Source organism: Streptomyces rugosispiralis, from assembly GCF_024505145.1.
GTDB lineage: Bacteria > Actinomycetota > Actinomycetes > Streptomycetales > Streptomycetaceae > Streptomyces > Streptomyces rugosispiralis.
The window spans coordinates 57,672-171,315 of sequence record NZ_JANIAA010000015.1 but is presented as its reverse complement, the minus strand read 5'-3'; the positions used below and the strand labels follow the sequence as shown (position 1 = coordinate 171,315).

General features: G+C 72.1%; 96 protein-coding genes, 2 tRNA genes and 2 pseudogenes (2 of these 100 only partly in view). 44 read left to right on the top strand and 56 right to left on the bottom strand.

The genetic code is table 11. From position 1 onward, the window contains the following. A protein-coding gene (locus NP777_RS23355) for an LLM class flavin-dependent oxidoreductase (protein ID WP_256652122.1) crosses the window boundary here: on the top strand, positions 1 to 1,034 show its 3' portion. The gene continues 94 nt to the left of window position 1, outside the view; 1,034 of the gene's 1,128 nt are visible here — the last part of the coding sequence; its start codon lies beyond the left edge, outside the window; it ends in the stop codon at positions 1,032 to 1,034. 2 nt (positions 1,035 to 1,036) lie between these two features. On the opposite strand, the gene NP777_RS23350 is transcribed toward NP777_RS23355, so the two are convergent. Beyond that, a complete protein-coding gene (locus tag NP777_RS23350) occupies positions 1,037 to 3,115 on the bottom strand; it encodes a putative bifunctional diguanylate cyclase/phosphodiesterase (RefSeq protein ID WP_391858559.1) in 2,079 nt (692 codons plus the stop codon). Positions 3,116 to 3,436: 321 nt separating this feature from the next. On the opposite strand from NP777_RS23350, the gene NP777_RS23345 reads away from it, so the two are divergent. From NP777_RS23345 to NP777_RS23335, 3 genes are all read left to right on the top strand, one after another. Beyond that, the gene (locus tag NP777_RS23345) at positions 3,437 to 4,702 is read left to right on the top strand and encodes a M6 family metalloprotease domain-containing protein (RefSeq protein WP_256652120.1); all 1,266 of its coding nucleotides are present in this window, start codon (positions 3,437 to 3,439) and stop codon (positions 4,700 to 4,702) included. Positions 4,703 to 4,945: 243 nt separating this feature from the next. Further along, positions 4,946 to 6,589, top strand: coding sequence for an AMP-binding protein (locus NP777_RS23340; protein WP_256652119.1), 1,644 nt, complete (start codon positions 4,946 to 4,948; stop codon positions 6,587 to 6,589). A 140-nt stretch (positions 6,590 to 6,729) separates the two neighbouring features. Further along, the gene (locus tag NP777_RS23335; RefSeq protein WP_256652118.1) at positions 6,730 to 7,335 is read left to right on the top strand and encodes a response regulator transcription factor; all 606 of its coding nucleotides are present in this window, start codon (positions 6,730 to 6,732) and stop codon (positions 7,333 to 7,335) included. 330 nt (positions 7,336 to 7,665) lie between these two features. Here NP777_RS23335 and NP777_RS23330 read toward each other — a convergent pair whose 3' ends face one another. The 3 genes from NP777_RS23330 to NP777_RS23320 form a co-directional block, all read right to left on the bottom strand. After that, on the bottom strand, positions 7,666 to 8,886 hold the full coding sequence (locus NP777_RS23330) for a sensor histidine kinase (RefSeq protein ID WP_256652117.1): 1,221 nt from the start codon (positions 8,884 to 8,886) through the stop codon (positions 7,666 to 7,668). A gap of 138 nt (positions 8,887 to 9,024) precedes the next feature. Beyond that, positions 9,025 to 11,538 (bottom strand): TOMM precursor leader peptide-binding protein, encoded by a 2,514-nt coding sequence (locus NP777_RS23325; protein WP_256652116.1) that lies wholly within the window; start codon positions 11,536 to 11,538, stop codon positions 9,025 to 9,027. A gap of 7 nt (positions 11,539 to 11,545) precedes the next feature. Continuing rightward, entirely contained in the window at positions 11,546 to 11,827 is a 282-nt protein-coding gene (locus NP777_RS23320; RefSeq protein ID WP_256652115.1) for a hypothetical protein, read from the bottom strand. Between the two features lie 183 nt (positions 11,828 to 12,010). Between NP777_RS23320 and NP777_RS23315 the strand changes: the two genes are divergently transcribed. The 5 genes from NP777_RS23315 (at position 12,011) to NP777_RS23295 (ending at position 17,854) form a co-directional block, all read left to right on the top strand. Continuing rightward, positions 12,011 to 12,835: an AfsR/SARP family transcriptional regulator gene (locus tag NP777_RS23315; RefSeq protein WP_037953152.1), complete on the top strand. Its 825-nt coding sequence runs from the start codon at positions 12,011 to 12,013 to the stop codon at positions 12,833 to 12,835. 362 nt (positions 12,836 to 13,197) lie between these two features. After that, on the top strand, positions 13,198 to 14,433 hold the full coding sequence (locus NP777_RS23310) for an FAD-dependent monooxygenase (protein ID WP_256652114.1): 1,236 nt from the start codon (positions 13,198 to 13,200) through the stop codon (positions 14,431 to 14,433). Between the two features lie 93 nt (positions 14,434 to 14,526). Beyond that, complete coding sequence (locus tag NP777_RS23305; protein ID WP_256652113.1) at positions 14,527 to 15,477, top strand: GlxA family transcriptional regulator; 951 nt, start codon at positions 14,527 to 14,529, stop codon at positions 15,475 to 15,477. 103 nt (positions 15,478 to 15,580) lie between these two features. After that, positions 15,581 to 16,444, top strand: a complete 864-nt coding sequence (locus NP777_RS23300) for an SDR family NAD(P)-dependent oxidoreductase (RefSeq protein ID WP_256652112.1) — start codon at positions 15,581 to 15,583, stop codon at positions 16,442 to 16,444. Positions 16,445 to 16,549: 105 nt separating this feature from the next. After that, on the top strand, positions 16,550 to 17,854 hold the full coding sequence (locus NP777_RS23295) for a nucleotide disphospho-sugar-binding domain-containing protein (RefSeq protein ID WP_256652111.1): 1,305 nt from the start codon (positions 16,550 to 16,552) through the stop codon (positions 17,852 to 17,854). Between the two features lie 79 nt (positions 17,855 to 17,933). On the opposite strand, the gene NP777_RS23290 is transcribed toward NP777_RS23295, so the two are convergent. From NP777_RS23290 to NP777_RS23260, 7 genes are all read right to left on the bottom strand, one after another. After that, a tRNA-Lys gene (locus tag NP777_RS23290) sits at positions 17,934 to 18,007 on the bottom strand. Positions 18,008 to 18,063: 56 nt separating this feature from the next. Then, positions 18,064 to 18,789, bottom strand: coding sequence for a bifunctional DNA primase/polymerase (locus NP777_RS23285; RefSeq protein ID WP_256652110.1), 726 nt, complete (start codon positions 18,787 to 18,789; stop codon positions 18,064 to 18,066). Between the two features lie 113 nt (positions 18,790 to 18,902). Continuing rightward, a complete protein-coding gene (locus NP777_RS23280) occupies positions 18,903 to 19,268 on the bottom strand; it encodes a hypothetical protein (RefSeq protein WP_020871076.1) in 366 nt (121 codons plus the stop codon). Between the two features lie 299 nt (positions 19,269 to 19,567). Continuing rightward, the gene (locus tag NP777_RS23275; protein ID WP_256652150.1) at positions 19,568 to 20,950 is read right to left on the bottom strand and encodes an AAA domain-containing protein; all 1,383 of its coding nucleotides are present in this window, start codon (positions 20,948 to 20,950) and stop codon (positions 19,568 to 19,570) included. Next, positions 20,950 to 22,695 carry a hypothetical protein gene (locus NP777_RS23270; protein WP_256652109.1) on the bottom strand — a complete coding sequence of 582 codons (1,746 nt, stop codon included), beginning with the start codon at positions 22,693 to 22,695 and terminating at the stop codon, positions 20,950 to 20,952. Before NP777_RS23270 ends, NP777_RS23275 begins: the two co-directional genes overlap by 1 nt. Next, on the bottom strand, positions 22,686 to 24,068 hold the full coding sequence (locus tag NP777_RS23265; protein ID WP_391858557.1) for a hypothetical protein: 1,383 nt from the start codon (positions 24,066 to 24,068) through the stop codon (positions 22,686 to 22,688). The genes NP777_RS23270 and NP777_RS23265 overlap by 10 nt, the downstream gene beginning before the upstream one ends. Beyond that, on the bottom strand, positions 23,953 to 24,978 hold the full coding sequence (locus tag NP777_RS23260; RefSeq protein ID WP_256652108.1) for a phosphatase PAP2 family protein: 1,026 nt from the start codon (positions 24,976 to 24,978) through the stop codon (positions 23,953 to 23,955). The genes NP777_RS23265 and NP777_RS23260 overlap by 116 nt, the downstream gene beginning before the upstream one ends. Before the next feature lie 310 nt (positions 24,979 to 25,288). Between NP777_RS23260 and NP777_RS23255 the strand changes: the two genes are divergently transcribed. Further along, positions 25,289 to 25,882, top strand: a complete 594-nt coding sequence (locus tag NP777_RS23255; protein WP_256652107.1) for a histidine phosphatase family protein — start codon at positions 25,289 to 25,291, stop codon at positions 25,880 to 25,882. A gap of 31 nt (positions 25,883 to 25,913) precedes the next feature. Here NP777_RS23255 and NP777_RS23250 read toward each other — a convergent pair whose 3' ends face one another. Further along, entirely contained in the window at positions 25,914 to 27,386 is a 1,473-nt protein-coding gene (locus NP777_RS23250; RefSeq protein WP_256652106.1) for a tetratricopeptide repeat protein, read from the bottom strand. Between the two features lie 204 nt (positions 27,387 to 27,590). On the opposite strand from NP777_RS23250, the gene NP777_RS23245 reads away from it, so the two are divergent. Together NP777_RS23245 and NP777_RS23240 are read left to right on the top strand one after the other, a co-directional pair. Then, positions 27,591 to 28,166, top strand: a complete 576-nt coding sequence (locus NP777_RS23245) for a hypothetical protein (protein ID WP_256652105.1) — start codon at positions 27,591 to 27,593, stop codon at positions 28,164 to 28,166. A gap of 40 nt (positions 28,167 to 28,206) precedes the next feature. Further along, positions 28,207 to 29,097, top strand: coding sequence for a spermidine synthase (locus tag NP777_RS23240; RefSeq protein ID WP_256652104.1), 891 nt, complete (start codon positions 28,207 to 28,209; stop codon positions 29,095 to 29,097). 50 nt (positions 29,098 to 29,147) lie between these two features. Here NP777_RS23240 and NP777_RS23235 read toward each other — a convergent pair whose 3' ends face one another. After that, a complete protein-coding gene (locus NP777_RS23235) occupies positions 29,148 to 29,732 on the bottom strand; it encodes a hypothetical protein (protein ID WP_256652103.1) in 585 nt (194 codons plus the stop codon). A gap of 42 nt (positions 29,733 to 29,774) precedes the next feature. Here NP777_RS23235 and NP777_RS23230 point away from each other — a divergent pair, with 42 nt between their 5' ends. The 3 genes from NP777_RS23230 to NP777_RS23220 all read left to right on the top strand — a co-directional run bounded on the left by NP777_RS23230 (position 29,775) and on the right by NP777_RS23220 (position 33,070). Then, the gene (locus NP777_RS23230) at positions 29,775 to 30,488 is read left to right on the top strand and encodes a response regulator transcription factor (protein WP_210951160.1); all 714 of its coding nucleotides are present in this window, start codon (positions 29,775 to 29,777) and stop codon (positions 30,486 to 30,488) included. Next, positions 30,485 to 31,879: a sensor histidine kinase gene (locus tag NP777_RS23225; protein WP_256652102.1), complete on the top strand. Its 1,395-nt coding sequence runs from the start codon at positions 30,485 to 30,487 to the stop codon at positions 31,877 to 31,879. The genes NP777_RS23230 and NP777_RS23225 overlap by 4 nt, the downstream gene beginning before the upstream one ends. Positions 31,880 to 32,017: 138 nt before the next feature. Next, complete coding sequence (locus tag NP777_RS23220) at positions 32,018 to 33,070, top strand: chitinase (RefSeq protein WP_256652101.1); 1,053 nt, start codon at positions 32,018 to 32,020, stop codon at positions 33,068 to 33,070. A gap of 197 nt (positions 33,071 to 33,267) precedes the next feature. Here the strand turns inward: NP777_RS23220 and qcrB are convergent, their stop codons facing one another. From qcrB to NP777_RS23195, 5 genes are all read right to left on the bottom strand, one after another. Then, entirely contained in the window at positions 33,268 to 34,950 is a 1,683-nt protein-coding gene (gene qcrB / locus NP777_RS23215) for a cytochrome bc1 complex cytochrome b subunit (protein WP_391858556.1), read from the bottom strand. Between the two features lie 246 nt (positions 34,951 to 35,196). Further along, complete coding sequence (locus NP777_RS23210) at positions 35,197 to 36,603, bottom strand: GH1 family beta-glucosidase (RefSeq protein WP_256652100.1); 1,407 nt, start codon at positions 36,601 to 36,603, stop codon at positions 35,197 to 35,199. 74 nt (positions 36,604 to 36,677) lie between these two features. Beyond that, positions 36,678 to 37,592, bottom strand: coding sequence for a carbohydrate ABC transporter permease (locus NP777_RS23205; protein ID WP_256652099.1), 915 nt, complete (start codon positions 37,590 to 37,592; stop codon positions 36,678 to 36,680). Between the two features lie 17 nt (positions 37,593 to 37,609). Continuing rightward, the gene (locus NP777_RS23200) at positions 37,610 to 38,635 is read right to left on the bottom strand and encodes a carbohydrate ABC transporter permease (protein WP_256652098.1); all 1,026 of its coding nucleotides are present in this window, start codon (positions 38,633 to 38,635) and stop codon (positions 37,610 to 37,612) included. A gap of 7 nt (positions 38,636 to 38,642) precedes the next feature. Further along, entirely contained in the window at positions 38,643 to 39,977 is a 1,335-nt protein-coding gene (locus tag NP777_RS23195; RefSeq protein WP_256652097.1) for an extracellular solute-binding protein, read from the bottom strand. A 280-nt stretch (positions 39,978 to 40,257) separates the two neighbouring features. On the opposite strand from NP777_RS23195, the gene NP777_RS23190 reads away from it, so the two are divergent. Then, a complete protein-coding gene (locus NP777_RS23190; protein WP_256652096.1) occupies positions 40,258 to 41,304 on the top strand; it encodes a LacI family DNA-binding transcriptional regulator in 1,047 nt (348 codons plus the stop codon). A 67-nt stretch (positions 41,305 to 41,371) separates the two neighbouring features. Here the strand turns inward: NP777_RS23190 and NP777_RS23185 are convergent, their stop codons facing one another. Together NP777_RS23185 and NP777_RS23180 are read right to left on the bottom strand one after the other, a co-directional pair. Continuing rightward, positions 41,372 to 42,739, bottom strand: a complete 1,368-nt coding sequence (locus tag NP777_RS23185) for a glycoside hydrolase family 6 protein (protein ID WP_305890039.1) — start codon at positions 42,737 to 42,739, stop codon at positions 41,372 to 41,374. Then, positions 42,736 to 43,929, bottom strand: a complete 1,194-nt coding sequence (locus tag NP777_RS23180; RefSeq protein WP_256652095.1) for a glycoside hydrolase family 5 protein — start codon at positions 43,927 to 43,929, stop codon at positions 42,736 to 42,738. The genes NP777_RS23185 and NP777_RS23180 overlap by 4 nt, the downstream gene beginning before the upstream one ends. Positions 43,930 to 44,243: 314 nt before the next feature. On the opposite strand from NP777_RS23180, the gene NP777_RS23175 reads away from it, so the two are divergent. After that, positions 44,244 to 47,135, top strand: a complete 2,892-nt coding sequence (locus NP777_RS23175) for a glycoside hydrolase family 48 protein (protein ID WP_256652094.1) — start codon at positions 44,244 to 44,246, stop codon at positions 47,133 to 47,135. Between the two features lie 55 nt (positions 47,136 to 47,190). On the opposite strand, the gene NP777_RS23170 is transcribed toward NP777_RS23175, so the two are convergent. The 4 genes from NP777_RS23170 to NP777_RS23155 form a co-directional block, all read right to left on the bottom strand. Then, positions 47,191 to 48,180 (bottom strand): glycosyltransferase family 2 protein, encoded by a 990-nt coding sequence (locus NP777_RS23170; protein WP_256652093.1) that lies wholly within the window; start codon positions 48,178 to 48,180, stop codon positions 47,191 to 47,193. Continuing rightward, a complete protein-coding gene (locus NP777_RS23165) occupies positions 48,177 to 48,545 on the bottom strand; it encodes a hypothetical protein (RefSeq protein WP_256652092.1) in 369 nt (122 codons plus the stop codon). Before NP777_RS23165 ends, NP777_RS23170 begins: the two co-directional genes overlap by 4 nt. A gap of 96 nt (positions 48,546 to 48,641) precedes the next feature. Further along, on the bottom strand, positions 48,642 to 50,177 hold the full coding sequence (locus tag NP777_RS23160; RefSeq protein ID WP_256652091.1) for a glycosyltransferase: 1,536 nt from the start codon (positions 50,175 to 50,177) through the stop codon (positions 48,642 to 48,644). Positions 50,178 to 50,408: 231 nt separating this feature from the next. Further along, complete coding sequence (locus NP777_RS23155; RefSeq protein ID WP_256652090.1) at positions 50,409 to 52,004, bottom strand: N,N-dimethylformamidase beta subunit family domain-containing protein; 1,596 nt, start codon at positions 52,002 to 52,004, stop codon at positions 50,409 to 50,411. 167 nt (positions 52,005 to 52,171) lie between these two features. Here NP777_RS23155 and NP777_RS23150 point away from each other — a divergent pair, with 167 nt between their 5' ends. After that, positions 52,172 to 52,444: a hypothetical protein gene (locus tag NP777_RS23150; protein WP_256652089.1), complete on the top strand. Its 273-nt coding sequence runs from the start codon at positions 52,172 to 52,174 to the stop codon at positions 52,442 to 52,444. Between the two features lie 54 nt (positions 52,445 to 52,498). Then, entirely contained in the window at positions 52,499 to 53,248 is a 750-nt protein-coding gene (locus NP777_RS23145; RefSeq protein WP_256652088.1) for a Clp protease N-terminal domain-containing protein, read from the top strand. On the opposite strand, the gene NP777_RS23140 is transcribed toward NP777_RS23145, so the two are convergent. Continuing rightward, a complete protein-coding gene (locus tag NP777_RS23140; RefSeq protein WP_256652087.1) occupies positions 53,226 to 53,609 on the bottom strand; it encodes an STAS domain-containing protein in 384 nt (127 codons plus the stop codon). The genes NP777_RS23145 and NP777_RS23140 overlap by 23 nt on opposite strands. Positions 53,610 to 53,774: 165 nt before the next feature. Between NP777_RS23140 and NP777_RS23135 the strand changes: the two genes are divergently transcribed. Continuing rightward, positions 53,775 to 54,176, top strand: coding sequence for a helix-turn-helix transcriptional regulator (locus NP777_RS23135; RefSeq protein WP_256652086.1), 402 nt, complete (start codon positions 53,775 to 53,777; stop codon positions 54,174 to 54,176). Positions 54,177 to 54,212: 36 nt separating this feature from the next. Then, positions 54,213 to 54,590 carry a MerR family transcriptional regulator gene (locus NP777_RS23130; RefSeq protein WP_256652085.1) on the top strand — a complete coding sequence of 126 codons (378 nt, stop codon included), beginning with the start codon at positions 54,213 to 54,215 and terminating at the stop codon, positions 54,588 to 54,590. A 274-nt stretch (positions 54,591 to 54,864) separates the two neighbouring features. On the opposite strand, the gene NP777_RS23125 is transcribed toward NP777_RS23130, so the two are convergent. After that, positions 54,865 to 55,593 (bottom strand): TetR/AcrR family transcriptional regulator, encoded by a 729-nt coding sequence (locus NP777_RS23125; RefSeq protein WP_256652084.1) that lies wholly within the window; start codon positions 55,591 to 55,593, stop codon positions 54,865 to 54,867. A gap of 126 nt (positions 55,594 to 55,719) precedes the next feature. On the opposite strand from NP777_RS23125, the gene NP777_RS23120 reads away from it, so the two are divergent. Beyond that, positions 55,720 to 56,307, top strand: a complete 588-nt coding sequence (locus NP777_RS23120; protein WP_256652083.1) for a flavodoxin family protein — start codon at positions 55,720 to 55,722, stop codon at positions 56,305 to 56,307. Continuing rightward, positions 56,262 to 56,842: pseudogene (locus NP777_RS23115) on the top strand (MmyB family transcriptional regulator); the annotation flags it as partial. The gene NP777_RS23120 and the pseudogene NP777_RS23115, both read left to right, overlap by 46 nt. A 226-nt stretch (positions 56,843 to 57,068) precedes the next feature. Here the strand turns inward: NP777_RS23115 and NP777_RS23110 are convergent. The 5 genes from NP777_RS23110 to NP777_RS23090 all read right to left on the bottom strand — a co-directional run bounded on the left by NP777_RS23110 (position 57,069) and on the right by NP777_RS23090 (position 59,157). Further along, on the bottom strand, positions 57,069 to 57,218 hold the full coding sequence (locus NP777_RS23110; protein WP_256652082.1) for a hypothetical protein: 150 nt from the start codon (positions 57,216 to 57,218) through the stop codon (positions 57,069 to 57,071). A gap of 35 nt (positions 57,219 to 57,253) precedes the next feature. Then, positions 57,254 to 57,715 (bottom strand): glycine-rich domain-containing protein, encoded by a 462-nt coding sequence (locus NP777_RS23105; protein ID WP_256652081.1) that lies wholly within the window; start codon positions 57,713 to 57,715, stop codon positions 57,254 to 57,256. Between the two features lie 256 nt (positions 57,716 to 57,971). Further along, positions 57,972 to 58,115: a hypothetical protein gene (locus NP777_RS23100; RefSeq protein WP_256652080.1), complete on the bottom strand. Its 144-nt coding sequence runs from the start codon at positions 58,113 to 58,115 to the stop codon at positions 57,972 to 57,974. A gap of 248 nt (positions 58,116 to 58,363) precedes the next feature. Then, entirely contained in the window at positions 58,364 to 58,558 is a 195-nt protein-coding gene (locus NP777_RS23095; RefSeq protein ID WP_256652079.1) for a hypothetical protein, read from the bottom strand. Further along, on the bottom strand, positions 58,555 to 59,157 hold the full coding sequence (locus NP777_RS23090) for a hypothetical protein (RefSeq protein ID WP_256652078.1): 603 nt from the start codon (positions 59,155 to 59,157) through the stop codon (positions 58,555 to 58,557). Before NP777_RS23090 ends, NP777_RS23095 begins: the two co-directional genes overlap by 4 nt. 74 nt (positions 59,158 to 59,231) lie before the next feature. Here NP777_RS23090 and NP777_RS23085 point away from each other — a divergent pair, with 74 nt between their 5' ends. Together NP777_RS23085 and ribD are read left to right on the top strand one after the other, a co-directional pair. Beyond that, complete coding sequence (locus tag NP777_RS23085; RefSeq protein ID WP_308405197.1) at positions 59,232 to 60,548, top strand: helix-turn-helix domain-containing protein; 1,317 nt, start codon at positions 59,232 to 59,234, stop codon at positions 60,546 to 60,548. A 37-nt stretch (positions 60,549 to 60,585) separates the two neighbouring features. Further along, positions 60,586 to 61,302, top strand: coding sequence for a bifunctional diaminohydroxyphosphoribosylaminopyrimidine deaminase/5-amino-6-(5-phosphoribosylamino)uracil reductase RibD (gene ribD, locus NP777_RS23080; RefSeq protein ID WP_256652076.1), 717 nt, complete (start codon positions 60,586 to 60,588; stop codon positions 61,300 to 61,302). A gap of 340 nt (positions 61,303 to 61,642) precedes the next feature. Here the strand turns inward: ribD and NP777_RS23075 are convergent. From NP777_RS23075 to NP777_RS23060, 4 genes are all read right to left on the bottom strand, one after another. Further along, positions 61,643 to 61,715, bottom strand: a tRNA-His gene (locus tag NP777_RS23075). Positions 61,716 to 61,824: 109 nt separating this feature from the next. Further along, a complete protein-coding gene (gene orn, locus NP777_RS23070; protein ID WP_256652075.1) occupies positions 61,825 to 62,433 on the bottom strand; it encodes an oligoribonuclease in 609 nt (202 codons plus the stop codon). A gap of 5 nt (positions 62,434 to 62,438) precedes the next feature. Beyond that, positions 62,439 to 63,752 (bottom strand): helix-turn-helix domain-containing protein, encoded by a 1,314-nt coding sequence (locus NP777_RS23065; RefSeq protein ID WP_256652074.1) that lies wholly within the window; start codon positions 63,750 to 63,752, stop codon positions 62,439 to 62,441. Positions 63,753 to 64,272: 520 nt separating this feature from the next. Beyond that, positions 64,273 to 64,647, bottom strand: a complete 375-nt coding sequence (locus tag NP777_RS23060; protein WP_308405196.1) for a hypothetical protein — start codon at positions 64,645 to 64,647, stop codon at positions 64,273 to 64,275. Between the two features lie 499 nt (positions 64,648 to 65,146). On the opposite strand from NP777_RS23060, the gene NP777_RS23055 reads away from it, so the two are divergent. After that, positions 65,147 to 65,668, top strand: a complete 522-nt coding sequence (locus NP777_RS23055) for a universal stress protein (RefSeq protein WP_020871124.1) — start codon at positions 65,147 to 65,149, stop codon at positions 65,666 to 65,668. A gap of 586 nt (positions 65,669 to 66,254) precedes the next feature. Here NP777_RS23055 and glmS read toward each other — a convergent pair. The 3 genes from glmS to NP777_RS23040 all read right to left on the bottom strand — a co-directional run bounded on the left by glmS (position 66,255) and on the right by NP777_RS23040 (position 69,482). Beyond that, positions 66,255 to 68,087, bottom strand: coding sequence for a glutamine--fructose-6-phosphate transaminase (isomerizing) (gene glmS / locus NP777_RS23050; protein ID WP_256652073.1), 1,833 nt, complete (start codon positions 68,085 to 68,087; stop codon positions 66,255 to 66,257). Between the two features lie 95 nt (positions 68,088 to 68,182). Further along, positions 68,183 to 68,458 (bottom strand): hypothetical protein, encoded by a 276-nt coding sequence (locus tag NP777_RS23045; protein ID WP_256652072.1) that lies wholly within the window; start codon positions 68,456 to 68,458, stop codon positions 68,183 to 68,185. A gap of 112 nt (positions 68,459 to 68,570) precedes the next feature. Next, the gene (locus tag NP777_RS23040; RefSeq protein WP_256652071.1) at positions 68,571 to 69,482 is read right to left on the bottom strand and encodes a DUF4429 domain-containing protein; all 912 of its coding nucleotides are present in this window, start codon (positions 69,480 to 69,482) and stop codon (positions 68,571 to 68,573) included. Positions 69,483 to 69,585: 103 nt separating this feature from the next. On the opposite strand from NP777_RS23040, the gene NP777_RS23035 reads away from it, so the two are divergent. Next, positions 69,586 to 71,232, top strand: a complete 1,647-nt coding sequence (locus NP777_RS23035) for a beta-N-acetylhexosaminidase (RefSeq protein WP_256652070.1) — start codon at positions 69,586 to 69,588, stop codon at positions 71,230 to 71,232. 235 nt (positions 71,233 to 71,467) lie between these two features. Here the strand turns inward: NP777_RS23035 and NP777_RS23030 are convergent, their stop codons facing one another. From NP777_RS23030 to NP777_RS23015, 4 genes are read right to left on the bottom strand one after another with little or no spacing between them, the layout of a single operon-like run. Then, a complete protein-coding gene (locus NP777_RS23030; RefSeq protein WP_256652069.1) occupies positions 71,468 to 72,634 on the bottom strand; it encodes an acyl-CoA dehydrogenase family protein in 1,167 nt (388 codons plus the stop codon). A 3-nt stretch (positions 72,635 to 72,637) separates the two neighbouring features. Continuing rightward, positions 72,638 to 73,570, bottom strand: coding sequence for a hydroxymethylglutaryl-CoA lyase (locus NP777_RS23025; protein ID WP_256652068.1), 933 nt, complete (start codon positions 73,568 to 73,570; stop codon positions 72,638 to 72,640). Further along, positions 73,570 to 75,927 (bottom strand): ATP-binding protein, encoded by a 2,358-nt coding sequence (locus NP777_RS23020; RefSeq protein WP_256652145.1) that lies wholly within the window; start codon positions 75,925 to 75,927, stop codon positions 73,570 to 73,572. The genes NP777_RS23025 and NP777_RS23020 overlap by 1 nt, the downstream gene beginning before the upstream one ends. A gap of 50 nt (positions 75,928 to 75,977) precedes the next feature. Beyond that, a complete protein-coding gene (locus NP777_RS23015) occupies positions 75,978 to 77,630 on the bottom strand; it encodes a carboxyl transferase domain-containing protein (RefSeq protein WP_256652067.1) in 1,653 nt (550 codons plus the stop codon). Positions 77,631 to 77,733: 103 nt separating this feature from the next. Here NP777_RS23015 and NP777_RS23010 point away from each other — a divergent pair, with 103 nt between their 5' ends. The 3 genes from NP777_RS23010 (at position 77,734) to NP777_RS23000 (ending at position 80,597) form a co-directional block, all read left to right on the top strand. Then, a complete protein-coding gene (locus tag NP777_RS23010) occupies positions 77,734 to 78,357 on the top strand; it encodes an SACE_7040 family transcriptional regulator (protein WP_256652066.1) in 624 nt (207 codons plus the stop codon). A gap of 129 nt (positions 78,358 to 78,486) precedes the next feature. Then, positions 78,487 to 79,644, top strand: a complete 1,158-nt coding sequence (locus NP777_RS23005) for an acyl-CoA dehydrogenase family protein (RefSeq protein ID WP_256652065.1) — start codon at positions 78,487 to 78,489, stop codon at positions 79,642 to 79,644. 59 nt (positions 79,645 to 79,703) lie between these two features. Beyond that, a complete protein-coding gene (locus NP777_RS23000) occupies positions 79,704 to 80,597 on the top strand; it encodes an acyl-CoA thioesterase (protein ID WP_256652064.1) in 894 nt (297 codons plus the stop codon). A 160-nt stretch (positions 80,598 to 80,757) separates the two neighbouring features. Here NP777_RS23000 and NP777_RS22995 read toward each other — a convergent pair whose 3' ends face one another. From NP777_RS22995 to NP777_RS22985, 3 genes are all read right to left on the bottom strand, one after another. Continuing rightward, the gene (locus tag NP777_RS22995) at positions 80,758 to 81,567 is read right to left on the bottom strand and encodes a phosphatase (protein ID WP_391858555.1); all 810 of its coding nucleotides are present in this window, start codon (positions 81,565 to 81,567) and stop codon (positions 80,758 to 80,760) included. A 159-nt stretch (positions 81,568 to 81,726) separates the two neighbouring features. Continuing rightward, positions 81,727 to 83,136: a DEAD/DEAH box helicase gene (locus NP777_RS22990; protein WP_256652063.1), complete on the bottom strand. Its 1,410-nt coding sequence runs from the start codon at positions 83,134 to 83,136 to the stop codon at positions 81,727 to 81,729. A gap of 97 nt (positions 83,137 to 83,233) precedes the next feature. Further along, the gene (locus NP777_RS22985; protein WP_256652062.1) at positions 83,234 to 83,437 is read right to left on the bottom strand and encodes a cold-shock protein; all 204 of its coding nucleotides are present in this window, start codon (positions 83,435 to 83,437) and stop codon (positions 83,234 to 83,236) included. 311 nt (positions 83,438 to 83,748) lie between these two features. Between NP777_RS22985 and NP777_RS22980 the strand changes: the two genes are divergently transcribed. The 6 genes from NP777_RS22980 to NP777_RS22955 all read left to right on the top strand — a co-directional run bounded on the left by NP777_RS22980 (position 83,749) and on the right by NP777_RS22955 (position 89,424). Next, positions 83,749 to 84,120, top strand: coding sequence for an ArsR/SmtB family transcription factor (locus NP777_RS22980; RefSeq protein ID WP_256652061.1), 372 nt, complete (start codon positions 83,749 to 83,751; stop codon positions 84,118 to 84,120). 3 nt (positions 84,121 to 84,123) lie between these two features. Further along, on the top strand, positions 84,124 to 84,756 hold the full coding sequence (locus tag NP777_RS22975; RefSeq protein WP_256652060.1) for an SRPBCC family protein: 633 nt from the start codon (positions 84,124 to 84,126) through the stop codon (positions 84,754 to 84,756). Between the two features lie 260 nt (positions 84,757 to 85,016). Continuing rightward, positions 85,017 to 85,940: an alpha/beta hydrolase gene (locus tag NP777_RS22970; RefSeq protein WP_256652059.1), complete on the top strand. Its 924-nt coding sequence runs from the start codon at positions 85,017 to 85,019 to the stop codon at positions 85,938 to 85,940. A 169-nt stretch (positions 85,941 to 86,109) separates the two neighbouring features. Continuing rightward, positions 86,110 to 87,384, top strand: coding sequence for an acyltransferase family protein (locus NP777_RS22965; protein WP_256652144.1), 1,275 nt, complete (start codon positions 86,110 to 86,112; stop codon positions 87,382 to 87,384). A 10-nt stretch (positions 87,385 to 87,394) separates the two neighbouring features. Next, a complete protein-coding gene (locus NP777_RS22960; RefSeq protein ID WP_256652058.1) occupies positions 87,395 to 88,750 on the top strand; it encodes a sensor histidine kinase in 1,356 nt (451 codons plus the stop codon). Next, positions 88,747 to 89,424 (top strand): response regulator, encoded by a 678-nt coding sequence (locus tag NP777_RS22955; RefSeq protein WP_256652057.1) that lies wholly within the window; start codon positions 88,747 to 88,749, stop codon positions 89,422 to 89,424. The genes NP777_RS22960 and NP777_RS22955 overlap by 4 nt, the downstream gene beginning before the upstream one ends. 499 nt (positions 89,425 to 89,923) lie before the next feature. On the opposite strand, the gene NP777_RS22950 is transcribed toward NP777_RS22955, so the two are convergent. After that, on the bottom strand, positions 89,924 to 90,916 hold the full coding sequence (locus NP777_RS22950; RefSeq protein WP_449343550.1) for a helix-turn-helix domain-containing protein: 993 nt from the start codon (positions 90,914 to 90,916) through the stop codon (positions 89,924 to 89,926). After that, positions 90,916 to 91,086: a hypothetical protein gene (locus NP777_RS22945; RefSeq protein ID WP_256652056.1), complete on the bottom strand. Its 171-nt coding sequence runs from the start codon at positions 91,084 to 91,086 to the stop codon at positions 90,916 to 90,918. The genes NP777_RS22950 and NP777_RS22945 overlap by 1 nt, the downstream gene beginning before the upstream one ends. Before the next feature lie 658 nt (positions 91,087 to 91,744). Between NP777_RS22945 and NP777_RS22940 the strand changes: the two genes are divergently transcribed. Then, the gene (locus NP777_RS22940) at positions 91,745 to 96,046 is read left to right on the top strand and encodes an ABC transporter transmembrane domain-containing protein (RefSeq protein ID WP_449343549.1); all 4,302 of its coding nucleotides are present in this window, start codon (positions 91,745 to 91,747) and stop codon (positions 96,044 to 96,046) included. Between the two features lie 185 nt (positions 96,047 to 96,231). On the opposite strand, the gene NP777_RS22935 is transcribed toward NP777_RS22940, so the two are convergent. Next, entirely contained in the window at positions 96,232 to 96,675 is a 444-nt protein-coding gene (locus NP777_RS22935) for a hypothetical protein (protein WP_256652055.1), read from the bottom strand. Positions 96,676 to 96,857: 182 nt separating this feature from the next. Here NP777_RS22935 and NP777_RS22930 point away from each other — a divergent pair, with 182 nt between their 5' ends. After that, on the top strand, positions 96,858 to 98,264 hold the full coding sequence (locus tag NP777_RS22930) for a S28 family serine protease (RefSeq protein ID WP_256652054.1): 1,407 nt from the start codon (positions 96,858 to 96,860) through the stop codon (positions 98,262 to 98,264). A 136-nt stretch (positions 98,265 to 98,400) separates the two neighbouring features. On the opposite strand, the gene NP777_RS22925 is transcribed toward NP777_RS22930, so the two are convergent. Next, complete coding sequence (locus NP777_RS22925) at positions 98,401 to 100,335, bottom strand: glycoside hydrolase family 3 protein (protein WP_256652141.1); 1,935 nt, start codon at positions 100,333 to 100,335, stop codon at positions 98,401 to 98,403. Positions 100,336 to 100,579: 244 nt separating this feature from the next. Between NP777_RS22925 and NP777_RS22920 the strand changes: the two genes are divergently transcribed. Further along, positions 100,580 to 101,800, top strand: coding sequence for a macrolide family glycosyltransferase (locus tag NP777_RS22920; RefSeq protein ID WP_256652053.1), 1,221 nt, complete (start codon positions 100,580 to 100,582; stop codon positions 101,798 to 101,800). A 292-nt stretch (positions 101,801 to 102,092) separates the two neighbouring features. On the opposite strand, the gene NP777_RS22915 is transcribed toward NP777_RS22920, so the two are convergent. After that, the gene (locus NP777_RS22915) at positions 102,093 to 103,007 is read right to left on the bottom strand and encodes a LysR family transcriptional regulator (protein WP_256652052.1); all 915 of its coding nucleotides are present in this window, start codon (positions 103,005 to 103,007) and stop codon (positions 102,093 to 102,095) included. A gap of 97 nt (positions 103,008 to 103,104) precedes the next feature. Here NP777_RS22915 and NP777_RS22910 point away from each other — a divergent pair, with 97 nt between their 5' ends. After that, positions 103,105 to 104,229 carry an EamA family transporter gene (locus NP777_RS22910; RefSeq protein ID WP_256652051.1) on the top strand — a complete coding sequence of 375 codons (1,125 nt, stop codon included), beginning with the start codon at positions 103,105 to 103,107 and terminating at the stop codon, positions 104,227 to 104,229. Here NP777_RS22910 and NP777_RS22905 read toward each other — a convergent pair. The 5 genes and pseudogenes from NP777_RS22905 to NP777_RS22885 all read right to left on the bottom strand — a co-directional run. Continuing rightward, positions 104,213 to 104,857, bottom strand: a pseudogene (locus NP777_RS22905) (sugar phosphate isomerase/epimerase family protein); the annotation flags it as partial. The gene NP777_RS22910 and the pseudogene NP777_RS22905 overlap by 17 nt on opposite strands. 438 nt (positions 104,858 to 105,295) lie before the next feature. Further along, positions 105,296 to 106,324, bottom strand: a complete 1,029-nt coding sequence (locus NP777_RS22900; protein ID WP_391858554.1) for a methyltransferase — start codon at positions 106,322 to 106,324, stop codon at positions 105,296 to 105,298. 353 nt (positions 106,325 to 106,677) lie between these two features. Further along, on the bottom strand, positions 106,678 to 106,809 hold the full coding sequence (locus tag NP777_RS22895) for a hypothetical protein (RefSeq protein ID WP_256652153.1): 132 nt from the start codon (positions 106,807 to 106,809) through the stop codon (positions 106,678 to 106,680). Positions 106,810 to 106,872: 63 nt separating this feature from the next. Further along, positions 106,873 to 107,823 (bottom strand): bifunctional helix-turn-helix transcriptional regulator/GNAT family N-acetyltransferase, encoded by a 951-nt coding sequence (locus NP777_RS22890; protein WP_256652050.1) that lies wholly within the window; start codon positions 107,821 to 107,823, stop codon positions 106,873 to 106,875. A gap of 119 nt (positions 107,824 to 107,942) precedes the next feature. After that, positions 107,943 to 108,956, bottom strand: coding sequence for a LysR family transcriptional regulator (locus NP777_RS22885; protein ID WP_391858553.1), 1,014 nt, complete (start codon positions 108,954 to 108,956; stop codon positions 107,943 to 107,945). Positions 108,957 to 109,036: 80 nt separating this feature from the next. Between NP777_RS22885 and NP777_RS22880 the strand changes: the two genes are divergently transcribed. Together NP777_RS22880 and NP777_RS22875 are read left to right on the top strand one after the other, a co-directional pair. Further along, on the top strand, positions 109,037 to 110,020 hold the full coding sequence (locus NP777_RS22880; RefSeq protein ID WP_256652048.1) for a fumarylacetoacetate hydrolase family protein: 984 nt from the start codon (positions 109,037 to 109,039) through the stop codon (positions 110,018 to 110,020). 168 nt (positions 110,021 to 110,188) lie between these two features. Continuing rightward, positions 110,189 to 110,731 (top strand): VOC family protein, encoded by a 543-nt coding sequence (locus NP777_RS22875; protein WP_256652047.1) that lies wholly within the window; start codon positions 110,189 to 110,191, stop codon positions 110,729 to 110,731. 58 nt (positions 110,732 to 110,789) lie between these two features. Here NP777_RS22875 and NP777_RS22870 read toward each other — a convergent pair whose 3' ends face one another. Further along, positions 110,790 to 111,839, bottom strand: a complete 1,050-nt coding sequence (locus tag NP777_RS22870) for a LacI family DNA-binding transcriptional regulator (protein ID WP_256652046.1) — start codon at positions 111,837 to 111,839, stop codon at positions 110,790 to 110,792. 299 nt (positions 111,840 to 112,138) lie between these two features. Between NP777_RS22870 and NP777_RS22865 the strand changes: the two genes are divergently transcribed. Continuing rightward, positions 112,139 to 113,296 (top strand): Gfo/Idh/MocA family protein, encoded by a 1,158-nt coding sequence (locus NP777_RS22865; protein WP_256652045.1) that lies wholly within the window; start codon positions 112,139 to 112,141, stop codon positions 113,294 to 113,296. 7 nt (positions 113,297 to 113,303) lie between these two features. Next, positions 113,304 to 113,644 carry the 5' portion of a DUF6807 domain-containing protein gene (locus NP777_RS22860; protein ID WP_256652044.1) on the top strand. 625 nt of this gene lie beyond the right edge of the window, so only the first 341 of its 966 coding nucleotides appear in the window; the start codon lies at positions 113,304 to 113,306; its stop codon lies off the right edge, out of view.

Genomic DNA, 113,644 nt, shown 5'->3' with positions numbered 1-113,644 from the left:
TCGCGACCGTAGGCAGCGGGGTGACGGCCGCCGAGGCGCTGCGCACCACCACCGAACTCGCCCGGCTCGCCGAGCGCCGGGGCTTCCAGCGCTTCTGGGTCGCCGAGCACCACTCCATGCCCGGGGTCGCCAGCTCCTCCCCGGCGGTCATCCTCGCGCATCTCGCCGCGCACACCGAGCGGATCCGGCTGGGCTCCGGCGGGGTGATGCTCCCCAACCACGCCCCGCTGGTCATCGCCGAGCAGTTCGGCACCCTGGAGGCGCTAGCCCCCGGCCGGGTGGACCTCGGCCTCGGCCGCGCCCCCGGCACCGACGGGGCCACGGCCGCCGCGCTGCGCCGCACCGACCGGCTGCGTGAGGGCGCCGACGACTTCCCCCAGCAGCTCGCCGAGCTGACCCGCTTCCTCGACGACGACTTCCCGGACGGCCACCGCTACGCACGTATCCACGCGGTGCCGGGGCCGGTGCAGGGCACCGTGCCCGGCGGGGTCCAGTCGGCCGGCCGGCCCTCGATCTGGCTGCTGGGCTCCAGCGGGTTCAGCGCCCGGCTCGCCGGGATGCTCGGCCTGCCGTTCTCCTTCGCCCACCACTTCTCCGCGGCCAACACCGTCCCCGCGCTCGACCTCTACCGCGAGACCTTCCGGCCGTCCGCCGTGCTGGACGAGCCGTACGCCTCGATCGGCGTCTCGGCCTTCGCCGCCGAGGACGAGAAGGAGGCCCACCGTCAGGTGCTCACCGGCGCCCTGGCCATGATCCGGCTGCGCACCGGACGCCCCGGCCTGGTGCCGACGCCCGAGGAGGCCGAGGGGTACGAGTTCAACGAGATCGAGCGCGACTTCATCAACAGCTGGCTGGCCAATGTCGAGTACGGCAGCCCGGACCAGGTCCGCGAGGGGCTCGACGGGCTGATCAAGCGCACCGGGGCGGACGAGGTCAAGATCACAGCCAATGCCCACGGCCGGGACGCCCGTCTGCGCTCGTACGAGCTGATCGCCGACGTCTACGATCTGCCGACGGCGCAGACGGAGGCGTAGCGCTAACCCGGCGCCGAGCAGGTGATCATCGCCTGGATGCGGTCCGGCGGCACCGGACGGGAGTAGAACCACCCCTGTCCCGTATCGCAGCCGATCCGCCTCAGCCGCTCCGCCTGCTCGGCGCTCTCCACACATTCGGCCGTCACCGTGAGGCCCAGCCGGTGCGCGAGCTGTACCAGCGCCTCGACGATGGTCTCGTCGGCCGGATTCGGATGCTCCTCCGCCCGGAACCCCTGGACGAACGAGCCGTCCAGCTTGAGCGTGGAGACCGGCAGCCGGCTGAGATAGGCGAGGTTGGAGTAGCCGGTGCCGAAGTCGTCGATCGCGATGGCCACCCCCATGTCGCTGAGCGCCTGCAGCGCCTGCAGCGGCCGCCCGGTGGACCCCATCACCGCCGACTCGGTCAGCTCCAGCTGGAGCAGATGGGGCGGCAGCCCGGTCTCGGCCAGGATCGCGCCGACATCGGCCACCAGATCGGAGTCCCACACCTGGCGGACCGCCACATTCACGCTGACCACCAGCGGATGCGGCGGTTCGGCCAGCTGCCAGGCACGGGCCTGGCGGCAGGCGGTGCGCAGCACCCACCGGCCCAGCGGCACGATCGCGCCGTTCTCCTCGGCCAGCGGGATGAACCGGTTCGGCGACAGCCGCCCGAACTGCGGATGGTCCCAGCGCACCAGCGCCTCCACCCCCCGGACCACCCCGTCGCCCAGCCCCACGAGCGGCTGGTAGTCGAGCACGAACTCGTCCCGCTCGACCGCCGGGCGCAGTGTGCTGGACAGCGCCTGCCGGGTCATCCGATGGGCGTTGCGCTCCGGGTCGAAGAGGGTCCAGCGCGCCTTGCCGTCCTCCTTCGCCCAGTACAGCGTGGTGTCCGCGGCCTGCATCAGCCAGGTGGTGTGGGTGCCGGCCGCGGGCCGCTCCACCACGCCGATGCTCGCCGACACCGAGAGCCGCTGTCCGCCCACGTCGAACGGTTCCTGCAGGGCGGCCAGCACCGTCCGGGCGAGGTCGCACAGCTGCTCGGTGCCGGTGGAGTTGCGGACCAGCAGGGCGAACTCGTCCCCGCCGAGCCGCGCCACCAGATGGCCGCCGGGCGCCGCGCAGTCGGTGAGCCGCTGGGCGACCGCGCCGAGCAGCCGGTCACCGACCCGGTGGCCGAGGGTGTCGTTGACCGCCTTGAAGCCGTCCAGGTCGAGATAGCACAGCCCGATCCGGCCGGTGCCCCCGTGGTCGTAGGTGGCCGCCTCCAGCGCCCGGGTCATCCGCTCGAAGAAGAGGCTGCGGTTGGGCAGCCGGGTCACCGGATCGTGCATCTGCAGATGGCGCAGCCGCCCCTGGAGATCCCGCTGGTCGCTGATGTCGGCCATCGACAGCAGCAGACTGCAGCTGTCCGGCGCCGGCTCCACGGTGATCTCGGCCCACAGGGCATGGCCGTCGGCGCGCCGCAGCCGCCGGGTGCGGCGCAGCCGCGCGGCACGGCCGCCGAGCACGTCCCGGTACTCCCGCCAGGTGCGCGGATCCTCGCGCAGATCGGCCAGGTCCGCCGCGCTGCGGGTGATCAGCAGGGCCGGATCGGTGCCGAGCAGGGCGCCGAGCGCGGGGTTGGCGTCGAGCACCCTGCCCTCGCGGTCGACGACGGCCATGGCGAGGCGCGCCACATTGAACGCGGCGCGGTAGTCGCCGGGCGCGGGACCGGTCGCGTGCCCGGCCGTGGGACCGGTGGTATGCCCGGCCGTGGGACCGGTGGTATGCCCGGCCGTGGGACCGGTGGTATGCCCGGTGGTGGGTCCGGCGGTATGCCCCGCCGTGGACCCGGTGGTATGCCCCGTTGGGTGCCCTGTTGAGTGCCCCGCGCCCGGGGGCGTACCGGGGCCCGGGGGCGTGCCCAGGACCGACGGCGCGCCGGGGGCCGGACGGGGTGCGCCGGGGTCCTCCGCGACCGGAAGGACGCTCGGCATGGCCTCACGCTCTGTGATCGTCGGCAGCGTCGCGCCCGGGGCGCGTCCCTGCCCGTCGGGGGTTCCGCTCACCGCTCGCTCCCGCGTGGCGTTTGTTGTTTCCAGGTTGTTCGTACACATCTTGTGCATGTCTCACACCGGGTGCCGGGCCGACCGTAAATGCCTGCCTGAAGGGGGATTCCCCGCTGGAAATGTGCCGATCATAGGGGCTCGTGCTTCGGGCGTTCCATCGATGTCATCGCGCTCACCGCCGCCTTGACAATGTGTTTGGTCGTATCTGTTCGACTCTGCGCGGGCCAACAGTCGCTCTGACCGATTGTGACCGTCTGTTACGTACCCGGATAGCGGCCTCTTCACTCGACCAGCCCAGCCCAACAGGGCGTACCCCGCCAATTCACCTCAGCGTGGAGTGGGTGTTCCGACTACGCCGGGGAGGTCGACATGGTGCGTCCTCACGTACCCGAGGGGGTGCACCGGCAGCCTCGGCTGCGTCGGACCGGAGCCCTGCTCACCTCGCTGAGCGCCCTCATCGCGACCACCGTGGTGGCGGGCCCAGCCGTCGCGGCCGGCCCCGGCGGCCCCTGTGACCTGGAACGCACCGACGCCCACCACTCGGAGGGCGTGGACACCTGGAACTCCCGCTATCCGCGCCCGGTCCGCCGCCTGGACGCGGCGATGGTCTTCCTGTCCTTCCCGGACGCCCGGCCCCGGGTGACCCCCGCCCAGCTGGCCGCCGACCACATCCCCGCGACCCCCGATTTCTTCAAACGGGCCTCCTACGGGAAGTTCGGCTTGCGGGTGCATCCGCTGCGGCGCTGGATCACCATGCCCCAGCGCTCCACCGCGTACGCCATACAGCGCGACTGGAACGCCCAGCGCCGCGCGGCCTATCTGCGCGACGCCATCACGGCCGCCGATCCGCACCTCGACTTCGCCCGCTACGACCTCGTCTATCTGGTCGCCGACCCCGACGCCCCCGGTGTGGACGCCGACGCGACGAAAGTGGTCAACTTCGAAAGGCCACTGCGCGCGGACGGTGTCGATCTGCGCCGTCTGGTCACCGTTTTCGAGCACCATCCGCCGGACCGCAATGTGCTGGCCCATGAGACCGGCCATGTCTTCGACCTGCCCGACCTCTACCACCGGCCGAAGGACACCGACGGCAACGCCGAATGGGACACCTACGTCGGCGACTGGGACCTGATGGGAAGCCAGTTCGGCATGGCACCCGAGCCGTTCGGCTGGCACAAGTGGAAGCTCGGCTGGCTCGGTGCGCGCCAGGTGGCCTGCGACCGCGCCACCGGACCGCGCCGCTACACCCTCCAGCCCCTCTCCGCCCCCATGGTGCGCGGCCGGTCCGGCGCCGACACCCGCACCCGGCTGGTCGTGATCCGTACCGGGCCCAGCACCGCGCTGGCCATCGAGGCGCGCGGCGGCCGCGGCAACGACGCGGGCACCTGCACCGAGGGCGTGCTGGTCTACCGCGTGCGCAACGACAAGGCGTCGGGCGACGGCCCCGTCCAGGTGCTGGACGGCCACCCCGCCACCTCCGCCTGCTGGAACGAGTCGGTCTACCCCGAACTCGCCGACGCCCCGCTCGGCGTCGGGGACACCATGTCGATCAAGGAGGACTCCGTCCGGATCACGGTGGCGGGCCGCGCCGCCGACGGGGGCTGGACCGTCCGGGTCAACCGCCGGGCGCGCTGATGACGGATGCTGCCGACGGCTGATGGTGGCTGACGACGGCTGATGGCGGCTGATGACGGCTGATGACGGGGCCGCGATGGCCCCGCCGGCCGCTGCCGGACGCCCGACGATGAAGCAGGTCGGGCCGCCTACGGCCCCCCGCCGAGTACCGCGGCGCGCCCCTAACCGTTGATCAAGTCGGCTTCGAGGTGGCGCTTCGAGACTGTGGGCCCCTTTTCGACGTCGGGCGCCCGGGAGTTGAGAATGCCGCGACACGCGAATCTGGCCGAGGCCCTGAAGGAACGGGCCCTCCGGTGCCCCGACGGCACGGCGCTCGCCCACCCCGCCGCCGATGGCACCGAACGCCGGGTGCCCTACGCAGCGCTCGACGCCCGCGCCGACGCCGTGGCCGCCTGGCTGTGCGCCCGGGACGCCGTCGGCCGCCGGGTACTGCTCGCCATGGACCCCGGTCCGTGCGCCGCGGTGGCGCTGCTCGGCTGTCTGTACGCGGGGGCCGTCGCGGTGCCCGTGCCCGCGCCGTCCGCCTCCCGGACCGATGCCGAGCGCACCGCCGCGATCGTCCGGGACGCCGCAGTGGGCCTCGTCCTCACCGAGACCGCCCACGCCACCGAGACCTCCCGCCGGCTCTCCCGAATCGGCCGCGCCGGGCTGACCTGCCTCGCCGTCGACGGGCTCCGCCCCGACGCGGGCGCCGACGCATCCCGGCAACCCCTCCGCACCACCGCCGACAGCCTCGCGCTGCTCGCCTACGACTCCGGGCCCGCCACCGCCCCCCGCGGCGCCCTGCTGACGCATGGCAACCTTACGGCGGCCATGGCCGGGCTGCGGCGGACGCTCGGCACCGACCGCCGCTCCCGGATCGGCGGCTGGCTGCCCCGCCGCCACACCCCGGGGCTGATCGGGCAGGTGCTGCACCCGTTATGGCTGGGCGCCACCGCCGTGACCCTTCCGGCGGAGCCGTTCCGCACCGATCCGCTCGGCTGGCTGCGCGCCATCAGCCGCCACGGCATCACCGAAACCCTCGCGCCCGACATCCTCCACGCCCGCTGCGCCGCCCTCCTCGGCGACGAGCCGCCGGCCGGGCTCGACCTCTCCCGCTGGCGGACCGCGCTGAACGCCGGGGAGCCCGTCTCCACCGGGACCATGGCCGCCTTCCCCCACCGCTGCGCCCCGCTGGGCCTGCGTCCGGGCACCCTGGTGGCCGGGTACGTCCCGGCCGAGGGGGCGCCGGTGCCGCTGGCCACGGGGCGGGCACCGGTGCCGGGCGCGGACTTCGCCGTCGTGGACCCGCTGACCGGGCGCCGGCTTCCGGACGGGGCGCCCGGGGAGATCTGGGTGCGTGGCCCGGCCGTCGCCACCGGCCACTGGGGCGGTCCGCCGGACACCGCGCTGCTGTTCGCCGCCCGGGTCGCGGAGGGCCCCGGCGGCTTTCTGCGCACCGGCGATCTCGGCCTTACGGTCAACGGCCGGCTCCGGATGACCGGACGGGTCCGTGACGCCCTCCTGGTGGACGGGCACACCCTGCATCCCCAGGACGTGGAGCGCGAACTGCTGGGCTGCGCGAAGGCGCTGGGGTCGGCCCGGGTGTTCTGCGCCGGGCCCGGTGCGGGCGCGCTGGTGGTCGTCCAGGAAGTCGTCCGTACGGCGGGCGGGGCGCGCACCGGGCTGCCCCGGCTGGCGGCCCGGATCCGCGCCCTGATCGCCGAGGAGTTCGGGGTCGAGACCGGCGCGCTGTTGCTGGTGCGCCCCGGCACCGTGCGCGGGGCGGGAACCGTCAAAATCCGGCGCGCCCTGCTGCGCGAGCGCTATCTGCGGGGTGAAGTGCGGGCGCTGCACGCCGAGTTCGGACCGGGGGCCGGTGAGCCCTGCCGGGGTGGTGCGGCGTGAAAAGGGGGCGCGCGGTCGCGTTCACGCAACGGGATGGACGTTCGACGGGCGTATTTCCCCGCGAATCGATGGAATGACCGAGAGGGTGGGGGAATAATCGCCATGCGGGGCGAGGCCGGGCGGGGAAAACAGGGGGCGGCATGGTCAGGGTGCTGATCGCGGAAGACATGCATATGTTGCGCAAGGCACTGGTCGCCCTGCTGGAATTCGAACCGGATATCGATGTGGTCGCCGAATTCTCCGACGGCGCCGAAATCCTGCCGCGCGCCCGTGAACTCCGCCCGGACGTCGCCGTGCTCGACATCGATCTGCCGGGCGTGGACGGGCTCACCGCCGCGGCCGAATTGAGCACGGCCGTCCCCGAATGCCGCACCATGATGCTCACCAGTCTCGGCCGCCCCGGAAATCTGCGCCGCGCACTGGCGGCCCATGTCTCCGGTTTTCTGCTGAAGGACAGCAGCCCGGATAAGCTCAGTGACGCCATCCGTGCCGTCGCCAAGGGCGAGCGAGTGATCGATCCCCAGCTCGCGCTGGCCGCCCTGGACGACGGCCCACAGCCGCTGACCCCACGTGAGCTGGAGGTCCTGCGGTTCGCCGCGAAGGGCGAGGACTCCGGGCAGATCGCGGCCAAGCTGTTTCTGTCGGTGGGCACGGTGCGCAACTATCTGACGTCCGCCGTGACCAAGCTGGACGCCCGCAACCGGGTGGACGCCATCCGGATCGCCCGCGAGGCGGGCTGGCTGTGAGGCGGCGTCCCCACGTGCCGGTCGGGCCGTAGGCCGTCAGGGGTTCCGCCGCGCCGTCAGGGCCCGTGACGCAGTGCAGGCAGCCCCGGACGCCGTTGCGCCGCCAAACCCCCAGGACGCCGTTGCGCCATGCGGGCTCCGGACCCCGTTGCGCCATGCGGGCTCCGGACCCCGTTGCGCCATGCGGGCTCCGGACCCCGTTGCGCCATGCGGGCTCCGGACCCCGTTGCGCCGTGCGGGCTCCGGATCCCGTTACGCCGTGCGGGCTCCGGATCCCGTTACGCCGTGCGGGCTCCGGATCCCGTTACGCCGTGCGGGCTCCGGATCCCGTTACGCCGTCACCGTCGGCCCCGGGCCGTACTCCCGGCCGCTCCGCGGCGGCGCGTCCACGGACACATCCAGCTCCGCCCGCAACTCGAACCAGCCGTCCGACCGCACGCCCGCGCGCAGCCGCCCGCCGAGGTTCTCCACCCGCACCCGGAGGTTGCCGATGCCGCTGCCGCCGTCCGAGCTGTCGGCGCGCAGGATCGTGGACGGCCGGCCCACCCCGTCGTTGACGAGGGTCAGCGACACCCGCGGCCCGCTGCGCCGCGCCTCGACCGCGCAGTGGTCGGCCTTGCTGTGGCGCAGCACATTGGTCAGCCCCTCGCGCAACACGCTCGCCAGCACCGTGTCCACCAGTTCCGGCAGCGGGCCGCAGTCGATCTCGGCCGTGGCGCTGATGCCCGCCGCGGCCAGCATCGAACGGGCCGTCGCCGCCTCCGCCGACAGCGACATCTTGCGATAGCCACTGGCCACCTCCCGTACGTCGGCGAGGGCCTGACGGGAGGTCTGGAGGATCTCCGAGAGCTCCTGCTGGGCGCGGGAGTTCTGCCGGGGCACCAGCCGGTGCACCAGCTCGCATTTGAGGGTGATCGTGGACAGGCTGTAGCCCAGCAGATCGTGCACGTCCCGGGAGAACCGCAGCCGCTCCTGGGCGACCGCCAGCCGGGCCAGCTCCGCCCGGGACCGGGACACCTCGGCGACCAGCCCGGACAGCCGGGAGAGCCCGAAGACCACCAGCCCGGTCAGCGCGGTGGAGACGCTGGTGTACGCGACCTGACCCCAGCCGAACCCCACCTGGAACAGCAGCACGTCCGTGCACAGCAGGATGGCCGCGAACGCGGGCCACGCCAGCGCCGGGACCAGCACCAGCAGCGAGGAGCCGGCCAGGAAGCCCGGCATGCCCAGCCAGGCGTGCTTGAAGATGGCGAAGGGGGCGAAGGTCAGCACCGCCTGGAGCGCCAGCGTCCAGCGCCGCGCACCGCTGAGCCGGGGCGCGAGGCCGGGGAAGGAGTGCAGCATCTGGAGGCAGAGCAGCATGGTCATCGGCAGCAGCGCGAGACCGAGCATCGCCGCGTCGACCGACCTGCCCGAACGATTGCCGTCGACCACATAGGTGACGGCCACGGCGAAGTACCCCACCAGCACGAGGACCGTGATGACCACGGCCAGACGCGGCGCCAGATCGTCCTGGTGGCGCGGTGGATGGTTCCCGGCATCGTCGGGCAAGAGGCTCCCCTGCACTCGTCCTCCGGATGGTCGGGCCGGATTGGGTGGCTTGCCCGAGAGTATCCGATCTTCACCTGGGGTGGAGAGGCCCTGTGGAAGGCTCATGGTGTACGCGGAGTTACCGGATATCACGGGGGATCACAGGAAAAACGGAATCGGGTTGAGGTCCGCGTAGGGCGTGGGCCCCGACAGCCGGCCGAGCGCCACGGGGGCGTCGAAGAGCCGGCCGGGCGCGAACCGGGCCCAGTGCGGGCGCATTCCGGGCACCAGCACCTTGGCCACCGGCAGCCCCACATCCGGCCGGGTCTGGTCCAGCACCAGCAGTTCCATCCCGCGCCCGCGCACCAACTCCCTTACGGCGGCCAGCTCCCTCACGGCGGTCGGCTCCCTTACGGCGGCCGATTCCGTTACGGCTGTCGGCTCCCTTACGGCTGCCGGCGCACCGCACTCCGGGGGCTCGAGGGAGCCGGATATCTCCGGGGGCGGTTCGGCGGCCGGATCGGGGGCCAGATACGGGTGGTCGGCGAGGGCCGCGGTACGGAACCAGTGCAGCGCCTCGGGCTCGGCGGCGCCGTAACCTCCGCCGTCGGCACGGGCCTCGACCACCGCCGGAAGCATCTGGTTCAGCTCGGCCAAGGCGTGGCAGAGCGCGGTGTGCCGGTCGAAGTGGGCGCCGAAGCCGAGGGTGATGTCCTCGGCGGGCTTGTCGAGGCGCCGGGAGAGGGCGGCGACCACCGGGATGCCGAAGTCCGTGGTGAGGTCCAGGGCCCACACCTCGCGCCGCACGCCCCGGTGGGCGGCGCGCACTTCGGCCAGCCATGGGTCGTCGAAGGCGTCCAGGGCCACGGCGGGCTGCCGGGTGCGGTTGTACCACCACAGGGCGACCGCGTCCCGCTCCACCAGCTCCAGGAAGCCCCGTACGACGGCGTCCGCCAGGGTGCCGCCCGCCGCCGTGCCGTTGGAGTCCGCCCGGCAGCAGCGGCGGCCCGGGGGCTGCGGGGCGCCGTAGTACAGCAGCGCGGTGGGCAGCAGCCGGTGACGTTCGGCGGTGAGCGACCACACCGGGGTCCAGTCCAGCTCCGCGCCCTCGTCGAACGGATCGTGGACGCGGTGGCGCGCGGGGAGGGCCGGGTCCAGGAACTGGCGCGGGTCGAAGAGCTGGACGGTGTCCGGATGCACCGCGTCCGCCGGGCGCAGATCGCGGTAGCGGGCACGCTGACGCGGCTCGTCTCCCTGGAAGTGGCCGCTGTAGTGCTCCAGGGCCTCGCACAGCGCGCTCGCCCGCGCCTGTTCGGCCGTGCGGCCCTTACCGTGGGCGGCGGCCCGCAGCCCGGCCCTTACGGCGTCCAGGCCGCCGTGAGGGCCCGCCCCGGCGTACGAAGGGTGGCGGGCGTGGAAGCAGTTGAGGACGGCGGGGCCGCGCGGGTCGCGCCGGATCTCGGTGACCAGCCCGGTGACGGGGTCCACCAGATGTCCGTAACGCTCCATGATCCCGCGCGGGGAGGTGTCCGCGGAGTCGGTATCGATATCGGTCAGCGGCTCCTGCGGTTCCCGCGGTTCCCGTGGTTCCCGTGGTTCCCGTGGCGAGGGCAGCGACAGGGGCGCCCGTATCCGGGCCGCGACCAGCGCCGGATCGCCGCAGCCGGGGCACTGCGGGCGGCGGGAGACCGGATGGCGGTCCACGGTGGCGGCGAGGCTGTCCAGGGTGCGCAGCTCCCGCTGGCCCGGATGCCGGTACCCGGCCAGCCATTTGGCGGCCTCCAGGGCGGCGAGCTGGAGCGCGGCGGCGCGGCTCGCGGGCAGGGAGGCGGGCGGCCGCGGCACGGGTCCGGGGCGGCCGAGCCGGCGCTGGAGATACGCCTCGGCCTGCCGTCCGCGCCACAGCCGGTCGGCCAGACAGACCCAGCACGGATTGTCGGGGGCGCCGAGGAAAGGGCCCAGCCACGCCTGGGTGCCCACCGGTTTGACGGGCAGCCAGCGACGGCCGGCGGCGCGGTGCGCGGCGTCCATGGCGGCGAGCCGTGGATCGAGGTAGTCATCGCACACCACAAGGGTGAGTTCCGCGTCGTCATGTTGACGGAAGGCGATTTGACATATCTCTCGCCGAGCGCTATCGGCCCCGGAGGTTGTCGGATCGCCGTCCGCCGCCTCCGCGGTCACGGACCCCGGGACCGCCGTCTCGCCGTCCACCGTCCTCAGCCCCGCGACGCGCAGCGCCCGGACCACCTCGTCCGGGTCGGTCGAGCCGAGCACCAGCGGGGCCACGGCGGGGCGGGCGGACGCGGGCGCGGGGTCCGGGGCGGGGCCGCCCGTGCCCAGCCCGGCCAGCTCCCAGTACGCCTCCTCGGGGGTCCAGGCGCGCTCCCGCTCGGAGACCAGCCCGGCCGCGCGGAGACGGGCGATGACGCGCTCGGCCTGCCCGGCCGGGACCGCACTGGCCGGGACCGCGCCGGGCGGGCCCGCGGCACGGCCGGGCGTGGCGGCCTCGGTGAGGATGTGGGCGAGGTCCCGCGACCCGTCGAGCAGTGGCGCCAGCGCGGCGATCGCCCGCCCGTGCAGGGCCGTGACCCCGTGCTCGGAGACGAGATAGACGGCCTCGCCCGGCACCGGCTCGACTCGCAGATGTGGTGTGAAGCCCAGTTCGCCGGTCATCGCGAGGTCAATCGGCGCCGACGGTGCAGATGCAGATGCCGGGCGCGGGGATGGGCCAGGCGGCCTCGGAGAGGTTCTCGATGACCAGGTCGTCGTCCTCGGCGGGCGGACGAACGGCCTCGGCGGTCTTGGCGGTTCCGGTGGTCTTGGCGGTTCCGGCGGCCTTGCCGCGCTCGGCGGCCTGGACGACCCCGGTGGCCCCGGCGACCCTGGTGACCTCGGTTTTCTCGGCGGGATGAGCCAGGACGGCGGGGCTCGGGGACTCATATGGGACGGGCGTATCGGTCATCGCGGACTCTCTCATCGCCAGGGGTGTGAATTTGTCATGGTGCGAGGCTCTGGAACTCATATCGAGCTCGTTACTCCGGCACTGGCCGCACAGGCCGCCCACAAGCGAGGCTCTTAGATGCCTCGGTGGCAGGGCCGCGCGGCCAGGAGGCACTTGACGGACCGTTGACGGAGGTACACGACCATGGACATCAAGGTGTTGGGGCCGCTGAGCGTCGAGGCGTGCGGTCAGTCGATCGTGCCCAGCGCGGGCAAGCCGCGCCAGATCCTTGCACTGCTTTCCGTCTACGCCAACCAGATGCTCCCGGTGCCCACTCTTATGGAGGAAATCTGGGGCACGCAGATGCCGCGCAGCGCGCTCACCACTTTGCAGACCTACATCCTCCAGCTGCGCCGCAGGCTGGCCGCGGCCTATGGACCGCAGGCCCCCCAGGCTTCCAAGGACGTGCTCGCCACGCGGTACGGCGGATATGTGCTGGAGGCCCAGCCGGGCGCGGTGGACATCCATGAGTACGACCGGCTGGTGGCCGCGGGGCGCGACGCGCTGGACGCCGGGGACGATGTCCAGGCGTCCCTGCTGCTGCGCGAGGCGCTGGCCGTCTGGCGCGGCCCCGCGCTGGTGGATGTGAAGGTCGGGCCGGTCCTGGAGATCGAGCTGGCCCGGCTGGAGGAGAGTCGGCTGGGCGTCCTGGAGCGCCGTATCGAGGCCGATCTGCGGCTGGGCCGCCATGCCGAGCTGCTCACGGAACTCACCGAGCTGACCGCCCGTCATCCGCTGCACGAGGGGCTGCATGCCCAGTGCATGGCCGCGCTCTACCGCGCGGGCCGCCCCTGGCAGGCGCTGGAGGTCTACCAGGGGCTGCGCGCCAGACTGGTCGAGGACCTCGGGCTGGAGCCGTCGCCGCGGCTGCAGAAGCTCCAGCAGGCGGTGCTCGCCTCCGACCCGGCGCTCGATCTGGACCTGGACGGCCACTGGCGCCGCCCGGTGCTCGATCTGTTCGCCGCATAGCCCCCGGCCAACGGCCTCCCGGCCAACGGCCCCAGCCCCCAGCCCGCAGCCTCGACCCCCAGCCCACCGCCGACAGCCCCGCAGAGCACAGCCCCGACAGCCCTGAGATCCCAGACATCCCCGATACCGCCCCGTCCTCGTCCGGAGTCCCCTAGGCCCCGTACCAGCCGTCCCCGTCCGGCGAACCATCCCCCCAAGAACGCCCGGCGCCGCCCTTCAGCCGGGCCTGCTACGGCTCCGCTGCCCGATCCCCCCGCGCGGGCAAGCGGAGCCGTAGCGCGTCCAGGGCTGTCACAGGCGCCCGATGCCCGATGCCCATGGCCTGAAGCCCTGGACCCTGAGCCCGACCAGCAGGAGGCGCGATGATGCGCGAGATCGACACCGATGTGTGCGTGGTCGGGGGCGGCCCTGCCGGTCTGGTGCTGGCGCTGCTGATGCTGCGGTCGGGGGCTCGGGTGACCGTGGTGGAGTGCGCCCGCGCGCATCAGCGCGTGGTCCGCGGCGAAATACTCCAGCCCGGCGCGATGGAGCTGTTGGACGCGCTCGATGTGCTCGCCGGCGCACGCGCCCGCGGCGCCCATGAGCACCACCGGTTCCTGGTGATGGAGGGCGAGCGGGTGCTGCTGGAGGCCGACTACCGGCTGCTTCCGGCCCCGTACGACCACCTGCTGAGCGTGCCGCGCCCCCATCTGCTGGACGAGCTTCTCGCCCGCTGCCGCCGCTCGCCCGGCTTCCGCTATCTGCCCGGTCGCCGGGCCGGGGCGCTGCTGCGGCGGGAGGGGCGGATCGCCGGGGTCATCGCCGAAGGTCCGCCGGGCCGCTGTGCCGTGCGGGCCCCGGTGGTGGTCGGCGCGGACGGCCGGTTCTCACGGATCCGGCGGCTGGCGGGCATCGGGGCGGGCCGCGCCGACGCGTTCGCCCAGGATGTGCTGTGGTGCACCCTCATCACGCCACCGGAAGAGCCGCCGGTCCGCGATGTGCGGGTGTACCGCACCGGTGGCGGCCCGGTGCTGGTCTACGGCTCCTGGCCGAACCGGATCCAGATCGGCTGGACTCTGCCGCACCGGCGTTACGGCCATATCGCCGCCCTCGGCCTCGACCACGTCAAGGAGCGGCTGGTGCGCGCCGTGCCGCGGTACGCCACGCTGATCCGCGATCAGATCCGCACCCCCGCCGACCTCGGTGTGCTCGATGTCTTCTCCGCCCGCGCCGAGCGCTGGGTGGCCGACGGGCTGGTGCTGATCGGCGACGCCGCCCACACCCACAGCCCGACCGGCGCCCAGGGCATCAACCTCGCGGTGCAGGACGCGGTGGTGCTGCACCCCCTGCTGACCCGTGCCCTGGCCGAGGGCGACACCAGCGCCGAGCGGCTGGCGGAGTTCGAGCGGCGGCGCGGACCCGATATCGCGGCGGTGATGCGGATGCAGACGTTGCAGAGCCGGGCGATCCTCTCGCAGGGCACGTTCACCACCCGGGTGCGCCCCCGTCTCGCGCGGGCGCTGCGTCGTACGCCGCTCTATCGCAAGATCCTCCAGCGCATGGCCTACGGCAACCCCTCGATCCGTATCGCCGACGCCGGAGTGTGCGGCCGTACATGACACCTCCGGGCGCGATGGCCGGAAACCAGCCCCGCACCGACTTCTCGCCACCCCGGCATTGGTGCCATGCCCCGTACGGCCTAGGTTGAGGCCATGCACACTGTCGTGATTCTGGCGCTTGACCAGGTCATCGCCTTTGATCTGGCCACCCCGATCGAGGTGTTCACCCGCACCCGGCTGCCTGATGGCCGGGAGCCCTACCGGGTCCGGGTCTGTGCCCCCGCCCCCACCGTCGACGCCGGGGTGTTCGCCCTCCAGGCCCCGTACGGGCTCGAGGCGCTCGCCGAGGCCGACACCATCGTCGTGCCCGGCCGCGGCGACGCCCTGCTCCCGGTCCCCGACGAGGTGCTCGAGGCGCTGCGGGACGCGGCCGGGCGGGGCACCCGTATCGCCTCGATCTGCTCCGGCGCCTTCATCCTCGCCGCCACCGGGCTGCTCGACGGACTCCGCGCCACCACGCACTGGATCGGCGGCGCGCTGCTCGCCGAGCTCCATCCGAAGATCCAGGTCGACCCGGATGTGCTCTATGTGGACAACGGCCAGTTCCTCACCTCGGCGGGCGCCGCGGCCGGCCTCGATCTGTGTCTGCACCTCATCCGGCGCGACCATGGCTCCGCCGTGGCCGCCGACGCCGCCCGGCTGTCGGTGATGCCCCTGGAGCGGGAGGGCGGACAGGCCCAGTTCATCGTCCACGACCAGCCGCCCGTGCCGCGCGGATCGCTGTTCGAACCCTTGCTGCGGTGGATGGAGGACAACGCAGGACGGGACCTCACCCTCAACGAGATCGCCGCCCACGTCGGCATGAGCACCCGCACCCTGAACCGCCGCTTCCGGGAGCACACCGGGACCACCCCGCTGCAGTGGCTGCACCGCGCCCGGATCCGCCAGGCGCAGTATCTGCTGGAGGCCACCACCCACCCCGTCGAACGCATCGCCTCCCAGGTGGGGTTCGGCTCGCCCACCTCCTTCCGGGACCGCTTCAAGCGCGTCGTCGGCACCAGCCCGCACAGCTATCGCTCCGCCTTCCAGCGAAACGCCGGATAGCCGCCGAGTGAGACCCCGGACGGGGTCGGGCGCGGGTCGAGGCGGGCTCGAGTCACGGCGGCGACCATGGCCTTCTCAGTGGGAACGACCGCGAGGAGCGCCCATGTTGGACCTCGGCCTGGAGGGGCGCACGGTCCTGGTCACCGGGGCCACCGGCGCCATCGGCAGCGCCGCAGCCCGCGCCTTCGCGGAGCAGGGCGCCCGGGTCGCGCTCGCCTTCCGGCACCGCCGCGAGGCCGCCGAGGCGCTGGCCGTGGAGCTGTCCGGACCGGACCGGGCCAGAGCCTTCGCCGTGCCGTACGCCCTGGACGACGCCGCGTCGCCGCGCTGGGTCGTGGCCGCCGTGGAGGAGCACTGGGGCGGGCTGGACGTACTGGTGGCGGCCGCCCGGCGACAGGGCGCGCGGCGCGAGCCGCACGCCCGGTTCGAGGACGTCCCGGAGGAGCACTGGCGGCCGCTCGTCGCCGACGCCTTCGCGCCCGCGATCCGCACCGTCCAGTGGGCCGTGGCCGGGATGCGGAAGCGCGGCTGGGGCCGGATCGCGCTGGTGGCCCCGCCGCAGGCGCCGGAAGGCGACCCGGGTGGGGAGTTCCACGAGGTGGCGCGGGCCGGGCTGCGGGGTCTGGTCCGCGGGCTGGTGGGCGAGGTGGGCGGGGATGGAGTGCTGATCAACGCCGTGTGCCCCGGGCCCACTCCGCTCGACCGGCCGCCGACCTCGCCCGACCGGCCGCCGACTCCGCCTGACCGGCCGCCGACTCCGCTCGGTCGGCCGCCCACCGTCCCCGAGGGTCTCACCGTCCCCGAGGGTCTCACCGCCCTGGAGGACCCCATGACCCCCAAGAGCCCCATGACCCCCAAGGGCCCCATGACCACCCCCGAGGACATCGCCCGCGCGCTCGTCTTCCTGTGTTCGGCGGCCAACGGCGCGATCACCGGCGAGACGCTGACGCTCGAGGGGCGCCGCTGAGCCCGCCGAGGGCGCGAAGGTCGGCTCGGTGTCATGTCCATTCGGTGTCATGTCCATCGGCCGGACGGGTCGGTCCGGCCGGCTCGACCTCTGCGGGAGGTGACCATGCGCGTCCTGTTCACGACCTGGGCCTCGGGCGCCCATCTCGTCCCCATGGTGCCGCTGGCCCGCGCCCTGCTCGAGGCCGGGCACCAGGTGCGGGTCGCGGTGCCGTCCGAGTGCGCGGCGGCCGTCGCCCGCGCCGGCCTGGTGCCGGTGCAGATCGGCGCCCTGCCCATGGCGGTGGTCAGGGCGCCGGACGCGCCGCGCCGCCCGCGCGGGATCTGGCCCACGGACTGGCCGGTGCGGCCCGCCGCGCTCACCCCGGAGCAGCACGGCGTGCTGCGCGCGTGCGGCGACCGGCAGGTGCGGATCGCCGAAGCGATGGCCAAGGGCCTGGTCGCCTTCGCCCGCTGCTGGCAGCCGGAGCTGGTGGTGCACGACGCGGGCGCGTACGCGGGCACGGTGGCCGCGGGGGCGCTGGGCGTGCCCGCGGTCGGCCAGCTCTGGGGGAGCGCGGCCGTCCTGCGGCTGGACCGGCAGCGGCTCGAAGGCCCGCCGCTGCCCGGCTACGCCCGGCTGATGCGGCGTTACGGCGCCGATCCGGCGCGCGAGCCCGATCTGTGGCTCGACCCCTGCCCGCCGAGCCTCGCGCTGCCCTCGCGGGCGCGGCGGCTGCCGGTGCGCTTCGTGCCGCACGACGGGACGTCGCCGGACGAGACGCCGTCGCCGTACGAGGTACGCCGCGCCGGGGCGCACCCCGGGCGCTCCGAGCACCTGGGGCACCCCGGGCCCTCCGGGCACCCCGGACGCCACGCCGCCGCGTCGAACGGGCGGCGCGGGCCGGGCGGCGGTCCCAGGCGCTCCGGACCGGTGCGGGTGTGCGCGGCGTGGGATGACGCCGGTGGCCCGCCGGAAGCCGTACGGGCCGCGCTGTGGGCCGCCGAGACGCGGGGCGTGGAGGTCGTCCGGGTCGGTAGCGCCGCCGAGGGGCGGCCGCCCGCCGGACCGCTGCACCGGGTGCTGCCGGGCTGCCGGGCGCTGCTCCACCAGGGCGGGGGCGCGGCGGTGCTGGCCGCCGCCATGGCCGGGGTGCCGCAGTTGGTCGTCGCGCCCCGCCTGGAGCATCAGCTGAACGGGGCGCGGCTGGCCCGGGCGGGCGCCGGGATGTATCTGCCCGCCGACGCCCTCGACGCCACCCGGCCCGGGGCGCGGGCGGCGGGCGCCCGGCTGGCCCTGGATCTGTTCGCGTTGCTGGAGCAGCCCTCGTACGCGGCGGCGGCGCACGCCCTGCGCCGGGAGACGCTCGCGATGCCCGGCCCGGACAAGGCGGTGCGGGCGGTCACCCGGCTCGCGGGCCCGGCGGTGTGAGCGCGCCGGCCCCGCGCGGCCGGTGCCGCCGGGCCACGCGAAAGGCCCCTCACCGAGGTGAGGGGCCTTTCGCTGTCTGTGCGCCGCCAGGGACTCGAACCCCGGACCCGCTGATTAAGAGTCAGCTGCTCTAACCAACTGAGCTAGCGGCGCCTGCTGACGTAGGAGACCTTAGCACCCGGACGCCACGGAGCGAAAATCGATAAGTTTCAGCCCGGATGGGCGGCGGGTGCGCTGGTCACAGCCGTGCTGACAAGATCACCGCAGGTGGCGCGGGCCGCCCTCACACACGCCCACAGCAGCACCTCGGGGCCGGGCAGCCAGGGGCCGCGGACATCGGGCGCGACCAGCCAGCGCGGCGACGGCGTCGGGGACGGCGTCGGGGCGGACTCCCGGATTCCGGACTCCGTGGCACGGGACTCCGCGGCCCGGGACTCCCGGGCGTCGGCCTTCCTGGCGTCGGCCTCTTGGGCCTCTTGGGCACCTTGGGCACCTTGGGCATCGGGCCCCAGGGGCGGGGCCTCCTGTGGACCGGGGTCCGGCGGAAACAGCGGCGGTACGGTCACCGCGTCGCCCCGGCCATAACAGAGCAGCGGGGGAGCGGCCGCGCCCCACTCCTCCCAGCCGAGCAGCGCAGGCAGCCGCTGGGCGGTCCCCGGGGTGGCGAAGAGCAGGACCCGGCCGCCCTGGGCCGCGACCGGTCCGGTGCCGGGGCCGTCGGTCCATAACCGGCCCACCACCCGGCGGCCGAAGAGCGCGTCCATGCTGATCACGTCGAACGCGGTGCCGCACGGCAGCGTCACCGGAGCGGTCGGGGAAGCGGCCCACAGGGCCTGCACACCGCGCGGGGAGGCGCTGGCCGAGGCGAGCCAGTCCGCGCCAGCCGGGGTGACGAAGGCGGCGGTGTGAAGTGAGTCCTGCGGCGATCTGCTCATGTTTCCACCTTTACCGTCAGCGCCGACGGTGTAGAGAGATGAGACGAAACCGGGACATCGGATGGCGGTATCGGGTACCTTCCCCCGCATATGCCCCGGGCTCACGCCTGCCGTCAGTCCAGCACCTCGCCGCCCCGCATCAGCTCACGACCGAACTCGACCATCTTCTTGGCGTAGTCCTCGGTCCACTCCGCGCGTTCGGCGATCACGGCGGGGGTCAGCCGATCGAACCGCCTCGGGTCGGCGAGCTGCGCGGCCGCCATCGCCTGGAACTCCATGGCCCGGTCCGTCGCCGCGCGGAACGCCAGCACCAGCTCCGTCGAGCGGGACAGCAGCTCACGCGGGTCTTCGATCGATTCCAGGTCGAAGAAGTGCGCCTCGTCGGACGCGGCGGCGGCCGGTTCGAAGAGCAGGGGCGCGGGTTTCAGCCGCCGGGGCGCGGAGCCGTGCCGGCCGTGAGCCGAATCCGGCTCGGGCATGTGATCTCTCCTCCTGGTCGTGAGACACGTACGGTTCGCGGGTCTTGTCGTCTCCATTGTCGCGCGTAGGGCAAGGGCACCCCCGCCGTACGCCGCCGACCTGGGGTCTCTCCCCACCCCACCGCCCCCTGAACCATGGCCGTGCCGCTCACCCCGGTGACGCACCGTACGGCCACCGGGACGCGCCGCCCCCACCGGTCGCCGGGGAGGCGCGGTTACGACCCTCGGAGACGCACCTTACGGTCACCGGGAACGCGCCCTCGCGCCCTTACGGTCACCGGGAACGCGCCCTCACGTCCTTACGGTCGCCATGAAACCCGGTGCTCGGACAGGTGTGCCAGCACCGCGTGGTTGGCCTCCCAGCCGTCCGGGAACTTCACCGTGACGCCCAGCTGCACCGGCTCCGTGGACGGGTGCTCGTCCAGCAGTTCGGCCACTCCCGCCCGGCACACCACCACACACGCCTGCCGGTGCCGCGACGCCAGCACGCACAGCCGCCCCGTCTCCAGGTGGAAGGCCGTGGCGTCCGGCCGCCCCGACAGCGGGTGGAGCACGACCGTGACGTCGAACTCACGCCCTTGGAGGCGATTGGCGGTGTCGACGGTGACGCCGGAGACCCCGAGGCCCGCCAGCGCCGCCCGGACCGCCGCCGCCTGGTCCCGGTGCGCCGTGCCCACCGCGATCCGGTCCGCCGCGACCGGCTGCGGTTCGTCGGACCGCTCGCTGACCGCCACCGCGCCCCGGTCCAGCAGCCGCCGCACCACCTGGGCCACGGCCGCCACCGCCTCCGGGTCGGTGCGCGGGGTGCGCCGGGCGGGCAGCTCCAGCAGCCCCCAGCCGGACGCGGCGGCCTCGTCCAGCACCCGGTCGGGGCCCGAGCCGTCGGAGGCCACCCCGAAGCTCAGCCGCCGCTCGCCGTGGCCGGTGCCGCTACGGAAGGGCGTGTACGGGTAGAACGCGTGCGAGACGAGCGGCGCGGCCGAGGCCGGGAGCCGCCAGGACACCGGCAGCCGGTGTTGCGGAAGCCGCGGATTGTGGGCGAGCAGGGTGGTGACCGCGCTCGCCGACGGGTCGTACGACAGCCCCGCCCACTGGTCGGCGCCCACCACGCTGAACGGGTCCAGCTGCCCGGGGTCGCCCACGAACAGCGCCCGCTCGAACAGCCCGGCGACCGCCAGCAGCGCGTCGGAGCGCATCTGGTACGCCTCGTCCACGATCGCGTGCCGCCACGGCTCGACGTTCTTGATGTGCGCCCACTTCGCGGCCGTGGAGACCACGATGTCGAGCCCGGCGAGGTCGGCGATCTTCGCGGAGGCGCGCACCGACTCATGACCGTCGAGCACCGGGTCGTAAGGATGCGGATCGCTGCTGTGCAGCCGCCCCACCGGAAGCTCGGGGTCCGCCGTGGCCAGCCGGTCCACCAGATCGTCCACCTGGGCGTTGGTCTGCGCGACCACCATCAGCGGCCGCCCGGCGGCGGCCAGTTCCCGTGCGGCCCGCACCACCAGCGTCGACTTGCCGGCACCGGGCGGGGAGTCCACGACGACGCCGCGGTCCGCTCCGTGCAGCGTGTCGTGCAGGATCGCCTCGGTGGCGCGTGCCGCGGCGGCCGACGGGTCGAACGGCTCGCCCGCGCGGGCACGGCCCGGGTGGGCCGCGGCGGCGGCCGGGTCCGCGCCGATCACAGATAGTCCTCCTCGGTCATCGGGTCGGGCTGGGGGCCCTGGGCCGGGGCGGCGGCGTCCGGCGGACCGCCATGGGTCCATGGGGTGCTCTCCGGGTCGGGCAGCTCGGGGCCGCCGCGCGGGGCGTGCTCGAACAGCGTCCAGCACACCCGGTCGCCCTTCTCGGGCACCGTGCCCGGCTCGGGCTGCTTGCCCCGGCCCATCCCGCCGGTCAGCCGCACCACCAGCGCATGACCCGGGCCGTCCGTATCGCCCGGGTCGCCCACGACATCGGCTCCGCCGGCCTCGCCGGACCCGCCCTCGCCGGACCCGCCCTCGCCGGACCCGTCGGCGCCATCCACGTCGGCAGTACCGTCCACGTCGGCAGCGCCGTCCAAGTCCGCGGCATCGTCCAGGTCCGCGAGACCGGCGAACTCCCCGCTCTGCGCCCTGCCGTCGGCCGTGACCCGGTGCAGCTTGACCCGCTCGGCCAGGTGCGGACGGTCCTCGGTGCGGATCGTGACCAGCGGGCGCGGGCGCGGCACCTTGGCGTCCGACCAGGCCATCTCCACATCGATCACCTCGCCCGCGAACGCCTCACCGGCCAGCCGCCGCCCCGCCATCACCAGCGGGTCGTCCAGCGCCTCATGGGCGTCCAGCTGGGCCTGCGCGGTCTCCCGCGCGGCGAGCTTCTGCGCCGCCGTCACCGCGTCGTCCAGCTTGGGCTGGGGCGGCTCCCCGGCCCGGACCCGGTCCCGGTGACCGGTGTAGGACCAGCGGTCCCGCTTCCAGCGGTCGGCCACCCGCGTGCCCTCCGGGAGGGCACGCAGCAGGTCCACCCCGTGCCACAGCGCGTCCCAGGTGGGCCGCAACTGAGATTCGACCAGCCCGCGCAGCTCCGCCTCGGCGAGCCGCAGCCGCGCCGCGCCCCCGGCCACGCCCTGTGCCGCCTCGGCGCGGGCCGCGTCGTAGCGGGACATCGCCGGGGCCAGCAGCTTGTTGTCGAAGGCGGGGTCGGTGGACGGTCCGGCGGGCGGGCAGCGCAACTGGCCCGCCTCGTCCCGCTCCGACTCCGCCCGCAGCGCCGCCTCCGCGCCCGGCACGCCCGCCGGGGGGTCGATCCAGGCCAGCAGCGAGCCCAGGTGCTGATCCTCGAGATTGCTCTGGCCGGTCGCCCAGTGACGGCTCAGCAGCTCGGTGAGCGAGAGCAGCAGACAGGAGCCGGGCACCCGCGCCCGCTCCCCGTAGTGGGTCAGCCACCGCCCCAGCAGCGGTACCCGCGCGGGTGCCGGGAAGGGCGTCTCCGGGTCCTGCTCGGCGGTCCGCCGGAACCGCATCGACCGGCCCAGCAGCCGGACGAACGCCACGCCCGCGGCGCTGGGCACCAGCAGTTGCGGCGCGTCCTGGCAGAGCTCGACCTGGACCGGCACCTTCTTGCCGGTCTCCGGATCGGTCTCCTTGCGCTCCTCCAGCTCGACCTCGTCCCCGTACGAGTCCAGATACGGCTGGATCTCCTCCGCGAGCTCGGCGAGGAACGCGAACCGCAGGTCGCGGTCGCGCGGCTGGGCCACGATCAGCAGCCGCGGCGCGTCCCGGTCGGTGCCCACCAGCGCCCCGAGCGGCGCCCCCGCCTCACCGGCGGTGGTGAGCGGGACGAACGCCAGCGGACGCTCCGAGAGATGGCGGTGGCGCACGGTGGTCAGGGGCTGGGCCCGTCCCTCCCGGACCGCCTCCATCCGGGCCAGGGTGGTGATCAGCGACATGCCACCGCCTCGGGGCGGGCGGCGAGCGCCTCGGCGCGCAGGGCCGCCGCGCGGCGCAGGGCGTCCACGGCGGGGTCACCGGTGGGCGCCTTGTCGGCGGGGCCGTTCATGGCGGCCGTAAGGACGGCGTCCACGGTGGTGAGCCCGCCCAGCTCGCCCCGGACGCCACGGCCCAGCGCCTCGACCTGTCCCGCCGCGCGGGACCGGGTCCGGCAGTGGGCGGCCAGCTCACAGGTGGACAGGCACTCCGGTGCGTACGCCGCGTCCACCGAGTCCACGGCGGCCGTGAGCTCCTCCATCGGCCGGGTCGGGACGCGGCCGTCGTCGGTGAGCCGGAGGTCGAAGGTGGTGCCCTCGGGGAGGGCGGCGGCGATCTCCTCGATCCGGGTCAGCCGGTCGAGCTGCCGCCGGGTGACCGCCAGCTGCTTGCGCACATCGACCAGTTCGGCGGTCGGCAGGTTGGAGAAGTCCTTGGGGCAGACGAGCAGCACCTGATGCCGCACCCGGGCCCGCACGGGAGCGCTGTCCGCTCGGGCCGCCGGAGCCGCCGGGCCCACCGAGGCCGAGGCCGTCTCCGCCGCGCCGCCGTTCTCCGCCGCGCCGCCGTTCTTCGCCGCGCCGCCGTTCTTCGCCGCGCCGCCGCCCTGCCCCGGCTCGCCGATCATCGACGCCACCCGCTCCAGCGCCAGCGTGTAGACCGCCGACTGCCGGGCGGCCGCGCCCACCTTGGCCGGGTCGGCGGAGCCGTCCACCATGGGGAAGGACTTGATCTCGACGACCGTCCACGACCCGTCGGGGTGCACCACGACCGCGTCCGGCTCCAGGAAGGCGGGCGAGCCCGCGACGTCCAGGCTCACCATCGGATGGTCCAGCAGCGCCCAGCGGCCCGCCTCGGTGGCCTCCCGCAGCGCGAGCGCCGTACGGGCCGTGCGGCCCTGCGGGCCAGGCGCGGTCAGATCGGGGGTCGCGACGGAGCCGGGGCCGGGCGGCTCCGAGCCGTCGCGCAGCCGCTCGTGCAGCAGCCGCACCAGATCCGCGCCGCCGTCGGCCTTGACCCGGGCCTCGAAGGAGTTGCCGCGCTGATGCGCGAACTGCGACTGCCCGAAGTTCGCGGGAGCACCCAGGGCCTGCGCCAGCGCGCCCTTGTCGACCCCGGCCCCGTCCAGCAGCGCGCGGCGGCGGCAGCCCGGGTTGGCGGCCAGCGCGGCCAGCGCTCGGGCGTCCATCGGACGGGGAGCGGTGGCCGGGCCGCGCAGCTCAGCGAGCCGCTGCCGGAGCCCCGTCGCCTGCCGCGGGGGCCGTGCCGCCCGTGGCCGTGGCGCCTCGGCCGCCGGTACCGGCACCGGCTCCCCGGCCGCCGTCGTCCGCGGCACCGTCGGTGCGTCGCCTGTCCGCGCCCCTGCCCTGCTGTCGGGGGATCCGTTCCCGTTCACGCGCCGAAGTCTCGCACTTGTCACCGACATTCGCGGGCACACCCGCGTTTCGGGAGGCGACGGGGGCCTCCTGGGCCGGGCGCAGGCGGGTGCGCAGGGCCTCCGTGAGCCGCAGCGCCGGGCCCGCCAGCAGCGCCCCGAGCCCCATGGTGGCGGCGCCGGCGACCGCGTCCAGGAAGTAGTGGTTGGCGGTGCCCATCACCACGAGCGTGATCGCCAGCGGATAGCCGACCGCGACGACCTTGGTCCACCCCGAGCGTCCGTGCCGCCACAGGGCGACGCCGCACCACAGCGCCCATCCCACATGGAGGCTGGGCATCGCCGCGTACTGGTTGGTCAGCCCGCCGAGCCCGCGCGGTGCGCTGGCGTCGCCGCCCCACCAGCCGTACGAGCCGTACTGCGCCATGGTGTCCACGAAGCCGTGGCTCGCGTCCAGGAGCCGCGGCGGGCACGTGGGCAGCAGGGTGAAGCCTATGAGCCCGATGACCGTGGAGACCAGCAGCCAGGTGCGCAGAAAGCGGTAGTCCGACGCCTTACGGCGCTTCCACAGCCACATCAGGATGACCGGGGTGAGGACGTAGTGCAGCGAGGCGTAGGCGAAGTCCGCCGGTATGCCTATGACCGCGTTGGCCGTGAGGAGGTCGTTCAGCGGCGACTCGAAGTCGATGTTCAGACGCTGTTCGAAATGGAGGATCGCCAGACCGTGATCGACGGCGCTGGACACATCGCCGCGGGCCAGGAGCCGACCGGCCGAGTATGCGGCGTACACCACCGCTATGAGCGGCAGTTCGGTCCACCAACGGGGCCGACTGCCCTGTGCTGCTCCGGCACGGGGCACGGTATGGGGCATTCGGACGCTCTCCAAAGTTCAGGCGGCCAGAAAAAGGCGCGCGGTCAACCGTACGGTGTAGGCGAAGCGACCTACGCACCGCCCCCGTCCGCGAGCGCGCCCACTGTCGGAACCCCCCTGGCGGACTCGCGCGCAGCCTGGAAGACGCCAGGAGTGACCCGGAGGTTGCCTGCCGATCACGTGCGCGATGATGGAGGGATGGTGATCGGCCATGCGCTGGTCCCGCGATGTGCACGAAACCGCAGGCAGCGACGTGTAACGGCGCACGGCGGCGCGGCGGTGCGAATCCGGTGAAAGAAGGCACTACCCCATGGCCCCACGCATCCTCCTGGCCCGGCACGGACAGACGCGGTGGTCGCTGACCGGGAAGCACACCGGCCGTACGGACATCCCGCTGCTGGACGAGGGACGGCGCGGCGCCGAACTGCTCGGCGAGCGGCTGCACCACGGCCCCTGGGCGGGCCTCCCGGACGCCGAGGTGCGCACCAGCCCGCTGTCGCGGGCGAAGGAGACCTGCGCGCTGGCGGGCTTCGGCGACCGGGCGCGGGAGTGGGACGCGCTCCTGGAGTGGGACTACGGCGCGTACGAGGGGATGACCCCCGCCGAGATCACGGCCGTCCGGCCGGGCTGGCTCATCTGGCGCGACGGGGTGCCCGAGGGCGAGTCGATCGCCTCGATCGCGGCGCGGGCCGACGAGGTCGTGGAGTGGGCGCGCTCGGCCGACCGCGATGTGCTGGTCTTCGCGCACGGCCACATCCTGCGGACGCTGGGCGCCCGTTGGCTCGGCCATGACGCCTCCTTCGCCGCCCGTATCCGGCTCGATCCCACGTCCCTGTCGGTGCTCGGCTGGGCGTACGGCGAGCCCGCCATCGAGCGCTGGAACGACACCGGCCATCTCGACTGAACCGGCCATCTCGCACCGCGGCCGTACCGCGTCAGACCGGACTGGTGCGGCCGGCCGGCTCGGGGCGGGCGGGGGCCCCGGGACGTGCGGACGCCTCGGGGCGCACGGCGGCCTCGGGGCGAGCGGTGGCCGTCTCATAGCGGGCGAGGAAGTCGGCGACCGCCGCATCGCGACCGTAAGGACGCAATATCCGGGCCGTGTCGTCGAGCATCCGGCGGATCCGCGACGACTTCACCTGGTCCAGCAGGCCGAGCGCCCGGCCGGCCGAGGCGGCGGCCGCGTCCGGCGCGCCGCCCGCCACCAGATCGCTCGCCAACTCCGTGGTGAACAGCGCGATATTGCGGGTGAAGTGGGGGTTCTGGAGGGCCACCGCGCGCCGCGCGTGCTCCACGGCGCGCTTCCAGTCGCCGAGCGCCGACCAGCACTGCGCCTCAAGACCCTCCAGTTCGGCCTCCCCGAAGAAGCTCATCCACTCGGGGTCGGCGTCGCAGGGTCCGCGCCCGAACAGCGTCCGGGCGCGCAGCAGCGCCCGCTCACAGCCGCCCCGGTCGGTCAGCCAGGCGAGCCCCCCGGCCTCGCGCAGCGCGAGCAGCGACAGCAGCCGTGGCGAGGCGAGCCGCTCGGCGACCCGCTGGGCCGCCTGCGCCGCCCTCACGGCCTCGCGGGGGTGCCCGGCGTCGCGGGCGAGGAAGGCGGTGTTGCAGAACGCGTGCGCCTCCAGGGCGGCGTCGCCGGAGACCCGCGCGGTGGCCAGGGCCTCGGCGTAGTGGGATCGCGCGTCGGACAGCCGCCCGGAGTCATGGGCCAGCCAGCCCACCGAGATGGCCAGTTCGCCCGCGCCCGCGAAGAGCCGCTCGGCGATCGAGCGGCTGTAGCCGCCCGCGTCGAGCAGCGCGTAGGCGGCGCTCAGCGGTTTGGCGGTGTGCGCGTAGAGGGGGTCGGCGCCGTGCCGGTCGTCCAGCACCCGGATCCGCCGTACGGCCTCCTCCACGGCCGCCGCCTCGGCCTCGCCGACCCGCCGCCCCGCCCGCCGGGGCGGCGTCCCGGCCCGGGGCGCGGCGGCCACGGCGGCGGCCGCCGCCCCACCGGCCATGAACGAGCGGCGCAGCAGTTCGCTCTCCTCGAAGATGTCGACGGATCCCTTGCCCTGGGGCTCGCAGGGCCCGGGGCGCGGTCCGGGTACGGGCACGGGCACGGGGGCGGGAAGTCCCGCGGGGCCGCGCGCCTGGTGGCCGCGCACCGACTCACGGGAGGCGAAGCCGAGATCCGTAAGGGTGCGGCCGGGGAACATATGGCGGAAGACCCGCTCGTACGCGTAGTTGGGGCAGCGGATCGCCCCGGACTCGACACGGCCGATATAGCGGGCGTCGCAGGAGACCTGCTCGCCGATCTCACGGGCCGCGCGACGCACGGACGCCGCGAACTCGGAGGGCGAGAGCTGTCCGCGCAGTCGGCGGAACGCGGTGTTCGGCCGGGGTGGCGGGGGCTCTGGAAGCGGCGTCATCTGAGCCTCTCCCTTGGTGATGCCAGGTGGGCGGGGGAGAACCGTACCGGCTGTGCGATCCACGACACTCGGAGATTTCCGGCAAACCTGACGTCTCGCCCACGATCTGCCATGAACTGCCATCCTTTACGGCGGCATTCGGCCGTAGCCGTTGACGCCGCAGCGCGTTGAATCAGGTGCTACCCGATGAAGAGGGAGGCCGGAGTGGATACCAGCCGCTCACGGACGACTGCTCAGCACCACCCCCAGCGCCAGGACTGCGATCTCGTCACCGTGCCCGCCCGCCAGGGGCTGGAGGCGGTGGACATCATGCGTCGTGCGTGCGACGGCCTCGGTCCCGTCCTGCATGACAACGCCTGCGACACCCTCGGCTTCCTGGTCCCGCCCGGCACGGCGGACGGCTGGGACCTGCCGGGCTCGGCGTGTACCCAGACATCCGGGCGTGGGATCCGGATAAATATCGGCTCCGGTGCCGGCACCCCCGCCGAGGCCGGAGACACCCGAACCGGAGACTCCGCATTCGGAGACCTCCCCTACGGAAGCAACGAGTCCGGAGACACCGCGTCCGGCGACACGGTGTCCGCAGACAGCGCGTCCGCGGACACCGCGTCCGGAGACGGCGGATCCGGCGCGGCCGGGAACGAGGCCCCGCCGGGCATCGGCACCGGCTGGCTGGTGCCGCCCCACGCGGCGTACACGGTCGCCACCGACCCCGCCGAGCTCCGGGCGGCGCTCGGTGAGGCGGCCCGCATGATCGAGGCAGTCGACCGCTGCCAGTGAGCCCCGGGGGCTGTCAGTGGTCGGCCGCATACTGGGACACATGGCGAAAGGCACGAACAAGCGAGCCGCGCGCGGGCGCGGAGCGGCGCGGGGACGCAGCCCCGAGCCGGTCACCGCATCCGTCGACGGGGGGCTCGCCGAACTCGTGCCGGACCGGGACCGGCCGCGCGGCTGGACGCTGCTGCTCGACGGCAAGCCGCAGTCGCATGTGGACCTCGACGACCCCGCGTATCTCGACTTCGAGTACCAGCGCAGATTCGGCCATGTCGCCGATCTCGCCGCCCCTCCCGGCCGCCCGCTGCACGCGGTCCATCTGGGCGGCGGCGCCTTCACCCTCGCCCGCTATATAGCGGCCACCCGCCCCCGCTCCACCCAGCAGATCATCGAGATCGACGCCCCGCTCGTCCAGTTCGTCCGGCGTGAGCTGCCGCTGGACCCCGGTGACCGGATACGGGTGCGCGGCGCGGACGCCCGGACCGGGCTCGCCAAGGTGCCCGACGGCTGGGCGGATCTGATCATCGCGGATGTCTTCAGCGGGGCCCGTACGCCGGCCCACCTCACCAGCGCGGAATTCCTCGCCGAGGTGCGCCGCGCCCTGCGCCCCGACGGGTGCTACGCCGCGAATCTCGCCGACGGTCCGCCGCTGGCCCATCTGAAGGCCCAGATCGCCACCGCCCGCGCCGCGTTCGCCGAGGTGTGTCTGACCGCCGACCCCGCCCTGCTGCGCGGCCGCCGCTTCGGCAACGCCGTGCTGCTGGCCGCCGACCGCGAGCTGCCGCTGGCCGAGCTCACCCGCCGCGCCGCGGGCGATCCGCACCCCGCCCGGGTCGAACACGGCCGCGCGCTCGCGGACTTCACCGGAGGCGCGGCCCCGGTCACCGACGCGACCGCCGCCCCCTCCCCGGCCCCACCGCCCGCCGTCTTCGCCTGACCGCAGACCGGCACGATCGACGGCGGGCCAGGGGAGTGCCGGCGAAGCGCTCAGTGCTCGTCGATGCGAACCTGGGGCGGACCGTCGTGCCAGGTGCAGAAGACGGTGGTGGTGTCCGCCCCGGAGACGAAGTCCACCCGGATCCACTCGCTCTGCTTCCACACCCGCATCTGCCATCCGCCGTCCGGTGTGGCCGAGACCAGATCCGCCGACGCCGCCCGGATGTCGAAGACCGCCCGGCCGCCCTTGACCGGATAGCTGCGCACCTGCCCGCTCTCCTCCGGCCGCGCCGACTCCCGCCGGGACGGCTTCTGCGTCGGCTTCCGGGTGCTCCCGGCCGAACCGGACTCCTCGCCCTTGTCCCCATCGGACCCCGCGTCCGCCCCGGGAGGCGAGGGCGAGGACGGCGAGGACGGCGAGGACGGTGAAGTGGCCGAGGGCGAGGGCGGTTTGGGGCGATGCGTCGAGGAGGACCAGGCGCCGTTCGCCGACCCGGAGCCGTTCGCGATCGGCAGTGCGCGCGGCGGATCGTAGGCCGTACCCGTCAGCACCGTCCGCACGCCGTACCACGACAGCGTGACCGCGGCGCCGGTCGCCAGCACCCAGGCCAGACATTGGACCAGACCTCTTTGCATCTTCCTCATCTTGCCTCACCCGAATGGCGTACGGTGCCGCCCATGGCAAGTGTGCTTGTGGTCGAGGACGACCAGTTCGTGCGCTCAGCCCTCATACGGCAGTTGACCGAGGCGTCCCATACCGTGCGCAGCGTCGGCACCGCCCTGGAGGCGTTGCGCGAGGTGGCACAGATCGGATTCGACGTCGTCATCCTGGACCTCGGCCTGCCCGATCTGGACGGGGCGGAGGCGCTCAAGATGCTGCGCGGCATCACCGATGTGCCGGTCATCGTGGCCACCGCCCGTGACGACGAGGGCGAGATCGTCCGGCTGCTCAACGACGGCGCCGACGACTACCTGGTCAAACCGTTCTCCGTGGCCCATCTCTCCGCCCGGATGACCGCCGTGCTGCGCCGTGCGCGCGGGGGCGGGGCGGGCGAGCCGGGCGGCGCGGCGGCGCCCCCGGCGGTGCTCCGGGTCGGCGGGCTGGCCGTCGATCCGCTGCGCCGTCAGGCCCAGTTGGACGGCATGACGCTCGATCTGACCCGGCGCGAGTTCGACCTGCTGGCCTATCTCGCCGGGCGGCCCGGTGTCGTGGTGCCGCGCCGGGAACTCCTCGCCGAGGTCTGGCGGCAGGCGTACGGGGACGACCAGACCATAGACGTCCATCTGTCCTGGCTGCGCCGCAAGCTGGGCGAGACGGCCGCCCGGCCGCGCTATCTCCATACGCTGCGCGGGGTCGGCGTCAAACTGGAGCCCCCGGCGGAGCACACGTGAGATGGGCCCTGGTCAAGGTCTGTCTGGCGGTCACGGCGATGGTCGTGGTCGCCTTCGCCGTACCGCTCGGACTCGTCGTCAAGGAGCTGGCCCGGGACCGGGCGTTCGCCGACGCCGAGCGGCAGGCCGCCACCATCGGCCCGGCGCTCGCCATCACCACCGAGCGGGCGCGGCTGCAGCGCGCGGTCGCCAGCACCCAGGCGGGCGGGGACGGCCGGATGGCGGTGCACGTCCCCGATGAGCCGGGGGAGCGGGGGAGCGGCTACGACCTGGGCAAGAGCCGGGCGCCCAAGGGCGAGCTGGCCACCGCGCGGCGGCTCGGCCGCGCCTCGGTGTCCGACGCCCCCGGGGGCTACGCACTGCTCCAGCCGACCGCGCTGAGCAGCGGTCAGGTCGCGGTCGTGGAGGTGTATGTCCCGCGGACCGTGGTCACCAGCGGGGTCACCACGTCCTGGCTGGTGCTCGCGGGCGTCGGCCTCGCACTGATCGTCGGCGCGGTGGCCATCGCCGACCGGCTCGGCACCCGGCTGGTGCGTCCCGCCGGACGGCTCGCCGAGGCCGCCCACGACCTGGGCCGGGGCGAGCTAGGGGTGCGCGTCCCGGAGGACGGCCCGGCCGAACTCCGGGCGGCCGCCGCCGCGTTCAACTCCATGGCCGACCAGGTGGTCCAGCTTCTGGCCGGTGAGCGCGAGCTGGCCGCCGACCTCTCCCACCGGCTCCGCACCCCGCTGACCGTGCTGCGCCTCAACGCCGCCTCGCTGGGCGAGGGACCGGCGGCCGACCAGACCCGCGCCGCCGTCGCCCAGTTGGAGGGCGAGGTCGACCAGATCATCCGCACCGCCCGCCAGCAGAAGACCCACACCCCCTCCGGCTGTGACGCCTCCGAGGTGATCCGGGACCGGATGGAGTTCTGGTCCGCGCTCGCCGAGGACGAGGACCGTACGGTGCGACTGGCCGGGGTCGACCGCACCGTAAGGGTGCCGGTCGCCCGCCCCGAACTCGGCGCCGCGCTGGACGCCCTGCTCGGCAATGTCTTCCGGCACACCCCCGAGGGCACGGCGCTCGCGGTGGACGTCCACAACGGCGAGGACAGCGTGATCATCCTGGTCTCCGACGCGGGCCCCGGCATCGCCGACCCGGACGCGGCGCTCCGCCGGGGCCACGGCGACGGCGGCCCCGGCTCGACCGGCCTCGGCCTGGACATCGTGCGCCGGGTCGCGGAGTCCACCGGTGGCGATCTGCGGATCGGGCGGTCCGTGCTGGGCGGCACCGAGGTACGGGTGTGGCTCTCGCTGAACGGCGCCGGCTCCGCCGACCCGGGGCAGCGGCGGCGCGGCCGTAAGAAGAGGACCCGGGGCCGCAGCCGGACCAAGGAGCCCGCGGAGCATTAATCGCCTCCGATGGGTTCCTTAAGGCAGCCATAAGATCCGTGGCCGGTGCACGGATCCTGCCGTTTGTCCGACTTCCCCTCGCTAGCGTGTCGCCCGCACCATCACCCCCCACATCCGTACAGCGAAGGCAGGCACCTGATGAGCAGCACGCACCGTCGCAAGGCGAGCCGGACCACCAAGGTGATCGGCGCGACCGTCGCCGCCCTCGTGGCCGGTGGCACGGCGTTCGCGCTCAGCGGGGCGGCGAACGCGGGAACCATCTCCGAGAAGACCTCCGCCTCCGAGAAGCCCGCCGCGGCGGCGGGCGGCTTCGCCCCGTACATCGACACCTCGCTCTACCCCGCCTACGACATGGTGGGCACCGCCGACAAGACCGGCGTCAAGGAGTTCAACCTCGCCTTCATCACCTCCGGTGGCGGCTGTACCCCCAAGTGGGGCGGCGTCACCGAGGTCGGTGACAACGAGGTGGCCAAGCAGACCGAGCAGTTGCGCGCGAAGGGCGGCGACGTCCGGGTCTCCTTCGGCGGCGCCTCCGGCTCCGAGCTGGGTCTGGCCTGCATCTCGGCGGACGAGCTCGCCGCGGCCTACGGCAAGGTCGTGGACGCCCTCAAGCTCACCAAGGTCGACTTCGACATCGAGGGCAGCGCGCTTCCGAACAAGGAGGCCAACACCCGCCGTGCCCAGGCGATAGCCAAGCTGCAGGAGCAGCACTCGGACCTGGATGTCTCCTTCACCCTGCCGGTGCTTCCGACCGGCCTCACCCAGGACGGTGTCGACCTCGTCGCCGACGCCAAGAAGAACGGCGTGAAGGTCTCCGCCGTCAACATCATGGCGATGGACTACGGCGCGTCCTTCGACGGCGACATGGGCCAGTACGCGATCGACGCCGCCACCGCGACCCAGGGCCAGATCAAGGACGCGCTGGGGCTGAGCGACGACGAGGCGTGGAAGACCGTCGCGGTCACCCCGATGATCGGCGTCAATGACGTCAAGAACGAGATATTCAAGGTCGACGACGCCTCCCAGGTGGTGGAGTTCGCCAAGTCCAAGGGCCTGGCCTGGCTGTCGATGTGGTCCGCGACCCGCGACAAGCAGTGCCCCAGCCCGCAGGACACCGCGTCGCCGACCTGCAGCTCGATCGACCAGGAGGAGCTGGCCTTCACCAAGGCATTCGGCGCCTACAACGGCTGACGACGGCGTAGCCGTATAAGCCCCGCATTCGCCACCCCCCACGGAAACCCCCCACACGGCGGGGCGCGGAAGGAATCCCCCACCCACCGCGCCCCGCCGTTTCCGCGTTCTGGCGTCCTGGTGCCCTGGCGTCCCACGGGGTGTCCGGAGGGTCTTTCCCCTCCCCGCCGCAGGCGTCAAGCCCCGCCGGACACCCCCTAGGGCCGCTGCGGTTCCTCCGCCCGCTCCTCCGTCGCATGCTCCTCGTGCTCCGCCACCTGCTCCTTCGTGAGCTTGGCGACCTGGCCGTCGCGGCCGAAGTAGCTCCGGGACAGCGAGACCCGCAGCCGCTCCTTGAAGGAGAGCTTCCGGGCGACCCCGGCCTCGTCGACCGACGGCGGCAGCTCCAGCGGCAGATACTGCTCATACGCGGTCAGCGTGTACTTCTCCCCGGGCGAGAGCGGCTCATGCACCTCGGCGTACTCGCCGTGCGGCAGCCGCTGGATGATGCCGCTCTCACGGCCGTGCAGCAGCTTCTGCCGGTCCTTGTGCTGAAGGCCGAGACAGATCCGCTTGGTGATGACGAAGACCACGACCGGTGCCACGAAGAAGGCGATCCGGCAGGTCCAGGTGATCGCGTTGATGGAGAGCTGGAAGTGGGTGGCGATGAGGTCATTGCCGCCACCCGCCAGCAGCACCGCGTAGAGGGCGATCCAGGCGGCGCCGAAGGCGGTTCGGGTGGGTGCGTTGCGTGGCCGCTCGTTGAGATGGTGCTCGCGTCTGTCCCCGGTGATCCACGCCTCCAGGAACGGATAGAGCCAGATGACCAGCAGCACCGTGGGGAAGACCAGGAAGGGGATCAGCACCCCGAGCACCAGGGTGTGGCCCCAGAGATTGATCTCCCAGCCCGGCATCAGCCGGATCAGCCCTTCGGAATAGCCCATGTACCAGTCGGGCTGGGCGTCGGTGGACACCTGGTCGGGGCGGTAGGGGCCATAGGACCACACCGGATTGATCTGGGCGATGGCCGACATCAGGGTGGTGACGCCGAAGACCAGGAAGAAGAATCCGCCGGACTTGGCCACATAGACCGGCCACAGCGGTGGCCCCACGATATTCATGTTCTTCTTTCCGGGCCCCGGATGATGGGTGTGCTTGTGATAGACGAGCAGGATCATATGGAGCGCCAGCAGCCCGAGCATGATGCCCGGAATCAGCAGCACATGCACCGTGAACAATCGCGGCACGATCGCCGATCCCGGGAATTGGCCGTCGAAGAAGAAGAACGACAGATAGGTGCCGACGATCGGGATCGACAGAATCGCGCCCTCCATGAAGCGCAGACCGGTGCCGGACAGCAGATCGTCGGGCAGTGAATAGCCCATGAAGCCGTCGAACATCCCGAGGATCAGCAGACCGGCGCCGGACAGCCAGTTGATCTCGCGCGGTTTGCGGAAGACGCCGTTGAAGAACGTCCGCATCATATGGACGATCATGCTGGCGATGAAGACGATCGCCGCCCAGTGGTGGACCTGCCGCATCAGCAGTCCGCCGCGCACATCGAAGCTGATGTGCAGCGTGGACTCGTACGCCTGCGACATGCGGATGCCGCTCAGCGGCGTCCACCGGCCGTCGTAGACCACCTCGTTCATCGCCGGTTTGAAGAACAGGGTCAGATAGACCCCGGTCAGAATGATGATGATGAACGTATAGAGGGCGATCTCGCCGATCAGGAACGACCAGTGGTCGGGGAAGACCTTGCGCAGATTGGCCTTGGCCATCTTGAACAGGCCCACCCGGCCGTCGAACCAGCCGGCGAGGGCCTCGCCTTTTCCGGCGGGGGCGCGCCGACCGGATGGCTCATCGCGGAACCTCTGCCGGCGCTCCGGAAATGCTCTCATGTCTCAATGGGTTTACCAGGCATTCTCCACGGATGACCGCGCCCTTCCGCCGGGTGGGTCACGGCGTAACCCCATTGAAGGAAGAACGCGCCGACCGGCTTGCGCCCGGGTGCCTGTTCCCCCATTGCCGTCCGTGACGCGGCCTGCCCACCCCCACTGCCGTCCGTGACGCGGCCTGCCCGCCTTCACCGCCGTCCGCGGCGCCGCCCGCCCCCCAGCGGGCGGCGCCGCGGACGCGGGCCCCGGTCAGGCCGCCGGAAGCTCTCCGGAGCGGGCCACCCGGGCGTACCATCGGGCGCTCGACTTCGGCACCCGGGCCTGCGTCGGATAGTCGACGTAGACCGCGCCGAAGCGCTTGCTGTAGCCGTACGCCCATTCGAAATTGTCCATCAGCGACCACAGGAAGTAGCCGCGCAGATCGGCGCCGTCCGCGATGGCCTGGTGGGCCACGGCCAGATGGGCCTGGAGGTAGTCGATCCGCCGTGGATCGTGGACCGCGCCCTCCGCGTCCGGCTTGTCGTCGAACGCGGCGCCGTTCTCGGTGATGTACAGCGGTACGCCCGGCGCCTCACGGCTGTAGCGCATCAGCAGGTCGTGCAGCCCGCTCGGGTCGATCGTCCAGCCCATCTCGGTGCGCTCGCCCGGGGTCTGGTGGAACGCCACCTGCTCCGAGCCCGGCCAGGGGGAGTGGGCGCTGGCGCCGTGGCCGTCGTGGCGGGCGGGCGAGCCGTCGTTGTCGGTGGCGGCTGATACCAATGACGGTGTGTAGTAATTGATGCCCAGCGCGTCCAGGGGGTGCTTGATGACGGCCAGATCGCCATCGCGGACGAACGACCAGTCGGTGATCGAGGCGGTGTCCTTGATCAGGTCGCTGGGGTACGCACCGCGCAGCAGCGGCCCGGTGAAGACGCGATTGGCCAGCGCGTCGATACGGCGCTGAGCGTCCAGGTCCTCGGGCTTGTCGGTGAGCGGCCGGACCACGGCCGGGTTGAGGCTGATGGCGAGCTGGGCGCGGGCGGGGAGCGCGGCGCGCAGCGCCTGGGCGCCGAGGCCATGGGCGAGGTTCAGATGATGGGCGGCGCGCAGCGGGGCCAGCCGCTCGGTGCGGCCCGGGGCGTGCACCCCCGAGCCATAGCCCAGGAAGGCGCTGCACCACGGCTCGTTGAGGGTGGTCCAGAACTCGACGCGGTCGCCCAGCGCCTCCGCCACGATGCCCGCGTACTCGGCGAACCGCTCGGCGGTCTCGCGCTCCGGCCACCCGCCCGCGTTCTCCAGCTCCTGGGGCAGGTCCCAGTGGTAGAGGGTGACCACCGGCTGGATGCCCGCGCCCAGCAGTTCGTCCACCAGCGAGCGGTAGAAGTCGAGCCCGCGCTGCACGGCCGGTCCCCGGCCGGTCGGCTGCACCCGTGACCAGGACACCGAGAAGCGGTACGCCCCCAGGTTCAGCTCCGCCATCAGCCGGACGTCCTCGCGGAACCGGTGGTAGTGGTCGACCGCCACATCACCGGTGTCACCGGCGAGCACCTTGCCGGGGGTGTGGCTGAAGGTGTCCCAGATGGAGGGAGTGCGGCCGTCCTCCTGGGCGGCGCCCTCGACCTGATAGGCGGCCGAGGCCGCTCCCCACAGGAATCCGGGCGGGAAGGTAAGAGTCATGGAAGCGCTCCCATTCGAGGTCGTGGGGAGGGGAAGAAATGGGGAGGGAGGACGGAGCGGTGGTCGCGGGGCGCTCAGCCCTTGACCGCGCCCTGCATGATGCCCCCCACAATCTGCTTGCCGAAGAGGACGAAGGCGATCAGCAGCGGCAGGGTGCCCACCAGCGCCCCCGCCATGATCAGAGATTGATCCGGGGTGTACCCCCGGCTCAGACCGGTCAGGGCCACCTGCATGGTCGGGTTGCCGTTCTGCGTGAGCGCGATGAACGGCCAGAAGAAGTCGTTCCACGATTGGACGAAGGTGAGCATCCCCAGCACCGCCATCGCCGGACGCGCCGCCGGGAAGACGACATGCCAGATGATCCGCAGGCTGCTCGCGCCGTCCATCCGCGCCGCCTCGATCAGCTCGGTCGGCAGCGCCTGGGAGAGGTACTGCCGCATGAAGAAGACCCCGAAGGCGCTGACGAGCGTCGGCACGATGACCGCCTGGAGTTGGTCGGTCCACTCCAGCTTGGCCACCATCATGTACAGCGGCACCACGCTGAGCTGGGGCGGCACCATCATCGTCCCGATGGTGAGCATCAGCAGGATGTTCTTGAAGCGGAAGCGCAGCTTGGCGAAGGCGAAGCCCGCGACGGTCGAGAACAGCACGGTCGACGCCGCGACCGTGCCCGCCACCACCGTCGTGTTGAGCAGCGCGGTGCCCATGTTGGCGCCGTTCCACGCCTTGTCCAGGTTGTTGAAGAGGTTGCCGCCGAACCACAGGGGAGGGGGTGTCTGGGCCAGCCGGGTGTTGGTGCGGGAGGCGGCGATGGCGGTCCACACCAGCGGGAAGAGCGAGCCTATGGTGAACAGGATCAGCACGGCGTAGGTGATCTTGCCCCCGTGCAGCTGCCTGCCCGCTCGGCCGCGGCCCTTTCCGCCCCGCGGAGTGGTGCGCGCGGGAGCCGCCGGATCGAGTGGCTGCCGGGAAGAGACAGTGGCGCTCATGGTTCTCCTCGTCTCGCTCACTGGCTCTTTCGCAGCCGCCGCGCGAACAGCGCGTTGGCCGCGGCGATCAGCAGCAGGATCAGGAACATCGTCCAGGCGATGGCGGAGGCCCGGCCGAGGTGCAGATTCACCCAGCCCTGCTCGTACATGTACAGGCCGAGCGTCTGGTACTGGTGATCGGCGCCGCCGGTGGCCGTCCCCGCGGTGTTGAACAGCAGCGGCTCACCGAAGAGCTGAGTGGCCCCGATCGTGGAGACGACGACCGTGAAGAGGATGGTGGGCCGCAGCGAAGGGACGGTGACATGCAGGAACTGCTTCCAGCGCGAGGCCCCGTCCAGCGCCGCCGACTCGTACAGATCGTTCGGCACGGCCTGCATGGCGGCCAGGTAGATCAGCGCGTTGTAACCGGTCCACCGCCAGATGACGACCGTGGAGACCGCGATCTGCGAGGTCCAGGTGCCGTTCTGCCAGTCGATGCCGTCCAGTCCGACCAGCCCGAGAGACCAGTTGACCATGCCGTAGTCACGCCCGAAGAGCAGCGCGAACACCAGCGTGGCGGCGGCGACGGAGGTGGCGTACGGGGTGAGGATCGCCACCCGGAAGAACATCGAGGCGCGCAGCCGGTAGTTGAGCAGATGCGCGATCCCGAGAGCCATCATCAGCTGCGGAACGGTGGAGATCACCCCGATGGTGAAGGTGTTCCGCAGCGCTTTCCAGAAGAACTCGTCCTCCCACAGCCTGGAGAAGTTGTGCCACCCCGCCCACTCCATATGGGTGGGGTCGGTGAGCTCCACCTGGTGCAGCGAGGCCCACCCGGTGTAGAGCAGCGGGAAGAGGCCGAAGGCGGCGAAGAAGACGAAGAAGGGGGCGACGAAGGCGTACGGGCTCCATCGCACATCCCAGCGGTAGCGGCGGCTGCGCCGGTCGCGGCGCCGCTGCTCGGCCGGGTCGGGCGCCGGCGCGGTCGCGGCGCGCGGGGCCGCGCCCCCCTGCCCTGCGGGGGGCGCGGCCGTATCAGGGGTGAAACCGGAAGGTGCGGTCATGTCCGGGTCACTGGTCCAGCGCGTTGTCGTTCGTCTTGATCGCGGCCTTCCAGCCTTCGTCGGCGGACTTGCCCTGCTGCTCGACCTGGAGCAGGCCGACATCGGTGAAGTTCTGCTTGATGACGGCGTCCTTCGGGCCCAGGACCTGCGTCGGACTGTCCTTCGCGGCCTGGGAGAAGATCTTGCCGATGGGCGCGTCGTTGAAGTAGGGGAGCTTGGCGTCGGCCACCTGGGGGAGGCTGTACGCGGCCTGGGCGCTGGGGAAGCTCGCCTGCTTCTCGAAGAGCTTGGCCTGCTGCTCGGGCGCGGTCAGCCAGGTGGCGAGCTTGACCGCCTCGTCCTTGTTCTTCGCCGCCTGCGGCACGGAGAGGAAGGAGCCGCCCCAGTTGGCGGGCCGGGGGGCGGCCGCGACGTCCCACTTGCCCTTGTACTTGTCCCCGGCGTACTCCTTGATCTGGCCGAGCATCCAGGCCGGGCAGGAGACGGTGGCGAACTTGCCGTTGGCGAGCGCCTGCTGCCAGGGCTTGGTGAACTCCTGGAGCCCCGCGGAGAGTTTGGACGCGGACGCGTCGGTCGCCAGCTTCCACGCCTTCTTTACGGCCGGGCTGTCCTTGTAGATGGGCTTCCCGCCCTTGTCGTAGTAGACCTCCGAGCCGCCGGAGACCGCCGCGTTGAACAGTCCACCGGCCGAGTCCAGGAACGCGGCTCCGCCCGGCGCCTTCTTCGCGTAGTCCTTGCCGGCGTCGAGGTACTTCTGCCAGTCGCCAGCCCAGAGCTGGGAGACCGCGTCACGGTCGGCCGGGAGCCCGGCCTGCTGGAAGAGGTCCTTGCGGTAGCAGATCGCCATCGGGCCCACGTCCGTGCCGAGGCCGATCGTCTTTCCGTCCTTGGCGGTGGCCTGCGCCCATTTCCAGTCGAGGAAGTTCTCCTTCTTGACGCCGTCCGCCTTCGAAAGATCAACGAACTTGTCGGCCTGGGTGGTGGTGACCTCATTGATGTTGCCCACCTCGACCGCCTGGATGTCGGCGAGCCCGCTGCCAGAGCCGAGATGGGTGAGCAACTGCGGGTAGTAGTTGGAGGCCGGGTCGATCACATTCTCTTCGATCTTGATATCCGGGTGCAGCTTTGTGTACTCGTCATAGAGACCGGCCTGTTTGAAACCCATGACGCCGTACGTGCCGACGGTCACGACCGTCTTGCCCTTGCTGTCGCCGCCGCCGGACGAGCCGGCGGATCCGTCGTCGCCGTCATCGGCGCACCCGCTGAGCACCCCGGCTCCTAAAGCGGCGACGGCCGCGAGGACCACGGCTCTGCTGCGGTGACTACCAGTGTTCCTGCGCATTCCGTCCTCCTAGCGCCCCGCCCAACGGCTTCCGGCCAAAAAGTGGTAATACATGGCTCTTTGAGATGCATCGAGTCGGGTGGGCATCGTGCGGGTTGTGTATGGCTCAGGTACGGTGGGAGCGCTCCCAGCTGTGATGTGTTGAAGGGTCGCGGCTCCCCGCTGGGGTGTCAAGGGAGTGCGCGAAACAACTTCCCGAAACCACACTGCTGTTGAATGTCCCCGCAGCCGCCCATTTGGGGGGTTGGAGCTGCTGGGTATGGACGGCTGGAGGCGCGATATGGCAGGAACGCGGCGGCATGGCGGGGGGCGGGGACGGCCGACCCTCGAGGAGGTGGCGGCCCGCGCCGGAGTCGGCCGCGGCACCGTGTCCCGGGTGATCAACGGTTCGCCCCGGGTCAGCGACCGCACCCGCACAGCCGTCGAGCAGGCCGTCGCCGAACTCGGCTATGTGCCGAACCGGGTGGCCCGCGCCCTCGCCGCCAACCGTGCCGACGCCGTCGCCCTCGTCATCCCCGAGCCCGAGACCCGGCTCTTCGCCGAACCGTACTTCTCCGACATCATCCGCGGGGTCGGCGCCGAACTCGCCGACACCGACCTCCAGCTGCTGCTCACCCTCATCCGCACCCCCAAGGAGCGGCAGCGGCTCGCGGACTACCTCTCCGCGCACCGGGTCGACGGGGTGCTGCTGGTCTCCGTCCACGCGGACGACCCGCTTCCGGATCTGCTGGAGCGGATCGAGATGCCCGCGGTGCTCAGCGGCCGCCGCTCGGCGCACGAAACCGTCCCGTACGTCGACTCGGACAACACCGGCGGCGCCCAGTCCGCCGTGGAGCACCTCATCGGCCGTGGCCGCGGGACGGTCGCCACCATCACCGGCCCGCTGGACATGTATGTCGCGCAGTGCCGCCTGGAGGGCTACCACGCCGCGGTCCGGGCGGCGGGCCGGGAGGTGGACCCGGAGCTGGTGGCGTCCGCGGACTTCACCGAGGAGGGCGGCCGCCGGGCGATGCGGCAACTGCTCAGCCAGCGCCCGGACCTGGACGGGGTCTTCGCCGCCTCGGACGTGATGGCCGCGGGCGCCCGTCAGGTGCTGCGCGAGAACGGGCGCGGTGTCCCGGACGATGTGGCGCTGGTCGGCTTCGAGGACTCGGCCGTCGCCCGTCATATGGACCCTCCGCTCACGAGCGTCCGGCAGGCCACGGAGGAGATGGGCCGGGCGATGGTGCGGGTGCTGCTGGAGGAGATCGGGGGGCGCTCGGACCGCACGGCCAAGCGGCCGCAGATGGTGCTGCCGACGCAGCTGGTGCGCAGGGAGTCGTCCTGAAGGCGTCAATGGGTGTGGGGCCGGTGGACAGTGTCCACCGGCCCCACTCAGGGGACGGGTCGTGCGGTTACAGCGCCGGATAGGCGTTCTTCAGCAGCTCCTGGAACTGGGCCGAGAACCAGTGGCCCGACAGCGGGGCGTTCGCCAGCGCCCCCGACATGTTGTTGCCGTTGCGCGGGTTGCCGGTGTACGTCGGGTCGCACATCCGGTCGAAGCCCTTGCCCTCGTCGTTCGGGATCGAGGAGCTCGAGCCGTCCGACTCGCCCGGAGGCTTCATCCACACGTACGCGTCGATCCCGGACGCGGGTGCCGCCTTGGGCCGTTCACCGAGCCCGGCGCCGGACTGGTTGCACCAGTTGCCGATGTGGATCCGGCGGTCGTAGCGCCCGCCGTTGATGTACGTGTCCACGTCCGTCTTCGCGCCGGGGCCGCTGGGCCGGGCCGAGCCGCCCCAGCCGTTGCGGGAGGTGTCGATCAGCGCGCCGATATTGCTCGGGAAGCCGACGTTGACCAGTTCCTGGCGGAAGGCCTGGGCGAAGGAGAGCTCGTCCACGTACCGGTTCCAGTCCACCCACTTCGACTGGCGCACAGTAGTGCCGTTGACCGAGTCGTTGATGGTGAAGTTGTTCTCCTTCAGCGCGCTGTAGTTGGCCGTGTTGACGATGATCCCGGCCACCTTGTCGACCGTGCTGCCCTCGGCCGTCGCCGCCTGCTTCAGCACCTGGGCGGTGGGGCTGAAGTTGTCGTCCCAGCCGATCCAGCCGTGGTGGCCGGCGTCCACGTAGTTGTAGACGTTGCCGATGGCGCCCAGCTTGTTCAGGGCGTAGCCGACGCCCTTCACATAGTTGCCGTTGGCCTTCATCGTGTCGCACTGCGGGGTCGCGGTGGGACGGCCGCCGGTGTTGGTGACCAGGTTGGGCAGCGAGTCGATCTCGATCGTGGTGACGATCCGCAGATTGGAGCTGGCGTACTTCGACTCGGAGAGGATCGCCGCGATCGGGTCGATGAACTGCGTCTTGTACTTGTCGATCTCGGTCGGGCCCAGCTCGCCGTTGGACGCCAGCGCCGAGCAGTCACGGCCGGGCAGGTCGTAGACCACTAACTGGACGACGGTCGGGCTGCCGCCCGACTGCTGCAGCGCCCGGTCGAGGTGGGCGCGCAGCCCCATCGCCCCGCCCGTGCCGTTGATCGCGGCGATCCGGTCCAGCCAGATGCCGGTCGGCTGGTTGGAGATCTTGCTGCCGCCGGGTTCGGCGGCGGCCTTCGCCGACCAGTCGGGGTTCACGTACACCTTGGCGCCCGAGTACGGGTTGTCGACCTTCGCGGCGGCCGCCCTGCCGCTGTCCACCTGGGCGGACGCCACGCCGGTCAGCGCCCCCATGGTCAGCGCGGAGGCGGCGAGCAGGGTGCCCGCCATTCGGATTCTGCGGCTCATTGCATTCCCTTCAGATGATCGCGGAGTCCCACGCCGTAGTTGGTCGGCGTGCCGTTGTAATCGCTGATCAGGGACGGGCCCGAGGAACAGTCCCAGGTGTTCCAGGTCCACCCCAGATACGAGGCGCCCTTGGCGTCCAGCCAGGCCATCACCCGGTCGACATAGCCGTGGGAGCAGGTGTTCTCGCCGATCTCGCCCGCCACGAAGGGGACCTTGGCGATGACCGGGGCGAGCTGTTCGTTGAAACAGCTCTCGTTGGAGCAGGTGTTGAAGTTGTACGTGTGCCAGGCGGCGGCGAGATTGCCCGCCGGGTCGTTCGGCTTGTACGTCAGCCACTGGCGCAGATCGTTGGAGTAGGCGAGCCCGGGGATCAGCACCAGGTTCCTGGCGCCGGTGGCCCGTACGGCGTTCAGCAGGGTCTGCGTCCCGGCGACCTGGAAGTCGATCCCGGGGCAGCTCCCGCCGTCGCGCCAGCACTTCCACGCCGCCGTGAGGTCGGAGGTGGCGCGGTCCGGGAACGGCTCGTTGAACAGGTCGAAGACCACGGCCTGGTCGTCCTTGAAGGTCTGGGCGACCGAGGTCCAGAAGGCCGGGGTGTACTGCGCGTCCGGCATCGGCTTCTGGCAGGTGGCGTACTCGGTGTCGGCGCAGTGGCTGTCCCCGCCGGTGTATCTGCCGTGGCTCCAGTGGAGTTCGACTACGGGGGTGATGCCATGGGCCTCCAGCCGGGCGACGAATGCCTTGACGGCCGCGATGTAGTTGGCCCCTCCGTAGGCCGCGTTGATATGGGAAAGGCCCAGCCAGCACTCCTCGTTGAGCGGGATCCGGACCGCGTTGACCTTCCAGTCGGCGATGGCCTTGACGGCCGCGTCGTCCACGGGGCCGTCGAAGATGCCACGCCCCTGGACGCACATGAACTCACCGCCGGAGCGGTTGACGCCGAGCAGTCGCCGGGTGGCGCCGTTCTCGTCGACGAGCTTGTTGCCGGAGGCGCGGAGCTTCGGTGGTGCCGCGCTGGGAACGGTCACCGCTGGGGCGCCCGCGGCCGGAGCGGCCACGGCCGGGCCGTCCGCCGCCGAGGCGGTGGCGGTGGTGGCGGCGGTGGCCGTGGCCGCGGGCACCAAGGCGGTGCCCGCCACGGATAACACCGCGGCGGCCACCAAGGCGTAAAGGCGCGGGGGTGCTCGCATGGAGCGACTCCTCGTGGTCCAAGCGCCGTTCGATACGGCGCAGACTGCTGGAACCGCTCCCACTGGTTGAAGTGAAGGTAGCGCTCGACGGGCGCATGTCAACAGACCTCGTTCACGAATTATCGGTCGAAGGTGTTCGACGACCCGCTGTTGTTCAAAGACTTGACACCCCTTCGGGCTGACACGAACCTTGGGAGCGCTCCCACTGGTTCGCACTTCCCCCACCACCGCACGAACCGCGAGGAGGTCCCCCGATGCGCGTACAGCGTGGCTCTCCCTTATCCGGCGCACGGCTCTCAGGGGCACGACGACGAATGAGACGGCTGGTGACCGCCCTCGCCGCCGCCCTCTCGCTCCCCGTGGCCATGACCGCGGCGGGCGGCGCCGCCCCCGCGCACGCCGCGGCGGTCCAGTGCGGGGTCGACTACAAGACCAATGACTGGGGCTCCGGCTTCACCGCCGATCTCACCATCTCCAACCCCGGCACCGACGCCATCGACGGCTGGACCCTGACGTACGACTACGCGGGCAACCAGAAGCTGGCCAACGGCTGGAACGGCGGCTGGTCGCAGTCCGGCAAGACCGTCACCGTCACCAACGCCGGGCACAACGCGAAGATCGCGGCCGGGGGCAATGTCACCACCGGCGCCCAGTTCACCTACAGCGGCACCAACGCCGCCCCCACCTCCTTCGCCGTCAACGGCGTGGCCTGCCGGGGCGCCCATCAGCCGCCCATCGCGGTGCTGAGCAGCCCGTCACCCGGCGCCGTCTTCACCTCCGGCGGCACCGTCCCGATGACGGCCACGGCCGCGGCGGCCGACGGGGCGACGATCAGCAAGGTGGAGTTCTACAGCGACACCAAGCTCCTCGGCACCGACACCACCTCCCCGTACTCCTTCGACTACACGGACGTCCCGGCGGGCGACTACTCGCTCTACGCCAAGGCGTACGACAGCCAGGGCGCCGCCGCCGAGTCCACCCCCGTAGGCATCCATGTGGCGGCCGGGCCCGCGCTGGTGGCCGGCCCCGGGCAGCTCGGGGTGCAGCAGGGCAAGACCGGGACGTTCGGCGTGAAGCTGTCCACCAGGCCGTCCGGAGACGTCACCGTCTCCGTCGCCCGCACCTCGGGCAACACCGGGCTGACGGTCTCCTCGGGCGCCGCCCTCACCTTCACCCCCGCCAACTGGGACACCGCCCAGCAGGTGACCGTCGCCGCAGCGAACTCCGGCACCGGCGCCGCGACCTTCACCGCGACCGCCGCCGGCCACACCAAGGCCGAGGTCACCGTCACCCAGCTGGCCGCCGCGAAGGTCTACGACGCCCGCTTCCTGGACCTCTACGGCAAGATCACCGCACCCTCGGCGGGCTACTTCTCGCCCGAGGGCGTTCCGTACCACTCGGTGGAGACCCTGATCGTCGAGGCCCCCGACCACGGCCATGAGACGACCTCCGAGGCGTACAGCTATCTGATCTGGCTCCAGGCGATGTACGGCAAGGTCACCGGCGACTGGTCCAAGTTCAACAACGCGTGGGACCTCATGGAGAAGTACATGATCCCCACCCACGCCGACCAGCCCACCAACAGCTTCTACAACGCCTCCAAGCCGGCCACCTACGCGCCCGAGTGGGACCAGCCCTCCCAGTACCCCGCGCAGCTCAACGGCAATGTCGCGGTCGGCAACGACCCCATCGCCGCCGAGCTGAAGAGCGCGTACGGCACCGATGACATCTACGGCATGCACTGGATCCAGGACGTCGACAACGTCTACGGCTACGGCAACGCGCCCGGCAAGTGCGAGGCGGGCCCGAGCGACGCCGGTCCCAGCTATGTCAACACCTTCCAGCGCGGCCCGCAGGAGTCGGTCTGGGAGACCGTGACCCAGCCCACCTGCGACGGCTTCAAGTACGGCGGCAAGAACGGCTATCTGGACCTGTTCACCGGCGACGCCGCGTACGCCAAGCAGTGGAAGTTCACCAACGCCCCCGACGCCGACGCCCGGGTCGTCCAGGCCGCCTACTGGGCCTCGGAGTGGGCCAAGGCGCAGGGCAAGGGCGGCCAGATCTCCGGCAACATCGCCAAGGCCGCCAAGATGGGCGACTATCTGCGCTACGCGATGTACGACAAGTACTTCAAGAAGATCGGCAACTGTGTCGGGGAGACCACCTGCCCGGCCGGAAGCGGCAAGAACAGCTCCCACTACCTGCTGTCCTGGTACTACGCCTGGGGCGGCGCCACCGACACCTCCGCGGGCTGGTCCTGGCGCATCGGCTCCAGCCACACCCACGGCGGCTACCAGAACCCCATGGCGGCCTGGGCCTTGAGCTCGTACGCCGACCTCAAACCCAAGTCCGCGACGGGCGCGAGCGACTGGTCCACCAGCCTCAAGCGCCAGCTGGAGTTCTACCGCTGGCTGCAGTCCAGCGAGGGCGCCATCGCGGGCGGCGCCACCAACAGCTGGCAGGGCCGCTACGCCACCCCGCCGTCGGGCACGTCCACCTTCTACGGCATGTACTACGACGAGAAGCCGGTCTACCACGACCCGCCGTCCAACCAGTGGTTCGGCTTCCAGGCGTGGTCCATGGAGCGCGTCGCGGAGTACTACAACCGCACCGGTGACGCCTCCGCGAAGACGGTCCTGGACAAGTGGGTGAAGTGGGCGCTGTCCAAGACCACCGTCAACGCCAACGGCACCTACCAGATCCCGTCCACCCTCCAGTGGTCCGGCCAGCCCGACACCTGGAACGCCTCCAGCCCCGGCGCCAACGCGAGCCTGCACGTCACCGTCGCCGACTACACCAATGACGTCGGCGTGGCGGCCGCGTACGCCAAGACCCTGTCCTACTACGCCGCCAAGTCCGGCGACACCAAGGCCAGGGACACCGCCAAGGCGCTGCTGGACGGCGCGTGGAACAACTACCAGGACGCCCTCGGCATCGCGGTCCCCGAGACCCGCGCCGACTACAACCGCTTCGACGACCCGGTCTACGTCCCCAGCGGCTGGACCGGGACCATGCCGAACGGTGACAAGATCGACGCCGGCTCCACCTTCATGTCGATCCGCTCCTTCTACAAGAACGACCCGGCCTGGTCGAAGGTCGAGGCGTATCTGAAGGGCGGCGCGGTGCCCAGCTTCACGTACCACCGGTTCTGGGCCCAGGCGGACATCGCGCTGGCGATGGGGTCGTACGCGGATCTCTTCGAATAGCCGACTCCACGCCGAGCGGGGCTCCATGGGGAGCCCCGCTCTCGCCGCGCCGCGTTCAGACGGGCACCGGGACATCCCGCTCGGCCAGGGACCGCTCCAGCCGCCGGATGTGACGGCTCTGGAGCCGCGCGGTGCGCTGGAGCCGCATGACGACCCGCAGGAACTGGTCCATGTCGGCGGCCCGGGTGAGGATGTCATCGGGCACCCGCTCGTCGGCCAGGCACTCCCGCTCGTCCTGGGCGAGCACGGCCCGCGCCCAGGCCAGGGTGACCGGCTTGAACATCCCGGGGTGGTTGGCCACGATCCTGGCCCGCGCCGCCAGGTCGTTCTCGGCCGCCTCCACGTGCAGTCCGTCGTCCTTGTGGCGCGCCCCGAACAGCGGCTCGTGGATGTGGTGGGCCGTGAAGCCGCGCTCGGCGGCGGCGATCCAGAAGTCCCAGTCCTCCCCGGCACGCATGTCCTCCACGTAACCGCCCACCGCCTGCCACACCTCACGGCGGTAGAGCGAGCAGTAGAACATGATCAGCCGCCGCAGCAGCAGGTCCCGGTCGTAGGCCGGAAGCTCCAGCACCTGCGCGGGCAGGTCGTCGTCGGTGAAGACGGACAGATCGGTGGAGACGATGGCGATGTCCGGGTGCCGCTCCAGCACCGTGACCGTCCGCTCCAGCATGGTGGGGGCGATCATGTCGTCGGCGTCCAGCGGCAGAACATAGCGGCCGGTGGTGGCCGCGATGCCCGCGTTACGGGCGGCCGACACCCCGGCGTTGGCCTGTTCCAGGAGGCGGATGCGCCGCCCGGGATGGTCGGCGATCAGCGATCGGGCCACCGCCGCGGTGTCGTCGGTGCTGCCGTCGTCGACCACGACGAGTTCCCAGTCCGGGTAGGTCTGCGCCAGCACGCTCTCCACGGCCTGCGGCAGATAGTGACCGTAGTCGTAGCAGGGGATGACCACCGAGACCACGGGCTCCCGCGGTGACACCGCGGCCCCCGGGAGGTCACCAGCCTCCAGGGGGCCGTGTTCGGGGCCGGTTGGTGCCTGCGTCATCGGTGCCCGGCGCCGTGCGCGCCCCGGTGGTCCGCCTTGGCGTTCGACCGCTTTGCGGAGACGGCGACGTTGGCGCACTCCGAGCCCTCGACGATCGTGCTCGAGAAGAGCAGGTTGCCGGAGCTCGCGGTCGGACCGCTGGCGGATTCACAGTCGTTCAGCTGCGTCAGATCCCCGAAGACGTCGGCGAAGTTGACACAGTCGGGCTTCGACGGCGGCCCGCCGAAGCTGACGGCATCTTTGGAGTCGCAGTTGTTGGACTGCTTCACGGCGTTGTCCTGGCCGTGGGCGCCGGCGCCGGCTCCGCCGAAGATCACTGCCCCGGCCGCCGCGGTCACCAGGACGGCCGCCTTGCCGATGTTCATGCGATTCTCCTTATTTTCGTGTTCCGTTGACACACCTCCGCGGAGGCATCTGGCTAACGACTCCTGCCGGTACGGGCATCGGGGCCGAGGACCGCTTCACCTGCTTGGCTCAGGCACGGGGGCTTCCAGGACGTCCGCCGGGGCGAGGGGCAGCCGCTTCGCCATCGCGCGCACCTGGTCCGCGTAGGCGTCGCCGGGCGGCCACACCTGGGTCGCGGCGTCGAAGAGGCTCGTGAAGTGCGGCTCGTCGAAGGTGTTGGCCCCGTGGAACACGTAGGTGTACAGCTCGGGCGCGTCCAGGGACACCGTCCGCCCGCCGCGCACCACGGCCTCCGCGACCGGGGAGTCCTCGCCGCGCCGCCGCTCCGGATAGCGGGGGAGCACGTCCTTCGCGCAGAGCATGGAGCCCTCCCACACCCGCACCCCGGAGATGGCCAGCTTGCGGCGCGCGGGCCACCACAGCCGCTCCCGGGCCAGGAAACACGCCGTGGCGTCCAGCGCGAGGACCGCCGCCAGCTGCACCTCGAGCCGCTCCGGGGCGTACAGGTCGTCGTCGTCCCACTGGCACACATACGTCCCGGCGGCGAGGTCCACCGCGATGTTCCGCAGTGCGCCCAGCGTCCGCCCCTCGGGCGGCAGCCGGTGCACCCGGATCCTCGGGTCGGCGTGTTCCCGTACGTGGTCCTCGAGGGCGCCGTCCTCCCCGTCGTCCACCACGACCAGCTCCGCGCGGGTGTAGGTCTGGGCGAGGAAGCACCGGATCGCCCGCTCGGCCAGCGGCAGCCGGCCCTTGGTCACCATCAGACAGGACACCGTCGGCGCGGGGGCTCCCGAGGCCCACCGCCTGCGCTGTGCGTCGAGGTCGACCACGCCCTGGACGCAGGGTTGCAGATCCTGGCTCATCCAGAACCCGACCTGACGCCCCCTCGACGCTCCCGGAGCGCCCGGGGCCTCCCGGCTCCGGGCGCTCGACCAGTGGTGCACGGCGTGCGCCAGGTCCCGGTCGGCCTCACGCTGCCCGAACAGCTCCGCGGCGGCCGGACTCAGCTTGGGGTACAGGGTGTCGGCCCCCAGGAACGTGATGGGGGCGTCCTCCGGGGCACTGTCGACCGAGCGCGTGAGGAAGAACGGGCCCGTCGCGTCCAGCGTGCCGGGCCTGGTGTGGGCGCCCACCAGCCGCCGGTGCGCATGCGACCAGAACGGATGGCCGGGCCGCGAGGCCATGAACGCGTTGCCGACGATGCGCCGCATACCGCCGTGGCGGCTCAACGGCAGTTGGACGTGCTCCTCCGGCTCCAGGGCGAGCACCAGCTCCTGCCCGGCGAGGAGTTCGGTCATCGGGCGCAGGCACTCGGAATCCAGGTCGACGTACACCCCGCCGAAGTGGTCGAGGACGAAGTAGCGGATGGCGCCGGCCCGGTTGACCGGCTCGCGATAGCCGTCGTAGACGGGGAGAAACCACGCGTAGTGCTCTTCGAGGAACGCGCGGTTGTCCGCGTCCGTCCACAGCCGGTACTCCCAGTCGGGGTGGTGCCGGCGCCAGGACTCGGACCACTCCCGCCACTTGTGCGGTACGTCGGTGTTCTTCCACGTCTGGTGGATCAGATGAGGGATGAGCGTCTTCTCGGGCATTCGCGCAGTATGTTCCGGCGGTGTGGCGGCCAGGGCGAGCGCGACGGCGGAAATTCACCCGCCCGGTCCGGGCCGGATGCCGGACCGGGCGGGGAAGGCCCTGCTGTTGGCTGTCGGCGGCGCTCGGCCGGGCGGGGACAAGGGCACCGAGAACAGCACCCGTTCGGGGACAGCACCCGTTCGGGGACGGCCCGGTGCGGCGTCGGTGAGCGGCGGCGCGCCGGCCCCGAGTCAGGCGTGGACGCGCGACGCGTCCGAGTACACCGCGCGTACGTTGTCCTCCGGCCGCGGTTTGTCCCGTCCTGCGGGTCCCGCCGCGAAGGCGCGCAGCAGATTCTCCGTGGTGCGGGTGACGAAGGCCCTGGTGCGTGCGTCCATCCCGTGATCGCGCCCGTTCTCATGGGTCCCCGCCATCAGGGCCTCCACCCAGCGCATCGTCCCCGAGGCGAAGACCCCCGCCCCGCTCGCCACGGTGTAGTACGCGGAGTCCGAGTGGCTGTGCCGCCCCCGGCAGACCAGGGGGGAGTGGGCGATGATCCGCAGCGGCGCCGGGGTGGGATAGCCCGGGGTGACCCGGTCGTACTCCACCCCCACCAGATGGTCGAAGGAGTCGCCGTCGTCCACCCCGGTCCCGGCGAACAGCCAGTGGCCGCTGTCCAGGACGACGTAAGGGGCGTCGGTCGGGTAGCCCTCGTAGAGGACGCCGGTCAGCGAGGACTCGGGATCGGGCGCGGGGGGCTGACGGAAGTCGGTGGTCGCCAGGTCGCGATGGTTCACCAGGTACGGGTCGTCCCGGTAGGCGGTCTTGTAGCAGACCACGGTGCGCGCGGGGGCCCCGCCGGGGCCGGGCTCCAGCCGGATCCGGCGGAAGCAGGTGTTGGCGCCGAGGAAGGCCAGATTGGTGCCGTCGTCCCGGGCCCGGGTCACGTACCGCCGCTGCTGCGGGGTCCAGTACTCGTCGTGACCGAGCGACAGGGTGGCCGCGGCGCCCTTCAGCACGGACGGTCGCAGATGGACGTCCACGCCCGTGGTGTACGCGAGCGGAAGGCCAAGACGTTCGGCGAGGACCACCGCGGCCCGCTCGTAGACCAGGAACTTCTCCGCCCCGCTGTTCGCGTACGGCCGGTCGAAGCTGACGGCCAGCGAGCGCGACCCGTACGCACCGTCCCGGCCCTGGTAGAGGCTGTAGCCGCCCCAGGTGTTGTACGCCTGCCAGGTGGCCGGCGCGTGCATCAGCAGGGTCCGGCCCCGCGCCTGCCGTGAGCGCACGATCAGCGGCACATAGCGCTGATGGCCGTTCGAGGCGTCCAGTCGCAGCAGATACGCGCCCTCCGGCCAGTTCCGGGCGGGTACGCGGAGTGAACGGTCCCAGTCGGCCCGGATCGTGCGGGTGGCTGCGAGGAACCGGGGCGCGCCCTGCTTCCTGCCGTCCACCCGGCCCGACCGCCACACCAGCCGCGCCTGCGCCCCGCCGTACCAGCCGATCCGGTAGGCCGATACGCGGAAGGCGGGGGCGGTGGTCGACACGTACAGCCCGAACTCCTCGCCGGGCAGCACGCTCACCCGGTCCGTATAGCCCTCGATGGCGTCGGGCGGCCCCGCCGAGCGGATGCGCCAGTCGGCACTGCCCGGCCGGGCCCGCTCCGCCTCCTCCGCCCGGCGCGCGGCGTCGGCGCGCCGGGACGGGCGGGCGCGGTGGCCGTCGCGCCCGGAGGAGTCGCAGCCCGTCGCGGCCACCCCGGCGGCCCCGGCCCCGGCCGCCGCCGCGGCCCCGAGGAAGCCCCGGCGGTCCAGCCCACCGGATATGCGGCCCTGTTCTCCGTCCACCGGACCATCGTGGGCCGCGCCGTGGACGCGGGCGAGCCGGTGCGGTCCGACGGAGTGGCCGGCCGCGCGGTCCGGCGCAGTGGCCGCTCGGTTCCGCGGCGTGTCCGGCCGCGCGGTCCGGCGCCTCCGAGGTGCGGCGGGAGGGCGCGGGGCGCAGCCTGGGACATATGACCGAATCCCAGGCGCCACGCATCCACCGGCCTCCGATCGTGGTGCTCGGCGTCCAGCAGAACGATCCCCCGTTCCGCCTGGTCGAGATCGCCGGTGAGCTGGTGGGCAAGGCGCACTCGGTGCTGGACGTCATCGAGATCGCCCGGGAGGCCGGCCTGGACGACGTCGATCTGGACGATCCGGACGTGGTCCGGTGGGTGGGCGGCGACAAGTTCACCTGGACGTCGTTCTGGCCCCCGAGCCGGCCGCACCGCGAGCGCCGGGGCTAGATTCACTGTCAACCCAGCGTTGACACTCCTGGGGTGTCAACCTATGGTTGACACATGACGAAACCAGTCGGACTCACCCATCCCGTGCGCCTCGACGATCTGATCGAGGCCATCAAGAAGGTCCACCCCGACGCCCTCGACCAGCTCACCGACGCGGTGATCGCCGCCGAGCACCTCGGCGAGGTGGCCGACCACCTCATCGGCCACTTCGTGGACCAGGCCCGCCGCTCCGGCGCCTCCTGGACCGACATCGGCAAGAGCATGGGGGTGACGCGGCAGGCGGCCCAGAAGCGGTTCGTCCCCAAGGCGTCCGGCGAGCCGTCGGACCTCGACCCGAGCCAGGGCTTCGGCCGGTTCACCACGCGGGCGCGGAACACCGTGGTGGCGGCGTCGAACGAGGCCCGCGCGGCCTCCAACGACGAGATCCGCCCGGAGCATCTGGCCCTCGGCCTGCTCCATGAGCCGGAGGGTCTCGCCGCGAAGGCGATCCTCGCCCAGGGCGTCCTGCTCGACACCGTCCGCCAGGCGGCCACCGAGGCCCTCCCCCCGGCCGCCGGGAAGGTGCCCGAACTCCTCCCGTACGACGCGGGCGCCCGTAAGGTCCTCGAGCTCACCTTCCGCGAGGCCCTGCGGCTGGGCCACAACTACATCGGCACCGAGCACATCCTGCTCGCCCTCCTGGAACACGAGGGCGGCGCGGGCCTGCTGACCGGCCTCGGGATCGACAAGGCCGCCGCCGCGGAGTCCATCGCCGAGGCGCTGACCCGCGTCGCCGAGACCGTCAGGAACGAGGAGAAGGGATAGCCGGGGGCCGGAACAGCCGTGCGGTGCCGGTCAGGCCGAGTACCCGCCTGACCGTCCGGCTCGGGGAGCGGACGATGACCGTCTTGCCGTGTGCGAGCGCCTCCCGGCGGAGCCTCAGCAGCGCGTTGAGCGCCGAGCAGTCCCAGAACCTCACCGCGCTCAGGTCCACGTCAACGCCCTCGGCGGACTCGCGGAGGGCGTTGCGCAGGACGGCGGACATGACGGGGGAGGTCTCGTAGTCCACCTCTCCGTTGACCAGGACAACCTTCCGGGGGCCCTCCGGGTAGCTGTCGGTGAAGAGGATGGGCGAGGGGCTCGACGGTGCCGAGCCGGCCGATGTCCCCGGTGCCGCGCCGGTCACGGGCCTGTACGGTGGGCGATGTCCAGGCTCGGGCACGGAGATGTCTCGCGCGTGCACCTGTCTGTCTCCCCTCGAGATCGCCTCGCTGACGTCATCCGGCTTGCTATACACGAAGTCGGATTCATGTTTCCAGATGCGCTATTGTTTCGGCAATATCATGAGGCCATGGGAGGAGTGCCTGAATCGCACAGTGGCTGGACGTTCTTGACCAATCACGCCCGCGTGCTGGCCGCGATCGCCGATGATCCGAACGTGCGGATCCGCGACATCGCCGCGCACTGCAGGCTGACCGAGCGTGCCGTCCAAAAGATCATCGGCGACCTGGAGCAGGACGGATATCTGTCCCACACCCGTGAGGGGCGTACGAACACGTACCGCATCGAGCCGGGGAAGGTCCTGCGCCACCCCGCCGAGGCCGGGCTCCCCGTGGCGTCGCTGCTCTCGCTGCTCCTCGAGGACGAGGCCCGGCGCAAACACGCCGACGGCCCCCTCGACGAGAGCCCGGCAGCCGATGAGGCCCCTCCTGCCCAACCGGCCTCCGACTCCCACGCGCCTCGACTACTCTGAGGTCGATCCCTGACGTCAGGGGCAGGAGGAGTCACGGTGCGCATCGGCGAACTCGCCACCAGGACCGGCGTCAGCGTACGAGCGCTGCGCTACTACGAGGAGCAGGGCCTGCTCACCTCGGAGCGCAGCCCCAGCGGCCAGCGCCGCTACGCGGACAGCGCGGTCGACCGCGTCCTGTGGATCCAGTGCCTCTACGCCGCGGGCCTGTCGAGCAGGACCATCCGCGAATTCCTCCCCTGCACGTACGCCAGCGTCGCCACCCCCGCCGACATCGCCCGCCTGACCGCCGAACGCGACCGCATCAACGCCCAGATGGCCGACCTGGCCACCACCCGTGACCGCCTCGATGCCATCATCGCGGCGGCCAGCGGCACGGCCGGAGCCGAAGCGTGCGGCATCGCGCAGAGCGCTTGATCCGACGCGGCCCCTGGTGGGTCGGTCAGCCTCCGTCCGGTGCTTCGTCCGGTGCTTCGTCCGGTGCTTCGTCCGGTCCTTCGTCCGGTGCCAGATGGTCGCGGAAGAAGTCGGTGGCCGCCGCCGAGGCTCGAGCGACCCGCCAGACCTGACGGATCATCAACCGCACTTCGGCTCGCCCCAGACCTGCTACGCCGGGGCGGACGAACCGGACGCCCTCCGCACGGCCGGCGCAACCGGCCCGCGCCCACCGCCTGCGGCGCGGGCAGCCGGTTCAGCCCGCGAGCCGCTGTAGCCAATCACGCAGCAGGGCCGTCTCCGTGTCTCGCAGAGGTGTCCCGGCGCCCGCGGCCGGGGGCCCGGTGGTGAGCGCGGTTTCCAGCGCGGCGTCGAGGGCGAGTGCGCGCGAGGCCAGGTCCGACCCGGACGGGGCGGGCGGGTCCGTGGTGACCGAGGCGATGACGGTGTCCCGCAGCCGGGCCGAAGTGGTCAGGTCCCGCTCCGAGGGCTCTTCGCCGATCAGTGCCAGCGTGGCACCCGTCGTCGCCGCGTGGATGACGCGGGTCGCCTGCTCCACCGGAACCCGGAGGCGCCCGGCGTCGGCCGCCCGGCCCAGCAGTCCCACCAGCAGGGCGTGCGCCTCGTCCGCGGCCGGGGGCCGCCGCCCGGGTTGCACGGTGCCGTACATGAGCATGTAGAACGCGGGGTGCTGTACCCCGAAGTCGACGTGCAGGTCCCAGCCGCGGTAGAGGTCGGCCACCGGGTCGTCGGGGGTCAGCGCCAGCGCCTCCCGTTTCTCGGCCAGGTACATCTCGAATCCGTAGGCGGCCAGCTCGGCCAGGAGTCCGTCCTTGTCGTCGAACATCCGGTAGAGCGCGGGGGCCGTGATGCCCGCGGCCGCGGCGACAGCGCGCGTGGAGACCGCTTCGCTGCCGCCCTCCTCCAACAGCTTGGCGGCCACCTGTAGTACCTGGCGTCGCGCGGCGCGTCGTCCCTCGTTCATGGAACAACGATATCGCATTTCTCGTAGCGCCGAAATATCGGTGCTACGCTCAAAATCGGAACGGCGATCCAAGCCCGCCGGCACCACCACCGAACACGCCGCCCTCGCGGCAGGAGAGGAACACCCGTGTCCGATATCTCGATCGTCATCGCGTCGCATTCCGGCTACGGCCACACCGCGCAGATCGCCACGGCCGTGGCCGACGGCGCGCGTTCCATCGCCGGGACGCACGTCCACCGCGTGGACGTCGGCTCCCTCGGCGACGCCGACTGGGAACTGATGGACGCCGCGGACGCCATCGTCTTCGGCACCCCCACCTACATGGGCACCGCGTCGGGGGCGTTCCACGCCTTCGCCGAGGCCAGCAGCAAGCGGTGGATGACCCGCGCCTGGAGCGACAAGCTCGCGGCGGGATTCACCAACTCCGGCTCCATGAGCGGCGACAAGCTGCACACCCTGCAGTACCTCTCGCTCCTGGCGGCCCAGCACGGAATGCTCTGGGTGAGCCTGAACCTCCTGCCGGGCTGGAACACCACCACATCCGGCCCCCAGGACGACAACCGCCTCGGCTTCTACCTCGGCGCCGGCGCACAAAGCTTCAACGACACCCCCGCCGTCCACGACGCGGACCTGAACACCGCCCGCCACCTCGGCCGACGTGTCGCCGAGCACACCCGCATCCACCGCGCCGGACTGACCGCCGCGGCGCACTGACACAACAGCGGCCCGAGCACGTACCGGCGCGGGTGCACGAGCTGCTCGCCCACCTTCAGATCCCGGCGTTCGTCGAAGGGCGCGCGTTCGATGTCCTGGCCTCCAACCCCATGGCGGTCGCGCTCTCCCCCCGCCTGCGGCCCGGCCAGAACCGGCTTCGTTCCCTCCTCCTCGACCCTGAAGAACGAGCCTTCCACCACGACTGGACGAAGACGACACCGACGACTCCCGGTTCGTCGAGCTCGTCGGGGAACTCGCACTGTCCAGTCAGCGGTTCCGTACCCTGTGGGCCCGCCACGACGTCCGTGGTCTCGACGGCGGCACGACCACGGTCCACCACCCCGTTGTCGGTGAACTACGCCTCCACCGCGACAAACTCGCCATCGACGACGTCATCCTCGTCGTCTACTACCCCGACAAGGACAGCGACAGCGACGAGAAGCTGCGGCTCCTCGCCGCACTCTCACCCACCGAGTCCGCCGGCACGGCACACGACAGACCGGCGGACGACCCGCGCCCGAAGGCACGGGCCTGAGCCGCCATACGGTCTACAGGATCGAACTGGCGCAGTACGAGACGTCCATCGACCATCTCGCGCTCATCGCCCGTGCGCTCGGTGTCGGGATCGTTGCCCGATTCAATTAGGTGCCGTCAGGGTCTGCGACTACCAGCGGGTACCTGCTTACGTGCCGTCGAACAGCGGCGTAAGGTCCCGTCCCTGCCCGTGCCCCACGGAAGCGGCGCACGGGCAGGGACTGGGCTCAGCGAGGCAGCGGGCCAGCAGTCCCGGATTCAGGAACGATGAACCCCCGGACCGGCCTGGTCTCGGGCGGATCCTGCTTGGAGGCTTCCGTCTGGGCCTGCCGCATGGCCTTCACCAGGTCCGCATACTTCGGGTTGATCCACTCCATCAGATGCCTCCTCCTTCCGGCCCGCAGCCTACGCGTCAGCCAGTGGGCTTGGGCTTCGGCTGGACGATGATCGGGCCGTCGTCCTTCCCGTGCTGGCACTTCGCCGCCACAGCCACGAGGGGCTTGTCCGGCGCGGTCCACAGCTCCTCATCCGGGGTGAACCCCGCCTCCCGCATCATGGCCTGGGTGTGCGTGAGGATCGCCGGTTCATAGTTCTCCGGGGCGTATCCCGGGGAGTGCTCGACGTAGTTCCCGCGCCGCGCGCACAGTGCCTTGTACAGGCGGGTGTGGAGGATGAGCGCGTGCCAGCCCTCATCGACGACCCGTGACGGTGCCATTGCCGCCTGCGGGTACTCCGCAGCGGTGAGCACGTACTTGGCCGCCTCATCGACGATGCGGCCCGCCATCTCGGCCGTCATGTCGCGGTTGTTGTCGAGGAGGGTCTGGACGACGCCCTGTCGCTGTGTGTCGTCCAGTAATGCCGTACGTTCGGCCATGTGCCTGCCTCTCTCAGTCGGGGTGGTGCACGGTCCTCGTCCCGGTCGCTGGCCGTCCAAGCGCGCGTCCGGGGCGGGGGCTTCTCTGTGTGAGGACTCCGGCCCTCGCGATCCCCATCTCGGGGGCCGGAGCCCCTGCCCTGCGGTCGGCGGCCGTGCCTGGCTGCACCGACCGCAGGGTGTCTGGAGGGCGGGCCGCCGACGGCGAAGCCAACCCGGGGCGGGGCATCCCCGGAACACCAGCGGCCCACCCGGCTTATGGGGCGGGGGTGCTGACCAAGCAGAGCCAGACCGCGAGCACCAGCAGCGCGGGGAGTGCAACGAGCAGCACGCCCCCGCGGGCGACACGGAAGACGAGCACCCCGGCCCGCACGGCGGGGCCCTGTCGGCGGTGCCTCATCCGGGGCCTCCCGGATCTTCCTGCCGCCGACGACTCGGGGGCGGTTGCTCGGGCCGCACGTGCTTGCACTGGTCCTGCAACACGCCCGTCACCGTGGGGTACCGGACGGTGTTGCACCCTGTGCACATCGCTGCCCAGGGGGGTGCTGGCGAGGCGCGGATACGGGACGAGGGTCTGGTATCCGGCATCCCGCAGGTTCCGTTCGGCTCTGGCTGCCCGCTCGGCGGGGGTGGCCTTGCGGTGCCCCATCATGCGCAGCCTCCCTCCGCATGAGCCTTCCGCGTGGCCTCCTCGTAGGCGCGCAGCAGCTGCGCCCCGGTCTCGCACCCGGCGCCGGGCGTCCGGCAGGTCAGGCAGCCCGCGGCGTGCTCGATGGCCTCGCGCCACGCCTCGTCGGCGAACGGATCCCTGATCTCCTCGGCGGTCTGCTCGGCGGCCGTCATCGGGACCTGCCCCGCTCGAGGGCGCGGCGCCTGGCGGCGGCCTCGGTGACCGCGTCACGCTCGTAGGTCCGGGCGTGCGGCGGGCAGGCGTAGACGGTGCGGCCCGCGCCGCCGGCGCTGTGCTGGACATCCACGATGACCGGTTCGTCGGTGGGGAGGTCGCAGTAGTAGCACAGCTGCCGGCCGTCCGGTGCCGGGCCGAAGACCTCGTCGAGGGCCTGGCTCAGGGCACGGACCAGGTGATTGGTGTCGGTCAGATACCGGTCCGGGCCGAGCGGAATCCGCCAGTACGTCCGGTGCTCGGCGCCCCATGAGGCAGGCGGTACGCCGAGGAGGGTGCCCTCGTCGGCGAGTTCGGCGAGGATGCGGACTCCGCGCATGCGCCAGCTGCGGGCGGTGGAAGTGTCGATGCCGATCAGCCAGTACGTCTTGCCGTAGGTGTCGTCCTGGATGACGGCGCCGGATCGGTCGCCGAGCAGTTCCAGGGCGCGGTCCGCGACCGGGGTAGGTGCGGCGATGGCGTCCCACCATTTGCCCACCGGTAACGCCTCGACGTCCTCGGTGTTCGACGGTGTCCACAGCGGGTCTGCGGCCTTCATAGGGGTGCCTCCGGCAGTGCGTCTCGCCTCTTGCATCCAGACAAACGCCCACGCCACGCCGCCGTCCTCACCGCATGCATCAGACGCTGTGCGTATGCAGAACCTGCATACGCATGCGACCGGACCGCTACTGTGGGCATCTCCTTATTGAGCCTCGCCATCGCAGACCGGGACCGTGTATGGGGCAGTTAGCGCACCACTCCAGCGCAGGTGAGGCCATCTCAGCCGCTCGGCGCGTGCGTGGATGGACCCAGAAACAGCTGGCCGATATGTGCGGGTACAGCCAAAGCACCATCAGTCGCCTTGAACGCGGCCGCCAGTCAGCACGCGACGTCGATGTGCTCGCGCTCGTCGCCGACCGGCTCGGCATGGATCCCACCGAAGTCGGGCTGGCCGGGGACGCACTTCACAATGCTGGCGTGAATCGTCGCGACTTCCTGGGCAAAACCACAGCAGCGGCCGGTCTCGGCATCCTTCTCACCCCGAGCAACGCCGCGGCCCGTCGCCCGGTCAATCCTGCGGTCGTTGGTCACTTGCAGCAGCTCCGCGCCACCCTGGTCCAATCAGATGGACTTTACGGACCGCACGCCGCGATCAGCGCTGTCCATGACCACCTCACGGTCATCGAGCAGCAGTTGCTTCCCGGAGCACATGGTCCCCTCCGTCTGGCGATCCTCCAAACCGGCGCGGAGTGGGCCGAGTTCGCTGGCTGGTTGTACGAGGATCTCGGACGCCCCGAGCAGGCTCTATGGTGGTCTGACCGGGCGATGGAATGGGCGCAGGAAGCTGACGACCCCGTGCGGCAAGCCTTCATTCTGATGCGCAAAGCACAGCAATCCGTCGGACTTGGGCAGCGGCAGCGGGCCGTCGGTCTGGCGTCGGCGGCCCTGCGGGTACGCGGCGACGTGCCCGCACGTATCCGCGCTTCAGCCCACCTCCAGGCAGCCCACGGCCATGCCCTCATCGGAGGCGAACTGCCAACCCTCCGCGCGCTCGACGCCGCTCAGGCCCTCGTCGAAGGAGACGAGGCGGTAAACGATCAACTCGGAGGTTACTGCAACCACGCCTACGTCTACGCCCAGCGGGCAACGTGCTACCTCCGGCTGGGCAAGCCGACGGACGCCGTGACCACCTACCGGAAAGCCCTCGACCACTGGCCGGCCATATACCAGCGCGAGCGCGGCCTCCACCTGGCTCGGCTCGCCAGCGCACACACCGCCGACCGTGCCCCAGATGCAGCCTGTGCCACCGCCATGGAAGCACTGGAGATCAGCCGTGAGACCGAGTCGCGCCGCACCACGGAAGAGCTCCAGCGGGTCATCACTGGCTTGGCGCCGTGGCGCCGCACGGCGATGGTGCAAGACCTGACGGAGGCAGTCGCTGCCGTATGACTAGGCTGCCGAAACCAAGATCTGTCTGGAGGATCCCATGCACATCAGCGAGCTGGTCGGCACAGACGAGTGGCACACGGTCGATGGGCGGCCGTTCGTCGTCTACAAGTACGCGGCCACGCTGGACGGCCGGATCGCCGCGGCGGACAGCACCAGCCAATGGATCACCAGTGCGGAGTCCCGTGCCGAAGTCCACGCGCTACGCGCGGCCTGCCAAGCAACCGTCGTCGGTTCCGGCACCCAGCAGGCCGATAACCCCCACCTTGCGGTGCGCTCGGTGAAGGACGACCCGAACCTGAAGGTGGCGGCGCCGGTCGATGAGCAGCCATGGCGCGTGATTGTCGACACCAACGCCCGGACCCCGGCTGATGCCCGGGTCCTCGACGATGCCGCACCCACCATGATCGCCGTTGCCGACGATGCCGACGCGTCCCACCTGGACAGCGTGGCCACCGTCGTACGACTGCCCCGCGCGAAGGTCGGCCTGGACGTGGAGGCACTCCTCCGTGAACTGCACCAGCGTGGTGTGCGCGGGATGTTCCTCGAGGGCGGCCCCACTCTCGCCGCGTCGTTCGTGTCAGCCGGTCTGGTGGACCGCATCGTCGCCTACATCGCGCCCGCGCTCCTCGGCCGCGGAAAGAGCGGACTCGAAGGCGGCACCATCGAGACGATCGGCGACATCCTCCGGTGTGAACTGGTGGACGTGGCGCGATTCGGCCCGGATGTCAGGCTGATCGCACGCCCGCAGCACTGAGGGACACCTACCGCGGACATGACGGAGCCCCCTCGTCCAGCCCGCAGGCCAGACGAGGGGGCGAGCGATCGGCATGTCTCCCGGCACTGCCGGCTTCTCGAGACGAGGCCCTTGAACTGATCAGCTGATCCGGAGTCGCCGAATCGCTCGGTGCCACGCGCCGTCTTGGTGCTATTTCACCTGAAAGGTGCTGGCGCCGTTTTTCTTGGGGCGTTCCACGATGCTCACCATGTCCTGAATGGAGGACTGGCTGGGAGGGTTGTGTTCCCATCGTGTTCCCATGATTTCGGGGACGACGAAGGGCCGACCTGTTTTCGCAGGTCAGCCCTTGATCGTTCAGGGTGAGTAACGGGACTCGAACCCGCGACATCCTGGACCACAACCAGGTGCTCTACCAGCTGAGCTATACCCACCATGACCGGTGCTTTCCGCACCGGCCGAGAAAAAGTGTACAGGGTCCGGAGGGGTGCTCGCTCCCGGCTTTCGGGGAGTCGGGAGCGAGCACCGGGACGGCGGACAGGGTCAGGCGTGCCGGGTCGGCAGGACGTGCTTGGCCGCGATGGCCTTCGCCGTGTCCGAGTCCGGGCCGGGAGCGGGCACGAAGATCGCTTCCCGGTAGTAGCGCAGCTCGGCGATGGACTCGTGGATGTCCGCGAGCGCGCGGTGGTTGCCGTTCTTCTTGGGGCTGTTGAAGTAGGCCCGCGGATACCAGCGGCGGGCCAGCTCCTTGATCGAGGAGACGTCGACGATCCGGTAGTGGAGGTAGCTCTCGAGCGTCGGCATGTCCCGGAGGAGGAAGCCCCGGTCGGTGCCGACCGAGTTTCCGCACAGCGGGGCCTTGCCGGCCTCGGGGACGTGCTCGCGGATGTAGGCCAGGACCTGGTCCTGGGCGTCCTCGAGCGTGGTCCCGCCCTCGAGCTCGGCGAGCAGGCCGGAGGTGGTGTGCATCTCGCGCACCACCTCGACCATGGTGACCAGCGCTTCCGCGGGGGGCCGGACAACGATGTCCACTCCATCGCCCTGGATGTTCAGCTCGGAGTCCGTGACCAGCGCGGCCACCTCGATAAGCGCGTCGTTCGCCAGCGAGAGCCCGGTCATCTCGCAGTCGATCCACACCATGCGATCGTTCATACGTCTCACCCTACGGGGCGTTCCCGCTGGCCGGGCAGGGACGGACGGCCCGGGACCCGGCCCGCTGCCTGTTCGGGCAGGCGTGGGGCGTAGGCGTCCGACTCCGGTTTGCCAGGGTCCGGATGCGGAGCGTGATGGTGGTGCGGTGGGTGCCCCGCGTGGCCGGTGGGAGCGCCGGGCGCGCCCGGCCGCCGCAGCGGCAGGGGGTGGTCGCCGGCGCGGGGTTCGATCACCTCGGCGCGGTCGGCCCGCTCCAGCCGCTCCAGGCGGTCGGGGCGGTCCAGACGCTCCGCGGCCCCGCCCTGGGGCCTGCGGGCGCGGTACGCGGCCCGGTAGGCGGCCGGGGAGGACCCCAGCTGCCGCCGGAAGTGCCCGCGCAGCGCGACCGGCGAGCGGAAGCCACAGCGCCCGGCGACCTCGTCGACCGAGTAGTCGGAGGTCTCCAGGAGCCGCTGCGCCTGCAGCACCCGCTGGGTGATCAGCCACTGGAGTGGAGCGCTCCCAGTGAGCGAGCGGAACCTGCGGTCGAAGGTCCTGCGGCTCATATAGGCGCGGGCCGCCAGGGCCTCGACGTCGAACTGCTCGTGCAGATGCTCGAGCGCCCACGCCACCACCTCGGCGAGCGGATCCGCCCCGATCTCCTCTGGTAACGACCTGTCCAGATAGCGCTCCTGCCCTCCGCTGCGGCGCGGCGGGACGACCAGGCGCCTGGCGAGTGCGCCGGCGGCGTCCGCGCCGTGGTCGGTGCGCACGATGTGCAGGCACAGGTCGATCCCGGCGGCGGTGCCCGCCGAGGTCAGTACGTCGCCGTCGTCCACGAAGAGCTCGCGGGGGTCCACATGGACCGACGGATAGCGCTTGGCGAGCGTCGGCGCGTACATCCAGTGGGTGGTCGCCGGGCGGCCGTCCAGCAGCCCGGCGGCGGCCAGTACGAAGGCCCCGGTGCACAGGCCCACGATCCGCGCGCCCTCCTCGTGCGCGCGGCGCAGCGCGTCGAGCGCGGCGGCCGGTGGCGGCTGGGTTATCGACCGCCAGGCCGGTACGACGACGGTGCCGGCCCGGGAGAGTGCCTCCAGGCCGTATGGTGCGGTCAGTTCCAGTCCGCCAGTCGTTCGCAATGGCACATCTTCGCCCGCGCACACCAGAAGTCGGTACCGAGGGACTCCGGCGTCCTGCCGGTCGATACCGAAGACGGAGAGCGGGATGGAGCTTTCGAAGATAGGGCCGCCGCTGAACAGCAGCACCGCGACGATTTCTCGTCGCCGGCGTCCGGAGAGCTTGCGCGAGGTCTCCGGTACGGTCGTGGAGTCCTGGCTCATGGCACTAAGCCCCCCTCGGTGGTCGCGTCCTCTCGGTCCTGCACGTTTCCCCTCGGTCCTGAACGGTTCCCCCGCCGGTCATGGCCAAGATCGAATCTACTGTGTCGCGTGTGGTCGCCGTGACCAGTTCACCACCCGCCACTATGTCGACATGACAACTTGGCGCGAAGCATTCGATCACGAAGCGTTGCACTCGTAGCCCTCGCTGTGAAGTACGCCTTGTGCGGACACCCACTTCCCGTAGGGGGTACGTACGCCCCGGACCCCTTTCCACGCTGGCCGGACGGGTGTTGAGCACGGCGTTTGCCAAGGAAAGAAGTGTGGCCGGAAGTTGGCTGAAAACAACCGGGCGCAGACGTACGGATGGGTCATACGACCGGCGTACGTCCCCCTCGTACTACTTCAGAGCCCACGCGGCCGTCTTCCGGACTTGAGCGGTGCTATAGCGGCGCTCCATCGGCGCTGAGTGCGCGGAGCGCTACGCACCGCTTCCCCGGTGCCGGGCCTTTCCGGTCGGCCCTCAGACGCGGCGGCCGCCCCGGTGCGCGCCGATCCCCGTACGGCCGTGGCGGCCCCGGTGCGGGCTGACGCCGTCCGCGCCCAGCCGGGCCGCGGTGCGCTCGGAGTGGCGCAGCAGGGCCTGGCTGGCGGCCGTCACGGCGGCGAGGCCCGCGGCGGCGCCCAGGGCGGCGCCGAAGGGCGATCCGCACATGAGCAGGACGACGGGGACCACGGCGCAGCTGAAGGCCGCCCAGCGGATCACCTCGTTCACCGCGTCGCTAGCGGGGGCCTGGACCTGGGCTCGAGGGGGGCTCGGAAGGTGGGGCCGTCCGGGTGTCCCGGCCCCGCCGCCGGGGGTGTCGCCGGGGGCGTCGTACTCAGGGGCGACGGGCACGGGCAGGGCTCCTCTCGAGCGGCCGGCGAGGTGCCGGCAGGGGGCTCGGCGCGGGGGTGGCGCGGGGGCGGCGGGCGGCGGATCCGGGCAGGTGGGCCGGGCGGGCCGGGGCCGCCGCACCCGGTGCCGCTACTACAACGCCCGGCCCGCCCCCAGGTCACTGCCGGGCGGCCGCGCGGCCTACCGCGGCGGCCCCGCCGGGCCGGGCTCCGGGCCGGGGCGCGGGCCAACAGGGGACCACTTGGGGCATTGCGTTACGGGCCGCCCTCCGGCATGCTCCGGGGAACGCTTCGGGCGCTCCGCTCCCGTGGCAACCTCTGGGCAGGTGGTGAATGCCGCCGTACCCTTGGGGGTAAGGGCTTGGAAAGATGAATCCCGGACGGATTTCGACCTCTCGAGACCGCCCCCCGAGCTCCAGCGGAGCTCAAGTCCCCCGACAGCCCTCTACCTGAGCCCCCACCGATCCCTCCGCACGAGGACATCCTTCGCCGAGACACCGATGGCCGGTCACGAAATCCCCGAACCCGCGGACCGCAAGCGGGTCGCCGATCACATGGCGCACCCCGAAGCGGCGGAAGAAACACGTCATTCCTGCGATCCAGCGTTCCAGCACGGTGTTGTGGTGGGATTCGACGGCTCCATGTCGAGCGAGCGCGCCCTCGCCTATGCGATCGGCATGGCCCGGCGCTCCGGCTCCGGGCTGATCATCGTCCATGTGGCCAACCGGCTGCCGACGACGGTCTGGGCGGGCTGTGAGCCACCGGTCTTCGTCGACGTCCCCGATCACCGCACCGAGGTGCTGGGGCTCGAGCTGGCCTGCGCCGATCATCTCTCCGAGGTGCCCTGGATCCTCGTCGAGCGGGGCGGGGACATCTGCCATGAACTGGAGGAGGTCGGCCGGGAGTACGCGGCCGACGCCATCGTGGTGGGCTCCACGCACGGGCTGGTGGGGCGGATCTTCGGCTCGGTCGCGGGGCGGCTCGCCCGGCGGGCGCAGCGGCCCGTCGTCGTCATCCCCTGAGCGTCCGCCCGCCGTCATCCCCCGAGCGTCCGCCTGCCGTCATCCCTCGAGCGCCCGCCCGCCGTCATCCCCTGAGTGTCCCCCGAGCGTCCCCTGAGCATCCCTCGGGAAGCGCCTTCGGCCCCGTTCGCGCGGGGCGTCCTGCCCGCCCTCGCGGGCCCTCCTGGCCGCTTGCCGGGGCCTTCCGGCCCTTCTGGCTCCGCCGAGTTCCTGGGACTCTGGACGCACCGTGCCCGGCGCGTCTCCTCGTCAAGTGTGGTTGTTCAGTCCAAAACCTTTTGCGTCGGCACGACTTGGCGCGGGCGCCTGGAACCGGACACCCTCAACTCCCCTCGACCGCAGGTGAGATGGCGTCAGTCCATCTTGACAACCGGCAAACCTACCCGTGCGTAGAGGTGGATTGTGCGTTTGTGAGGGGTACAAATCGTTCGATCGTGCTGTCGCGCGGGAAGTGACGGTTCCCGCGCGACGGCCAGCCGCCGGCGTATGAGAGGCGATGCCGGCGAAGGGGAGGCGGCCCCCGCGTGCGTGGTGGCACACGCGGGGGACCGCCGAAGGATCCGCCGAGGTCGCGGGCGGTGCGGGCCTACTCGACCGTCACCGACTTGGCGAGGTTGCGGGGCTTGTCGATGTCCCGGCCGAGCGCCAGCGCCGTGTGGTACGCGAGCAGTTGGAGCGGAATGCCCATCAGGATCGGGTCGAGCTCCACCTCGTTGCGGGGCACCACGATCGTGTGATCCGCCTTCTCCTGCTCCCGGTGGGCCACGGCCAGGATCCGGCCGCTGCGGGCCTTGATCTCCTCCAGCGTCGCCCGGTTCTTCTCCAGCAGGTCGTCGTCCGGCAGGACCGCCACGGTGGGCACCTCGGGCTCGATCAGCGCGAGCGGCCCGTGCTTGAGCTCGGAGGCCGGGTACGCCTCGGCGTGGACGTAGGAGACCTCCTTCAGCTTCAGGGACGCCTCGCGCGCCACCGGGTAGCCGCGGACCCGTCCGACGAACATCATGCTCTTTGCGTTCGCATATTCCGCGGCGAGCTTTTTGATCTCCTCCTCGCCGCCCAGCACCTCCGCGATCTGCTCGGGCAGCTTGCGCAGCCCGGCGATGATCCGCTTGCCGTCGGCGACCGAGAGATCGCGGATCCGGCCCAGGTGGAGGGCGAGCAGCGCGAAGGCGACGGCGGTGTTGGTGAAGCACTTGGTGGAGACGACACACACCTCCGGCCCGGCGTGGACGTACACCCCGCCGTCCGTCTCCCGGGCGATCGCGCTGCCCACGACATTGACCACGCCCAGCACCCGCGCGCCCTTGCGCTTGAGTTCCTGGACGGCCGCCAGGGTGTCGTAGGTCTCGCCGGACTGGCTGACCGCGATGTAGAGGGTGTCCGGGTCCACCACCGGGTTGCGGTAGCGGAACTCGCTCGCGGGCTCCGCGTCGGCCGGGATCCGGGCCAGCTCCTCGATCAGCTGGGCGCCGATCAGACCCGTGTGGTACGCCGAACCACAGCCGAGGATCTTGACCCGGCGCACCCCGCGCGCCTCGCGGGCGTCCAGGTTGAGCCCGCCCAGGCGGACGGTGGAGAAGCGGTCGTCGATCCGGCCGCGCAGCACCCGGTCCACGGCGTCGACCTGCTCGTGGATCTCCTTGTGCATATAGGTGTCGTGGCCGCCCATGTCGTACGACTCGGCCTCCCACTCCACGGTGGTGGGGGAGGTGGAGGTGCGGCTGCCCTCGGTGGTGTAGGTGCGGTAGTCGTCGGCCTTGAGGGTGGCCATCTCGCCGTCGTCCAGGGTGACCACCTGGCGGGTGTGGCTGACCAGCGCGGCGACGTCCGAGGCGACGAACATCTCCTTCTCGCCGATGCCCAGCACCACCGGCGAGCCGTTGCGGGCGACGACGATGCGGTCGGGGAAGTCCGCGTGCAGCACGGCGATGCCGTAGGTGCCCTCGACCATCGCCAGCGCGTGGCGGACCTTCTCCTCCAGGGTGGGCGCCTGGGAGCGGCCGATGAGGTGGGCGAGCGCCTCGGAGTCGGTGTCGGAGACCAGCTCCACGCCGTCGGCGGCCAGCTTGGCGCGCAGATCGGCGGCGTTGTCGATGATGCCGTTGTGGACGATGGCGACCTTGCCGTCCGCGTCCAGATGCGGATGGGCGTTGATGTCGTTGGGCGCGCCATGGGTGGCCCAGCGGGTGTGGGCGATGCCGGTGGTGCCCGCGAACCGCTTGGGCAGCCTGGCCTCGAGTTCCCGGACCCGGCCCTTGGCCTTGCCGGTCTTCAGCCCGGCGCTCTGGGCGCCCTTGGCGGGCTTGCCCTGGATCGCGATGCCCGCGGAGTCATAGCCGCGGTACTCCAGCCGCTGCAGCCCCTCCAGCAGCAGCGGTGCCACATCGCGTTTCCCGATGTATCCGACGATTCCGCACATGGTGTTCAGGCCCTCCCATTGGATCGCTCGTGCATGCTCGTGCTCGTGTCCGGCGGTGGCGGCCGCCGTCCCGGACCGGCGTCGTACCGGCGGGGTCAGCCGTAGACGATGCGGCGCAGCTGGCGCAGCGAGAGTTCGGGCGGGGCCACCGCGCGGTACGGCAGCTCGGCCGTGATCCGCTCGAAGATGTCCGCGTTGGTCAGCCCGCCGGACTGGAGCTCGCGGTGGCGGCGCCGGACGAACTCCTCCGTCGTCTCGTCGAAGTACGCCAGGACGTCCAGCACCACCCGGCCCGCCTCGCCGCGGCTGAGCGGCGTACTGCGGACCAGGTGGTCGATAAGGTCATCGTGGGACATACGGCGTTCGAGCATCCGTAGATACTGCGATGCGGCGCGGTGATTCGCAACATTCCTGCCCGATATCGGGCAGGGTTGGGCTCTCGGTGACGGAAAATCCGGCCCTCGGCCGCGAGGAGGCCGGCCCTCAGACGTCCGAGAAGCGGCGGAGCACGGCCTGTTTGGCGGTGGTGAACTCCTCCTCGGTGAGGATCCCGCTCTGGTGCAGATCGCCGAGTTCGCGCAGCCGTCGCAGCAGAACGTCGTGATCCACCTCACTCTCGTCGCCCCCGGCGGGCGGGGCGTCCGCGGGCGCCGGTTCGGGGGCGGGCGGCTGGGCGGGGAGCGCCTTCGCCGGGGCGCCCGGATGCGGCATCCGCGCCATGACGGCCGCCGCGACCAGCGCCATCAGCGGATCCTTCTTGAACCCGTACAGCACCACGGCATGCGGGTCGTACTTGGGCGCGGCCGTCGCCGTGGCCTTCGCCACGATGAAGCGGAGGTAGCCGTTCTCCAGCCCGGCGGCCGGGACCCACTCCACCATCTCCAGGTCCGGCAGCGGGATCGTGCGGGGGCCGCCCGACTTCTTCGACTCCTCGGTCTTCCAGTTCCAGTCCAGCCGGACCCGCTCCCCGTCGAAGGAGGCCGTGGCGTCGCCCGCCGACGCCGAGATCGGCACCGAGGGGCCGGGCAGCACATAGCGGTCGCAGGGGCCGGGCTCCACCCGCTCCAGGGTCAGGGCCTGGCGGACCTCGTCGACCAGATACTCGGCGAGGTCCCTGCGGTCCGGCTCCACCGAGAGCTGATACGGATCGGCGGCGTCCGGCAGCTTGCCGCCGGTCGCCTGGAGCAGCGGATCCGCGCCCTCGCGCAGCCGCAGCCGCAGCCGGCCCGACTTCCGTCCCGGCTCGTAGGCCACCCCGGCCAAGGCCATCAGGGGGACGGTCAGTTCGCCGAGCGCCTGCCGTACGACATGCACATTGCGGTCCCGCCCCGGGACGATCCGGATCGCTTCCCCGTCAAAGCTCCAGGCGCCATCGCGCTGGGTGATTTCCGCCATGCGGTGAATTCTGACAGGCACACAGCGACACATTGGTCTACACCTTGACCGCAACTGACCCTCGCGGTACCCAAGATGGCACGTTTCCTTGAAGGGATCCTTTGTGAGACGACGCCGTGCTCGACTTCTGTGTTCCCTGCTGCTGACCGTGGTGGCCGGGGCGGGGACCGCGGCCTCCTCCGCCTCCGCTTCCCCGGCTTCTCCCTGGTCCTCCCGCTCGTCCTCTCCTTCCGGGCGGGACGCCGCCCCGACCCCGCTGGACGGGGTCGTGCCCGCGCCCGCGTCCGTACGGCCCGCGACGGGCTCGTACGCGATCCGCTCCGACACCCGCATCCGGGTGTCCGGCTCCGACGGCTCGGCCGGCTCGGCGCGCCGGGTGGGCGACTATCTGGCGCGGGTGCTGCGCCCCTCCACCGGCTTTTCGCTGCCCCTCACCACGCGATCGGGTGACGACGGCATCCGGCTGCGGCTGACGCCCAAGGCGGCCGGAGCGCGGACGCTGGGCGAGGAGGGCTACCGGCTCCAGGTGACCGGCCGCGCGATCACCCTCACCGCACGCGGGTCCGCCGGGCTGTTCCACGGCGTCCAGACGCTGCGGCAGCTACTGCCCGCGTCCATCGAGCGCACCACCCGGCAGCCGGGCCCCTGGCGGGTCTCCGGCGGCACCATCACCGATGTGCCGCGCTTCGCCTGGCGGGGCGCGATGCTCGATGTCTCCCGGCACTTCTTCGGGGTGGACCAGGTCAAGCGCTATATCGACCAGCTGGCCCTCTACAAGATCAACAAGCTGCATCTGCATCTCTCGGACGACCAGGGGTGGCGGATCGCGATCGACTCCTGGCCGAAGCTGGCCAGGCACGGCGGCTCCACCCAGGTCGGCGGCGGCCCCGGCGGCTACTACACCAAGGACGACTACCGCGAGATCGTGCGCTACGCGGCGAGCCGTGAGCTGACCGTCGTCCCCGAGATCGACATGCCGGGCCACACCAACGCGGCGCTCGCCTCCTACGCGGAACTCAACTGCGACGGCGTCGCCCCGCCGCTCTACACCGGCACCGAGGTCGGTTTCAGCTCGCTGTGCGTGCCGAAGGAGGTGACGTACGACTTCGTGGACGACGTCATCCGCGAGCTCGCCGCGCTCACCCCCGGCCCCTACCTCCACATCGGCGGGGACGAGGCCCACTCCACCAGCCATGAGGACTATGTGGCCTTCATGGACCGGGTGCAGCCGGTGGTCGCCAAGTACGGCAAGACGGTGGTCGGCTGGCACCAGCTGACCGGTGCGCACCCCGCGAAGGGCGCGATCGCCCAGTACTGGGGGACGGACGGGAGCGAGAAGGAGGTCGCGGACGCGGCCAAGGCGGGCACCCGGCTGATCCTCTCCCCGGCCAACCGCGCCTATCTGGACATGAAGTACAACGCCGATACGCCGCTGGGGCAGAACTGGGCCGGGTACGTCGAGGCGAAGCAGTCCTACGACTGGGACCCGGGTACGTACATCAAGGACGCCCCGGAGTCCTCGGTGCTCGGCGTCGAGGCGCCGCTGTGGTCGGAGACCCTCCAGACCAGCCCGCAGATCGAGTACCTGGCGTTCCCCCGCCTCCCCGGTATCGCCGAACTCGGCTGGTCGCCCGCGAGCTCGCACAACTGGGACGACTACAAGGTGCGGGTGGCGGCACAGGGCCCCCGCTGGGACGCGATGCGCATCGCGTACTACCACTCCGCGCAGATCCCCTGGCCCAACGACTGAGCCTCCCCGGGGCCCGGCACTCGGGCCCGCCCCGGGCCGCGGGACGTGGGCGGGCCGGCGGGGCCCGCCGCCCCGCCCGGAACGGGTCCCGCACCTTCCCGGCGGGGCACCGCCGCTGAGGCGATGCCCCGCCGGACGGCTCAACGCCGCCTGTTCAGAGCCTGTGTCATATCCCCGGTCGGATCAGCGTGCGTGCCAGGCGTCGCACGCCCGGCCGGGGATATGACACAGGCTCTCAGCTCGCGAAGCCGAGCTCTCGCGCGATCAGCGTGCGCTGGACCTCGCTGGTGCCCTCGCCGATCTCCAGGATCTTGGAGTCCCGCCACATCCGGGCCACCGGATACTCGTTCATAAAGCCGTAGCCACCGTGGATCTGGGTGGCCTCGCGGGCGTTGTCCACCGCGATCTCGGAGGAGTAGAGCTTCGCGATCGACGCCTCCTTCTTGAACGGCTCGCCGAGCACCAGCCGGGACGCCGCGTCGCGCCACGCCACCCGGGCCATATGGGCGCGCATCTCCATATCCGCCAGCTTGAACTGGATGGCCTGGTTGGCGCCGATGGGGCGGCCGAACGCCTCGCGGGTCCTGGCGTACGCCACCGACTCGTCCACACAGCCCTGGGCGAGCCCGGTGGCCAGGGCGGAGATCGCGATCCGGCCCTCGTCCAGTATCCGCAGGAACTGGGCGTAGCCCCGGCCCTCCGCGCCCAGCAGGTTCGCGGCCGGGACCCGGCAGTCGGCGAAGGACAGCTCGCGGGTGTCCGAGGCGTTCCACCCCACCTTGGAGTAGGGGGCGGCCACGCTGAAGCCGGGGGTGCCGGACGGCACGATGATCGAGGAGATCTCGGGGCGGCCGTCCTCCTTGCGGCCGGTGACGGCGGTGACGGTGACCAGCGCGGTGATATCCGTACCGGAGTTGGTGATGAAGCACTTGGTGCCGTTGATCACCCACTCGCCGGTGGCCTCGTCCAGCCGGGCCGTGGTGCGGGTGGCGCCCGCGTCCGAGCCGCCGCCGGGTTCGGTCAGGCCGAACGCGCCCAGGGTCTCCCCGGAACAGAGTCCCGGCAGCCAGGTGCGCTTCTGCTCCTCCGTGCCGTAGAGGAAGATCGGCATCGCGCCGAGCGAGACCCCCGCCTCCAGGGTGATCGCCACCGAGGAGTCCACCCGGGCCAGCTCCTCCAGGGCGAGGCAGAGCGCGAAGTAGTCCCCGCCCATACCGCCGTACTCCTCCGGGAAGGGCAGGCCGAACAGGCCCATCCGGCCCATCTCGCGGACGATCTCGTACGGGAACTCATGGTGCTCCCAGTACTCCCCGATCTTGGGGGCGACCACATCATGCGCGAACGCCTCGACGGTGCGGCGCAGTTCCTCGTGTTCGGGGCTGAGTCGGTGGTCGATCGGCATGGCTCAGATCTCCTTCTGGGAGAGGGCGCGGACGGTGCGGGACGGGCTGGGCCGGCCCAGATGCCGGGCCATCCACACGCTGGTGGCGGTGAGACGGCCGATGTCGACCCCGGTCTCGATGCCGAGGCCGTCGAGCATCCACACGAGGTCTTCGGTGGCGAGGTTGCCGGTGGCGCTCTTGGCGTACGGGCAGCCGCCGAGGCCCCCGGCGGAGGCGTCGACGGTGGTCACACCGTGCTCGAGCGCGGCGAGGGTGTTGGCCAGCGCCTGGCCGTAGGTGTCGTGGAAGTGCACGGCCAGCCGGTCGTCGGCGACGCCCGCCTCGTTGAGCGTGTCCAGCACCTCCCGCACATGGCCCGGGGTGGCCACACCGATGGTGTCGCCGAGGCTGATCTCGTCGCATCCCATGTCCATCAGGCGGCGGCTGACCGAGACGGTCTGGGAGATCGGGACCGGGCCCTCCCACGGGTCGCCGAAGCACATCGACAGATAGCCGCGCACGGCCGCGCCCGCGTCCTTGGCCTTGGTGACGACCGGCTCGAACATCTCCAGCGCGCCGTCCACCGTGCGATTGAGATTGGCCTTGGCGAAGGACTCCGTGGCGCTGGCGAAGACGGCGATCTCGCGTGCGCCCAGCGCGAGGGCGCGGTCCAGCCCGCGCTCATTGGGCACGAGCACGGGGAGCCGGGCGTCCACGTCGTCGATGAGCTCCATCAGCTCCTCGGCGTCGGCCAGTTGGGGCACCCACTTGGGATGGACGAAGCTGGTGGCCTCGATGGTGGTGAGGCCGGCCTCGGCGAGCCGGTGGATGAACTCCGCCTTGACGGCCGCCGGGACCAGCGTCTTCTCGTTCTGCAGCCCGTCCCGGGGGCCCACCTCGTGGATCCGGACCCGGGTGGGCAGCCCGGGGGCCGGGATGGTCATGGGGAGGGTCATCACTCACGCTCCTCGCTCTGCTGCGGCTCGTGCGGGGTGACGACCGCCAGCAGTTGGTCCATGGCGACCGTGCTGCCGGGGGTCACCTCGAGCTCGGTGACGGTCCCGTCGTGCGGCGCGGCGATGAGGTGCTCCATCTTCATCGCCTCGACCACCAGCAGGCCCTGACCCGCGGTGACCTCGTCGCCGACGGCCGCCTTCACGACGGTGACGGTGCCGGGCATGGGGGCGGTCAGCTCCCCGGCGTGCGCGGCGGCGGCCCCGCCGCGCAGCGCCTCCTCCACGGGATCGTGCCCGACCACGCGCCAGGCGTCCCCGTCCCGCCCCAGCCAGTGGCTCGCGCCGTGCGCGGCATGCCGGAAGCGGTGGGTGGCCCCGCCGAGGTCCAGCAGCACGGCGCCGTCGTCCAGGGCGACGAGCCGCGCCCGCACGGTGGCGCCCGGGGCGTCCGCCGCGGCCCCGGCGCCGCCCGCTGCCGTGGCGGCCCCCGCGCGGGCCGGTGCGGTGGTCCGGCCCGTCGTGCCCGGGGTGCGCGCACTGGCGCCCGGGACGGCGTCGCCGGTGCCGGTTCGGCCGGCGGAGACCGCCGCGCCGCCTTCGCCCGCGCCCTGTGGCCCGCCGGGCCGGCCGGCGGCGGGGGGCCGCCCGGCGGCCCCGGCCGTCGCCGAGGCGACGCCGTCCGGCTGCTCGACGCGCACCTCCGCGTCATGGGCGCGGCCGCGCACGCGGACTGTCACCGGGGGGTGCCCCGCCACCCGGAGGCGGTGGACCGTCCAGGCGGGATCGCCACCGAGGCGCCAGCCGGTCGGCACCGAGAACGGATCGACCCAGACGTCCGCGGCCGGGCCGCCGGGGCCGCCGGGCTCCGGGCGCCCAGCGGATCCGCCGCCACGCGGGGCGGCGGGCTCCAGCGCCGCCTGGCGCAGCAGGGCCGCCGTCGCGTAGACCGCCTCCGGTATGGCCGCCGGGATCAGCTGGGCCGCCGCGCGGTCGACCAGGCCCGTGTCGAGCTCGCCCGAGGCGACCGCGGGGTGGGCGGCCAGACGGCGCAGAAAGCCGGTGTTGGTGTCCACGCCGAGGACGGTCAGGGAGCCGAGGGCGGCGCGCAGCCGGCGCAGGGCGGTGGGGCGGTCGGGGCCATGGGCGATGACCTTGGCGAGCATCGGGTCGTAGACCGTGCCGACCTCGGTGCCCCGGCTCAGCCCGGAGTCGACCCGCACCCCCTCGCCGCCCGGCTCGTCCAGCGCCAGCACGGCCCCGGCCGAGGGCAGGAAGTCCACCCGGCCGTCGGCCGCCGCGCGGGCGGTCTCGGCGCAGATACGGGCCTCCACCGCATGGCCCGCGAAGGCGATCTCGTCCTGGACGAACGGCAGCGGCTCGCCCGCGGCGACCCGCAGCTGCCACTCCACCAGGTCAAGACCGGGCCGCCCGCCGACCGACACCGTCAGCTCGGTCACCGGATGCTCCACCTGGAGCCGGGTGTTCATCTCCATGAAGCAGTACGCCGACGGATCGGCGCCCGGCACGATGAACTCGACCGTGCCCGCGCCCACATAGCCGCAGGACCGGGCCGCCGCCACCGCGGCCTCGCCCATCCGCGCCCGGATGGCCTCGTCCAGCAGCGGGCTGGGCGCCTCCTCGATGATCTTCTGATGGCGACGCTGCAGCGAGCACTCGCGCTCCCCGAGGTGGACCACCTGCCCCTGACCGTCCGCCAGCACCTGGATCTCGATATGCCGGGGCCGGTCGATCCAGCGCTCCACCAGCAGCGTGTCATCGCCGAAGGCACCGCGCGCCTCCCGCCGGGCGGCCGCGATCTCGTCGGCGAGCAGCGCCTCGTCGCGGACCAGCCGCATGCCCTTGCCGCCACCGCCCGCCGAGGGCTTCAGCAGCACCGGCATCCCGATCTCCCGGGCGGCGGCGGTGAGCTGCTCGTCGGTCAGCCCGCTGCCCGAGGAGCCCGGCACCACCGGCACCCCGGCCGCGCGCACGGTCTCCTTGGCGCGGATCTTGTCGCCCATCAGCTCGATGGCCCCGGCGGGGGGCCCGATGAAGGCGAGCCCGGCGTCCGCGCAGGCGCGGGCGAACGCCCCGTTCTCCGCGAGGAAGCCATAGCCGGGGTGGACGGCCTGGGCGCCGGTGCGCGCGGCGGCCTCCAGCAGCCGCTCGATGGACAGATAGCTCTCCGCGGCGGGGGCGGGCCCGATCCGCACCGCCGTGTCCGCCTCGCGCACATGGCGGGCGTCCGCGTCGGCGTCGCTGTAGACGGCGACCGAGCGGACCCCGAGCCGCCGCAGGGTGCGGATGACGCGCACGGCGATCTCACCGCGGTTGGCCACCAGGACGGTGTCGAACATCGCGGGCGACGGGCCGGTCGCCTTCGTGGCACTCATCGGGTGCATCCCCCTCACATCCGGAAGACGCCGTAGCCGGGCGCCGCGGGCTCGGTGGCCGTACGGCCGGGCAGCGGTGCGTTGGCGCAGGCCGTAAGGGCGAGGCCGAGCACCGTGCGGGTCTCCAGGGGGTCGATCACACCGTCGTCCCACAGCCGGGCGGTGGCGTAATAGGCGTTTCCCTGCGCCTCGTACTGCTCGCGGACCGGGGCCCGGAACGCCTCCTCTTCCTCGGCGCTCCACTCCTCGCCGCGCGCCTCCATCTGGTCGCGCTTGACGGTGGCGAGCACGGAGGCGGCCTGCTCACCGCCCATCACCGAGATCTTGGCGTTGGGCCACATCCACAGGAAGCGCGGCGAATAGGCCCGGCCGCACATCGAGTAGTTGCCCGCGCCGTAGGAACCGCCGATCACGACCGTGAGCTTGGGGACGCGGGTGCAGGCCACGGCGGTGACCATCTTGGCGCCGTGCTTGGCGATACCGCCCGCCTCATAGCTGCGGCCCACCATGAACCCCGAGATGTTCTGCAGGAAGACCAGGGGGATGCCGCGCTGGTCGCACAGCTCGATGAAGTGGGCGCCCTTCTGGGCCGATTCGGAGAACAGGATGCCGTTGTTGGCGACGATGCCCACCGGATGGCCCATGATCCGCGCGAAGCCCGTGACCAGCGTGGTGCCGAACTCGGCCTTGAACTCGGCGAACCGCGAGCCGTCCACCACCCGGGCGATGACCTCCCGCACGTCGTACGGCGTGCGCGAGTCGACCGGGACCGCCCCGTAGAGCCCCGCCGGGTCCACCGCGGGCTCCTCGGAGGGCTCCAGCGGCCACGGCGGCGACCCCTGCCGCATCGGGGACGGCGGCAGGGTGGCGACGATGGAGCGGACGATCCGCAGCGCGTGGGGGTCGTCCTCGGCCAGATGGTCGGTGACGCCCGAGACCCGGGAGTGGACCTCGCCGCCGCCCAGCTCCTCCGCCGAGACCACCTCACCGGTGGCCGCCTTCACCAGCGGCGGCCCGCCCAGGAAGATCGTGCCCTGCCCGCGCACGATCACCGCCTCGTCGCTCATCGCCGGGACATACGCCCCGCCCGCCGTGCAGGACCCCATCACGGCCGCGACCTGCGGAATCCCGGAGCCGGACAGCCGCGCCTGGTTGTAGAAGATCCGCCCGAAGTGGTCGCGGTCCGGGAAGACCTCGTCCTGCATGGGGAGGAAGGCACCGCCGGAGTCGACCAGATAGACGCACGGCAGGCGGTTCTCCAGTGCGACCTCCTGGGCGCGCAGATGCTTCTTCACCGTCATCGGGTAGTACGTGCCGCCCTTGACCGTGGCGTCATTGGCGACCACGACCACCTCGCGGCCCGACACCCGCCCGATCCCGGCGATCACCCCCGCCGCCGGGGCCTGGCCCCCGTACATCCCCTCGGCCGCGAGCGGCGCCAGCTCCAGGAACGGGGAGCCCGGATCCAGCAGGGTGTCCACCCGGTCGCGCGGCAGCAGCTTGCCGCGCGCGGTGTGCCGCGCCCGCGCCTTCTCCCCGCCGCCCAGCCGCGCCACGGCCAGCTTCTCGCGCAGCCGCGCGGCCAGCTCGCGGTGCCCGGCCTCATTGGCCTTCCAGGCGTCGGACCCCGGGTCGGCGCCGCTGCGCAGTGCCGGTGCCTGCTCCATGGCTACGAGCCCCCTCGCTCGGTCCCGCTCGGTACCGTTAGTGAACGTTAACTACTCCCCACCAGGTTAACGACCACTAACCCCGCTGTCTAGAATTGAAATCATGAGCACGCAAGCACCCGCCCCGAGCCGCCGTGAGCAGATCCTCAAGGAAGCCGCCCGCCTCTTCGCCGAGCGCGGCTTCCACGGCGTCGGCGTCGACGAGATAGGCGCCGCGGTCGGCATCAGCGGCCCCGGTCTCTACCGCCACTTCCCCGGCAAGGAGGCGATGCTGGCCGAGCTGCTCGTCGGGATCAGCGGCCGGCTGCTGACGGGCGGCAAGCGGCGGGCCGCGGAGGGGGAGGGGACCGGGCGCGCCCCCGCGGAGGTGCTGGACTCGCTGATCGAGGGGCATATCGACTTCGCCCTCGACGACCGCCCGCTGATCATCCTCCACGACCGCGAGCTCGACCGGCTCCGGGACACCGACCGCAAGCTGGTGCGCTCCCTCCAGCGGCAGTACGTGGAGCTGTGGGTCGAGGTCGTGCGCAAGGTCTACCCCCGGCTGGCCGAGGCCGAGGCCCGCGCGTGTGTCCACGCCGTCTTCGGACTGCTCAACTCCACGCCCCACCTCGGCCGCCCCGGAGCCCTCCCGGGGCGCGCGGCCACCGCCGCCCTGCTGCACCGGCTGGCCCTCGGCGCCTTCGACGGCGCCCGTAGTGCGGATGGCTCTGGACAGCCTGGCTAACTCGCGGGTAGCTTTCACTGAGCAAGCGCTTAGGTGAGCGTTGCCAAGCCATCATTGAGGAATCACGACGGCGGCCGGGCGGATCCGCGAGAGCGGCGGCGGCTTAGCCGCGAGGAGGGCCACGCCAATATGCGCCGCACGGTGTTCAACGAGGACCACGAGGCGTTCCGGGAGACCATCCGCGACTTCATCGCGGCCGAGGTCGTGCCGTACTACGACGAGTGGCGGGAGGCCGGCCAGGCCCCGCGCGAGTTCTACAAGAAGCTGGGCGAGCTGGGTGTCTTCGGCATCGAGGTGCCCGAGGAGTACGGCGGGGCCGGCGAGACCAGCTTCAAGTTCAACGCCGTCATCACCGAGGAGACCGCCCGCGCCGGGGTCAGCTTCGGTGGCAGCAGTGTCCACACCGCGCTGTGCCTGCCGTACGTGCTCAAGTACGCCAACGAGGAGCAGAAGCGGCGCTGGCTGCCCTCCTTCGTCACCGGCGACATGATGACCGCCATCGCCATGACCGAGCCCGGCACCGGCTCCGACCTGGCGGGCATGAAGACCACCGCCAAGCTCTCCGAGGACGGTACCCACTACGTCCTCAACGGCGCCAAGACCTTCATCACCGGCGGCGTCCTGGCCGACCGGGTGCTGGTCTGCGCCCGCACCGCCCCGCCCACCCCCGAGGACCGCCGCGGCGGCATATCCATCCTCGTGGTGGACACCAAGAGCGAGGGCTACGCGGTCGGCCGCAAGCTGGAGAAGCTGGGCCTGAAGACCTCCGATACCGCCGAGCTCTCCTTCACCGATGTCAAGGTGCCGGTGGAGGACCTGCTGGGCGAGGAGGGCAAGGCGTTCGGCTACCTCGCCCACAATCTGCCGCAGGAGCGCCTGGGGATCGCCGTCGGGGCGTACGCGCAGGCCGCGGCCGCCGTACGGTTCGCCACCGAGTACGTCCGCGACCGTACGGTCTTCGGCCAGCCGGTGGCGTCGTTCCAGAACACCAAGTTCGTGCTCGCCGACTGCAAGTCCGAGGTGGACGCGATGCAGGCGGTCGTGGACCGGGCCCTGGACGCGCACGACGCCGGTGAGCTGACCGCCGCCGACGCCGCCTCCGCCAAGCTCTTCACCACCGAGCGCGCCGCCGTCGTCATCGACAAGTGCCTGCAGCTCCACGGCGGCTACGGCTACATGATGGAGTACCCCATCGCCCGGCTGTACGCGGACACCCGCGTCAACCGGATCTACGGCGGCACCAGCGAGGTCATGCGGTCCATCGTCGCCAAGTCCATGGGTCTGTGATGGCCGTCATGACCAGCGGCAACAGGACAGCAATACGGGTCTGCAAGACTGCTTGAATCATGAATGACGCACTTCAGAGCCTTCTCGATCTGCTCGACCTCGAGCAGATCGAGGAGGACATCTTCCGCGGCACCAGCGACGCCGCACCCCTCGTACCGCGGGTCTTCGGCGGTCAGGTCGCCGCCCAGGCCCTGGTCGCCGCGGGCCGCACGGTGCCCGAGGACCGCTCGGCGCATTCGCTGCACGCGTACTTCCTGCGGCCCGGCGACCCCGGGGCGCCCATCGTCTACACCGTCGACCGGATCCGGGACGGCCACTCCTTCACCACCCGCCGGGTGGTCGCCGTCCAGCACGGACAGCCGATCTTTCATCTCTCGGCCTCCTTCCAGCTGCACGAGGAGGGCCTCGAGCACCAGGAGCCGATGCCGGACGTCCCCGACCCGCTCTCCCTGCCCACCGCCGAGGAGCTGCTGCCCCGCTATGAGCACCTCTTCCTCGGCCCCGGGGTGACCGAGCGGATGCTCCAGGCACGGGCCGCGGTCGATGTGAGGTACGTGGACGAGCCGCCCTTCGGCAGCGTCGGACGGCCGCGCGAGCCCAAGTCGCAGGTTTGGTTCCGGACCAACGGCAAACTGGACGGCGCCGCCGACCACCCCCTGCTCCACGTCTGCCTGGCGACCTATGTCTCCGATACGACGCTGCTGGACTCCGTGCTGCTCGCCCATGGGCGCGGCGGCTGGGCGGTCGGCGACATCGTCGGGGCCAGCCTGGATCACGCCATGTGGTTCCACCGGCCGTTCCGGGTGGACGACTGGCTGCTGTACGACCAGGAGAGCCCCTCCGCGTCCGGCGGACGCGGGCTCGCCAAGGGCCGTATCTTCACCGCCGACGGGCGGCTGGCCGTCTCCGTGATCCAGGAGGGGGTCATGCGGGTGCCGCGCGGGAAGAAGTGAGCGCGGCGGGCGGCGGCCCGGAGCCGTCGGCAACCAGGCCGTCGGAGTCCGGGCTGTCGGAGACCGATGCGTCGGCAACCGGGCCGTCGGAGTCCGGGCTGTCGGAATCCGGGCTGTCGGAAACCGATCCGTCGGCAACCGGGCCGTCAGGACCAGGTCGTCAGAACTGGGCCGTCAGCCCCGCCGCGTCCAGCAGGTACGCCGTCATCGCGTCGTAAAACCTCGGATTGGTCACGTGGTCGTCCAGCGGGACCACCACCGACAGCGTGCCCTCGGACTCGCCGAGGAAGAGCGCCGGGTCGTTGCAGTCCGCGTAGCCCACCGCGTCGATGCCCCGCTGCCCCGCGCACCCCGCCCAGCCGTGGTCGGCGACCACCAGATCGGGCAGCGGCCGCCCCTCGTGGGCCAGCCCGTCGAGGATCGCCGCCATGGGCGCGGGGGAGTGGGTGTGCCACAGCGTGGCGCCCCGCTCCAGCATCGCCACATCGCAGAACTGGAAGACGTACCCCTCGTCCGCCTGCAGCCCGCCCGGGATCTCCACGATCTCGCATCCGGCGGCCCGCAGCGCCGCTGCCGTGGCCCGGTGGACCTCCAGCAGCCCGCCCGGGTGCCCGGTGGCGAACAGCACCCGCTCGTTAGCCTCCGCCGCCTTCCGCAGCACCGACGCCATCCGGTCCAGCGCGCCGACCGTCAGCTCCGGGTCGATGGTGTCCTGCCCCGAGCGGTGCTGCGGGTCGTCCACCACACCGCACCGCTCGGCCATGACCGCCAGCACGTCCTGCTCATCGGTCCAGCGGTCGCCCAGCTCGAGGCCCAGCCAGTAGTGGCGGTCGCCGTTCGCGAGCTTGCGGTAGTGGGAGAGGTTGTTCTCACGAGGGGTGGCGACATCGCCCGCGATGCGCGTACGGACGAGATGGTCGATCAGTTCGGCACGGCTGGGCACGGCGCTGGGTATCGGCATGTGGCCCATTGTCGCCTCTCCGACGGGGGAATGGGGACATCCACCTCCGTTCGGGCGTGACACGATCATGGCGAAATGCCGGATGTCCGCCTGGACGGCCGCCGCCCGGACTCCGCACCGGACTCCGCACCGGACCCCGCGCCGGGCCGCGCGCCGGGCCCAAAGGACCTAACGGCGGGGCCGACGGCGCCTGGCGGGGCGGCGGGCGCCCCCGCCCGCACGCTGTGGCTGCGGCGGCACGGGCGCGCTGATGGTCACGGGAACACCGGAGGGATCCTGCGCGCCGGTGATCCGGGTGAGTTCGGGGTCGGCGGAGTGGACCCGGGCGGTCCGGGGGGTGATGCCCGCGTCGGCCATGAGACGGACCATGTCCCGGCGCTGGTCCGGAGTGACCAGTGTGATGACGCTGCCGGAGCCGCCCGCGCGGGCGGTACGGCCACCACGGTGCAGATAGTCCTTGTGGTCGGCGGGCGGGTCGACATTGACGACGAGATCGAGATCGTCCACATGAATGCCCCGGGCGGCGACGTTCGTGGCCACCAGCACGGTGACATGGCCGGACTTGAAGTGGTCCAGGGTCCGGGTGCGCTGCGGCTGGGACTTGCCGCCGTGCAGCGCGGCCGCCCGTACGCCGCTGGTCAGCAGATGCCGGGTCAGCCGGTCGACGCCGCGCTTGGTGTCCAGGAACAGGATGACGCGGCCGTCCCTGGCGGCGACCCGGGTGACGACGGAGCGCTTGTCGGTGTCCGCGATGTGCAGCACATGGTGCTCCATCGTGGTGACGGCACCGGCGGACGGGTCGAGCGAGTGCACGGCCGGGTCGTGGAGGAACTGGCGTACCAACTGGCCGATGTTGTGGTCGAGGGTCGCGGAGAACAGCAGGCGCTGCCCGTCGGCGGGGACCTGCCGCAGCAGCCGGGTCACCTGGGGCAGGAAGCCCATGTCGGCCATTTGGTCGGCCTCGTCGAGGACCGTGACGTCCACCTGGTCCAGTCGGCAGTCGCCGCGTTCGATCAGGTCCTGGAGGCGACCGGGGGTCGCGATGACCACCTCCGCGCCGGCGCGCAGGGCCTCGGCCTGGCGGTTGATCGACATTCCGCCGACCACGGTGGCCGGACGCAGCCGCAGCCGCCGGGCATAGGGGGTGAGCGCCTCGGTGACCTGCTGGGCCAACTCCCGGGTGGGGACCAGCACCAGGGCGAGGGGGCGGCCGGGCTCCGCGCGCCGCCCGGCGGTGCGGGCCAGCAGGGCGAGGCCGAAGGCGAGGGTCTTGCCGGAGCCGGTCCGGCCACGGCCGAGGACGTCCCGCCCGGTGAGGGCGTTGGGGAGGGCGGCCGCCTGGATCGGGAAGGGCACGGTGACGCCCTGCTGGGCCAGTTCCTCGAACAGCTCCTCCGGCATGTCGAGGTCGGAGAACGACGTGACGGCCGGCAGCACCGGGGCGGAGCCGGGCGGCAGGGCGAATTCGTTTCCGCCGTCGTTTCCGCCGCCGCTTCCGCCGGTGGAGCGGGGGCGGCCATTGCCGGCGGATCGGGAGGATGCGGGTTTTCTGCGGTACGAGCGGGGGGAGCGGGTCAATGCGGTGCCTTCTGCTGGGCGCGGTCTGCGGAAACGCGTACGAGCCGGGGCCCGCACCCCTTCAGGTACGGGCCCCGGCTCGTGACAGGCGCTGCGATCAGGCGGGAACGATGTTCTCGGCCTGCGGGCCCTTCTGGCCCTGGGTGACGTCGAAGGTCACCTTCTGGCCTTCGTGGAGCTCACGGAAGCCGCTGGCGGCGATGTTCGAGTAGTGGGCGAAGACGTCGGCGCCGCCGCCGTCCTGCTCGATGAAGCCGAAGCCCTTTTCCGCGTTGAACCACTTCACGGTGCCAGTAGCCATGTCCTTCTCCTTCATATGGGGATCGGTCCGGAATGCGCGGGAAGCGCATCCCGAGTCGCCGAAATGACCCCATCCGGAATGACCGGCAAAAACAAGAAATGCGCCTGAAGGCTACATACCGCCAGGCGCACACAAAGTCCATGGGTACCAAAACTGCAACTGAAAGGGACACTATCACGTATGGCCTCGGAGCGGCGGGATTCAGGTGGACGGCCGCGTGGGCGCGAGGGCTCCGGGGCCGCGCGCCGCGGCGCGCGGTGGAGTCAATTTAAGTGTTGACTTATATAAGCGACGGCTGGCATAGTCCTGGCGTGCACGCACTCGATGTCCTCGGTGACCCCGTCCGGCGCCGGATATTGGAGCTGCTCGCCGAGGGGGAGCGGTCCTCCGGCGAGGTCAGCTCCGTCGTCCGGGCCGAGTTCGGCATCTCGCAGCCCGCCGTCTCGCAGCATCTGCGGGTGTTGCGGGAGGCCGGATTCGCCTCCGTACGGGCCGAGGGCACACGGCGGTTATACGCCGTCGAGGCCGCGCCCCTGCGGGAGGTCGACCGGTGGCTCGACCGGTTCCGGGGCTTCTGGGAGCAGCGGCTGGACGCGCTGGGGACGGAACTGGCGCGGGGCAAGCGGCAGCGGCGGCTCGATCAGGAGCGCGGCGGCGGCAGTGGAACCGATGCGGAGATATGACCCATGAGCGAGATCGTCGACCAGATCAACCACGTCCATCGCGAGGTCGGCACCCGAGAGGTGCCCGACGGCGAGGCCCGTACCGTCCTGCTGCGGCGCACCTATGACGCCGCGATCGAGGACGTCTGGGACGCGTGCACCGACCCGGAGCGGATCAGCCGCTGGTTCCTGCCGGTGAGCGGCGACCTGAAGCTCGGCGGCCACTACCAGCTACAGGGCAACGCGGGCGGCGAGATCCTGCGCTGCGAGCCCCCGCGGCTGCTCGCGGTGAGCTGGCTGTTCGGCGAGAACCCCGGCTTCAGCGAGGTCGAGGTCCGGCTGACCGCCGAGGGCGAGGAGCGGACCGTCTTCGAACTGGAGCACGTCGCCGTCGTACCGCCCGAGATGTGGGACCAGTTCGGCCCCGGCGCGGTCGGCGTCGGCTGGGACGGCGCCCTGCTCGGCCTCACCCTGCATCTGACGGGCGAGGGCGCGCCCGCCGACCCCGAGGCGTGGCAGGCCTCGGACGAGGCGCGGGAGTTCATGACCCGCAGCAGCGAGCGCTGGGGCGCCGCGTACGAGGCCTCGGGGGCCCCGGCGGAGGTGGCGGCGGCCACGATGCGCGCCACGACGGAGTTCTACGTGCCCGCGCGCTGACCTCCGCCCGTAAGGGCGACGGCTGCCCGGTAAGGACGACGGCTGTCCGTAAGAGCTGCCCGGTAAGGACGACGGCTGTCCGTAAGAGCTGTCCGGTAAGGGCGACGGCTGTTCATGAGGGCCGCCCGTAGGAACGGCCACCCCGTACCTGTCATACCTGGGGACTACCCCGCAGATGCACTCCCCGGTGGGACGCCAACCACGCGGCCGGCTCCATACCTTCCGTATCCACGACACCCGTTGGTACGGAAGGAACAGCCATGGCGTCCCGTCTTCGCCGCGCCCTGCTCGCGGCGCTCGTCACCGCCTCGGTGGTGGCGCCCCTGGTGGGGGCCGCCGGGCCCAGTGAGGTGCCCGCGCCCGCGCCGGTGGCGCTCGGGCCGGTGCGCGTCGCGGGGCTCGAGCACCGGTACGCGGCCAACCGGGAGGGGATTCGGGCGGCCGAGGTGATGGCCGCCCGGCACGGGGACCGCAAGCGGGCGCGGGCGTTGTGGAAGATGCGGGAGGCGTCGCGGCACTTCCTGTCCTTCGACGGGCGGAACGGGGGCCGTGCCGTCGAGGTGTACGGGGATCTGAAGCGCGCCACGCATATCGCCGTGCTGGTGCCGGGGTCGGACACCAATCTGGAGACCTACGGCCGGTTCCGGGACGGGGCGCTCGCGCTGAGCCGTCAACTCGGGCGCAGTACGGCCGTCATCGGCTGGCTCGGGTACAAGACGCCCGGCACCGTGGCGCCCGAGGCGCTGACCACGGGCCGGGCCGCCGGTGCGGCTCCCCGACTGGCCGCGTTCGTAAGGGAGTTGAACGCGGCCACGCCCCGGGCCCGGATCTCGCTCCTGTGCCACTCCTACGGCTCGGTGGTCTGCGGCCGGGCGGCCAGGGGGCTGAACGCCGCGGACATCGTTCTGTACGGCAGCCCAGGGACGGGGTACGAGGACGCCCGGCAACTGCACACCCGGGCCACCGTCTGGGCCGGGCGGGGCGGAAACGACTGGATCGGCGGGGTGCCGCATGTACGGGTCCCGCTGCCGGGCACGACCATCGGCTTCGGGACCGACCCGGTCTCCCGGCGGTTCGGGGCGCGGATCTTCGACGCGGGGGACGTCGGGCACAGCGACTACCTCAAGCCCGGGTCCGTCGCCCTGGCGAGCATGGGCCGGATCGTGGAGGGCCGCGATGCGTGAGACGCACCGGCTGAGTGAGACGGTCCGGCCGGGTGGGAAGGTCCGGCCGGGTGGGACGGTCCGGCCGCGCGGGACGGTCCGGCCGCGCGGGACGGTCCGGCTGAGTAAGTCGCCCCGGCCGTATGAGACGCACCGGTCTGAGACGGTCCGGCCGCGTGGGACGGTCCGTATACGTGACCTCGTCCGGCGGATCGAGGCCGCCACCCCGCCCGGCCGCGACCGCGCCGTGGACGGTCTGCGGGCCGTCGCCATCCTCGGCGTGGTGCTCGGCCACTGGCTGGTGACCGCCCTCGTGGCCGACAGCGGCACCCTGCGCGCGGCCAGCCCGCTGCGGTACCAGCCCGGACTCACCCCCGTCTCCTGGGTGTTCCAGACCCTCGCGGTGTTCTTCCTGGTCGGCGGGCAGATGGGCGCCAAGAGCCACGACTGCGCCCGCGCCCGGGGCGTCACCTACCGGCGGTGGCTGCGCGCCCGGCTGGTCCGGCTGTTCCGGCCCGTGGCCGTCGTACTGACCGTATGGGCCGTGGCGGCGGGGGCGCTGCTCGCCGCCGGGGTGAGCCTGCTTACCGTGCACACGCTGCTCAAACTCGTCCTGTCCCCGCTGTGGTTCCTGCTGGTCTACGCCGTGCTCACGGCCGCGACCCCGCTGGTGGCGCGGTTGCATCCGCTGTGGCCGCTCGCCGTCGTGCTCCATGTCGACCTGGTCCGCTTCGGCTTGGGCGGCCCCGCCTGGCTCGGCTGGGTGAACCTGGCGGCGGGCTGGCTGGTCCCGTACTGCCTGGGCGCCGCCTGGGGCCGCGGCAGGCTGCGCGGGCGGACGGCCGGGTGGGTGCTGCTGACCGGGGGCGCGGCGGTCACCGCCGGGCTCGTCCTGTTCGGCGGCTATCCGGCGGCGATGGTCGGGGTGCCGGGCGCCTCGATCTCCAACCTCAACCCACCCACCCTGGCGGCCGTCACCTTCGGGCTCGCCCAGTGCGGCGCGGCCCTGCTGCTGCGCGGCCCGCTGCGCCGGGTGCTGGCGCGGCCCGTCGCGTGGGCGGTGGTGGCGCTGGTCAACCTCGCCGCGATGACCGTCTTCCTGTGGCACCAGACCGCGATGATGGCGGTCAGCGTGGCCACGCTGCGGCTCGCCGGACCGCAGACCGGGCTGCACACCGTGCCCGAAGGACCCGGCTGGGTGCTCGCCCGGCTCTGCTGGCTTCCGGTGTTCGCGGGGGCGCTGCTGATCTGCTGGGCGGCGTTCCACGCGTACGAGGCGGGGCGGCCGCGGGAGGGCGGTGGCGGGGGCGTCCGCGGTGGCGGCCCTGCCGTGGGCGGCGGCAGCCGGGTCGTCCGCGAGGGACGCCCCGGGGACCGGGCACAGCAGCAGGCACAGCAGCAGGCACAGCAGCAGGGACAGAAGCAGGCACAGCAGGCACGGCACGTGGAGCAGCGAAGTGTCTAGAGTCAAGGGCATGACAGGCGACAAGGTCGCGGACCGGCTGGCGGGCGGCCTGCGCACCCTGCCGCGCACGTCGGGCGAGGCCCTGCGCGCGGTACCGGGCATCCTGCGCGAGGACCTGTGGACGGTGGCGCGCGATCCGCTGCCGCGGATGCGCTGGCTGGGCCGGTTGCCCCATGGGCACGTGGTGTTGTTCGCGGTGCTCATGGCCTGGCTCAGCATGGCGCAGTTCCAGGAGCCCGCCCGCCCGGGGACGGCCCAGGACCCGGTGCCGCTGATCGGGCTCGTCGTGCTCGAAGCGCTGGCCGTCCAACTGGCGCTGACCCGTCCGATACCGGCGTGGTGGCTCTCGACCGCCATGCTCCTGGTGACGGCGCTGGACGTGGACGACCGCCTCCCCGCGTATGTGCTCTACCCCTGGAACTACGGCCAGATCGCGCTGCACACCACCGTCCTGTTCCTCCTCGCGCTGCGGGTCCGCCCGCGGATCGCCGCCGAGGCGCTGGTGCTGACCCTCCTGGTGGGCGCGGTCACCGCGGCCCTCGCCTCACATCCCCATGACGACGGCCTCGATGAGGCCATTACGGCCTTCACCACCGCCGTGGTGGTGGGCGCCGCGCTGCGGGCCCGCCGGGTGGCGCGGACCCGGCTGGTCGAGCAGGAGGAGCTCACCGCGGAGGAACGGGCCCGGCGCACCCTGCTGGAGGAGCGCAACCGCATCGCCCGCGAACTGCACGACGTGGTCGCCCACCACATGTCGGTGATCTCCATCCAGGCCCAGGTCGCCCCGCACCTCGCCGAGAACCCCTCGGACGAGCTCAAGGAGAACCTCGCGGGCATCCGGCAGAACGCGGTCGAGGCGCTGGCCGAACTGCGCCGGGTGCTGGGCGTGCTGCGCTCCGAGGACGCCCTGGCCGACGGCGCCCGGCACGCCCCGCAGCCCACCCTGGACCGGCTGGACGAGTTGGTGGGCACGGTGCGGGGGACCGGGATCACGATCCTTACCGATGTCACGGGGGAGCGGCGGGCGCTGCCGCCGGGCGTGGAACTGTCGGCGTTCCGCATCGTCCAGGAGGCGCTGAGCAATGTGATGCGGCACGCGCCGGGCGCCGAGGCGCGGGTGGAGCTGGGGTACCAGCGGCACGGGCTGACCGTCCGGGTCGTCAACACCGCGCCGGACCGGCCCGCCCCGCCCTCGCCGGGAGCCGGGCACGGGCTGCTCGGGATGCGGGAGCGCGCTGCGATGCTAGGGGGCGAGCTGACCACCGGCCCGACGCCGGACGGCGGTTACGAGGTGATCGCCGTACTGCCCACGGACCACCCCGCCCCGTCCGCCGCCGCGCCCGAGACCGCCGAGGACCCCGTATGACGACGACCATCCGCGTCCTGATCGCCGACGACCAGATGATGGTCCGCCAGGGCTTCACGGTGCTGCTCAACGCCGAACCGGACATCGAGGTCGTCGGCCAGGCCGTGGACGGGGCCGACGCCATCACTCAGGTTGCCCAACTCGCCCCGGACGTGGTCCTGATGGACATACGGATGCCCGGGGTCGGCGGGATCGAGGCCACCCGCCGGCTCACCGAGCCCGCCGACGCCACCGTCAAGATCCTCGTCCTCACCACCTTCGACCTGGACGAATACGTCTACGAGGCGCTGCGCGCGGGCGCGTCCGGATTCCTGCTGAAGGACGCCTCGGCGGACGAACTGGCCCATGCGGTACGGGTGGTGGCGGCCGGTGACGCGCTGCTGGCGCCGAACATCACCAAGCGCCTGATCGGCGAGTTCTCCCGGGTGACCGCCGCCGTCCCGCGCGGGCCGCTCCGGGCCCGGGTGGGCGATCTGACCGAGCGTGAGACCGAGGTGCTCACGCTGATCGCCCAGGGACTGTCGAACGCGGAGATCGCGGCACGGCTGGTGGTGGCCGAGCAGACCGTGAAGACCCATGTGAGCCGGATCCTGTTCAAGCTGGGGCTGCGCGACCGGACCCAGGCGGCGGTGTTCGCGTACGAGTCGGGGCTGGTGCGCCCGTCGGCGTTCTGACCGGTTTCCGCCAGGGGGTGTCCGCCGCTCCCGAATCCGATCCTCGGCGGCGGCCGACGCCACCGCCGGAGGGGACTGCACGCGCGGGCCGTCCGACGGCTGGGCGCTCTCCTCCAGCCGTATCGACCCCGAGGACTGCTCCCCCGCGTACGTGGGCAACGGCTATCTGGGGCAGCGGGTGCCGCCCCGGGCTGCACTGGCGGGGCCGCGCCTACGACGTGGCCATCGGCCCGCACGAGACGACCGTAAGGCTGACGTCGGTCGGCGGACGACAAGAAGCACGCGGGCATCGAGGAGTTGCGGGTGACCCGCGCCCAAGTGACCCGAAGTGATCCGATGGGGGCCGATGGGGGCCGGGGTACGCGGTCCGTGCACAGCGGACGCGGTCCATGCACGCAGGATCAAGGCAGTGTGCACAGGAGGCCAACGACATCCCGGCCCCGGCGGGCTCATGCTGATCAGTGGCGGGTGAGCAGGGTTGCTACGGGGGGAGCCCCGCTCACCTGTTCGCCGCAAGTGCCCTATGGCGGAAGTCCCGTGGGGGCACGCCATAGGCGCTGCGGAAGGCACGGCTGAAGTCCGCGGCGTGGCTGAAGCCCCAACGGGCGGCGATGACATGGATGGGGGTGTCGCCCAGCGCGGGATCGGCGAGGTCGCGGCGGCAACGTTCCAGGCGCTGGGCGCGGATCCACGCGGAGACGGTGTGCCCCTGCTCCTCGAAGAGGCGGTAGAGGTACCGGAGCGAGATGTGATGGGCCGCGGCGATCGAGGCCGGGGTGAGCCCCGGGCGGTCCAGATTCTGCCGGACGAATTCCTGGATGCGTAACCGCAGGGTACGCCGACGGCTCTCGGGGGTGAGCCGGTTCTCGGCGCGTGCCTCGGCACCGGTGTCGAGCTCATGCGCGAGCAGCGCGTTGAGCAGATCGACAGCGACGGTGCCGAGGCGCGGTGCGTCGGCCGGGCCGTAGGCGTCGGACTCGGTGGCCAGCCGGGTGAGGAAGTCGGCGAGCATGGCCCCGATCCCGGACCGCCCGGACAGCCGCCGCCCGAGCAGCAGCTGGAGGTCGGCGGGCGGGAACGGCAGCAGCGAGGGGCGGAGGGTGACCGTCATTCCGTCGACCCTGCCGCGCTCGCACACCGCCAGATACGGCGCGGAGGTGGAGGTGAGCATGAACTGCCGTGCGCCGACCGTGGTTTCGGCGTCCCCGTGGCACACGTCGCTCTCCCCGCTCAGGGTGAGCCGCAGATGGTAGAGCTCCGGGTCGGAGCGCCGGATATGGGCCGCCGTCCGCTCGTTCCGCAGTGACGGTACGGAGGTGTAGGTCAGCATCACCTCGCCGATGTCCACTCCGCCGCGTACGTTCGCGCGGAAGTCGTGCTCATGGTCGCTGCGCAGCTCCATGGGGATCGACGTCAGCTCGCACAGGGCGCGCCACGCCGCGAACCGTTCCGCGGGCGGGATGTCGTCGATCTGGGACATCGTCACGATCATCATCCTTTCGCCTGGCCGGTGGTGCGCATTTCGATGGGCGCGACCTTAGACAGCCCTGCTAAGTGTTTGATGAACGGTTCGGTATTGAACAGTCCGCTTTTGGGCGATTCCGCGAACGTGTGTCCTCGGAGCGCGGTCGGGATCCGCGGGCCGTCGTCCGTGATCGTCACCTCCGGCGCCTGCCGGGCGGTCTCGATCGGCCGGCGGATTGTGCCGCCTGCGGCGGGCTGTCTTCCCCTCCCCGCCCCTTCCCGAACCTGGGACTCCGCCCCAGCCCCCGAACCTGGGGCTCCGCCCCGGGCCCCGAACCTGGGGCTCCGCCCCGGGTCCCGAAACGGGGTTTTGCCCCGGGTCCCGCAATGGGGGTCTTGCCCCGGGTCCCGCGACGGGGTTTTGCCCCGGGCCCCGCAGGGGCCTCTGCCCCGGGCCCCGAAACTGGGGCTCCGTCCCGGGCTCCGAAACTGGGACTCTGCCCCGGGCCACGCGGGGGCCTCTGCCCCAGCCCCCGCGACGGGGCCTCTGCCCCAGCCCCCGCGACGGGGGTTCTGCCCCAGCCCCCGCGACGGGGGTTCTGCCCCGGGCCCCGGAATCAGGGGTGCTTCGCCCTGGGCCCTCCTGGGCCTCCTGGGCCTCCTGGGCCCTCTGGGGTCCAGGGCTCCCAGGGGCTCCAGAGGCCCCTGGGGTCCCAGGGGCGGAGCCCCTGGTATTGGGGAGGGGCGGGGAGGGGAGCAGGCCCCGGGCCCCGATCCATTTGTTGCGGCAGGATGAAATCCGCACATCAGTGTGTTGGTGCCTTCCGGAAGCGTGTGCGGAGCGGGAGGTTCACGGGTGGCGGACGTAGCGGCGGACGCATCGGATGAAACGGGCAAAAGGGATGCGGGTGGGTCGGAGCCGGATGGCCCGGAAGCCGGGCAGGGCTGGGTAAGGCGGCTGTTCGGCTACTGCTGGCAGTACCGCAGCGATGTGCTGCTCGCCCTCGGCGCCTCGCTCGCCGGAATGGCCGTCATGGCGCTCGTCCCGCTGGTGCCGAAGCTGATCATCGACGATGTGATCGTCTCGCGCGATCGGTCCCTCGCCCCCTGGGCCACCCTGCTGATCGTCGCCGCCCTCGTGGTGTACGTCCTCACCTACGTCCGCCGCTTCTACGGCGGACGGCTCGCCCTCGACGTCCAGCACGCCCTGCGCACCGAGATGTTCGCGGCCATCGCCCGCTTCGACGGCAGACGGCAGGACAAGCTCTCCACCGGCCAGATCATCGGCCGGGCCACCAGCGACCTCCAGCTGGTCCAGGGCCTGCTCTTCATGGTGCCGATGATGATCGGCAACATTCTGCTCTTCCTCGTCTCGCTCGTCGTGATGGCGGTGCTCTCGCCGCTGCTCACCGTCGTCGCCCTCGCCGTCGCCCCCGCCCTCTGGATCCTCGCCTCGCGCAGCCGCATCCGGCTCTTCCCCGCCACCTGGTACGCCCAGGGGCAGGCGGCCGCCGTCGCGGGCGTCGTCGACGGGGCCGTGACCGGTGTCCGGGTGGTCAAGGGGTTCGGGCAGGAGGCGCAGGAGACGGACAAGCTGCGCGCGGTCGGCCGGGGGCTGTTCGCCGCCCGGCTGCGGACCGTAAGGCTGAACTCCCGCTACACCCCGGCCCTCCAGGCCGTCCCCGCCCTCGGCCAGGTCGCCATGCTGGCGCTCGGCGGCTGGATGGCCACGCGGGGCCAGATCACCCTCGGCACCTTCGTGGCCTTCTCGACGTATCTCGCCCAGCTCGTGGGCCCGGTGCGGATGCTCACGATGCTGCTGACCATCGGGCAGCAGGCGCGGGCCGGAGTCGAGCGCGTCTTCGAGCTCATCGACACCGAGCCGGTCATCGACGAGCGCCCCGACGCCCGGGAGCTTCCCGAGGACGCCCCGGCGACGGTCGAGTTCGACCGGGTGAGCTTCGGCTACGACCCCGAGCGGCCGGTGCTGTCCGAGGTGTCCCTGCGGATCGAGCCGGGCGAGACCCTGGCCGTGGTGGGCGCCTCCGGAAGCGGCAAGTCGACGCTGTCCATGCTGCTGCCGCGCTTCTACGACGTGTCGTCGGGCGCGGTGCGGATCGGCGGCCACGATGTGCGGGAGCTGACGTACGACTCGCTGCGCGGGGCGGTCGGGCTGGTGCCGGAGGACAGCTTCCTCTTCTCCGACACGGTGCGCGCCAACCTCGCCTACGGGCTGCCGGACGCGAGCGAGGAGCGGATCCGGGCCGCCGCCCGCGCCGCGCAGGCCGACGGCTTCATCTCCGAGCTGCCGGACGGCTATGACACCGAGGTCGGCGAGCAGGGGCTGACCCTCTCCGGCGGCCAGCGCCAGCGGCTGGCCCTGGCCCGCGCGATCCTCACCGACCCCCGGCTGCTCGTCCTGGACGACGCCACCTCGGCGGTGGACGCGCGCGTCGAGCACGAGATCCACGAGGCGCTCCGGGGCGTCATGGCGGGCCGCACCACCCTGCTGATCGCCCACCGCCCCTCCACCCTCGCCCTCGCCGACCGCATCGCGGTGCTGGACCGGGGCCGGGTCGCGGACGTGGGCACGGACGAGGAGCTGAAGGCGCGGAGCGCCCTGTACCGGAGCCTGCTGACGGACGACACCGGGCCCGCCGTCGCGGGCGTTGCCGGGGCCGTCGTTTCGGACGGCGGCGAGCCCGCCGCTCCGGGCGTTGCCGGGGCCGCCGCTCCGGGCGGCAGCGAGCCTGCCGTTTCGGACGGCGGCGAGGCGCGCGGCGCCGGTGGCCCCGCATACGCGCCGAGTGTCGTCGGCGGGTTCGGCGGGGAGGCCGCCGTGGCGGGCCGTGGCCTGTCCTCGGACTGGGCCCGGGTCGACGGGTCGGCCGCGATGGCCGACCGCGACGAGCCGGGCGGCGCGGTGGCGGACTCGCCCGCGCGGTGGTGGCCGCGTGGCGGGGACGACCCGGCACACGCAACCGGGGAAACGGGCCGCGACGGGCTGACGCCCGAGCCCTGGGCACCGCCCGCCGGGGACGGGGCTGTGGACGGGGACGGGCGCGTCGACGACGGCGACGTGGCCACGGAGGCGGTGCGCAGCCGACCCCACGGCGGCGACGACCCCGCGGGCCCTGGGGCGGAGGTGCGCCGCGCCATCGGCGCGGAGAGCGGCCCCGGGGCGGGCCCGGCGCACGGACGGCGGCCCGGTGGGGTGACCCCGGAGCTATGGGTGCGGCCCGATGGTGACGGCCGTAAGGACGACACGGCGGCGGGTGCGGGGGCCGGGGCCGTGGCCGGGCCCGGGTTCGCGGGGGCGCTGGCCGGGATGCCCGCCACGCCCGAGCTGCTCGCCAAGGTCGCCGCCCTGCCGCCCGCCACCGACACCCCCGACATCGACGAGGAGCGGGCCACCCGCCCCGAGGAGACGTACGGGCTGCGGCGGTTGCTGCGCGGCTTCGGGGCGCCGCTCCTGGTCGCGCTGGCGCTCGTGGCCGTGGACGCGATCGCCGGGCTGCTGCTGCCCGTGCTCATCCGGCACGGGATCGACCAGGGCGTCCAGCGGCTCTCGCTCGGCGCGGTGTGGGCCGCCTCCGGGCTCGCGCTCCTCGTCGTCCTCGTGCAGTGGGCCGCCCAGATCGGCGAGACCCGGATGACCGGGCGGACCGGTGAACGGGTGCTCTACGCACTGCGGGTGAAGATCTTCGCCCAGCTCCAGCGGCTCGGCCTCGACTACTACGAGCGCGAGCTGACCGGCAAGATCATGACGCGGATGACCACCGATGTCGACGCGCTGTCCACGTTCCTCCAGACCGGCCTCGTCACCGCCGTGGTCAGCCTGCTGACCTTCTTCGGCATCCTGGTCGCGCTGCTCATCATCGACGTGGAACTCGCGCTGGTGGTCTTCCTGACCCTGCCGCCGCTCATCGTCGGCACGGTGGTGTTCCGGCGCCGCAGCGTCAAGGCGTACGAACTGGCCCGCGAGCGCGTCAGCGTGGTCAACGCGGACCTCCAGGAGAGCGTGGCGGGGCTGCGGATCGTGCAGGCGTTCCGGCGCGAGCGGTCCGGCCGGGAGCGGTTCGCGGCGCGCAGCGACGCCTACCGCCAGGCGCGGATCCGTGGCCAGCGGCTGATCTCGGTGTACTTCCCGTTCGTCCAGCTGCTGTCGTCCGTGGCCACCGCGCTGGTGCTCATCGTGGGCGCCGGGCGGGTCGGGGACGGCACGCTGACGGCGGGCGCGCTGGTGGCGTATCTCCTCTACATCGACCTGTTCTTCGCCCCCGTCCAGCAGCTCTCCCAGGTCTTCGACGGCTATCAGCAGGCCTCCGTGTCGCTGGGCCGCATCCAGGAGTTGCTGCGCGAGCCCACCACCACGCCGGTGGCCGAGGCGCCGCGCGAGGTGCGCGCGATGCGCGGTGACATCGCCTTCGACGATGTGCGGTTCCGGTACGGGAACGGCGAGGAGGCGCTGGCGGGCATCTCGCTCACGATCCCCTCGGGGCAGACCGTGGCGTTCGTCGGGGAGACCGGGGCCGGTAAGTCCACTCTGGTCAAGCTGGTGGCGCGGTTCTACGACCCGACGGAGGGCGCGGTGCGGGTGGACGGTGTGGATCTGCGCGAGTTCGACCTCGCCGGATACCGCGGCCACCTCGGCGTGGTCCCGCAGGAGCCGTATCTCTTCGCCGGGACGGTGCGCGATGCCATCGCCTACGGACGGCCCGGCGCGAGCGACGCTGAGGTGGAGGCCGCCGCGCGGGCGGTCGGCGCCCATGCCATGGTGGCGTCGCTCGACGGTGGCTATCTGCACGAGGTCGCCGAGCGCGGGCGCAATCTCTCCGCCGGGCAGCGGCAGTTGATCGCGCTGGCGCGAGCCGAGCTGGTGAACCCGGACATCCTGCTGCTCGACGAGGCCACGGCCGCGCTCGATCTGGCCACCGAGGCCCTGGTCAACCAGGCCACGGATCGTCTGACGGGACGGCGCACCACACTGGTCGTCGCCCACCGGCTGACCACCGCCGCCCGTGCGGACCGGGTGGTGGTCCTGGACCACGGCCGGGTCGTCGAGGACGGCACCCATGAGGAGCTGGTGGCGCGGGACGGCCGGTACGCCGCGCTGTGGCGCACGTTCATGGGGGAGACGGAGCCCGCTGTGGCGTAAGCGCTCCGCTGGGAGTGCCCACGATGCGTCGTCGGCACGTCTGCGGCTCCGTCGTGGCCGGCCGCGCCCACGCGGCGGAGCCGCACATCGACACGGCCCCGCGCCCCTTCGGGCGCGGTGCGCACCGGGCAGCCGTCGTACGGCCGGTGACGCTCAGCGTTCGCCCGTTGTTACGTACGGTAACGTCACGGTTCCATGCCGCTGGCCCTCGCTATGCCCTCCACCTCCCGCCGGTCCCGCTCCCGCTGCTCCGCCTCGGCCGCCACCCGCTGCTTGTGGCGGTGCAGGAAGTCGGGGTCCCCGGCCCGCTCCTGGGGCACCAGCACCTTCATGCCCTTGGCGTGCGGACTGTCGCCGAGGTCGACCACCACACGCTCGTCCTGGGAGGTGAGCAGGCCGAACAGCACCAGCAGTTCGGCCTGGAGAGCGGGGGTGAACAGCTCTTTCTCCTCCGGCCCCATTCCGAGTTCGTACGTCCCCCCGCTGACGGCCGGTGAGGTGCTCAACTCGCGCAGCAGCCGCATCAGCAGCTCGAGCGAGCGAGGATCGATCCGTTCCTGCAATTCGTTCAGATATCGCGTCAGCCGCTCGGCCCGTTCACTCCGGTCGTGCCGTTCGTCTCGGTCCATACAGGCAGCATGAGCCATCACAGCCCGCTACGAAAGAGGGCGGGGGTAACAACTCTCCGTATTCGGCCCCGGGTTGGAGCGTTCACGGCATCTGGCGACGCGAGTGTGTGCCCGGATAGGTTCTCGGCGACCTGTGCGAATTCACGGGACAAAGGGTCAACTCGGCAACAAGGGGAGGGTGCATGCGCAAGATGCTCAGATGGCTGTTGTCGCTCGCGATACTGGTGGGGACGGTCGGCGCGGGCGCCGGAAGCGCGTCCGCGGCACCGGCCGCCCCCGCCCAGCCGGACATCAAGGAACGTGTCCTGGCGATTCCCGGAATGCGTTTCGTGGCGGAGCAGCCCTACGAGGGCTATCGATTCCTCGTCTTCAGCTACGCCCAGCCGGTGGATCACCGGCATCCCGCCAAGGGCACTTTCCAGCAGCGGTTCACACTGCTGCACAAGGCCACCGACCGGCCCACGGTCTTCTACACCTCGGGCTACAACGTCTCCACCGCACCGCGCCGCAGTGAGCCCACGCAGCTCGTGGACGGCAACCAGGTGTCCATGGAGTACCGTTTCTTCACTCCTTCCCGGCCCCAGCCCGCCGACTGGTCCAAGCTGGACATCTGGCAGGCCGCGAGCGACCAGCACCGCCTCTTCCGGGCCCTGAAGCCCATCTACGGCAAGAAGTGGCTGGCCACCGGCGGCAGCAAGGGCGGGATGACGGCCACCTATTACCGCCGCTTCTACCCCCGGGACATGGACGGCACCGTCGCCTACGTCGCGCCCAACGACGTGGCCGACAAGGAGGACTCCGCCTACGACCGCTTCTTCGCAGGCGTCGGCACCGCAGAATGCCGCACCAAGCTCAACGCGGTGCAGCGCGAGGCCCTGGTCCGGCGCGACGAGATCGTACAGCGCTACCAGAAGTGGGCGGACGACGAGAAGCAGACCTTCACCGTCGTCGGCAGCGCCGACAAGGCTTACGAGAACGTGGTCCTGGACCTGGTGTGGGCCTTCTGGCAGTACCACCTGCTGAAGGACTGCGCGGACGTCCCCGCCCCGACCGCGTCCACCGACGAGCTGTACGGCTTCATCGACGAGATCTCGGGCTTCTCCGCCTACACCGACCAGGGCCTGGAGACCTACACGCCGTACTACTACCAGGCGGGCACCGAGCTCGGCTCGCCCACCTTCAAGACCCCGCACCTGGCCGGGCTGCTGCGCTATCCCGGCATCTACGCCCCGCGCAACTATGTGCCGCGCGACATCCCGATGCGCTTCAAGCCGGGCGTGATGGGGGACATCGACCGCTGGGTGCGGCACGACGCCCACCGGATGCTCTTCGTCTACGGCCAGAACGACCCGTGGGGCGCCGAGCGCTTCCAGGTCGGCAAGGGCGCCAAGGACGCGTACGTCTACACGGTGGCCGGCGGCAACCACGGCTCCAGCATCGCCCAGCTGACCGGCGACCAGAAGGCCAAGGCCACCGCGGAGGTGCAGCGCTGGGCGGGCGTCAGCCCGACGAGCAAGCCCCTCGCCCCGCACAACGCCAAGCTGGACCGCCGCGAGACCGAGCGCGAGCCGGTGACGCTGCGCCCGTAGGGCGCGTCCGCGTGCCCCGGCCGGGCACGGGCGCCAGGGGGTGTCCGGCGGACGATGCTTTTCCCTCCCCGCCCCTTCCCGCACCAGGGGGCGGGGAGGGGAGCGGCCCGCCGCAGGCGTCAAGCCCAGACAGGCCCTAGTAGCTCAGCCCGTGCCCGATCGGGTACAGCACCCGGGACGGGTCGTCCGCGTGCCGGACCGCGACCGGCAGTTTGCCGCGCGGTGCGGTCCGGCCCGCGATGACGCGGGCGGCGGCGCGCAGTTCCACGTCCGTCCAGCAGTAGGCGGCCAGCGAGGCGCCGGGGGCCGTGTCGCGGCCGGTCAGGCGCGCGATGTCGTACGGATTGCGCAGGGCCAGGTGCACCACCGGCACGCCGGTGGCCACCAGCCGGGCCACCAGGGTGCGCTGGGCGGAGCCGGAGGCGATGTCGTACGTCGTCACGATCACCGCGTCCCGCTTCCGCGCCGCCGCGACCGCCGCCTCGATGCGCTGCGGGGAGGGGCCGGGGGAGCCGCTGGTGCCGGTGGTCAGCGCCTCCGTACGGAAGCCGAGGCCGGACAGGGCGCGGGCCAGGACGGACGTCGGCGGGCCGCCGGTGCCGGAGGGGGCCGCGGCGTCCACGCCCACCACGAGCAGGTCGCGGTGGCGGCGCGGCGACAGCGGCAGCAGTCCGCCGCGGTTGGTGACCAGGGTGGTGGTGCGCTCGGCGATCCGGTCGGCGGTGGCGCGGTGCTCGCGGGTGCCCACCGTGCGGTTGACCGCGCGGTCGCTGGTGTACGGATCGTCGAACAGGCCCCGGCGGGCCTTGAGTTCCAGGACGCGCCGCAGCGAGCGGTCGATCCGGTCCTCGCTGATCTCGCCCGCCCGGACGGCCTTGCGCACGCCCTCGAAGGCGAGGGACAGGCTCGGCGGGTTCAGCAACTGGTCCACGCCCGCCTTGAGCGCGAGCACCGGCACCCGGTCGTCGCCGTACTTCTTGCGCACCCCCTCCATGCCGAGCGAGTCGGTGACCACCACCCCGTCGTAGCCCAGCTCCTCGCGGAGCACACCGGTGAGGATGGGGCGGGAGAGCGTGGCGGGGTCGTCGGCCGGGTCGAGCGCGGGGAAGAGCAGATGGGCCGTCATGATCGAGTCGATTCCGGCCTCGATCGCGGCCCGGAACGGCGGTGCGTCCAGCCGCTCCCATTCCTTCCGGGAGTGGGTGATCCGCGGCAGCCCCACATGGCTGTCCACGCTGGTGTCGCCGTGGCCGGGGAAGTGCTTGGCGGTGGCCGCGACCCCGGCGCTCTGATAGCCCTCCACCTGCGCCGCCACCATGCGGGCCACGGCCTTGGGATCGGCGCCGAAGGAGCGCACGCCGATCACCGGATTGGCGGGGTCGACGTTGACGTCCGCTATCGGGGCGTAGTCCTGCCGGATGCCGAGCGCGGCCAGCTCCGCGCCCGCGGTGCGCGCTGCCGTACGGGCGTCGGCCGTGCTGCCGCCCGCGCCGAGCGCCATGGCGCCCGGGAACAGCGTGGCGGGCGCGCCGACCCGGGCGACGGTGCCGTACTCCTGGTCGGTGGAGAGCAGGACGGGAACGGGCACGGAGGCCGCCAGCGCGGCCTTCTGGATGCCGTTGGAGAGCGCGGCCACCTGGTGCGGATCGCGAATGTTGTGTGCCCATCCGATGTACATCACCCCGCCCACGTGGTACTTCGCGATCAGTTCGGCGGCGTTGTCGACCCCGATCTCCTTGCGGTTGGCCGCGACATCGGCGGGGTCGGGGTGGGTGGCGGAATGGCCGTACACCCGCATCACGAAGAGCTGACCGATCTTCTGGTCCAGGGTCATCCGGCCGATGAGCTGGTCGATCCGCCGGCGGTCGCGCTCGTGGTCCCGGCCGGGCTCCGTGGTGGGCCGGGAGGGGGCCGCGGACGGGCTGCCGGAACCGGCGGTGGTGCGGCGCGCGGGGGCCGCGGGCGCGGGGGAGCTGTTCGTCGGTCCGCTGCAGGCACCGGCCGCCGCGGCGGCCAGGGTGGCGGTGAGCAGGGCGCGGCGGGGCGTCGTGTGCACCCGCACTCCTTCCATGGGACGTTCGGCGGGGGCGGCCAAAGGCGTGCAGGACACGCTGGGACACAAACCGCGGCCGGGTCAAGGAAAGCCGGCCCTTCCCACAGCATCGATATGCGGCTCCGCCGCGTGGCCAGGAAGCGTAAGGAAAAGACTGGTTAAAGACGGTGATCTGGTGTCCGCACTAAATCGGTACTAAACTCTCGACCAAGTATGCCTGGTATTTGTATGAGGCATCCGTTCTCGCTTATGTTCCGTTTTCATGACCCCACCGACGGGTGCCAAGCCCCCCACACACATAGCCATGTTCGGCATCGCGGCACACGGGCACGTCAACCCGAGCCTGGAGGTGATCCGCGAGCTGGTGGCCCGCGGCCACCGGGTTACCTACGCCATCCCCGAGTCGTTCGCCGAGAAGGTGGCCGAAACCGGCGCCGAGCCGAAGACCTACACCTCGATCCTCCACGGTGAGAATGCGCCGGGCGCCAGAGGCTCCGAACTGATCGACTACATCGAGCCGTTTCTCACCGAGGCGGAGCAGGCGCTTCCGCAGCATCTGGCGGCCTACGAGGGCGATGAGCCGGACCTGGTGATGTACGACGTCACCGCCTACCCGGCGCATGTCCTCGCCCATCGGTGGGGCGTGTCCGCCGTCGAACTCGCGCCCAGCTTCGTGCCCTGGGACGGCTACCGCGAAGAGGTCTTCGAGCCGATGTACGCCCATATGCGGCGCTCGGAGCGCGGCCGGGCCTACTACGCGCGCTACCGCGCCTGGCTCGAGGGCAACGGCCTGGCCGACATCGACCCCGACCGGCTCATCGGCCGCCCCAGCCGCTGTGTCGCCCTCATCCCCGAACTGCTCCAGCCCAACGCCGACCGCGTCGACACCTCCGTCTACAGTTTCGTCGGCGGCTGCCAGAACGCCCGCCGCGACGTGGCGGAGTGGCGCCGCCCGGAGCGGGCCGCCGAGACCGACCGGATCCTGCTGATCTCGCTCGGCTCCACCTGGACCAGGGAGCCCGGCTTCTACCGCGAGTGCGTCGCGGCCTTCGGCGATCTGCCGGGCTGGTACGTGGTGCTCCAGATCGGCGAGTTCGTCGACCCGGCCGACCTCGGCGAGATCCCGGCCAATGTCGAAGTGCACACGTGGATACCGCAGTTGAGCGTGTTGCGGAAGGCCGACGCGTTCGTCACCCACGCGGGTGCGGGCGGCGCCCAGGAGGGGCTGGCCTGCGGGGTGCCGATGGTCGCCGTACCGCAGGCCGTGGACCAGTTCCGCAACGCGGACACCCTCGAGGGGCTCGGGGTCGGCCGCCATCTGCCCAAGGAGGAGGCCATGGCTCCGGCGCTGCGCAAGGCGGTGCTCGACCTGGTGGACGACCCCGAGGTGGCCGCCCGCTGCGCCGCGCTCAAGGCGCGGATGGCCGCGGAGGGCGGACCGGACCGGGCGGCGGACCTGATCGAGGCGGAGCTGCCGGTGTGAGGCGCAGCCGCCGGTGCGGGGCCCGCCGGGCTGAGGTGCTGAGGAGGGCTTGGGCGCCGCCGACGCTCTGGGAGGGGTGTCGCGTCGGCGGCGGGGTGCTGCTGGCCGCGGGCGGCGGTGAGGTGGTCAGCGACGCAGTCAGCGGCGAGGCCGATTGCCGCCGCGCGGAGACTCCCCATCAGCACGCCGCTTCGACGTACGGCGCCCCGCGCCGGTTCCGCACATGGTGTGCATGACGCGATTCGGTGGTGAGCGGGGCGTAGGGGCTCAAAGCGGTGGCGTCCGGGGGTGTTCAGTTCATGCGGCGCGGCCAGAGGTCGCCCAGGAGCCGCACCGTTTCGGTGATGGCGGGGCGGCGGGCCGCGCCCGGACGCCACAGGGCGTACAGCCGCCGCACCGGGACCGGCTCCAGGGGCAGCGCCAGCACCCCGTCCGGCAGCGGACCGCGCCCGAGACGGGGCATGAGCGCGACACCGAGACCGGCCGCCACCAGGGCGATCTGGGTGTGGTTCTCCGCCGCCTGGTACGCCAGGTCCGGCTCATGGCCCGAGGCGCGCAGCGTACGGACCAGCCAGTCGTGACACACCGACCCCGGCGGCTGGCAGATCCACCGCTGCCCCGGCAGATCCTCGCGGCGCAGCGGGCGCCGTGCGGCCACCCGGGCCAGCGGATGTCCGGCCGGGACGAGCAGATCGCACATGTCCTCCCCGACGACCGCCCGTTCCTGCCCCTCCGGGGCGGGCAGCGGGGCGATGTCCCAGTCGTGGGCCACCGCCAGGTCGATGACCCCCTGCGCCACCAGGTCCACCGACAGATGCGGGTCCACTTCGAGCAACCGGGCGTCCAGGGAGGGGTGTTCGGCCACGAGCGCGGCCAGCACCACGGGCATCAGCCCGCGTGCGGCCGAGGCGAAGGCGCCGATCACCACCCGGCCGGTCGGCTGACCGCGCCGCTCCTCCAGGGTGGTCTCGGCCTCCTCGACGATGGCGAGCAGCCGCTGGGCGGTGGCGGCCAGCTGCCGGGCCGCGTCGGTCAGCGCGATGCCCCGGCCCTGCCGCTCCAGCAGGGTGGTCCGGGTCTCCCGCTCCAACTTGGCGATCTGCTGCGATACGGCGGACGGGGTGTAGCCGAGCGCGATCGCGGCGGCGCTGACCGAGCCGTGCACGGACACCGCGTGCAGAGCCCTCAGCCGGCCCAGATCCAGCACAGTTCGCCCTCCTCCTCGCACCTTTAACCGTTACTGCATCCAAGCATGAAGACATCCGCGCTGGTGCTACAAGGTCCGGGCGGCTGATCCTCGACCCATGCGACCTGTGCACATAGCCCTCGCCGTGCTGGTCACGGCCCTGTGGGGGGTCAACTTCGTGGTCATCGAGGTGGGCCTCGACCACTTCCCGCCCCTGCTCTTCTGCGCCCTGCGGTTCCTGGTGGCCGCGCTGCCCGCCGTCTTCCTGGTCGGCCCGCCGAGGGTCGCCTGGCGATGGATCCTGGGGGTGGGGCTGGCCCTGGGTGTGGCGAAGTTCGGGCTGCTGTTCATCGGGATGCACGAGGGGATGCCCGCCGGGCTGTCCTCGCTGGTGCTGCAGATCCAGGCGGTGTTCACCGCGCTGTTCGCGGCCGTCGTCCTCGCCGAGCGCCCCGGCCGGCGGCGGCTGCTGGGCATGGCGGTCGCCCTCGCCGGGATCGCGGTGGCCGCCGTGGACGAGGGCACCTCGGGACCGCTCCTCGGCTTCGTCCTCGTCATCGCGGCGGCGGCCTTCTGGGGCGTCTCCAACGTCCTCACCCGCAAGGCGGCGCCGCCCGACGCCCTGAACTTCATGGTGTGGGTGAGCCTGGTGCCGGTGTTGCCGCTGCTCCTGCTCTCGCTGATGTTCGAGGGCGCGCGGCCCGATCTGGACGCGCTGAGCCGGCTCGACTGGGCCGGGGTGGGCGCGATCGTCTATGTCGCCTGGGTCACCACGGTGTTCGGCTTCGGGGTGTGGGGCTTTCTGCTGCGCACCTACGACGCCTCGGCGGTCGCCCCGTTCTCGCTGCTGGTGCCGGTCTTCGGGATGTCCTCGGCGGCGCTGGTGCTGGGGGAGGGCATCAGCGCACCGCGCTGGCTGGCGGCGGCGCTGCTGGTGGGCGGCGTGGCGCTGACCTCGCTCCCGGGCGGGAGGCTGCGGCGTATGCGCCTCGGGGCGCGCCGCCACGGTGGGCCGGGCGAGCCGAGTGGTCACGGTGGGCCGCGTGAGCCGAGTGGTCACGGTGGGCCGGGCGGTCGAGACAAGCCGACGCCGACCTCGAGCCCCGAGTTCAGGCCGCGTCGGCGAGCAGCCGCAGCAGATGCTCCCGGCCCGGGGCCAGCAACTCCGGGAACGCGCGTGCCTGCGGATACCACCGCTTCTCGTACTCCCAGCACAGCCAGCCGTCCCAGCCCTCGCGGCTGAGCAGCTCCACGCACTCGGTCAGCGGCAGCACCCCCGCGCCCAGCGGCAGCGGGGTGGTGTCCTCGGCCGAGGCGATGTCCTTGACCTGGACGTAGCCCAGATGCGCGAAGAGCGCCGGATAGCTGGTGGCCGGGTCCTCGCCGCCCAGCCAGGTGTGCATCACATCCCAGATCGCCCCGACGCTGCCATGGCCCACGAGCCCGAGGACCCGGGCCGCGTCCGCGCCCGTCCGGTGCGAGTCGTGGGTCTCGAGCAGCAGCCGTACGCCGAGGTCGGTGGCGCGGGGCGCGGCCGCCGCGAGCCGCCGGGCGGCCGTGGCGTCGGCCTCCTCGGCGCTCTGCTCCCCGCCGCCGGGGAAGACCCGGACATTGCGGGCGCCCAGGTCGTGGGCCAGCTCCAGCAGCTCCCCGAGCCCGGTCAGCACGGGCTCGTCCGGCCCGGCCTGGGCGGCGCGCACATATCCGGCGACGGTGAGGATCTCGACCCCGGCGTCCCGGAACTCCGCCGCCACCCGGGCCCGTTCGTCCGCCCCGATCCCCGGGTGCACCGGCTCCTCGGGGTGGGCGCGCAGCTCGACGCCGTGATACCCGGCGTCGGCGGCGAGCCGGGCCACGTCGGGCACGGGCATACCGGGGACGCCGAGAGTGGAGAAGGCGAGCTTCATACGGGCTCCCTTGGTGGGGGTCGTGCGGGACGTGGGGATCTTCTTGCCCCTTATGCGGGACGCTAAGCAGGGGCACGGGCCGAATCAATCCTGCCGTGCCGATCACGCCTGCGGCGTGTCTTGTCGGGTGGCCCGCCGTTGTGCCCCCTACGAGGTGTCCGGCGGTACGCGTGCGCCTGCGGCGGGCTGCTCCCCTCCCCGCCCCTTCCCGAAACTGGGGCTCCGCCCCAGACCCCGCTCCTCAAGCTCCCCCAGCTACCGCTGGGAGGTGCCCCCTGGAGGGGCTGAAATCAGCCCGTCCGGGGTCCGCCGGACACTCTCTGAGCCGTGGCCCGTCCCTCGGGCCCGCGAGCCACTGGTGCCCCCGTACGGGCGACGTCTTCCCCGATGGCCGAGGTCCGCTCAGCCGGCCGTCAGCCGCCACAACGACGTCACCTCCGCCGCGCGGGCCGAGTGGAGGGGGTCGGTGGGGTCGAAGGCGCGGGGGTGGACGGGGCGGACGTCCAGCCGGTCCAGGACCGTCAGGCCCGCCGTGTCGAAGGCGGCCAGCAGTTCGGCGCGCGGCCGCAGTTCCAGATGTTCGGCGAGGTCGGAGAGGATCAGCCAGCCCTCGCCGCCGGGGGTCAGATGCCCGGCCAGCCCGTTCAGGAAGCCGTGCAGCATACGGCCGGACGGGTCGTAGACCGCGTATTCGAGCGGTGAGGAGGGCCGGGCCGGGACCCAGGGCGGATTGCAGACCACCAGCGGGGCGCGGCCCGGCGGGAAGAGGTCGGCCTCGACCACCTCGACGTGTCCGGACAGGCCCAGCCGGGCCGCGTTCTCGCGGGCGCACGCCAGCGCCCGCGCGTCCTGGTCGGTGGCCACCACCCGCTCGATGCCCCGCCGGGCGAGGACGGCGGCCAGGACGCCGCTTCCGGTGCCGATGTCGAAGGCCAGCTCGCGCGACGGCAGCGGGGCCTCGGCCACCAGATCGACGTACTCGCCGCGCACCGGCGAGAAGACCCCGTAGTGCGGATGGATACGGTCTCCGCCCAGCGCCCGCACCTTGACGCCCTTCTCCCGCCACTCATGCGCGCCGATCAGCCCGAGCAACTCGCGGAGCGAGACCACCGAGGGGCCCTGCGCCGGGCCGTACGCCTCGGCGCACGCCTGCCGTACGTCCGGTGCCCGGCGCAGCGGAACGCCGAAGTCCGCGTCCAGCGGCACCAGCACCATCCCCAGCAGCCGGGCCCGCCGGGACTGGGCCTGGCGGTGCCGGTGGAAGGCCTCGGCCGGGGACGCGGCGGGCGCACGCCGTTCCTTGGCCCGGCGCGGGCCCCGGTCGATCCGGCGCGCCAGCGCCGTCAGCAGTTGACGGGCGCCCTGGTAGTCGCCGTGCCACAGCAGCGCGGTGCCCTCGCAGACGAGGCGGTGGGCGGTGTCGGCGGGCATCCGGTCGTCCGCGATCGCGACCCGCCGGGGCGGCGGCGCGCCGCTCTCGGAGCGCCACTGGGCGGTACGGGTCCGGCCGTCCTCGGTCCACTCGATGACCTGCTGGGTACTCAGGGGTACGCCCTTTGCTCTTGTGCCGGTCCGGCGCGCCGCACGGACGCGTCGTCCGTCCGTCGTCCGTCCGTCGCCCGTGCGATGCCCGCGTGCGGTACGGGCGGTGCGTGTGAGCTGATCCTTCCGGTACCGGGCCCGCTCACGCGAGCGGTTTTCCGGTCGAGGTGACGCCGTGTCAACTACGGAACGGAGAAGGGCGCCCGCCGGAGCGGGCGCCCCGTGATCGCTTGACGGCCGGCTCAGGACGCGCCGACCGCCGTCACCTTCCCCCTGTCGTCGGTGACGGCGACGTCCAGGAGCGCGCTGTCGAAGAGCTGCCCGAAGGCATCCGGATCCCCGGCCCGCACCCGGGCGCGCAGTGAAGTCTCCACACTCCTCCCTGTCCGCCGTGCGCACCGCGCTGCCGGTGATCCGCGTCACATCGGGCCGCGCCCTCAGTCCCGCGCGGCGTCCCGCAGCGCGAGCCGCCAGTCCTGGCCGACCAGCGGCGAGCCGTAGCCCCCGTGCCGCTTCTCGGCGACCAGCTCGAACCCGGCCCGCTCATAGATCCGGCGGGCCGAGGTCAGGACGTCATTGGTCCACAGCACCAGATCGCGGTAGCCCGCCTCGCGCGCGAAGTCGACGCACGTGCCCACCAGCCGCTCGCCGATCCGCCGCCCCCGCGCCTCCGGCTCCACGAGCAGCAGCCGCAGCCGGGCCGTATCGGGCCGCTCGTCCCGTACGCACAGCACCGACCCGACGGGGCGGCCGTCGAGCTCCGCGATCCACGCCCGCTCGCGGGCCGGGTCGTGGCCCGCGCCGAACTCCCCGACGATCCGGGCCACCAAGGCCTCGAACTCGGCGTTCCACCCGAACTCCCGGGCGTACACGGCGCCGTGGCGCTGCACGATCCAGCCCAGGTCCCCCGGCTCCACTCCGCGCAGCCGCACCTCGGGCTCCGCCGGGCCGGTGAACACGCCGCGGGCGGTGGCCAGCGCCTCCCGCAGCCGCCCCAGCTCGTTCCGGGGGAGCTTGGCCAGCAGCCCGGTCACCGCCGTCCGCGACCGCCGGTCCAGGTCCTCCGCCGCCGCCCGGCCCGCCGTGGTGAGCAGCACCTCCTGGAAGCGGGCGTCGCGCTGGTGGCGCTCGCGCGTCACCAGCCCGCGCTCCTCGAACCGGCTCAGCGTCCGGCTCAGATGCGCGGCGGTGACCCCCAGGCGCTCCCGGAGCGCCGAGACATGGGTGCGCTCGCGCTGGGCCAGCTCGTAGAGGATGCGGGCCTCGCCCAGCGTGTACGGGGTGTTGAGCTGCCCGGGGTAGTCGAGGACGCCGATCAGCCGGGTGTACATCCGGTTGAAGTCGCGGACCTCGTCCACGGCCAGGTCAAGATCGTCGCGCGGCTCCATCCGGCACCCTCCGTACCCCTGTGTCGATTTTGCTTGACCTCATAGTTGCGCCAGATCAAGTATTTGGGAAGGGGGAGGTGCCACCACCGCCGCGCGGCAGCGCGGCCGACTCCTCGCTGTCACCCCCGCGGCCGGGTGTGGTCGGCCGGGGCGGCGGTGCGCCGAGCCCCGCTCGGGACGGCTGCGGACAGGGATCCGTGCCGGTCGGCGGCCGGCAGCCACCAGTCGTCCCGCGGCGGTACCAGCCAGCCGCGTTCGGTGGCGATGTCGTAGATGGTGGTGAGGGCATGGCGGAGCGGGATGGACTTGCTCCCGGCCCGCCAGAACACCGAGAACGGGTAGAGGGGTACGGGGTCGACCAGGGGTCTGACCACCACGCCGGCCGGCATGGGCGCCTCGAGCGGCCCGAACGAGGGAGCCCGGTAGGCCAGTACGGCCGCGTTGGCCGCGCCCCGGCCGTGGCCGTGCAGGCGCCGTCCGACGCGCAGGCCGAACGCGGCGGCGAGCTCCTGGTTCCAGTCCAGCCATTCGGCCGCCTCCTGCGCCGTGTGCAGGAGGAGCGGGTACGCGGCGAGCTGTGCCATCGGGACCCGCGCCCGGTGGGCCAGTTCATGCCCGGCGGGGAGCACGACCCCCATGGGTTCCAGGCGCACCAGTTGGTACCGCAGTGACCGGGGCAGCGGCTCCCCGGTCCCGTTGAGCCGGCCGAACGCGAGATCCACCGCCCCTTCGACCAGGGCCGAGACCGTTCCCGCGAACCCCTGTCCCTGGATGACCTCCAATGTCACATCGGCCAGCCGCGGCCGGAGTTCTCGCGCGATGACACCCGAGGTGAGCCCCTCGGTGATCACATCGACGCGCAGCGGAGGCGCGCTGCGCCGCAACTCGCCCAGCAGGTCCGAGGCGGCCGCGAGCAGTTCCCGGCCGCGGCGGACGAACAGCTCCCCCTCCCGGGTCAGCTCGACATGACGCCGGTCGCGGCGGAACAGCGTGACACCGAGCCGGCTCTCCAACCGGCTGATCTGCGACGAGAGGGTCTGCTGCGCGATCAGCAGCCGCGCGGCCGCGCGGGCGAAGTGCAGCTCGTCGGCCAGGACGACCGCGTACCGCACGAGTCGTAAGTCCAAGTCCACGGGTCGGTAACAGTAGATGACCGTCACCGACCGCTCAAGAGTGTTGGACCGGCCGGTCCCGACGGGCCTCGAATGGAGACATGACGAGGCACGAGGCGCCCCCGATCGCCACGACATGGTCGCTGGTCACCGCCCACACCGCCGACCGGGGCAGCTTCTGCGCCGCCCTCGGCGAGTACGGCATACGGGAAGTGCCCGCCCTGAGCGGATATCCCGGGGGCTTCGAGGCCCTGCGGGACTGGGAGTCCCTCGCGCCGGACCTGCGCGCCTACGATCCGCGGGAGGCCGCCCCGGTGCGCGGCGCCCGGCTGCTGGCCCCCGTCCGCTACCCGCGGACCGTGCTCTGCTCAGGAGCCAACTACCGCGATCACCTGGCGGAGATGACGGGCGACGGTGCCACCCGGGTGCGGCCGTTCTTCTTCCTGAAGCCTCCCACCACCACCGTCATCGGACCCGGCGACCCCATCGTCATCCCGGCCGACGAGAGCCAGAAGGTGGACTGGGAGGCCGAACTCGCCGTCGTGATCGGGCGGGCGGGGCGTGACATCCCCACGGACCGGGCGGCGGCGCATATCGCCGGCTACACCATCGTCAACGATGTCTCCGCCCGTGGACCGCACCACCGGCAGGACGCCTTCGCCGAACCCTTCACCTGGGACTGGCTGGCCTCCAAGGGGCAGGACACCTTCTGCCCCACCGGCCCCGGCGTCACCCCGGCGTGGCTGGTGCCCGATCCGCACGATCTGCCCATCCGGCTCACCGTCAACGGTCACGAGGAACAGGTGAGCAATACCGGGGAGATGATCCAGGGCGTGGCGGAGCTGGTCGCGGCCGCCAGCACGCTGATCACCCTCCAGCCCGGCGACATCCTGGCGACCGGCACACCGGCCGGTGTCGGCCTGCCCCGCGACAGGTTCCTGCACCCGGGGGACACGGTCGAGATCACCATCGGGCACCTCGGCCGGCTCCGCAATCCGGTGACCGCGCGCGAAGCCGTGCCCGGAGCCGCCCGCGAAGCCGGCCCCGGAGCCGCCCCCGAAACCGCTCCCCGAAATCGCCCATGACACCGCTCGCGACGGACGCCGCCTGCCCACCTGCTGGACGACGTGCGCCAGGCGGTGCGGGGCTGCCCGATGCGGGCGCTGTGGATCACGGAGGACTGAGCGCGGCGGCCCGGGACCGACTCCGGCACGCCGGAACACCCATCGAACGCTCACGAGGAGAGACGGACCATGCCCGGCATCACCCACCGTTCCACCAAGCCACCGCTGCTGATGACCCGCTTCCTGTCCCACGGCACCCTGGAGTGCCGGGACATCGCCGCCACCCGGCGCTTCTACGAGGAGGTGCTCGGCCTCGAAGTGGTGCAGCAGGCGCCCATGGCGCTGTTCGTACGGCTGGGCGGCAACCACTGCTACGCGGTCGTCGAGACCCCCGGTTCCGGCCAGGACATGCCGCTGATGAACCACAACGGGCTCGATCTGGCGAGTGAGGAGGAGGTCGGGGAGGCGTACGACGCGCTCCAGCGGGTCGCGGACGAGTACGGGATCAGGAAGCTGACCAAGCCCGTACGCCAGCACGGCACCTACTCGTTCTACCTCCAGGACCTGGACGGCAACTGGTGGGAGATCTGCCACCTGCCGAAGGGGGGTTACGCGTTCCGCTTCGAGCACCCCGAGGTGGACCTCACCGGCCGGGAGGATCTGTCCCGGCAGGAGATCCGCTCCCGGTTCCAGCGGCCGCTGGACCATCTGCCGTCCGAGGCCGCGCGGTAGCGGTCGGCAGCCGCGCGGCGGTCCGGCAGGGCTCAGTCGCGCGGCGGTCCGGCAGGGCTCAGCCGCGCGGCGGCGCCGTGGAGGCGCGGGCCATCAGCTCGGCCCGGACCATCGCCACCCCGCCCGGCGGCTGCGGCTCGCGCCCCAGGGCCAGCCGCCCGGCCCGCGCGCCCGCCTCGTGCAGCGGCAGCCGCATCGTGGTGAGGGCCGGGACCGCGTCCGCGCTGAACGGGAGGTCGTCGAAGCCCGCCACCGAGACGTCCTCGGGGATCCGCAGCCCCTGGTCGCGCAGGGCGGCGCAGACGCCGAGCGCGATGGTGTCGTTGGCGGCGACTATGGCCGTCAGGCTCCGGTCGCGGCGCAGGAGTTCGAGGGTCGCGTCATAGCCGGAGGCGCGGTCGTACAGGCCGTGGACGGTCAGCCGCTCCGCGTCCTGATCCGCCCCGGCGGCGGCCAGCGCCGCCCGGTGGCCCTCCAGCCGGTGGCGGGTCGTGGTGCGCTCGGCCGGGCCCGCCACATAGCCGATCCGGCGGTGGCCGAGGGTCAGCAGGTGCTCGGTGAGCCGGCGGGCGCCGCCGCGGTTGTCGAAGGCGAGGGTGGTGGCGTCCTCGATCGGCGGGCGGCCGCACAGCACCACCCGGGTGCCCGACGCGGCCAGCCGGGACGCCTTGGTGGCCACGGCGGCGGCGTGGTCGGGGTGCTCGACCGCGCCGCCGGTGAGCACGACGGCGGCCGCGCGCTGCCGCTGCAGCAGGGTGAGGTAGTTGAGCTCGCGTTCGGGCGAGCCACCGGTGTTGCAGATGACCGCGAGCTTCTCGCCGCCCCGGCCCGATTCCCCGGCCGGGGTGACCATTTCGGCCTGGACGGCGCCCGCGATGATCCCGAAGAAGGGGTCCGCGATGTCGTTGACGAGCACCCCGACCAGATCGGAAGTGGCGGCGGCGAGAGCGCTTGCCGGGCCGTTGACCACGTACTCCAGCTCGTCGACCGCACGCAGCACCCGGTTCCGGGTCGACTCCGCGACCGGGTAGTTGCCGCTCAGGACGCGCGACACGGTGGCCGCCGAGACCCGAGCCCGTGCCGCCACATCGGCCAGGGTCACTGCCATATTTCCTCCGTTGGGTGGTCACCTTCTGGTACACCGCGCGCACTGGTTGGGCGCCCCCATGCTCTCAGAGCCTGTGTCATATCCCCGGCCGGGCGTGCGACGCCTGGCACGCTCCCCCAGCTACCGCTGGGAGGTGCCCCCTGACGCCGCACGCCGATCCGGCCGGGGATATGACACAGGCTCTCACTCCATGAGCGGCGCGATTCCGCACTCCAGGGTCTTGTCCTGTCATCCGGACCATGCCTAGGGTCCTCCCCAGCAAGCGCTTACCCCAGGCGACGGCGAGGAGACCTCAGCCCATGGCCGCAGCAGCCACCGACCGTATCCGTGCCGCAGTGGTCGGCACCGGAGGAATCGTCAGCGGCAGCCATCTGCCCGCACTGCGTGATCATGCCGACCGTGTGGACCTCGTCGCCGCCGTCGACGTGGCCGCGGACCGGCTCGACGCCTTCCGCGCCGCCGCGGCCGAGGGCGGCACCTTCGACGTCACCGGCTACTCCGACGTGGCCGCCATGCTGGAGGCCGAGCGCCCCGGCCTGGTCCTCATCGGCACCCCGCCCTCCCTGCACCGCGAGCAGACCGTGGCCGCCCTCGAGGCCGGCGCCTGGGTGCTGTGCGAGAAGCCGCTGTGCCTCTCGCTCGCCGAGTACGACGAGATAGCCGGGGCCGAGCAGGAGGCGGGCGGCCCGTACGCCTCGGTGGTCTTCCAGCACCGCTACGGCTCGGGCGCCGTCCACGCCCGGGAGCTGCTGGCCGAGGGCGCCCTGGGCCGGCCGCTGGTGGCCCACTGCCAGACCACCTGGCACCGCGACACCGCCTACTACGCGGTGCCGTGGCGCGGCCGCTGGGAGACCGAGGGCGGCGGCCCCTCCATGGGCCACGGCATCCACCAGATGGATCTGCTGCTCCACCTCCTCGGCGACTGGACCGAGATCCGCGGCATGGCCGGACGGCTGGTCCACGCGGTGGAGAGCGAGGACGTCTCCACCGCGCTGGTGCGGTTCGAGAGCGGCGCCATGGCCACCGTGGTCAACAGCGTGCTCTCGCCCGACGAGGTGTCCCGGATCCGCATCGACTGCGCGGACGCCACCGTCGAGCTGACCCACCTTTACGGCCACCGTAACGACGACTGGGTCTACACCCCCGCCCCGCACGTCCGCGACGAGCCCGACCGGCAGCGGCGCTGGCGCACCCCGGCCGCCGATCTGCCCAGCTCCCACGGGGCCCAGCTGACCGGGCTGCTGGACGCGATGCGCGACGGCGTACGGCCGCCCGGCAGCGGACAGGACGCCCGCCGCACCCTCGAGTTCATCGCCGCGCTCTACAAGGCGGCCTTCACCGGGCGGCCCGTGCGCGCGGGCGAGATCGTGCCCGGGGACCCGTACTACGACGCCATGCACGGCGACCACCCCGAATGGGCGCCGAAGGCAGCGACCGCCACCACGAAGGAGAGCTGAGGCCGCCATGACCCAGCGCATCACCGTCACCCACACCCACGGCGAACAGATCTCGGTCGCCTCCGGCGGCGTCGAGCTGATGGCCTACGTCTACCGGCCCGACCCGGACGCCTTCGAGGCCCGTAAGCCCTACGCCCACCCGCTGCGCACCCTCGCCGGGAACCCGGTCTCCGGCTACCGGCCCAACGACCACCGCTGGCACAAGGGCCTCCAGATGACTTCCAGCCATCTGTCCGGCCAGAACTTCTGGGGCGGCAACTGCTACCTCGGCCCCGAGAAGGGCTACCAGCGGGTGGACGAGCTCGTCGGCTCGATGCGCCACGACGGCTTCGAGGAGTTCACCGTCGC

What these genes read in the sequence shown, in the direction of transcription:
- orn (WP_256652075.1), bottom strand. Translation starts at nt 62,433, where the DNA reads ATGAACGATCGCATGGTGTGGATCGACTGCGAGATGACCGGGCTCTCG.
- NP777_RS22875 (WP_256652047.1), top strand. Translation starts at nt 110,189, where the DNA reads ATGCCCGGCATCACCCACCGTTCCACCAAGCCACCGCTGCTGATGACC.
- NP777_RS23180 (WP_256652095.1), bottom strand. Translation starts at nt 43,929, where the DNA reads ATGCGAGCACCCCCGCGCCTTTACGCCTTGGTGGCCGCCGCGGTGTTA.
- ribD (WP_256652076.1), top strand. Translation starts at nt 60,586, where the DNA reads ATGCACATCAGCGAGCTGGTCGGCACAGACGAGTGGCACACGGTCGAT.
- NP777_RS22975 (WP_256652060.1), top strand. Translation starts at nt 84,124, where the DNA reads ATGAGCGAGATCGTCGACCAGATCAACCACGTCCATCGCGAGGTCGGC.
- NP777_RS23125 (WP_256652084.1), bottom strand. Translation starts at nt 55,593, where the DNA reads ATGAACGAGGGACGACGCGCCGCGCGACGCCAGGTACTACAGGTGGCC.
- NP777_RS23305 (WP_256652113.1), top strand. Translation starts at nt 14,527, where the DNA reads ATGCACACTGTCGTGATTCTGGCGCTTGACCAGGTCATCGCCTTTGAT.
- NP777_RS23350 (WP_391858559.1), bottom strand. Translation starts at nt 3,115, where the DNA reads ATGTGTACGAACAACCTGGAAACAACAAACGCCACGCGGGAGCGAGCG.
- qcrB (WP_391858556.1), bottom strand. Translation starts at nt 34,950, where the DNA reads ATGAGAGCATTTCCGGAGCGCCGGCAGAGGTTCCGCGATGAGCCATCC.
- NP777_RS23310 (WP_256652114.1), top strand. Translation starts at nt 13,198, where the DNA reads ATGATGCGCGAGATCGACACCGATGTGTGCGTGGTCGGGGGCGGCCCT.
- NP777_RS23165 (WP_256652092.1), bottom strand. Translation starts at nt 48,545, where the DNA reads ATGAACATCGGCAAGGCGGCCGTCCTGGTGACCGCGGCGGCCGGGGCA.
- NP777_RS23325 (WP_256652116.1), bottom strand. Translation starts at nt 11,538, where the DNA reads ATGACCGGCGAACTGGGCTTCACACCACATCTGCGAGTCGAGCCGGTG.
- NP777_RS23135 (WP_256652086.1), top strand. Translation starts at nt 53,775, where the DNA reads ATGGGAGGAGTGCCTGAATCGCACAGTGGCTGGACGTTCTTGACCAAT.
- NP777_RS23175 (WP_256652094.1), top strand. Translation starts at nt 44,244, where the DNA reads ATGAGACGGCTGGTGACCGCCCTCGCCGCCGCCCTCTCGCTCCCCGTG.
- NP777_RS23020 (WP_256652145.1), bottom strand. Translation starts at nt 75,927, where the DNA reads ATGTTCGACACCGTCCTGGTGGCCAACCGCGGTGAGATCGCCGTGCGC.
- NP777_RS22900 (WP_391858554.1), bottom strand. Translation starts at nt 106,324, where the DNA reads ATGCCCGCCGACACCGCCCACCGCCTCGTCTGCGAGGGCACCGCGCTG.
- NP777_RS23010 (WP_256652066.1), top strand. Translation starts at nt 77,734, where the DNA reads ATGAGCACGCAAGCACCCGCCCCGAGCCGCCGTGAGCAGATCCTCAAG.
- NP777_RS22865 (WP_256652045.1), top strand. Translation starts at nt 112,139, where the DNA reads ATGGCCGCAGCAGCCACCGACCGTATCCGTGCCGCAGTGGTCGGCACC.
- NP777_RS22890 (WP_256652050.1), bottom strand. Translation starts at nt 107,823, where the DNA reads ATGGAGCCGCGCGACGATCTTGACCTGGCCGTGGACGAGGTCCGCGAC.
- NP777_RS23095 (WP_256652079.1), bottom strand. Translation starts at nt 58,558, where the DNA reads ATGACGGCCGCCGAGCAGACCGCCGAGGAGATCAGGGATCCGTTCGCC.
- NP777_RS23040 (WP_256652071.1), bottom strand. Translation starts at nt 69,482, where the DNA reads ATGGCGGAAATCACCCAGCGCGATGGCGCCTGGAGCTTTGACGGGGAA.
- NP777_RS23285 (WP_256652110.1), bottom strand. Translation starts at nt 18,789, where the DNA reads ATGAGCAGATCGCCGCAGGACTCACTTCACACCGCCGCCTTCGTCACC.
- NP777_RS23015 (WP_256652067.1), bottom strand. Translation starts at nt 77,630, where the DNA reads ATGGAGCAGGCACCGGCACTGCGCAGCGGCGCCGACCCGGGGTCCGAC.
- NP777_RS23150 (WP_256652089.1), top strand. Translation starts at nt 52,172, where the DNA reads ATGACCGAATCCCAGGCGCCACGCATCCACCGGCCTCCGATCGTGGTG.
- NP777_RS22955 (WP_256652057.1), top strand. Translation starts at nt 88,747, where the DNA reads ATGACGACGACCATCCGCGTCCTGATCGCCGACGACCAGATGATGGTC.
- glmS (WP_256652073.1), bottom strand. Translation starts at nt 68,087, where the DNA reads ATGTGCGGAATCGTCGGATACATCGGGAAACGCGATGTGGCACCGCTG.
- NP777_RS22880 (WP_256652048.1), top strand. Translation starts at nt 109,037, where the DNA reads ATGACGAGGCACGAGGCGCCCCCGATCGCCACGACATGGTCGCTGGTC.
- NP777_RS23145 (WP_256652088.1), top strand. Translation starts at nt 52,499, where the DNA reads ATGACGAAACCAGTCGGACTCACCCATCCCGTGCGCCTCGACGATCTG.
- NP777_RS23280 (WP_020871076.1), bottom strand. Translation starts at nt 19,268, where the DNA reads ATGCCCGAGCCGGATTCGGCTCACGGCCGGCACGGCTCCGCGCCCCGG.
- NP777_RS22970 (WP_256652059.1), top strand. Translation starts at nt 85,017, where the DNA reads ATGGCGTCCCGTCTTCGCCGCGCCCTGCTCGCGGCGCTCGTCACCGCC.
- NP777_RS23210 (WP_256652100.1), bottom strand. Translation starts at nt 36,603, where the DNA reads ATGACTCTTACCTTCCCGCCCGGATTCCTGTGGGGAGCGGCCTCGGCC.
- NP777_RS23270 (WP_256652109.1), bottom strand. Translation starts at nt 22,695, where the DNA reads ATGTCGCTGATCACCACCCTGGCCCGGATGGAGGCGGTCCGGGAGGGA.
- NP777_RS22870 (WP_256652046.1), bottom strand. Translation starts at nt 111,839, where the DNA reads ATGGCAGTGACCCTGGCCGATGTGGCGGCACGGGCTCGGGTCTCGGCG.
- NP777_RS23085 (WP_308405197.1), top strand. Translation starts at nt 59,232, where the DNA reads ATGCATCAGACGCTGTGCGTATGCAGAACCTGCATACGCATGCGACCG.
- NP777_RS23230 (WP_210951160.1), top strand. Translation starts at nt 29,775, where the DNA reads ATGGCAAGTGTGCTTGTGGTCGAGGACGACCAGTTCGTGCGCTCAGCC.
- NP777_RS23250 (WP_256652106.1), bottom strand. Translation starts at nt 27,386, where the DNA reads ATGACGCCGCTTCCAGAGCCCCCGCCACCCCGGCCGAACACCGCGTTC.
- NP777_RS22935 (WP_256652055.1), bottom strand. Translation starts at nt 96,675, where the DNA reads ATGGACCGAGACGAACGGCACGACCGGAGTGAACGGGCCGAGCGGCTG.
- NP777_RS23300 (WP_256652112.1), top strand. Translation starts at nt 15,581, where the DNA reads ATGTTGGACCTCGGCCTGGAGGGGCGCACGGTCCTGGTCACCGGGGCC.
- NP777_RS23240 (WP_256652104.1), top strand. Translation starts at nt 28,207, where the DNA reads ATGGCGAAAGGCACGAACAAGCGAGCCGCGCGCGGGCGCGGAGCGGCG.
- NP777_RS23235 (WP_256652103.1), bottom strand. Translation starts at nt 29,732, where the DNA reads ATGCAAAGAGGTCTGGTCCAATGTCTGGCCTGGGTGCTGGCGACCGGC.
- NP777_RS23100 (WP_256652080.1), bottom strand. Translation starts at nt 58,115, where the DNA reads ATGAGGCACCGCCGACAGGGCCCCGCCGTGCGGGCCGGGGTGCTCGTC.
- NP777_RS23090 (WP_256652078.1), bottom strand. Translation starts at nt 59,157, where the DNA reads ATGAAGGCCGCAGACCCGCTGTGGACACCGTCGAACACCGAGGACGTC.
- NP777_RS23200 (WP_256652098.1), bottom strand. Translation starts at nt 38,635, where the DNA reads ATGACCGCACCTTCCGGTTTCACCCCTGATACGGCCGCGCCCCCCGCA.
- NP777_RS23110 (WP_256652082.1), bottom strand. Translation starts at nt 57,218, where the DNA reads ATGGAGTGGATCAACCCGAAGTATGCGGACCTGGTGAAGGCCATGCGG.
- NP777_RS22985 (WP_256652062.1), bottom strand. Translation starts at nt 83,437, where the DNA reads ATGGCTACTGGCACCGTGAAGTGGTTCAACGCGGAAAAGGGCTTCGGC.
- NP777_RS23340 (WP_256652119.1), top strand. Translation starts at nt 4,946, where the DNA reads ATGCCGCGACACGCGAATCTGGCCGAGGCCCTGAAGGAACGGGCCCTC.
- NP777_RS23195 (WP_256652097.1), bottom strand. Translation starts at nt 39,977, where the DNA reads ATGCGCAGGAACACTGGTAGTCACCGCAGCAGAGCCGTGGTCCTCGCG.
- NP777_RS23320 (WP_256652115.1), bottom strand. Translation starts at nt 11,827, where the DNA reads ATGACCGATACGCCCGTCCCATATGAGTCCCCGAGCCCCGCCGTCCTG.
- NP777_RS23315 (WP_037953152.1), top strand. Translation starts at nt 12,011, where the DNA reads ATGGACATCAAGGTGTTGGGGCCGCTGAGCGTCGAGGCGTGCGGTCAG.
- NP777_RS23295 (WP_256652111.1), top strand. Translation starts at nt 16,550, where the DNA reads ATGCGCGTCCTGTTCACGACCTGGGCCTCGGGCGCCCATCTCGTCCCC.
- NP777_RS23055 (WP_020871124.1), top strand. Translation starts at nt 65,147, where the DNA reads ATGGCCGGTCACGAAATCCCCGAACCCGCGGACCGCAAGCGGGTCGCC.
- NP777_RS23005 (WP_256652065.1), top strand. Translation starts at nt 78,487, where the DNA reads ATGCGCCGCACGGTGTTCAACGAGGACCACGAGGCGTTCCGGGAGACC.
- NP777_RS22930 (WP_256652054.1), top strand. Translation starts at nt 96,858, where the DNA reads ATGCGCAAGATGCTCAGATGGCTGTTGTCGCTCGCGATACTGGTGGGG.
- NP777_RS22960 (WP_256652058.1), top strand. Translation starts at nt 87,395, where the DNA reads ATGACAGGCGACAAGGTCGCGGACCGGCTGGCGGGCGGCCTGCGCACC.
- NP777_RS23065 (WP_256652074.1), bottom strand. Translation starts at nt 63,752, where the DNA reads ATGAGCCAGGACTCCACGACCGTACCGGAGACCTCGCGCAAGCTCTCC.
- NP777_RS22950 (WP_449343550.1), bottom strand. Translation starts at nt 90,916, where the DNA reads ATGATCGTGACGATGTCCCAGATCGACGACATCCCGCCCGCGGAACGG.
- NP777_RS23190 (WP_256652096.1), top strand. Translation starts at nt 40,258, where the DNA reads ATGGCAGGAACGCGGCGGCATGGCGGGGGGCGGGGACGGCCGACCCTC.
- NP777_RS22910 (WP_256652051.1), top strand. Translation starts at nt 103,105, where the DNA reads ATGCGACCTGTGCACATAGCCCTCGCCGTGCTGGTCACGGCCCTGTGG.
- NP777_RS23220 (WP_256652101.1), top strand. Translation starts at nt 32,018, where the DNA reads ATGAGCAGCACGCACCGTCGCAAGGCGAGCCGGACCACCAAGGTGATC.
- NP777_RS22995 (WP_391858555.1), bottom strand. Translation starts at nt 81,567, where the DNA reads ATGGGCCACATGCCGATACCCAGCGCCGTGCCCAGCCGTGCCGAACTG.
- NP777_RS22920 (WP_256652053.1), top strand. Translation starts at nt 100,580, where the DNA reads ATGACCCCACCGACGGGTGCCAAGCCCCCCACACACATAGCCATGTTC.
- NP777_RS23170 (WP_256652093.1), bottom strand. Translation starts at nt 48,180, where the DNA reads ATGACGCAGGCACCAACCGGCCCCGAACACGGCCCCCTGGAGGCTGGT.
- NP777_RS23025 (WP_256652068.1), bottom strand. Translation starts at nt 73,570, where the DNA reads ATGACCCTCCCCATGACCATCCCGGCCCCCGGGCTGCCCACCCGGGTC.
- NP777_RS23045 (WP_256652072.1), bottom strand. Translation starts at nt 68,458, where the DNA reads ATGCTCGAACGCCGTATGTCCCACGATGACCTTATCGACCACCTGGTC.
- NP777_RS23345 (WP_256652120.1), top strand. Translation starts at nt 3,437, where the DNA reads ATGGTGCGTCCTCACGTACCCGAGGGGGTGCACCGGCAGCCTCGGCTG.
- NP777_RS22925 (WP_256652141.1), bottom strand. Translation starts at nt 100,335, where the DNA reads ATGGAAGGAGTGCGGGTGCACACGACGCCCCGCCGCGCCCTGCTCACC.
- NP777_RS23260 (WP_256652108.1), bottom strand. Translation starts at nt 24,978, where the DNA reads ATGCCCCATACCGTGCCCCGTGCCGGAGCAGCACAGGGCAGTCGGCCC.
- NP777_RS23105 (WP_256652081.1), bottom strand. Translation starts at nt 57,715, where the DNA reads ATGGCCGAACGTACGGCATTACTGGACGACACACAGCGACAGGGCGTC.
- NP777_RS23030 (WP_256652069.1), bottom strand. Translation starts at nt 72,634, where the DNA reads ATGCCGATCGACCACCGACTCAGCCCCGAACACGAGGAACTGCGCCGC.
- NP777_RS23160 (WP_256652091.1), bottom strand. Translation starts at nt 50,177, where the DNA reads ATGCCCGAGAAGACGCTCATCCCTCATCTGATCCACCAGACGTGGAAG.
- NP777_RS23000 (WP_256652064.1), top strand. Translation starts at nt 79,704, where the DNA reads ATGAATGACGCACTTCAGAGCCTTCTCGATCTGCTCGACCTCGAGCAG.
- NP777_RS23255 (WP_256652107.1), top strand. Translation starts at nt 25,289, where the DNA reads ATGGCCCCACGCATCCTCCTGGCCCGGCACGGACAGACGCGGTGGTCG.
- NP777_RS23205 (WP_256652099.1), bottom strand. Translation starts at nt 37,592, where the DNA reads ATGAGCGCCACTGTCTCTTCCCGGCAGCCACTCGATCCGGCGGCTCCC.
- NP777_RS23185 (WP_305890039.1), bottom strand. Translation starts at nt 42,739, where the DNA reads ATGAGCCGCAGAATCCGAATGGCGGGCACCCTGCTCGCCGCCTCCGCG.
- NP777_RS23335 (WP_256652118.1), top strand. Translation starts at nt 6,730, where the DNA reads ATGGTCAGGGTGCTGATCGCGGAAGACATGCATATGTTGCGCAAGGCA.